Origin of the sequence: Paracoccus luteus (genome assembly GCF_004522155.1) — a bacterium.
GTDB classification, from domain to species: domain Bacteria; phylum Pseudomonadota; class Alphaproteobacteria; order Rhodobacterales; family Rhodobacteraceae; genus Paracoccus; species Paracoccus luteus.
This window is the reverse complement of the sequence record NZ_SDEA01000002.1, coordinates 56,975-168,006: the sequence shown is the minus strand read 5'-3', so window position 1 is coordinate 168,006 and position 111,032 is coordinate 56,975. Positions and strand designations below refer to the sequence as shown.

Genomic DNA, 111,032 nt, shown 5'->3' with positions numbered 1-111,032 from the left:
CGACGTGGCAGCGGCTGGTCGCCATCGCCCGCGACAACGGGTTCGACACCGAAGGCTTGATCCTTGTGCCCCACGACGCCTAGCGTGGCGCGTGACTGCGCGCGAGGGACGATTTGAACCACCTGTATTATGGCGACAACCTGGCGGTCCTGCGCGACCATATCCCCGACGACAGCGTGGACCTGATCTATCTGGACCCGCCGTTCAATTCCAACGCCAGCTATAACGTGCTGTTCCGCAGCCCGACCGGCGACCAGTCGGCCGCCCAGATCGAGGCGTTCGACGACACCTGGCACTGGGGCGACGAGGCCGAGACGGCGTTCCAGTCCGTCCGCAACAGCGGCCACACCGACGCCGCGACCATGCTGGAGGCGATGCGGTCGTTCCTGGGCACCAACGACATGATGGCCTATCTGGCGATGATGGCGGTGCGGCTGATCGAACTGCACCGGGTGCTGAAGCCGACCGGCAGCCTGTATCTGCACTGCGATCCGACGGCGAGCCATTATCTGAAGATCTTGCTGGATGCGGTGTTTGGGGCTGGCGGATTTCGGAATGAGATTAGCTGGCGGCGATCAAGCGCACACTCCGACACTAAGCAAGGAATGGATCGACTTGGGAAAATCCGAGACGTTATCCTTTTTTATACGAAAGGAAAGTCTTGGCTTTGGAATCCCCAGTATTCCGCCTATAATCCTGAATACTTCGAGAATGAATACCGGCATAAAGACGACAACGGACGCCTCTACAAGGAAACCGACGCGACGGCCGCAAAGTCAGGCGGCGATGTGTCTTATGAGTGGCGCGTCAAACGTCGAGCGGGGGAAGCAACACGATGGCAAGCCGACGTTGAGAACGAACACCTGAATCCGCAGGAGGGTTGGGACTACCTAGCGGTTCCTCCGTATGTTGGACGCTACTGGGCTTATAGCCGCGCAAATCTGGAAGCATTTTGGCATGCGGGCAAGCTTGTCCATCGCGAGACCGGCATGCCACGCATCAGACATTACGCTGATGAAATGCCGGGAGTGCCGCTGCAGGACGACTGGGGAGACATACAACCTGCCTCAGGCGCAGAACGCCTCGGCTACCCCACCCAGAAACCCGTGGCGCTGCTCGAACGCATCGTCGCGGCCTCGTCCAATCCCGGCGACGTGGTGCTCGACCCGTTCTGCGGCTGCGGCACCACCGTCCATGCCGCGCAGAAACTGGGGCGGCAATGGATCGGCATCGACGTGACCCACCTTGCCATCGGCCTGATCGAACGCCGCCTGAACGAGGCGTTCTCCGGCGTCGCCTACAAGGTCCACGGCACGCCGCAGGATCTGTCCGCCGCCCACGACATGTTCGCCCGCGACGACACGACCAAGAAAGAGTTCGAGAAATGGGCCGTCAGCCTGATCGGCGCGCAGCCGTGGCGGGCGGGGAAAAAGGGCGCGGACGGCGGCATCGACGGGCGGCTGCCGTTCGGCAGGACCAACGTCGCCCTTGTGTCCGTCAAGGGCGGCAAGGACCGGCAAAGAAACCACATCGACCAGCTGCGCGCCGTGATCGACCGGGAAAAGGCCGACATCGGCGTGTTCCTGACCCTTCACGAACCGACCGCCCCCATGCGGGCTGAGGCGGCGGGCGCGGGGCAGTTCCAGATCGACGGGTTCGACCCGGTGCCCCGCATCCAGATCGTGACCGTCGAACAGGCGATGGCCCTGCGCGAACGCGCCGTGAAAATCCCGCTGGCCCGCGCCGACACCTTCCGCAAACCCGCGCGAGAGGAGGACGCCACCCGGCAGTCCCGGCTGGATCTGTGACCGCATGAAAGCGGCCCCGACCGGGGCCGCCTTGCATCGCCGGGGTCAGGTCGCGGGCGTCAGGTCACACCCGCCCCTGCTGGTTGGCCTTCGGCCCCATCAGCCACCAGGCGATCAGCCCGGCGACCGGCAGCACCGCCACGACGATCACCCAGATCACCTTGGACCGTCCCGTCGCGCCCGAGTTGATGATCGACGCGATGGCCCACACGTCCAGGGCAAAGATGATGATGCCGATGATGGTTTCGAACATGGCGGGCCTCCGGTTGCGCTTGCCGGCTTAACGGCGGCGCGGCCCGCCGGTTCCGTCACGCTGGACCGGACGCCCGTGCCATGTCATCCTGCGTGAAAGGCGCGGCCCACGCAGGGTGCCTCTCGCCAGGTAGGACGCGCCGCGGCGGCCGGAGGCACCCCGGCCGCCACGTTCCCTTGCCCGACAGTCCGGCGGGGGACTCCTGCGCATCGCGCTGTTGACTTTCCGCGGATTCGGTCCGATCCTGCCTGAAAGGTGCGTTTTAGCAGGATGCCTCTGCCCGACAGGACGCGCCACGGCGGCCGGAGGCACCCCGGCCGCCATTTTATCTTACAGCACGTAACGCGACAGGTCGGCCGACCGCGCCAGATCGCCGATCTGGGTTTCGACAAAGGCCGCGTCCACCGTCACCGCCTGCCCGCCGCGGTCGGGCGCGGTGAAGGACAGCTCCTCGAACACACGTTCCATCACGGTGTAAAGCCGCCGCGCGCCGATGTTTTCCACGCTGCCGTTCACGTCGGCGGCGATCCGGGCCAGCGCGGCGATGCCGTCGGGGGTGAAATCGACCGTGACGCCTTCGGTCCCCAGCAGGGCGGTGTATTGGCGGGTCAGGGCGTTGTCGGTTTCCGTCAGGATGCGGACGAAATCGCCCTCGGTCAGGGCGCGCAGTTCGACCCGGATCGGCAGGCGGCCCTGCAGTTCCGGCAGCAGGTCGCTGGGCTTGGCGACGTGGAACGCGCCCGAGGCGATGAACAGGATGTGGTCGGTCCTGACGGGGCCGTATTTGGTGCCGACGGTCGTGCCCTCGATCAGCGGCAGCAGGTCGCGCTGCACGCCCTCGCGGCTGACGTCGCCGCCGCGGGTTTCCTGGCGGGCGGCGACCTTGTCGATCTCGTCGATGAAGACGATGCCGGACTGCTGCACCGATTCCAGCGCGGCGGCCTTGACGGCGTCGTCGTCCAGCAGCTTGTCGGCCTCTTCGGCGATCAGCAGGTCATAGGATTCCGCCACCGTCACCTTGCGGCGCACGCGGCGGCCGCCGAACGCCTTCATCAGCCCCGACAGATCCATCATGCCGCCGACCGGCATGCCGGGCATGCCCGGCATCTCAAGCCCGCCCAGCGGGTTCGAGGCGTCGGGCAGGTCCAGCTCGATCACCGTGGCGTCCAGCTCGCCCCGCTTCAGCTTGCCGCGGAACAGCTCGCGCGCGCCTTCGCCCGCGACGGCCTCCAGCACGCGGTCCTCGGCGGCCTGGTGGGCGCGGGCCTTGACCGCCTCGCGCATGCGTTCACGGGTGTCGGCGATGGCGGCGTCGGTCAGGTCGCGGATGATCTGCTCGACGTCGCGCCCGACATAGCCGACCTCGGTGAACTTGGTGGCCTCGACCTTGATGAAGGGCGCCTGCGCCAGCCGCGCCAGCCTGCGGCTGATCTCGGTCTTGCCGACGCCGGTCGGGCCGATCATCAGGATGTTCTTGGGATAGACCTCGTCGCGCAGGTCGTCGGGCAGCTGCTGGCGCCGCCAGCGGTTGCGCATGGCGACGGCCACGGCGCGCTTGGCCTCGGCCTGGCCGATGATGAAGCGGTCAAGCTCGCTGACGATCTCGCGGGGGGTCAGGGTGGTCATGGGTCTTTCGCCTTGGTCCAGGGTTCACGGGCAAGTCCGCGGCCGCGGACGGGCGGGCAACGGCCCCTTATCCGCCGATCGTCTCGACCGTCAGGTTGCCGTTGGTATAGACGCAGATGTCGGCGGCGATCCGCATGGCGCGGCGGGCCACCGCCTCGGCGTCCAGGTCGCTGTCCATCAGCCCGCGGGCCGCCGCCAGCGCATAGTTGCCGCCCGATCCGATGGCGGCGACGTCGTGTTCGGGTTCCAGCACGTCGCCCGCGCCCGTCACGACATAGACCTGCGCGCCGTCGGTCACGATCAGCATCGCTTCCAGATTGCGCAGGTATTTGTCGGTGCGCCAGTCCTTGGCCAGTTCCACGCAGGCGCGCTGCAGCTGGCCGGGGGCGGATTCCAGCTTCTTCTCCAGCCGCTCAAGCAGGGTGAAGGCGTCGGCGGTCGATCCGGCAAAGCCCACGACCACGTCGCGCCCGCCGGGCGACAGCCGGCGGACCTTGCGGGCCGTGCCCTTCATCACCGTCTGGCCGACGCTGACCTGCCCGTCGCCCGCGACGACCACGCGCCCGCCGCGGCGCACAGCCAGGATCGTGGTGCCGTGCCAGCCGGGAAATCGGTCGTCGCTCATCTGGGCCTCCGTTCGCGTTGCGGGTCAGATAGTGGCGCGGGGCGGCTTTCGCAACGCGGCCGGCCGCATTAGCCTGCGCGCCATGACCACGCCCACCCTGCGCGCCTATCTGGACGGCTTGATGCTGGAAACGGCGCGCGCGGGCACGTTCCCGTTCATGCGGGTGCTGGCCGATGCGGTCCGCGGCGCGGGCTGGGCGGTCGAATGGCGCGACGCGGCCGAACCGGTTGACCCCGACGGCCATGCGCTGGTCCACATGCGGCGGCCGGACAATCCGCACACGCTCAGCTTTCGCCGCGCCTATCATTATCCGTTCTGGACGGTCGAGCCTTGCGTGGAACGCTGGCGCTTTGCGGTGGCGCGCGCGGCATTCGACCCGGCCGCCGTCCCGCCCGAGGCGGGGGGCTTTGCCGCGCGGCTGCGGGCGCGGGTGCTGCCGGGGCCGGACCCGGTCCGGGGCGATCACGTGCTGGTCCCGCTGCAGGGACGCATCCGCAAGGAACGGTCGTTCCAGACGATGAGCCCGGTGCAGATGCTGGACGCCGTCTGCGCGACCGGCCGCCCGGTCATCGCCACCCTGCACCCGCGCGAGGCGCTGGACCGCGCCGACCGCGCGGCGCTGGACCGGCTGGCGCGCAGGCACCCGAAGCTGACCATCGGCGGCGACACGATGGCGCGGCTGCGCGACTGCGCCTTTGTCGCCACGATGAACAGCGCGGTGGCGTTCGACGGCTATCTGCTGGGCAAGCCGGCGGTGCTGTTCGCCGCCATCGACTTTCACCACATCGCGCTGAACGTGGCCGACATGGGCGCGCGGGCGGCGCTGGACGCCGCGCCCGGCCATGCGCCGGATTTCGCGGCCTATCTGTGGTGGTTCCTGAAACACCGCGCCATCGACGCGGGCGCGCCGGACGCGGGCGCGCGCATCATCGCCGCCATGCAAAGGGGCGGCTGGCCGATCTGACCCGCCGCCCCGTTCTTCCTTGCCCAAATATCCTGGGGGGGCCGCGCAGCGCGCGGCGGGGGCAAAGCCCCCCACCCTGGCCGTCAGATCGATTCGTCGATCCAGCTTTTCAGCGAAGCCTTGGGCGCCGCGCCCATCCGGTTCGACACGACCTGCCCGTCCTTGAACAGGAACAGCGCCGGGATGCCGCGCACGCCCAGCGTGGCGGGGGCGTCGGGGTTCTCGTCCACGTTGACCTTCACGATCTTGACGCGCCCTGCGTACTCGTCCGACAGCTCTTCCAGCGCGGGGCCGATCTGGCGGCAGGGGCCGCACCATTCGGCCCAGAAATCGACGATCACGGGCACGTCGGACTGGCGGACGACGCTGTCGAAATCGGCGTCGGTGGCTTTCACGGTGGACATGGTTGCTCCTGGAAAACGGGCCGCGCGGGGCGGCGGGGTTGGATCACAGCTATGAAGCGCGACCCGGCGGGTCAAGGCCGGGCGCGCCTGCGCCGCCGCCCAACGCCGCCAGCGCATCCGCCCATGCGGCGTCCAGCAGCGCGTCGGGCAGCGTCATCAGGGCCCGGCTGCGCGTCCACAGAACCTGCATTTCCGTCGCGCGGCCCGGCCAGATCGCGCGGACGGCGTGGCGATAGGCGGCCATCTGGCGCAGGATGCCGGCGGGGACGGCGTCCGGCGTGTCGGGCACGACCTCGTTCGATTTATAGTCGATGGCCGTTACCCGGTCTGCGGTGACGATCAGCCGGTCGATGCTGCCTGACAACCGGCGCCCGCCGGGCAGGGGCGCGGTCAGCGCCGCCTCGCGCAGGACGGTCGCGCCGGGGGGATCCCACGCCCCGGCCAGCGGTTCGGCATCGATCACTGCCCCCGCCTCGGCCAGCAGGGCGGCCAGTTCCGCGTCATCGGGCAGCCCGCCCTCGGCCCCGGCCAGCGCGGCGCGCGCAAGCTGCGGCCACCGGGCGCGGTCCTGTCCCGGCAGATGTTCCAGCAGCAGGTGCAGCCGCGTGCCGGCCAGCATCGCCGCCTGCCGGTCGCCGTCTCCGTCGCCCGCGCCGGGATGCGCCAGCGCCTTGGCCCCGCCCAGCGCGGTCGCAGCGACCGGCCCCGGCGGCCGGTCGGCGGACGGCGGGCGCCGGTGCGCCCAGTCGGGCAGATCGGGCGGGGCGGCGGGCGCCGGGCGCTCATCGTGCGCGACCGTGGGCCAGTCGCCGAAGGACAGCCGCCGCCCCTCGCCCCAACCCACGGGCAGCGTGGTTTCCGCCAGACCGTGGCCGCCGTCGAACCCCGCCGCGACCATTGCGTGCCAGCTGTCCAGCCCGGTCCCGGTGTCGCCCGCCGCCGCCACGATCAGCCAGCTTTCGGCGCGGGTCATCGCGACATACAGCAGGCGGCGGCGCTCCTCCTCGGCGCGGCGGCGGTCACGGTCGGCCCAGGCGGCAACGGCGTCGGGGCGTTCGGCGGTCTTGTCGCGCCAATGCGCGGGCGGGCCGCTGTCGGGCAGGATCGTGCGCGGCTCGGCCGGGCCGCGCTTGCGCCGGGCGCAGTCGGGCAGGATGACGATGGGGCTTTCCAGCCCCTTGGCGCCATGCGCGGTCATCACCCGCACCAGCCCGCCGCCCGATCCCGGCTGGCGGCGCACCTCGACATCGCCCGAGGCGAGCCAGACCAGGAACCCGGTCAGCGACGGCACTTCGGATGTCTCATAGGTCAGCGCCTGCGCCAGCAGCTCGTCGATGCCGTCCTGCGCCTCGGGGCCAAGCCGCGCGATCAGCCGCGCCCGCCCGCCGTGCCGCACCAGCAGGCGCGAGATCAGGTCGTGCGGGCGCAGGAAATCCGCCCGGCCCATCAGATCCTCGATGATGCCCATCGCCTCGGCGTGGGCCGATCCGCGCAGCGCGGCGATCAGCCTGCCCTTGCGCGGCGCGGCCAGCCGGAACAGCGCGTCCTCGGACAGGCCGAACAGGGGCGAGCGCAGGGCCGCCGCCAGCGACAAATCATCCTCGGGGGTGGCCAGCACCGACAGCAGGGCGCGGATGTCGGCCACCGCCAGCTCGCCCGCCAGCTTCAGCCGGTCGGCCCCGGCGACGGGCAGGTTTTCCTGCTTCAGCGCCAGGATGATGTCGTGAAACAGCGCCGACCGGCGCTGGACCAGGATCAGCACGTCGCCGGGCCGGACCGGGCGCGGCCCGCCCGCGCGCGGCTGGAAGGGCTGGTCGATCATCTCGCGCACGGCGCGGGCGGTGGCGCGGGCCAGCACCTGACCGGCGGCGTTCTGCGCCGGGCGGTCCACCGGGTCGAACCACTGGCCGTCCTCGGGCTTGTCGGGTTCGGGCACCGGGGGCCACAGGTCCACGCGGCCCGGCATCGCCGCGCGATGGGCGATGTGGGCGGGCGGCTCGCCCAGCCCCTCGGCCGCGGGACCGGCAAAGGTGGCGTCGGTCAGCGACAGGATCGCGGGCGAGGACCGGAACGAATGGCGCAGCGCCGCGTCCTGCATCGGGCTGCCCGCCGCCGCGAAGGCGTCGGAAAACCCCGCGTGCCGGTCGCCGAACACCGCGATGTCGGCCCCTTGGAACGAATAGATCGACTGCTTCGGGTCGCCCACGACGAACAGGGTCCGGGGCCGGTCGGTGGCGCCGTGGCCGGCCGTGAACTCGGCCGCAAGGCGTTCGATCACCTGCCACTGGCGGGGCGAGGTGTCCTGCGCCTCGTCCACAAGGATGTGGTCGATGCCGCCGTCCAGCCGGAACAGCACCCATTGCGCCATGCTGGCGTGGCCCAGCAGGTCGGCGGCGCGGTCGATCAGGTCGTCGAAATCCAGCCAGCCGCCCGCGCGCTTGGCGGCGGCATAGCGGCCGCAGAAGGCGTGGCCGAACCGCTGCAGCGCCAGCGTGCGGCGCGCGTGGTCCAGCCCGATGCGCAGCGGGCGGGCCGCTTCCACCCGGCTCATCAGCGCGTCGATCTGGTCCATCAGCCCCGCGCAACTGCCCGATTGCAGCGGCTTGGACGGCCATTTGCCGATCTTGGCCAGCCCGGCGCTGTCACCCGACGCGTTGATGAAGACCGATTCCAGCCGCCGCAGCTCGTCCATGCCCGGCGCGTCCCAGTCGCCGCCGTCCAGCTTGCCCGCGTCCTTGACCATGCTGACGCCGCCCGCCCGCAGCAGCGGGATCAGCGCCGCGACCAGCCGCGCGTCGCCTTCGGGGAAACAGTCGGCCAGCAGCCGCGCCGCATCGAGGCCAGGCGGCAGGCCGCAGTTGGCCCAGACCGTCGCATGGCAGGGCGGGGCGTCAAAGTCGCGCAATCCGGCCAGAAAGCGGTCCAGCTCGTGGTCGGACTGCAGCGCCAGCAGATCGGCCATCTCGGGCGCCGATTCCGCCGCCATCTGTTCGATGATGTCGGCGCGCAGGCCCGCGGCGCTGCGGTCGTCCAGTTCCGCAAAGCCGTGCGGCACCCCGGCCTCGAGCGGGAAACGCCTCAGGATCGCGCCGCAGAAACTGTGGATCGTCTGGACCTTCAGCCCGCCCGGCGTCTCGATCGCCTGCGCAAACAGCCGCCGCGCCGCGCCAAGGTCGGCGCCGGGGGGCACGCCCATCCCGGCCAGCCGGCCGGTCAGGGCGGCGTCGTCCAGCATCGCCCATTCGCCCAGCCGCTTCAGCAGGCGATTCTGCATCTCGGTCGCGGCGGCCTTGGTATAGGTCAGGCACAGCACCCGTTCGGGCCGCGTGCCCCCCAGCAGCAGCCGCGCCACCCGGTCGGTCAGCACGCTGGTTTTGCCCGATCCGGCGTTGGCGGTCAGCCAGGTGCTGCGGCCGGGGTCGGCGGCGCGGTGCTGGGCCTGCGTCGCGGCGTCGTGCCCCGCGCGCGGTGTGGCGTCGTGCCCTGCGCGCGGTGTGGAGTCGTGCCCTGCGTGCGCTGTCTCGTCCCGCCCCGCGCGCGCTGCATCGTCGTTCATCGCCCCACCTTTATCCGTTGCGCGGCGTCGGTCGCCGACCATTCGCCCAGCCGCGACAGATGGTCGTAATCCGACGCGTCGCTGTCCTTCTCCATCGCCAGCCGGGCGGTGAACCCGTGCGTGCCGTCCAGGTATCCCGCCAGCAGCAGCGCCAGCCCGTCGCGCGTTTCCGCGCGCACCGCGTCGTTCCAGTCGATGGGCGCGGTCTTCCCCTCGCCCCCCAGCTGGATATAGCGCAGCGCGGCCACCGGCAGCGGCGTGCCGAAGGCCCCCGCCTCGACCATCAGCGCCTCAAGCGGCAACTGCTTGTCAAAGCGCCTGACCTTGGCCTGCGACGGCGGCGCGCCGGATTTATAGTCATAGACCACCGCCGTCCCGTCATCCTGCCGGTCGATGCGGTCGGGCTTTGCCGTCAGTGTGAACGGCAGCCCCGGCAGCGGCCATTCGCGATGTTTTTCGACGATCATCGGCGCGCCGGTCTGCAGCCGTTCGCGTTCCTCGCTGGCCAGCCGGTCCGCGATGCCGGCCAGCCGCGCGCGCCAGAACAGCCGGGTCGAAGGCCAGGGCACCTCGGCCGCCAGCACCTCGTCCGCCGCCGCCATCAGCCGGTCGCGCAGGTCGGCCACGCTGTCCAGCGCCGTCGGGGGCGGGGTCAGGAACCGCTGGATGACGGCGTGCAGCACCGTGCCGCGGCTGGCGGGATCGGGTTCGGGGCGCAGCGGGTCCAGTGGCGACAGCCGCAAGACCCGGCTGGCATAGACCGCATAGGGGTCGCGGATCAGCGTGCGGATGCCCGTGACCGACAGCCGGTCCAGCGCCGGGGCGGGCGGCACCGGCGCGGGCCGGGGCGCGCGCGGAATGGCGGCCGCAGGCTCTGCGATCGCGGCGGCCAGCGCCGTCCAGCGGTTGCCGCGCGCCCGCATCGCGTCCAGCGCCTGCGGGCCGGACTGGCCGGGCAGGCCCGACATCAGGTTGACCAGCCGGTTCAGCCAGCGCGAGGGGATGGTTTCCGCCTCGTCGCTGCGCCGGGCGCGGGTCAGCACGACCTGTTCGGCGGCAAGGCCGATCTGGATGTCGTGCGCGGCCAGCCCGATGCGGCGTTCCGGCAGGGTCAGCCCCGCCTGCCGCCGCATCGGCCGCGACAGCCACGGGTCGGGGGCCAGCGCCTGCGGCCAGCCGCCCTCGTTCAGCCCGCCCAGGATGACCAGGCCCACCGCCTCGGTCCGCGCCTCGCGCGGGCCGCGGATGCGGACCAGCGGATGCGCGGCGGCATCCGCGCGCACCGCCTGCGCCTGCAACTGCTCGTGCAGCAGCTGCGCGAACTCGGCGGCGGTCAGGGGCGGGCCGGCGTCCGCGTGGGCGGCCAGATGGTCCAGCACCGCGCGCGCCTTTTCGCCCGGCTTTTCGGCGTAAAGCTGCGAGGCCCCGGCGTCGCCGCCCGGCCCCGCCGCCCATCGTTCCGCAAGGTGGCGCAGATCCGCCAGTCTTTCGGCCAGCGGGCGGGGGCCGGGACCGGACGCGATGCGGGCGCGCGTCTCGTCCAGCGCCTGCGCCGCCCAGTCGGCCCAGGGGCGGCGCGCGTCAGCCTTGGCCCGATCCTCGTCCGCCCAGTCCCGCAGCGCCGTGCCGTCCGGGAAAACCGGGCCGTGCCTGCGCAGGCGCAGTTCCAGCTCGCGCGTGATCAGCAGGTGCTGGCGGCGCGCGCCCTCGCCCGCGCCGGTCGCGGCCAGCGGATGCTTGAGCAGCACCAGCAGCGCGTCCATCGCCAGCGGCTGGCCCCACAGCGCCGCGATATGGCGCAGGAACAGCCCTGCCGCCGTCAGGGGCAGCGGCACGCCGGCGCTGTCGTCGGGCACGATGCGCCAGCGGTCCAGCGCCGCCGTGACCCGCCGGGTCAGCGTGCGGTCGGCGGCGATCAGGGTCACGGGCTGGCCGCGCTCGACCGCCTCGCGGATCAGCGCGGCGATGGCGGCGGCCTCGTCGGCGGGCTGGTCGGCCTCGATCAGCGTCATGTTGCGGGCCAGTGGCGCCAGGTCGCCCAGCGCGGGACCGTCCGCGACCCAGCTGTCGGTGACGGGCGCGGGGCGCAGGGCCAGGCTGACCAGCCGGTTGCGCGCGGGGTCCGGCGCGGGCGCGTCCGTCCACGGGCGCGGCAGGCCCAGCGCCGCGATCAGGGGCGCAAAGCGGGCCTGCGGGTGATCCTCGTCCCCGCCCACCAGCCGGTCCCAGACATCGGGCGGGGTGTCGGCGTCAAAGCCGGGCAGGATCACCGCCCCCTGCGGCAGCCCGGCCACCGCCTGCATGAACAGCCGCGTCGCCCCGTGCGATCCGGTGGACCCAGCCACGATCACCGGCCCGTCGGGCAGGTTGCGCCCGGCGGCCCAGTCGGCGGCCAGCCGTTCGGCGGTGGCGCGCTGGCGCGCCTCGGGGTCGACGGCCGGGCCGGTCAGGTGGAACCCGGCGGCGATCCGCAGAAAGGCCAGCGCCCGCTGCCAATGCGCGGCGTGGTCGGCGGCGTCGATGCGGTCCAGCGCGTCGGGGCCCAGCCCCTCGGCCTGCATCTCGGCCATCAGCTCGGCCAGCGACTGTGTCAGCGCCGGCACCGACTGGCCGCTGTCCGACCCCAGCGCGGCATCGACCAGCCGCGCCAGGTCCAGCCGCCGCGCCAGCGGGGGCGCCAGGCCCGCGTCGCCCGCCCCAAGGTCGGCGATCAGCCGCATCCGCGGCAGCAGCATCGCGCCGCCCCGCGCGAAGGCCGCCCCCAGCGCCGTCAGCGTCCGCCCCGAGTTCGCGTAAAGCGTGACGCGGCCCATATCCTCGGGCGGGCGGGCGGCCATGCGGGCGATCAGCCCGGCGGCCGTCTGCTGGGCGAAATCGACGCCGGGGGGCAGGGCGAACAGCCCCTTCAGGTCAGCCATCCAGCATCCTTTCCGCGACCGCGATGCAGTCGGGCCGCCCCACGTCGCACCAGCCGCCCGCGTGGACGATGCCAAAGACGCGCCCGTCCGCGATCAGCAGATCCCACAGCGCGTTCAGCGAGAACGCCTCGTCCGCGATGCCCGCCAGCCGGTCGGGGCGGATGACCTGCGCGCCGGTATAGACCAGCGGCCCGCCGCGCGCGATGCGGCCGCGGGCGTCCAGCGCGAAATCCCCGCCGCCGACGCGCCCCTGCGCGCGGTCCACCGGCACCAGCATCAGCAGCGCGTCCATGCGGTCGCCGTCCCATGCCGCGCGCAGGGCCGCGACCGGGTTCGGCCCGGTCCAGACCACGTCGGGGTTCAGCGTCAGCACCGGACCCGGCCCAAGCAGGGGCAGCGCCCGTCGCAGCCCGCCGCCGGTTTCCAGCAGCCGGTCGGATTCGTCGGAAATCGCCACCTCGGAACCCGCCAGATGCGCGGCGATCTGGCCGCCCAGATGATGCGTGTTGACCACGATCCGCCGCGCGCCGCCGCCCCGCGCCAGCGCCAGCGCCCGGTCCAGCAGCGTCACGCCCCCCACCCGGATCAGCGGCTTGGGGCGCGTGTCGGTCAGCGGCGCCATGCGCGTGCCGCGGCCGGCGGCGAACAGCATCAGCGCGTCGGGCGGGTTCCGCATCGGGCGGCGATCCTTTCGATGATCTCGGGCGTGGGCGGGGGCACGCCGCGCAGCGCCGCCGCCAGCGGCGCCAGCGCGGGATGCGCCACGTCGCGGACGATGGCCGCCCAGACCCGCGGCATGAATGCCAGATAGCGCGGCTTTGCGTCCCGCAGGCACAGCCGGGTAAAGATGCCCATGATCCGCAGGCCCCGCTGCGCCCCCATCAGCGCATAGGCGGCGGCAAAGCGGCCCGGTTCCTGGCCGGTCGCGGCCAGGTAACGCGCCAGCGCGGCGGCCTCGATGTCGGGGGCGACGTCGCGCCGCGCGTCCTGCAGCGCCGAGGCGAGGTCATAGGCGGGGTGCGTCGCCACCGCGTCCTGGAAATCCAGCAGGCCGGGGGCCGCGCCGCCGCGCCAGACGACGTTCTCGGCATGGAAATCGCGCAGCGACAGGGCCGGGGCGGCGTCGGCGCAAAGCTGGGCGTAAAGCGCAGCGACGGCGGCCGCCACGCCCGCGCCCGCGCCCGGCACGCCGGCGGCGGGGGGATACCACTGGGCGAACAGCCCGACCTGTTCGGCCAGCGCCGGGCCGTCCAGCGCCGGGACGAAATCCGGCGGCGCGTGGCGGTGCAGGTCTGCGATCAGGTCGGCCAGCCGCGCATAGATGGCGGGGGCCGCGTCCGGGTCGCGGTCCAGCACGCGGGCGACCAGATCGTCGCCCAGATCCTCAAGCAGCAGCAGCCCGGCGGCGGCATCCGCGGCCAGCACCTGCGGCGCGTGAAAGCCGCGGTCGCGCAGCCAGCCGGTCATTGCCAGATAGGGCGCGCACGTCCCCGGCGGCGCGTCCATCAGCACCGCCGTCCCGTCCCCCCCTGTTCCATCCTCGCCCGTCCCGTCCCCGCCCGTCAGCCGGAAATACCGCCGGGCCGAGGCGTCGCCCGCCAGCGGCGCGACCCGCGCGCCCGCCCGGCCCGCGCGATGCAGGAAGGCGGCGATTTCCGCCAGCCGCGCGACCCCGGGCCAGCGCGCCGGATCGCCCGACAGCGTGATCCGGCGCCGGTCGGGGGCGGTGGGCCGCAGCGACACCGTCAGCGCGCCGGGCGGCGGCGCGCCCATGCGGTCGGGCCATTCGATCAGCGTGATGGCGGTGTCGATGGCCTCGTCCAGCCCCAGTTCGACCAGTTCCGACGGATCGGTCAGGCGATACAGGTCGGCGTGCCAGATCTCGGTCACCGCGGCCTCATAGGTCTGGACGAGGGTAAAGGTGGGGCTGGGCACGTCCTCGGCCGCGTCGCCCTGGCGCGCGCGGATCAGGGCGCGGGCGAAATGCGACTTGCCCGCGCCGACCGGCCCGTCCAGCAGCAGGCAGTCGCCCGGCCCCAGCACGGCCGCCAGCACCCGCGCCAGCCCGGCGGTGGCGTCCTCGTCGGCGTCGGGCAGGGTGGCGAGTGCGGGCGCGTCGGTCATCGCGGAAACCTAGCGGCCGCCGGGGACGGGGAAAAGGGGGGCGGGGGAAAGGGGGCGGCGGAAAGCGGGGCCGCCCCTTGACCGCGCGGGGCGCTTTGGAAACACAAGGTCAGCCGCGGGTGGGCGCAGCAAGGGAAAGGGCGATGTCCGACACGACCGATCCGCGTGGGCGCGACGACGCCGCCACCCTGTCCGCCGCGCTGGCGGCGGCCGAGGACCGCGCCCGCCTGGCCGAGGCCGAGGCCGCCCGCGCCCGCGCCGACCTGCACCGCGCCCAGGCCTCGGCCGCCGCCGCCGCCGCCGCCGCCGCCGCCGCCGCCGCCGCCGCCGCCGCCGCCGCCGCCGCCGCCGCCGCCGCCGCCCGCGCCGCCGATCTGCTGCAGGCCGCGCAGGACCAGACGCGCGCCACCCGCGCGGCGCTGACCGGCACGCTGTCGTGGAAACTGGCCGCGCCGCTGCGGGCGGGCGAACGGGCGGCGGGGGTGCCCCTGCGGCTGCTGCGCGCCGCCCGCCGGGCCGCCGGGCAAAAGGGGCTGGCGGCCACCGCGCGGCAGGCCCTGCGCGTCCTGCGGGCCGAGGGCGCGGCCGGCCTGCGCCGCCGCATCGGGCCGCTGGCGGGCGTCGCGCCCGCCGCCGCGATGACCGGCGGCGGCGACCCGATGTCCTGCCTGATCGTGACCACCCCCCACACCGCCAGCGTCGCCACCCTGATGGCCCGCATCCTGGCCGAGGAGGGCTATCGCGCCACCGTCCAGACCGACCTGTCCGGCGCGGACCGGCACGGGCATCTGTTCGTCCTGTGCCCGCAGATGTTCGCCGGCCTGCCCGACGGCTTTGTCGCCTTCCAGATGGAGCAATGCGTCAGTTCGCGCTGGTTCACCCCCGATTATGTCGCGCTGCTGGGCCGGGCGCGGGCGGTGCTGGATTACGCGCCCGCCAATATCGCGGCGCTGCGCGACATGGGCCTGCCTGCGTCGTCGCTGTATCTGGTGCCCATCGACACCGACCGGGCGCAGGGGGCGCCTTTCCCCGGCGGGGAAAAACGGTCCGGCATCGTCTTTGTCGGCGACGCGTCGGCCCCGCGGCGGCAGGCGATGCTGGCCGCGCTGCGGGCCGAGTTCCCGGAGCTGCGGATCATCACGGACCTGTTCGGCCCGGCGCTGCAAGCCGAACTGCGGCGGGCGGCGGCGGTGGTCAACATCCACTTTTACGACGGCGCGCTGCTGGAAACCGTGCGGCTGGCCGAGGTGCTGAGCCTGGGCACCCCCGTCGTCAGCGAGGCCGGCAGCGATCAGGGCGACCATCAGGGGCTGGCGGGCGTGGTCGATTTCGTGACACCCGGCGACGTCGCGGGGCTGATCGCCGCGCTGCGGCCGCTGGTGACGGACCCGTCGGCCCTTGCCGACCGGCTGGTCGCCATCCGCGCATATGCCGACCGCCCCCACAACCGGTTCGAGCAGTATTTCCGCCGCTTTCTGCTGGGCGAGGGGATGATCGACCTGCCCGCGTTCCAAGCCGGCGCGCCCCATTACCCCGCGCCCGACTGGCCCGCGCCCGAAGACCCCTCCCCCGCGCTGCCCGCCGCCCCCCGCCTGTGCCTGTCCCTGCCCGAGACGCCCGACCGCCGCGCCGCGTTCCTGTCGCAGGGACGCCACGATTTCACCGTCTGGCCGGGGCTGAAGGCACGGCCGGGCTGGGTCGGCGCGGGCTATAGCTATCGCCAGATGTTCGCCCGGCTGGCGGACGCGGGCATCCCCCGCGCCATCGTGGCCGAGGATGACGTGATCTTTCCGCCCGGCTTTGACGCGCGGCTGGGCAGGGTGCTGCGCTATCTTGACCGCCACGACTGCGACCTGTTCGCGGGGTTCGTGGCCAACGTCCACCCCGGCCTGACCGTCACCCATGCCGAACAGGTGGGGGACGACCTGTTCGTCCATGTCGACCGCAGCGTCAGCATGGTGTTCAACATCTATGGCCCGGAGATGATGCGCTGGCTGGCCGACTGGGATCCGGCCGACCGCGACATCCACCGCAACACCATCGACCGCTATCTGGAACGGCGGCAGGGCACGCGGGCCATCGTCGCGCTGCCGTTCCTGGTCGGGCACCGCAGCGATGCGCCGTCCACGATCTGGGATTTCCCGACCCATTACGACGACCAGTCGGCCGAGGCGGAACGCATCCTGCGCGACAAGGCGGCGCGCTTCCTGCGCGGGCAGGCCCGGGGCTGAACCGGTCAGCCCGGCGGCGGGCGGCTTGTCGGGGCCGGGCGGGCTGCCAAGGCGGTGGCCCGCCCGGTCGCCAGCACGCACAGCATCTCGAACAGGATCGACGCGCCCAGGAAGGCGGTGCCGCCGGACGGGTCGAAGGGGGGCGAGACCTCGACCAGGTCACAGCCGACGAGGTTCAGTCCGTCCAGCGCCCGCACCACCTCCAGCGCCTGCCAGCTGTTCGGGCCGCCGACCTCGGGGGTGCCGGTGCCGGGGGCGAACGCCGGATCGACGAAGTCGATGTCATAGCTGAGATAGGTCGGCCCGGTGCCCGCGATCTCGCGCGCCTCAGCCATGACGTCGTCCAGGCCGCGGGCGTGGAACTCCTCGATCGGGATGACGCGGATGCCGGCGGCGCGGGCGAAATCGCGGTCTTCGCGGTCAAAGGTGGTGCCGCGGATGCCGATCTGGACGACGCGGGCGGGGTCCAGCAACCCCTCCTCGACCGCGCGGCGAAAGGGGGTGCCGTGGGTGTAAAGCGTGCCGCCGAAATAGCTGTGGAACAGGTCGGTGTGGCTGTCGAAATGCACCATCCCCAGCGGGCCGGGCGACGCCAGCGCCCGCAGGATCGGCAGCGAGCACAGGTGGTCGCCGCCCGCCGTGACCGGCGTGATCCCGGCCCCCGCGACGCGTGAATAGAACGCCGTGACGCGGGCCATCGTGTCCATCAGGTCGGCTGGGTTCGGGGCCACGTCGCCCAGGTCGGCGCAGGCCATCGCCTCGAACGGGCGCACGCCGGTCGCGCCGTTTTCGGCGCGGATCATGGTCGAGGCGTCGCGCAGCTGCCGGGGGCCGTGGCGCGGGCCGGGCCGGTTGGTGGTGCCGCCGTCCCACGGCAGGCCGATCAGGCCCACGCGGACCTGGCGGATGCGCGGATCGTCCAGCCCGACATGAGGCAGCCGCATGAAGGTCGGGATGCCGGCATAGCGCGGCAGGTCGAACCCGGAGACCGGGTGAAAGAACGGATCGGTCATCGCGCGCCCCCTTGGCCCGCAAGACTGCGGCAGGGCAGGCGGTTTGTCACGCGCCGCCGTGGCGGGGGCCTGCGGCGCGCTGCGGCGACGGGCAGGACGACGGTGCTGCGGCGGGAGGGGCGACCGGGCTGCGGTGGGCGGGACGGCGGTGCTGTGGCGGGAGGGGCGACCGGGCTGGGGCCTGCGCGGCCGGATCAGCGGTGGCGATAGCTGCGTTCGCGGGCGCTGACCGACAGGGTGATCGCGATCGCGCTGACGATCATCCACAGTTCGACCACGATCTTGCGCACGACATCATCCTTTTGGTCTGCACCGCCTGCAACTGCAGCGTGTGTCCGCTGTCTACGCCGCAACGCGGCAGAGTGCAACTTGACCTTTGGGTCAGGTGCGCCGCCCGTGCCGGTGATGTAACCGCGCCACAGGCTGGGCGCACCGCGACCACAGGCGCGCCAGGCCCGCCCCCGGATCAGCCATCCAGCCCGCTGCGCCACGGCAGCGCGTCGGGCGGGCCCAGATCCGGCACCGCCGCATCCGCCTGCCCCGCACCCTTGCGCACCGCCGCCTGGATCGCCGCCCGGTCCGGCAGCGGCCGCCCCGCCGCCAGCGCCCGCGCCAGCCAGCGCGTCAGCTGCGGGGCCGACAGGCTGGTCCCGCTCAGCCGCGCGCGCGCCGCCCCGCGGACGCCCGGCACCACCATGCCGCGCAGGCTTTCGCTGCGGTCGGCGGGGGCGGTCACGTCGCCCGCGCGGCCGTCGTCCAGCAGCCCGGCATAGGGGGCGACCCCGACCCCGTCCGCCCGCGGCGCGGCCAGCGAGGCGCCCACGCGGATCTGCCGCAGCCCGCCGGCATAGCTGTTCGAGGTGCCGTTGCGGCGGATCGGCGACACCGGCGGGTCGGGATCGGGGCCGGGCCAGCGGCCGCTGGCGTCGCGCCGGGGGCAGGCGGGATCGACCAGCCGCGACTGCCGCCCCAGGATGCGAAAGCCGGTCACGGCGTCGTCGCGCTGGACCGCGACCTCGACCGGGTGCGGGCTGCCGGGCAGGGGGGTCAGCGACCACTGCCCGGCCGGCGCCCAGGGCGTGGCGGGCGCTGGCGGCAGCGTCGGGGGCACGATGATCGTCAGGCAGGGCCGCACGAACCCGGCGCCCACGGCGCGGTATTGCAGCACGGTGCGGGCCACCACATGGCCGTCCGGGTCGGTCAGATGCCCCATCCCCCGGTCAGCGCCGGTTTCGCCCGCGCGCCCGTCGGGCAGGGCGATCCGGGCGCGCATGGGGGTGCCCGGCGCGGGTTCGGCCGGTCCCCACAGCTCGACCGCCGAGGGGGTGGCGTCCTGCGGCGGCAGCTGCCAGCCGATGGACTGCCCCGTCGCCAGCACGGCGCGGGTGCGCGACTGGCGGTTGTTGCCGGTGGGCAGGACGAAATGGACCGAGCCCAGATCCTCGCCGGGGGCGTCCGCGATGGCGTCCTGCAGCTGCGCGATCAGCGAGCTGCCGTCGCGCGCCCCGGCGGTCAGGCCCATCGACAGGTTCACGACAAGCGGCGGGCGCACCCCGGGCCGGGCCGCGCGCAGGCTGCGCGCCAGCCCGCGGGCGCGGCCAACGACATAGACGACGGCCGCCTGCAGGAACAGCGGCGAAAAGCTGCCCGAGGTGTCGGCCACGCTGAAATCGGGCAGCGCGACGGCGATCACCGGATGCGCGCGCCCGGCGGGGTCGGCGGGGTCGAACCCGGCCGCCAGCGCCGCGACGGCGGCCCCGTGGCTGGATGCGCCCGACAGGTCCGCGCCCGCGCCCCGGCCCGGGTTCATCAGCCCGCAGGCGCGATAGATCGCATCGTCGTCGCGCAACGGCCCGCCCGCGACCGGGCCATCCGCGCCCCGCCCGTCCGCGCCCCGCCCTTCCCCGGCCCGCCCATTCGCGGCCCGTCCGTCCGCGCCCCGCCCTTCCGCCTCCGATCCTTCCGCGCTCTGTCCGTCCCCGCCCAGCCCGCGCATGGCGTCGATCATCGTGCCGCGCAGTTCCTGTCCAAAGGCGATGTCGGGGCGGCGGTCGCGCGCCGGGGCGTCCTGCAGCCAGATCGCGGCGACGCGGCTGTGGCCGCTGGCCGTCGTCAGCAGCCGGTGCGCGAAGGGGATGGCGTGGTCGATCACCGCGACGATGGCGCAGGCGGCCGGATCGTCCGGCATCGCCTGCGGGGACAGGTATCCCGCATGGGTGGCGGGCGGCGCGTCGGCGGGCACCAGCGAATCGGGCGGGGCAAGGGCGGGCAGGCGCTCCACCGCCTCGTCGAACAGCGCAAAGCTTTGCTGGGCGATCATGGGCCGAACGCCGCGTCGATCAGCGCGCGCAGCGCGGCGCGGCGCTGGGCGGCCGGGTCGGCGTGGCGCACCTTGCGCCGGCGGCGCGACCACAGGCGCGGTTCCGCGCCGGCATCCGGCGGCGCGCCGGGCACGGCGGGCGGGTGCAGCAGATAGTCGGTCAGCGGCAGCCCCTCGTCCCCCAGGCGGGCGCTGTCGGCGGCGGGCGCGGGGGTCCAGCTCAGCTCCATCGCTGGCCCCAGTCGCGGGCGGCGGCGGCCCACAGCGCCGCGATCAGCGGCGCCGTTCCGGTCTCGACCGTGCCGGTCAGGCGCAGGCAGCGGTCCTGGCCCCACGCCTCGACCAGCCGCGGCAGGTGGAAATCGCGCGATCCGCCCGGCGCGCCGTCGCCCCAGGCGGTGCAGTCCAGCGCCAGCGCCGGGCAGTCGCCGCGCACCCCGGCCCGCGCGGCCAGCCAGCGCCCCAGCGTCACCCCCAGCACCGCGCCCCCGGCGCTGTCGACGGGGTAATGCACCCCCGCCACCGTCCGGTTGACGGCGATGCGCGCGGCCATGCGGTAAAGCTGGCTGTCCTCGCGCGGGGTGCCGCTGTCCGGCCCGTCGCCGGTCAGCAGGTCCAGCACGGTCGCCAGCGCAAAGGCCTGCGTCGCGTGGCCGCTGGGAAAGGTGTTGTGCGCGGGGCAGGCGATCATCGGCTGCACCTCGGGGCTGAAAAGATGCGGGCGCGGCAGGGCGAACCCCAGCTTGATCCGCTGGACCACGGCGGTGGCCAGGTCGGCCGCCACCTGGGTCAGGATGGCGATGGCGGGCGTCCAGGACGGACCCAGCGGCAGGATCGTCTGAAAGAACGGCATCAGCCCCACGCATTGCACGTCGATTTCCGCCAGCCGCTCGGCCCGCAGGTCGGCGTAGCCGGCGACCAGTTGCGCCTCGGCGGCAAGGTCGGCGTCGGTCGGCGCGTCGAGGACGAGCAGGTCGGCCGGCGACCCGCAGGCGGTCCGGGCCGACAGCGTCTGGCGGGCCGACGCGGCGTCGGCGACGGGGGTCAGGACCAGCGCCTCGCCGGCCTCGGACAGCAGGGCGGCGACGGCGAAGTCAGGCTCGATCCGGCGCAGGCGATCGGCCAGCGGCAGCGCGGGCGGCGCGGGCGCGGCGGTGGTCAGCGCCGCCCCGGTGACGATCCCGTCGCGGGCCTGGATCAGTGCCAGCGACAGGGCCGACGTGGACATCCCGCCCGCCGCGGCATGGGCGTTGTGCGCGTTGTGGGCATTATGCGCGTTCTCGAGCGACATCTCGTCCGTTCCCCCATGCGGTTGATTCCCGTGACGACTCGGCCGCCGGGATGCTAACATGAAACCGGTCGTTCAAAGCGGTTTGGCGCGATGCAACTGACGCTGAGGCTGATGGGGCCGGTCACGCTGTCCACCGGCGACGGCGCGGACGTGACCCCGCGCGGGCCGCGCATGCGCGCCGTGCTGGCCCTGCTGGGCACCGGCCCCGACATGCGCCTGCCCCGCGCCCGCATCCAGGACAGGTTGTGGAGCGTTCGGCCCCAGCGCCAGGGGTCCGACAGCCTGCGCCGGCTGCTGTCGGACCTGCGCACGGCGCTGGGCGCGCACGCAGGCGTGCTGGTGGCGGGCGACGGCTGGCTGGGGCTGGACCCGGCGCGGGTCGCCGTCGATCTGCGCCCCGTCGTCGGCCCCGACGGCGCGCCGGCCGAGTTCGCCGCCGGGCTGGACATCCCCGACCCCGAGTTCGAGGACTGGCTGCGCGACATGCGCCTGGCGATGGAGGATCGCCCCGCGCCGCCGCCGCCGCTGCTCCTGCCCGCCCCGTTGCCCCCGCAGCTGTCCCCCTCGCTGCCCGCCGCGATCGGGGACGCCCGCCCGGCGCTGGTCGTGGTCGAACCCCAGTGCAGCGACGACGAGGCCCGCGCCATCGCCGGGATCGTGCTGAACGACGCCGCCGCCCGCGCGGCCGAGCTGATCCCCGCGCGGCTGCTGGCGCCGCCCGCGCCGCCGGGCGCCAAGGGGCTGTCGGCGCAGGCGCTGTGCATGGCGTCGGGGCCGGAAATCACGCTGATGGTGGTGCTGCGCGACCTGGGCAGCGGCGCGCAGCTGTGGGCGCAGCGCTATCCCATCCGGCGCGACAACGCCGCCGCATCCACCCGCAGCGCGACGGCGGCCATCGCGCTGACGATGATCCAGACCGCCGCGCAGTCGCTGGACGCGGCGCAGCCGGTGTTCCCGCTGGCCGACCTGTTCAGCTTTGCCCGCGACCGCCTGCTGTCCGCCGACGACCGGCTGGCCGAAAGCCAGCCGCTGGGCAACAGCGCGCTGGGCCTCTCGATGCGGTCGTGGCTGCGCTATACGCTGATCATCGAACGCCAGACCGGCGATCCCGCCGCAAGGCTGGCCGAGGCGGAACAGTTCACCGCCCGCGCCCGCCAGATGGCCCCTGTCGATCCGACCGTGCTGGCGGTCGCGGCCATGCTGCGGTCGTGGCGCGGCGATGTCGCGGGGGCGCTGGACCTTGCGCGCATGGCCTGCCGGATCGCGCCGGAACACGATCTGGCCCGCCACGTGCTGTCGCAGGCGCTGACCGACGCGGGCCGCCACGCCGAGGCCCTGGCGATGGCGGTGAAATCGGCCAACGGCCCGATGGCGATGGTAGGGAAGGCCAGCTGGCTGCTGCGCCGCGCGGTCGCCCAGATCCGGCTGGGCCGCTTTGCCGAGGCCGAGCGGCTGGCCGCCGCGGCGCTGGCGCACGCGCCCGACAACCGCCCCTCGCTGCGGTTCCTGGCGGCGCTGCGCCATCACCGCGGGGACGAGGCGGGGGCCGCCGCCGCGCTGGCCGACCTGCGCCGGCTGGAGCCGGATTTCACGCTGCAGCTGATGGCGGACCCGGATTATCCGGTGTCCACCCTGCGCAGCGCGGGGCTGATCGGGATCACCCGGTCGGGGCTTTGACGGTCGGTGCGCGGCGCGCGCGCGGCGTCACGCCCGCCTCACGCCGACCTCACGGCGGGCCGCCCAGTCTGGTGGCAGAGCGGTCGAGTGATTCGCCCGCCGGGACATGAGGAGATCGGTCATGTGGATCGTCCAGCCCGTCGCGCCGCGCAGCCCCCTGGCCGGAACCGGCGCGCCTGCACGGAACCCGCCGTCGGCCTTGGCGTTTCCCGCCCCTGCGCGCATCGTCGCGCCCGGCGCGGGCCGCGACGACGACGCGGCGGCGACGCTGGCCCAGTCGGCGATGATCGCGCGCTGGGCTGTCCTTCAGATGATGTCACGGGATCGGCTGCCGCAGGCAAACCTGGGGCCCGCTGCCGCCGATGGGGGGTCGGACCATGTCACCCGACCCCCCTTTTTTCCGTATGGGATCGACGCGGGCGGACCGGAGGGGGTGTGATGATCCTGATCCTGTCCGCGCCCGACGACCTGCACGCCCGCGCCGTCATCGACCGGCTGGACCGGCGCGGCGCGGCCGCCCGCATCCTGGACCCCTCGCAGTTCCCGCAGGCCGCGCGGCTGGCGCTGCGCTATGGCGGGAACCGCAGCCACCTTGGCTATGGCGACGACAGCGGCGCGGTGATCGATCTCGACCGGGTGCGCGCCGCCTGGTGGCGGCGGCCCGCGCCCTGCGGCGTTCCCGGCCGCGGCGCCGCGACTGTGGCGGCCGCCCGCTGCGACGATGCCGTGGCCGGGCTGTGGCTGGCGATGGACGCGCAGTGGATGAACCCGCCGCTGCAGGACGCCGCCGCCCGCCGCGATAGCTGGCAGCTGCGGCTGGCCGCCGACCTGGGGCTGGACCCGCCCCAGACGCTGATCACCAACTGCCCGCAGACGGCGCGCGCATTCGCCGAACAGATCGGCGACGTGGTGTGCAAGCGGCTGGCGGGGCAGGCCCGCGCCGGCGGCCGCCGCACCCGGCGGCTGCGGGCGGCGGCGTGGCGGCGGCTGGACGGCCTGAACCATGCGCCCGCGATCCTGCAGGAACGCATCGCGGGCCGCGACGTGCGGGTGACGGTCATCGGCACCCGCGCCTTTGCCGCCGAGGCGGCGGCGGGCGGCGGCCCGGACGCCCCGATGCAGTCCGCAGCCCTGCCCGAGCCGGTCGAGACGGCGATCCACGCGATGATGGCGCGGCTGGGCCTGATCCACGCGGCGCTGCGGTTCCGCCGGGCGACCGACGGGGCGCTGCGCTTTCTGGACATCGACCCCGCCGGGCCGTGGCTGCCGGTCGAGGAACAGACCGGCCAGCCCATCGCCCAGGCGGTGGCCGACCACCTGGCGGGCATGGCGCCATGACCGCGCCCCGCCCTTCCACCCGGCCGCCTGCCCGGCCCGGCTTTTCCGCCCGGCCCCGCCCGCCTGCCCGGCCCTGCCGGTCCACCTGCGGGGCCGCCGGGCGGCGCTGAACCCTGCGCGCGCCCTTCGGCGGCGGCACGCCGGGACACCGATGCGGGCCTTGCGCCCGCAGCCCGCCTGCGCCGCGGCGCGGACGATCACCCCGAACCTGAACCCTGCTTGAAACGAGGATCATCATGTCACGCTCTCGCGTCCAATCGCTTCTCGCGTCCCAGGCGAAAAGCGTTCTGCCCGATGCCCACGGCCCGGCGGCCGGGGCGTCCGGCCCCGCCCTGCCGGATCTGATCGACAGCCCCGGCCTGATCCGCGACCCGCTGACGCTGGGGCGCGGGCTGTTCGACGACCTGGCCGCACCCGACAGCGCCATGCGTTCGGACGGGGCGACGGCCGGCTATGACGCGCCGGTCGAGAACGGGTCCGGCGACACCACCGTGGCCGTCGCCGCCAGCGGCATTCAGGGCATCGACGGCCTGCTGGCCGGCACCCGCTGGGCCGACGGATTCATCACCTATTCCTTCCCGAACTCGACCGCCGACTATCAGGCCGGCTATCCCGAGGCGTTGTCGAACTTCGGGATGGTCAACGCCGACCAGCAGCGCGCCGCGCATTTCGCGCTGAACCAGGCGACCTATACCCAGCCCGCGGCGGCCAGCGGCTTCGCGGTCGAGGCCTTCACCAACCTCGGCATCGACTGGAACGCCACCGACAGCGCCGGGACGATCCGCCTGGCCAACACCTCGAACCCCGGCACGGCCTATGCCTATTACCCCAACAACGGGGTCACCGGCGGCGACGCGTTCTTCGGCGGGTCGGGGCGGACGCCGGTGATGGGCAACTATCACTGGCACACCGTCCTGCACGAGCTGGGCCACTCGCTGGGCCTGAAGCACGGGCAGGAGGCCGGCGGCTTTGGCGCCATGCCCGCCTATCTGGACGCGATGGAATACACGGTGATGACCTATCGCAGCTATGTGGGCGGGCCGACCACGGGATACACCAACGAACAGTTCGGCTATGCCCAGACCTACATGATGTATGACATCGCCGCGCTGCAATACATGTATGGCGCGGACTTCACGTCGAACGCGGGCGCCACGGTCTATAAGTGGGATCCCGGATCGGGCAACACGCTGATCAACGGCTCGGCCGCCATCACGCCCGGCGCGAACCGCATCTTCATGACGATCTGGGACGGGGGCGGCATCGATACCTATGACCTGTCGTCCTATACGACGGGCGTCACGGTGAACCTTGCGCCGGGGTCGTCGTCGCTGCTGTCGTCCACGCAGCAGGCGTTCCTGGGCGGCGGCAACTATGCCCGCGGCAACGTCTATAACGCGCTGCTTTTCAACGGCGACACCCGGTCCCTGATCGAGAACGCGACCGGCGGCAGCGGCGGCGACACGCTGTATGGCAACGCCGCCAACAACGTCCTGACCGGCAACGCCGGCAACGACTATATGTGGACCAGCACCGGCGACGACTCGCTGTATGGCGGCGACGGCAACGACACGCTCTATGGCGCCGAGGGCAACGACTATAACCTGGGCGGGTCCGGCGACGACTATATCTGGGCCTATACCGGCAACGACTGGCTGTATGGTCAGGGGGGCGTCGACTCGCTGTATGGCGGCGAGGGCAACGATTACCTGAACGGCAGCGACGGGACCGAGGTCGATGCCGTGCTGGACGGCGGCGCGGGGTCCGACACCCTCAGCGTCAGCAGCCTGACGGTGGGCCATGTGTTCGACTTTGAACTGGGCGAGACCCGCACCGGGGCCGGGACCGTCATCGGGTCGCTGGCGGGCATCGAGGTCTTCTATGCCGGGTCGGGCGACGACGTCGTCATCTCGGACGGCAATTCCAACAGCTATTACGGGATGGCCGGCAACGACACGATGATCGCCGAGCTTGGCGGCGAGACGCTGGACGGCGGCAGCGGGGTGGACCTGCTGGACACCACGCGGTGGAGCGGCGCCTATGTCCTGAACCTGACGACCGGCAGCTCGAACTATGGCGGCGAGCTGTATCTCAACTTTGAAAACGCGGTCCTGGGCGCGGGCAGCGACAGCCTGTTCGGGACGGCCGGCACGAACGTGCTGGACGGCGGCGCGGGCAACGACACGCTGGACGGCGGCGACGGCACCGACACGCTGATCGGCGGGTTCGGCAACGACGTCATCTATGGCGGGCTGGACCGTGACCAGATGCTGATGGAGGATGGCGACGACATCTTCTATGACGACGCCGAAATCGGCCCGTCGGGCAACGACACCGTGTCCGGCGGCGACGGCAACGACACCATCGTGGGCGCGGGCGGCGCCGACGGGCTGTTCGGCGACGCGGGCGACGACAGCATCGGCGGCGGCGTCGGCAACGACACGCTGGGCGCGGGCACCGGCACCGACACGCTGATCGGCGGCGACGGCGACGACTTTTACCTGATCAACGGCGGCGACACCGTGATCGAGCTGCCGGGCGGCGGCACTGACACCGTCCTCAGCACCGCCAGCTATACGCTGGCCGCCAACGTCGAGCGGCTGGTGCTGGGGGGCCTCGGCAACACCGCGGGCATCGGGAACGGGCTGGCCAACCGCATCCAGGGCAACGCGGGCCAGAACTGGCTGTCCGGCAACGGCGGCGCCGACACGATGATCGGCGGCGGCGGCAACGACACCTTTGTCACCGACGGCCTCGACCTGATCGTCGAAGGGATCGGCGGCGGCGTGGACACGGTGCGCACCACCACGACGCTGTGGCTGGGCGCGAACCTTGAAAACCTGATGCTGATGGGCGGGCTGAACATCGCGGGCATCGGGAACGGGCTGGCCAACACGATCACCGGCAACATCGGGCAGAACACGCTGAACGGCGGGCTGGGGAACGACACTGTGTTCGGCGCGGCCGGCAACGACACGCTGGCCGGCCAGGACGGGTTCGACCGGCTGGACGGGGGCCTGGGCAACGACGTGCTGCTGGGCGGGCTGGGGTCGGATACGCTGGTCTTCCGCAGCGGGGCCGACCGGATCGTCGACTTCTCGAACAACGTCGACACCGTCGCGCTTGACGATGCGCTGTGGGGCGGCGGGCCGCGGACCGTTGCGCAGATCCTGGCGATGGCCGCCGAGGTGGCGGGCGACGTGCTGTTCAACTTCGGCGGCGGCAACACCCTGCTGCTTGAGAATGTGGGCAACAAGTTCGTCCTGGCCGACGATCTGATGATCGTCTGACGGCGGACGCCAACGACGTCGGGCGCGGCATGCCGGCCGCGCCCGGCTTTCGCGGCGGCACCCGCCGCTGCCCGACACATCGAAAGGCCTGACGATGCGCACCCCATCCCTGATCGCCACGCTGCTGGCCGCCGGATGCCTGGCCGCCGGCAGCGCGCCGGACGCCGGACCGGCGCAACCCGATCCGAAACCCCCGCCCCGGCAGGCGCCGGAAACGGCGTCGCGGCCCGACCGGTCGGACCCGCTGCCGCCGCCCGCCCCCGACGGCGCGCCCGAGCGGGCGGAGGCGGACGCGGCCCTGGCCCAAGGGTCGAACGCCGCGCTGATCCTGTTTCTGGCGCGCCATCCCGATGACGCGAACGCCCGTCGCATCCGCGCCGCGCTGGCCGACCGCCGCACGCCGGACGACCCGGCCCGCGCCCGCGCGGCGGCGGGCGCCGAGGCGGGCATCGTCGCCGAGTTCGACGCCGCCCGCCTGACCGGCACCCCGGCGGCTTGGCAGGGGTTTGCCAGCCGCCATCCGAACCACCCCCTGACCGCCGAGGCCGCGCGCTGGCGTTGAACCCGCGCGGGGCAAGTGCGGGTGGGGCTTCGCGGCAGCGCCGCCCGGGACGGCAGTGCCGGAACGGCAGCATGGGACCGCAGCGCGGAGCGACCCGCAGCTGGAGCGCCGCGTGAGGGGCGGCAGCACTGCGGCGGCAGCGCGGGGCGCCCCGAAGCGGCAGCACCGCGCCGGGACCGTCGCGCGGACCGCCCCAAAGGGGAAGCGCGCGCTGGAGCCGCGGCGCGGTGCCCCGGCGGCAGCGCCCCGGAACGCAGAGCGCGCGTTGCGGCCGCAGCGCGGGGCCGCGCCGGAGCAGCAGCACTCGGGCGGCCACCCTGCGCTGCCACACTGACCGCCCCGCACCCCCAGCGGCTGCAAGACCCCCACGGCCTCGCTTGCGCCCGCCCCGCCGCGATGATTGTGTGCCGCGACCGAGGCGGCGGGAAAGGGGCGCCATGCTGGCGATCTTCCTCAAGACCCTGCCGTTCTTTGCGCTGATCGGCACCGGCTGGCTGGCCGGCCGCCTGCGGCTGTTCCCGGCCGAGGCGACCGCCTGGCTGACCCGCTTTGTGTTCTATTTCGCGCTGTCGGCGATGCTGTTCCGCTTTGCCGCCACGCTGGACCTGGGCACGCTGTTCGATCCGCGCTTCGTGCTGGCCTATCTGGCGGGATCGCTGGCGGTGTGGGCGCTGGTCTTCGCGCTGGCGCGGCGGGGCGGGGCTGGCACGGCGGATGCCGCCATGCAGGCGCACACGGCGATGACCGGCAACACCGGCTTTCTGGGCGTCCCGATGCTGGTCGTGCTGCTGGGGTCGGCCGCCATCGGGCCGGTGCTGATGGTGCTGACCATCGACATGGTGGTGTTTTCGACCCTCATCACGCTGATCATCACCGCCGCGCGCCACGACCGCATCGGTGCGCGCATGCTGCTGCCGCTGGCGCGCGGCATCGTCGCCAACCCGATGATCGTGTCGATGCTGGCGGGCCTGGGCTGGTCGGCGGCCCGGCTGCCGTTGCCCGTGCCCGCGGCCGAGTTCCTGGCCCTGCTGGGCGGGGCGGCGACGCCGGGGGCGCTGTTCGCCATCGGCGCGTCGCTCGCCCACAGCCCGGCGCGGCGGATCGGCCCCGCCGTGGGGCTGTCGGCGGCCAAGCTGGTCCTGCACCCGGCCGCCGTCGGCGCGGCCGCCTGGGCCGCCCGCGTCGATCCGGCCGCCGCCGGCATCATGGTCGCGGCCGCCGCGTTGCCGGTCGCGGGCAACGTCTATATCCTGGCGCATCATTTCCGCGTCGCCGAGGAACGGGTGTCGGCCGCGATCCTCTTGTCCACGGCGGCGGGCATCGCAACCATCCCCGTCGCAATCCACCTGATCACGAAAGGCTGACCCATGCGCGGCATATCCGAACTGGCGCTTGAAAACCTGCTGCTGGCGATGGACGAGGACGGCATCGCCACGGTCACCCTGAACCGCGAGGCCAAGCGCAACGCGCTGGACGCCGCCACCGTCGACGAGCTGATCGAGGTGTTCGCCGCGCTGCCCCGCGCGGGCGCGCGCGCCTGCGTCCTGCGCGCCAAAGGCACGCATTTCTGCGCCGGGCTGGATCTGGTCGAACACTGGCACGCCGACCGCAGCGCGGCCGATTTCATGCAGATCTGCCTGCGCTGGCACGAGGCGTTCAACAAGATGGAATACGGCGGCGTGCCGGTCATCGCGGCGCTGAAAGGCGCGGTGGTCGGCGGCGGGCTGGAACTGGCGTCGGCCGCCCACATCCGGGTCGCCGACGACAGCACCTATTTCGGCCTGCCCGAGGGCCAGCGCGGCCTGTTCACCGGCGGCGGCGCCACGATCCGGGTCGCGGGCCTGATCGGCAAGGCGCGGATGATCGACATGATGCTGACGGGCCGGCTGTATCGCGGCCAGCAGGCGGTGGACGTGGGGCTGGCGCAGTATCTGGTCGAGGACAGCGAGGCCAGGGCCTATGAGCTTGCGCGCGCCGCGGCCCAGAACCCGCCGCTGTCGAACTTTGCCATCTGCTCGGCCGTGTCGCACATGCAGAACATGAGCGCGCTTGACGCGGCCTATGCCGAGGCCGCGGTCGCAGGCGTCGTGAACACGCAGCAGGCCGCCCGCGCGCGGCTGGAGGCCTTCGCCAAGGGAACCGCCGCCCGCGTCCGCCCGGACTGAACGCCGGGCCAGGGCGCTGAGGCCGCGCACGACGCGCCCGGGCCAGCGTTGCCGCAGCGCGGCGATGGGGCCGGTGGACAGCAGCCGAGGGCGCAGGGCTGCAAGCCGGGCGCAGAGGCCGATTCCGATTTCCTGAGAAACACCCGGCGGGCGCGTCACCATGTCCTCCTTTCCGCGTCGCGCCGTTCCTGCGCGCCCAGCGTCGCGCGCAGTTCGCGCAGCGCCTCGGCCCGGCCAAACGCGCGCGCCGCCGTCTGCCGCGCCGCGTCAAAGCCGGGGCGCATGCGGTCAAGGTCCACCTGCGCGCGGGTCAGCGCCTCGGCGCGATAACCGACCAGCGCATGGGCCACGCGCCAGTCCGCCAGCGCCGCGCCCGGATCGCTGCTGGCGGCGGCGGCGAGATCCCGGCGGCTCGCCTCGATCCGGGTTTCGGCCGCGACGACCTGCGTGCGAAAGGCCGAGAACCGGCGCAGTTCGATGTCCGCCTTGAGCCGCGCCACCGCCTCAAGCTTGCGCAGCGCGGCGATGGTCCTGCTCATGTTCCGCCCCCTGCGCCTTGCGTGTCCACGCCGAAGCGGGATGGCCGGTCGGATGGTTCCCATTCGGCGCGGGCGGGATGGAGCCACGCGTGGCTGCCGACAGGATCAGGACCGTCCCATGCCGCTCTGCTCGCCCGGCCCGCGCCGGCCGGGCCGGAGCCGTCCGGCCGACGCCCAATCGTCCCCCTGCGGCTGCCGCGATCCGGTCTCATCGGCCGGTCCCCCCCTCGTGGGCGCCGCCCCAGCCCTGCCGGGCCTTGGCGCGCATCGCCTCGGCAAAGCGGATGGCGGCGGCGACGGGGCCGAACTGGTCGCGCGGGATCTCGTCGCCGATCCGGGCCTTGGCGTGCAGCGCGCGGGCGCAGGGCGGGTCGGACCAGATCGCCACCTTGTGGCTGCGGGCGCGGTCCCGGATGCGGGCGGCGACCTCGTCGACGCCCTTGGCCAGGCACACCGGCGCGCGGCCGCTGCCGCGCTTCCATTCCAGCGCCACCGCGTAATGCGTCGGGTTCACGATGACCACGTCGGCCTTTTCGACATCTGCCAGCATCGAGCTCATCGCCAGGTCGACCGCGCGCTGCCGCCGCGCGGCGCGCAGATGCGGGTCGCCCTCGCTTTCCTTGTACTCGTCCTCGACCTCCTTGCGGGTCATGCGGTTGCGGCGGCGGAAATCCAGCCATTTCCAGAACACGTCGACGGCGGCAAAGACGGCTGCCACCGCCAGCGCCAGGAACAGCGCCTGCCGCAGCAGCACCGGCACGGCGGCGATCCAGGCGCGCGGATCGCCGTCCGTGGATTGCATGATGCGCCCCCACAGCCGCCCGAACAGCAGCCAGCCGCCGACCGACACGGCCGTTACCTTGGCCACCGACATGAGGAACGTCAGCAGCGCCTTGCCCCCGAACTTTTGCCCGAAATTCGTGATCGGGTTGATCCGCTTGAGGTCGGGGGCAAGCTTCGACGGGGTAAAGACCAGCCCGCGCTGCATGACCAGCCCGACCAGCACCAGCACGGCCGGGACCGCCGCCAGCGCCAGCACCGCCCGCGCCGCCAGGCCCGACAGCGCCAGCGCCGCGGCGCCCGCATCGGCGGGCCAGGGTTCCGCGCCCAGCAGGCGCGCGCCCATCGCGGCCCAGCCGGGCAGCAGCAGCGGCACGCCCAGCATCAGCCCCAGCGTGACGCCCAGCCAGGACAGCGCCGTGTTCACCTCGGCCGAGCGCGGGATGTCGCCCTTTTCGCGCGCCCTGCGCAGCTTTTGTTCCGATGCCTCATGCTGGCGGTCGTCCCTGTCCTCGCTCATCCGCCGTCACCCAGGGTAAAGCCCAGCACATGATCGGCCCACAGGCCCAGCACCGCCGGCGTCATGATCGCCAGCGCGGCCAGCGCGACAAGGATCGCCGCAGGCGCCACCACGAAGACGATGGGCAGCGCCGGCATCACCCGCGCGACGATCCCCGACAGCACCTGGAACAGCAACCCGCCCAGGATGAAGGGCGAGGCCAGCACCATCGCCAGCGCAAAACTGTCGGCCAGCAGCGGCACGATCATCCGCATCACCTCGTCGGCCTGCGGCCAGGCGCCGGGGGGGCGCAACCGGAAGCTGTCGGCCAGCAGGCGGCAGACCACGACCGGCAGGCCCAGCGCGAACAGCGTCGCAAGCCCGGCCAGATGCAGCAGGTTGCCGATGGGATGGGGCGGCATGTCCTCGGAGATGCCCATGATCTGCGACAGCGAGGCGCTTTGCGCCAGCGTCGTGGCCGCGATGTCCAGCGCGAAGGCCAGCAGGCGCACGAACAGTCCCAGCAGCGCGCCGGTCGCCAGCTCGGCCCCCAGCGCGATGGCGGGCAGGCCGCCGGGCATCGGGGCGGACTGGGCGAACAGCGGCGTCAGCGCCATCGCCACCGCCACCTTGACCCGCGCCGTCAGGATGCGCTCGCCGAACCCCGGCAGCGTCAGCAGGCAGGCCTGGATGCGGGCATAGACCAGCGCCAGCGCCATCAGCCGGTCCTGCGGCACCGCCGCCATCAGGCCGGACAGCGCGTCCGGGATCACGGCTCGACCGTGGCGATCAGGCGGACCTGCGCGGCCGGGTCCACCTCGTCCATGCCCAGCACCGGCCAGCCGAGCCCTGTCGAGGCGACCATCGCGCGCACGATCCGGCGGCGGTGGTCCGGCACGACCAGCGCGGGCTGGCTTTCCGGCGACAGCGTCGCGGCCGCCTGGCGCAGCTGGTCGGCCATGCGCCGGGCCAGCGGCGGGGTCAGGGCCGATCCGCCGCGTGGCGCCTCGGTCTCGGCGCGCTGGAACTCGGCCTCCCATCCCGGTTGCAGCTGCACCACGTCCAGCCGCGCGTCGGGGCCGGCCAGCTGCTCGGTGATCTGGCCGCGCAGGCGGCGGCGGACCACGTCGCAGGCAAGATCCGGGTCGGGCGAGCGGCTTTCATAGATCGCCTCGATGATCAGCGGCAGGTTGCGCAGCGAGACGCGATCCTCCAGCAGCTGGCGCAGCACCGCCAGCAGCAGGTCGGGCGAGACCTTGTCGGGGATCATGCTGTCGAACACGCGCTGATACGCCTGCGCGCGGGTCTCGTCCGACAGGCCGCGCAGTTCCTGCATCAGCCGCTGCATGGCGTTCAGCGTGAACAGCGCCGGCAGCTGGGCCTTGACGGTCTCCATCAGATGCGTGGACAGCACCTCCATCGGGGTCACCACGGTCGCGCCCGCCATCGCGGCCTCGTCCTGGCGGGCGGGGTCGATCCAGCGCGCGGCGCTGTCATAGACCGGCTCGCGCGTGGGCTCGCCCCCCAGGGGCTGCAGGATCGCGTCCGCGCCCAGCGCCAGCACCTGATGGGACTGCAGCGATCCGCGCGCCCGCACCACCCCGTGCACGCGGATGGCATAGTCGCCGCCGGCAAAGCCGACGCCGTCGGTGATGCGCACGTCCGGCAGGATCACCCCATAGCTGCGGGCGATGTGGATGCGCAAATTGTTGATGCGGCTGCCCAGCCCCTTGGCGGCGTCCAGCGCGGCGACGATCAGGTCGGGCCCGATCTCGACGCAGATCTCGTCGGTGTCCAGCACGTCGCCGATGCGCGGGCGCCGTTCGGGGCCCTCGGCGGGGGCGGCTGGCACCGGTGCGTCCGGGGCGGGGCGCGTCGCGTTGCGCCAGGCGAACCAGCCGGTGACCCCGGCGATCGCCAGAAAGATCAACGTCGGCATGCCGGGCACGACCGCCATCACGACCATGCCGCCCGACACCAGCGCCGGCGCGTGCCAGCCGTCGGTGAACTGGCGCGAGATCAGGTCGGCGGTCGGTTCCGTCGCGCCCCCCCGCGACAGCAGCAGCGCCGCCGCCATCGAGGTGATCAGCGACGGCACCTGCGTGACCAGCCCGTCGCCGATGGTCAGCTGTGAATAGGTGGCCAGCGCCTCGGCCACCGGCAGGCCGTGCGACACGATGCCGACGCCCAGCCCGACGAAAAAGTTGATGGCGGTGATCACCAGCCCGGCGATGGCGTCGCCCTTGACGAACTTCGACGCCCCGTCCAGCGAGCCGTAGAAGCTGATCTCGCGCTGGTCGTTCAGGCGGCGGCGTTTCGCCTCGTCGTGGTCGATGGCGCCCGAGTTCAGGTCGCCGTCGATGGCCAGCTGCTTGCCGGGCAGCGAATCCAGCGCGAATCGCGCCGACACCTCGGCCATCCGCCCGGACCCCTTGGTGATGACCATGAAGTTCACGATCGAGATCACTGCAAAGATGGTCAGCCCGACCATCAGCGACCCGCCCGCGACAAAGGTCGCAAAGCCGTTGATGACCTCGCCCGCGGCATGGGGGCCGGTGTGGCCCTCGGTCAGGATCAGTCGCGTGGACGACACGTTCATCGACAGCCGAATCAGCAGCGACACCAGCAGCATGACCGGAAAGGCTTGGAAATCCGTGGGCTTGTCCACGATGCAGGCCATGACCAGGATCAGCGTGGCCGTCGCGATGGACAGCGAGATGCCGACGTCCAGCAGCCCCGCGGGGATCGGGACCACCATCGACATGACCACGGCGACCAGCGCGGCGGTGATCGCCAGCGGCCTGACCTGCGCCGCGCCGGTGGCGGCCCTGGCGGGCTGGACGCCGGTCATTCGCCGGCCCCCGCCCCGGTCAGGGTCGCGGCCGGGGTCGCGGGCGCCGTCAGCCAGCCGATCGGCTGCACCCCGTGCTGCAGCATCCCGCTGCGGCGCAGGTGGATCACGACCAGCAGCCGCTGGTCCGGCGGCAGGCGCTCCAGCTGCAGCAGATACCCCGGCGGTAGGCTTTCGCCGGCCAGCATCCGGCCGTTGGCGTCGTCGATGACCGCGGCGGCCTGGGGCGCGACGGCCTGCAAGACGGCAAGGGTGATGGCCGCGATCATCATGCCGCCTTTTTCATTTCGCGCAGCGCGTTCTCGACCTCGACAAAGCTCGGGCGCACGTGGTCGGGGGCGGCCTGGCGGCCGACCTCGACGCACAAATTGGTCGCGTGCTGGTGCAGCCCCGCGATCAGCACCGCCTTGATGACGTCGTGGAACGCCATATCCTGCCGTTCCACGGCCGACAGCCGCTGCGCCAGCGGCGCCACCAGCCCATAGGCCAGAAACACCCCCAGGAACGTGCCGACCAGCGCGCCCCCGATCATGCCGCCCAGCACAGCCGGCGGCTGGTCGATGGACCCCATCGTCTTGATGACGCCCAGCACCGCCGCGACGATGCCCAGCGCGGGCAGGGCGTCGGCCATGTTCTGCAGCGCATGGGGGACGTGCATCGCCTCGTCCTTCATCAGGGCCATGCGGCGGGTCAGCATGTCCTCGACCTGATAGGGATCGTCATAGTTCAGGCTGGCCGACCGCAGCGTGTCGGCGATCAGCGTCACCGCGCCCTCGTCGGCCAGGATGCGCGGATAGGCCCCGAAGATGGCCGAGCTGTGCGGGTTCTCGATATGCTCCTCAAGCTCGACCGGGTTCGACCGCGCCAGCCTGAGCAGCTGGAACAGCAGGCACAAAAGCTGCGTGTTGTCCGCCTCGTGCCAGCGCGCGCCCTTGAAAGCGCGGATCAGCCCCGGCAGGGTGTGTTTCAGCGTCGCGCCGTCGTTCGACAGCAGATACGACCCGACGGCCGCGCCGCCGATCATCATCATCTCGAACGGCAGCGAATGGGTGATGACCGCCATCTTGCCGCCGGCCAGGATATAGCCGCCGAAGACCATCGCGAAGGTCAGCGCAATTCCGACAAGACCGAACATCGCCTACTCCGTCGCAAGGCGCCGGGCGCCCATGTGGGTGGTCAGGATCGCCGCCTGTCCGGGATCGACGGCGGCGATGATGCGGGCGCCGGTCTCGGGCTGGACGCGCATCAGGATCTCGGCGGCGAAGTCGGGGGGCAGCGCGGCCAGCACCGTCGCCGCCTCGGCCGGCTTCATCGCGTCATAGACGGAAATCAGCCGCTCGATCCCCAGATCCGCCCCGGCGCGGCGGGCGGCGGTGTCGCCCGCCATCGCCGCCCTGGCCTCGCGCAGCTGGAACAGCCGGGTCTTCAGCCGCGCCTCGGCCGCCGCGATCTCGGCCTTGCGGCGGTCCAGATCCGCCAGCGCGCGGTCCACGGCGATGCCGCGCAGCCGCAGGCTGTCGGCTAGGGCGACCGCCTCGGGGACGTCGCCGCAGCCATCCAGCAGCGCCGTGGGCGCGGCCTGCGCGGTCAGGCCCGCGTCCACGTCCAGCGCGCGGGCGGCCTGCAGCCCGACGGCGGCCGCCAGCGCGAGGCCGGTGGCGATCAGGACGGGCTTAGACATGCTCGGCCTCGATCCGCGCGCGGTGTTCGGTTGCGGCCTCGGTCTCGGCCGACCTGCGGCGGCGCAGCGGCCGGCGCGCGGACCCCTGCTGCTGGTGCAGCGTCCACAGCGCGCGTTCGGTCTTGGCGCGCTCGACCTGGGTCGCCAGCGCCTTGGTGGCCGCCGTCGCCTCGGCCTTGGCGGCGCCGATCGCGGCCTCCAGCCGGTTGATCTCGGCGGTCATGACGGCGATGGCGCCGCCAAGGCCCGTTTCCAGGTCGTTCAGCCGCCGCAGCCGCCCCGACAGCACGAAACAGAACGCGGCCAGCACCGCGCCGAACGCCGCAAGGGCGATGTCCACAGCCAGGTCCAGCGTCATTGTATCCTGAACTCCGTGATCAGCAGGTCGCGCAGCGCCGCGTCGCCCAGCACGAAGCGGGCGCGGGTCGCCAGTTCCAGACGGATGATTTCCAGTATGCCCCGACGCTCGAACGCGGCGGGGTCGATGTCGGACAGGAAGCTGTTGAACGCGTCCGTCACCCGCGGCATCAGCGCGCGGGCCTGCGATTCGGACGCGGGGTCGACCTCGATCAGGGCGGTCAGCGCCAGGCTTTTGGGACGCGGGCCGGGGATGGTCAGCACGATGCGCGGCACGTCCACGAAGACGACGCCCGGCCCGGCGGGGGCGGCGTGGTCCGCGGGCTTGTCGCCCCCCGCCAGCAGCGCCATCGGCGACCACAGTCCCAGATAGGTGGTGCCCATGCCGCCCGCCAGCGCGGCCGCGGCGATCAGCACGGGCAGCAGCCGCCCGAGCCGTGAACGGGGCGGCGCCGCGCCGGAAGGGTCCGTGATGTCGGTCATCTGATTCTCCGCCTTGCGAGGGAACGGATAGCAGCCCGGCACTAACCGATTGTTAACGCGACCCGTGCCATCACCGCCTCATCGTCAAGGAATGGCGATTCGGGGGAATGGCGGATGCAGAAGCTGGCCGACTACTGGAAGGACCGCACGGCAGGACAGAAACAGGCGCTTGTGGCCGCATTCATGGTCACGTTCCTGGGCATCGCGGCGTTCGCGTGGCTGGGCAACCGCACCTCGATGGCGCTGCTGTATTCCGGGCTGGACGGCGCGCAGGCGGGCGAGGTCATGGCCGCGCTGGACAAGACCGGGGTCGCGTCGGAAATCCGCGGCGACGCGATCTGGGTCGATGCCGCCCAGCGCGACCGGCTGCGGATGACGCTGGCGGGCGAGGGGCTGCCGGCGGCGGGCAGCGCGGGATACGAGCTGCTGGACGGGATGTCGGGGTTCGGCACGACCTCGCAGATGTTCGACGCGGCCTATTGGCGCGCCAAGGAGGGCGAGCTGGCGCGCACCATCCTGGCCGTGCCGCAGATCAGGTCCGCGCGCGTCCACATCGCGGTTCCGCCCAGCCGCGGCTATCGCCGCAGCGAGGCGGGTTCCGCCTCGGTCACGGTGGTCACGGACGGATCGGCGCTGGATGCCAGGCAGGCCCGCTCGCTGCAGTTCCTGATCGCCTCGGGCGTGCCGGGGATGGACGCCGACCGCGTCAAGGTCATCGACAGCGCCCGCGGCGTGGTGTCCACCGGCGACGAAATCGCCAGCGCCGACCGCGCGGCCGAGATCAAGCGCAACGTCGAACGCATCCTGGAACCGCATGTCGGGCCGGGCAACGCCATCGTCGAGCTGAACCTGGACCTGGTCACCGAAACCGAACAGATGACCGAACAGCGCTTTGATCCCAGGGAACGGGCGCTGATCTCGCAGGAAAACGAGGAGACCTCGGACCAGTCGACCAACAGCGACCCCGGCGCGGTCACGGCGGCGTCGAACCTGCCCGAGGGGCAGCCGGCGGCGGGCGAGCAGAGCAAGACCGCGAGTTCGGAAACCCGGCAGCGCCAGAACTATGAGGTCAGCAAGGTCACGCGCGAGATCGTGCGCCAGCCCGGGGCGACGCGCCGGCTGACGGTCGCGGTGCTGGTCAACGGCACGGCCGGGGCCAGCTCCGACGGCACCCCGACGCTGGTGCCCCGGGGCGAGGCCGAGCTGGAATCGCTGCGCGAGCTGGTCGCGTCGGCCGTCGGCTTCGACGAAAGCCGGGGCGATGTGATCACGGTCAAATCGCTGCCCTTCGCGGCGCTGGGCGAGGGCGGCACCGCCGCATCCCAAGGCGGCCTGATAGACCGTCTGGCGCTGAACGACCTGGCGCGGCTGGCGCTGGTCGGGCTGTTCGCGCTGGCGCTGGCGATGCTGGTGCTGCGCCCCATCCTGAAGGCGCGGGCGCAGGCGGGGGCTGCGCCGGCGATGCTGGACATCTCGGGGCCGGGGACCGGCCCGATGCCCGCGATGCTTGCGGCGCCGCAGGCTGCGGCCGCCGGGGACTCGGGCCTGGCGCTGCCGGCGCTGTCGATGAACATGCCCGATTTCGACTTTGCCGGGCCGACCGTCGCGGACCCCGTGGCGCGGCTGCGCGAGCTGATGCGAGAGCGTCATGACGACAGCCTGCGCGTCCTCTCCGGCTGGATCGAGCAAAAGGAAAACGCGTGATGCTGCTGCAGCTGGAACGTTTCGACCGCGCGCGGGAACAGGCCCAGCCGGTGCCGCGGTTCGGGCCGGCCGACCTGGACGCGGCCCATGCCCGCGGCCTGGCCGAGGGCGCGGAGGCCGCCCGGCAGGACGCGACCGAACGGCTGATCGCCGAGCTGGCCGGGATGCAGGCGGCGCTGGCGCGCCATGACGCCGATCGGGCCGGCGAACGCCGCGCCGCCGTGCAGTCGCTGGCCCCGGTGCTGGACGCGCTGGTCGCCGGCGCCCTGCCGGCCGTGGCGCGCGCGCGGCTGCAGTCGGCGCTGCTGCAGGAACTGACGCGACTGGCCGACACGGCGCGACCCTTGCAGGGGGTGGTGCGCTGCGGCCCGGACCTGGCCCCCTTTGTCGCGGCCTGCGCCGAGCGCGCCGGGCTGACCGGGCTGGCCGTCGATGACAGCGGCCCGCCCGGCACCGCCGAGGCCCGCGTCACGGGCGGCGTCATCGCCTTTGACCAGCAATCGGCGGCGCAGGAGCTGCGGCAGCTTTTGTCAGAATTCATCGAGGGAGCGTGAGGATGGACGAGGTCGCAAGCCTTATCTCGACGGACCACATCCAGGTCGAGATCACCATCAGGCTGGGCCGCATCCGGCTGTCCGTGGCGGAACTGGGGGCGCTGCGGCCCGACGACGTGCTGCCGCTGGACCACGAGGTTGGCGACGGCGTCGACATCTGCATCGGCGAAAGGATCGTGGCGCGGGGCGAGCTGGTCGACGACGGCAGCGGCGACGGACGGCTTGCCGTGCGCATCCTCGGCCCGGCCCCGCGCGGATGACGGCCGCGCGACTTCGGCGGCGCGGAGACGCATGGCCGGACGCCCGTCGCGGCGAGGCGCGCGCCGCGTCTGCGGGGCCGGGTGTCCGGGACTTGCCGCAGTCGGCCCCGCGCCTGCGCCCCGGCCGGTTGGCCGCCGCGCTTGCCGCGTCGCTGCTGGCCCTGGCCGGGCCTGCCGCGGCGCAGGTCGGCGATGCCGGGGCTGCCCTGAACGGCTTGGGCGACAACGCCATCCTGCTGGTCGCGGGGCTGACGCTGCTGTCGCTGGCGCCCGGGATCGCGATCATGGTGACGTGTTTTCCCTTTGTCGTCACGGTGCTGTCGATCCTGCGCCAGTCCATCGGATTGCAGCAGTCGCCGCCCAACATGCTGATCGTCAGCCTGGCGCTGTTCCTGTCGTGGTATGTGATGGACCCCGTGCTGCGCGATGCGTGGCAGCGGGCCGGCGCGCCGCTGCAATCGGGCGAGATCACCCTGGCCGAGGCGTTCGACCGCGGCATCCCGCCGTTCCGCGATTTCATGGCCGGGCGCACCTCGCCCGACACGCTGGGCGCGCTGGCCGAGGTCGCGCCCCCCGGGATCGGCGGCGCCGACCCGGCCGTTCCGAACCGCATGGACCCCGACGCCGCGCCGCTGTCGCTGCTGGTCCCGGCCTTCATGCTGTCCGAGATCCAGCGCGCCTTTGCCATCGGGTTCATGGTCTCGCTGCCGTTCCTGATCATCGACCTGGTGGTGTCGGCGGTGCTGATGTCGATGGGCATGATGATGGTGCCGCCCACGGTGGTCGCGCTGCCGTTCAAGCTGGCGTTCTTTGTCGCCGTCGATGGCTGGGGGCTGGTCGCGGCCGCGCTGGTGCGGGGGTATCAGCCATGATCCGGGGGCTGGCCCAGCGCAAAGGTCGCCGCGGGCCGATGCATGGCCAGGGCGGGCCTGCGCGCGCGGATGGTTGCGCGCGCCGGGTCTCTCGCGCCGTCGGGGCGCGGGTCCGGGGTCTTTCGGATGCCGCTGCGGGCGGCGGCCCGTCAGACTGCCCGGTCCGCGACTGCCGCAGGGTCGATCGGCTGGCGCATGACCAGCGCGTCGATGCCGGGCGCGTAATATGCGCGGCGGCGGCCCGCGACCTGCCAACCCGCCCGGGCGTAGAGCGAAAGCGCCGCGGCGTTGTCCGACGCGACCTCGAGAAAGGCGGTCTCGGCGCCACGGCGGCAGGCTTCGGCCGCGAAGGCCGCGACCAGCGCGCGGCCCGCCCCGGCGCGGCGGGACGCGGGATCGACGGCCAGGGTCAGGATCTCGGCCTCTCCCGCGGCGGCCCGGCCCAGCAGGAAGCCTGCGCACCCGGGCGCGTCGCCCGGCGGATGGGTCAGCAGGAACACGCCGGGCGAGGAAAGCAGCCCGGCGAAGGCCGCGGCCGGCCAGGGTGGCGGATGGACGAAGCAGCGGGCGTGCAGCGCGGCAAGTTCCTGCGGCGTCACGGCAGCAACGGCGGGGCCGCGTCGCGCGGCGGGGCGGCATCGGCCGCGCGCAGATAGACCGGCGCGGGGCGGGGCAGCGGGCGGCCCTCGGCGGCCAGCCGTTCGGCCAGCAGGGCGATGGCGGCGGCCGGCGGCCACAGCGGCAGGGACGGGGGCGGGCCGGGGGGCAGGTCGTCCCGGCGGCTTTGCGCAGGACCGGGCGCCCCGGGCGCGGAACCGGCGTCACCGCCCGGCGCCCCCATCGCGCCCGTGCCGGTCGGGCCGGGATCGCGCTGCGCACCGGCCGCGCCGTGCCCGCCCGTCGCATCGCCCGCTCGACCTGCCGGATGCAGCGGAGCGACCGACGGATCGGCTGCACCGGCTGCACCGTGCCCGCCCGTCGCATCGCCCGCGCGACCTGCCGGATGCGGTGGAGCGACCGACGGACCGGCTGCGACCGCGCGCCCGTCCGCATGTCTTTCCTCGCGCCTGTCCGCATGCGCGTCCACGGCCGCGAAATCCTGCCACAGCACCTCGTCGCCGCGCAGCGGCACCACCACGCGGCAGGGGCGGGGCAGGTCCAGCGCAGCGGCTTCGGTCGTCGTGACCCCGACGGCGGGGATGCCCAGCGACAGCGCCAGCCCGCGCGCGGCGGCGACCGAGATGCGGACGCCGGTGAAATTGCCCGGACCGACGCCCACGCCGATGGCGGTCAGGTCGGACCAGCCGTGGCCGCTGCGCGCCAGCATGTCCTGGATCAGCGGGAACAGGCGCTCGGCCTGGCCGCGGGTCATCGGTTCGCGGCACTCGGCCAGAACCCGGCCGCCCGACACCAACGCGGCCGCGCAATGCGCGGCCGACGTGTCAAAGCCCAGGGTCAGCGATGCGGCCGCGTCCGGCGCGGCCTCAGGCGACAGGGCGAACCTCGACCACCTCGGGGATATAGTGGCGCAGCAGGTTCTCGATCCCCATCTTCAGCGTCAGCGTGGACGAGGGGCAGCCGGCGCAGGCGCCCTGCATGTGCAGATAGACGACGCCCCGGTCAAAGCCGTGAAAGGTGATGTCGCCGCCGTCCTGCGCCACCGCCGGGCGGACGCGGGTGTCCAGCAGTTCCTTGATCTGGTCCACGATTTCCGCATCGGGGCCGCTGTGGGCCGCATGGCCGCCGCCCGCCTGCGCGGTGCCGCCGTCCGCAAGCGCCGGCTGGCCCGACTGGTAATGTTCCATGATCGCGCCCAGGATCGACGGCTTGATCTGGTCCCACATCGCGGCGTCGGTCTTGGTGACGGTGACGAAATCCGACCCAAGGAACACCCCGGCCACGCCGGGAACCGCAAACAGCCGCGCGGCCAGGGGGCTGGCGGTCCCGGCCTCGGCGGTGGGGAAATCGGCCGTCCCGCTGTCCAGCACGGTCTCTCCGGGCAGGAATTTCAGCGTCGCCGGGTTCGGCGTCGTCTCGGTCTGGATGAACATCGCACGCTCCTGATACGCCAAGGATATGGTTGTCGGGGGGGTGCAAAGTCAAGATGCGCGGCCCCCCGGGCCCTCAGGTGATCTGTTCCAGCCTTTCGCGGGAAATGTCGCCCGGAACGATGGTCAGCGGGCAGGGCAGCGACGACATGTCGCGCAGCAGCCGCGTGATCAGCGGCCCCGGCCCGGTCGTTTCGGTCGAGGCGGCCAGCACCACGACGGCGATCTCGGGGTCTTCGGACATCTGGGCCATCAGCTCGGCGCAAGGGTCGCCCTCGCGCACGATCAGCTCGGGCTCGACCCCCGGGCGGTCGCGCATCCACTTGGCAAAGACCTCGAAATGCGCCTCGATCCGCTCGCGCGCCTCGGCCCGCATGACCTCGGCCACCCCGAAGCCGTGCTGGATCTCGTCGGCGGGAATGACGGACAGCACCTGCACCGCGCCGCCGGTCCGCGCCGCCCGCAGCGCTGCAAAGCGGATGGCGTTCAGGCATTCGCGGCTGTCATCCAGCACGACCAGAAACTTGCGCATGTCACTTCCCGGCAACACCCGTCGCATCGACAGACCGGCGCAGCCTGTCAAATCGGCGGAAAACCGACAAGGGGAAAGAAAATCTCATGACGCAGCGTTGGCTTGCAGCGTCAACCGTGATAATTCGACTGCTGCCCGACCGACGGCGCGCCGCAGCAAGCCAAGGTGCCACACGTGACAATCCACCACGACTGGGAAACGCTGAAATCGGCCGAGCTTGGGGGCTTGGCGCGGTCACGCGGATTCCGGTCGGGCGCGCGGGCCCGGCGCACCGGGATGTCCGTCGGAAAGCGGCTGTTCGACGTCGGCTTTGCGCTGTTCCTGCTGGTGCCGCTGTCGGTCGTGATCGGGTCGGTGGCGGCCGCGCTGCTGCTGGTGCAGGGGCGGCCGGTGTTCTACGTCTCGGACCGGATGCGCGCGCCGGGGCAGCCGTTCCGGCTGCTCAAGTTCCGCACCATGACGTTGACCGACGTCGATTCCGGGGCCACCGGCGCGCACAAGCACTGGCGCATCACGCCCTTTGGCCGGTTCCTGCGCCGCACCCGCATCGACGAGCTGCCGCAGCTGTTCAACATCCTGCGCGGCGACATGAGCTTTGTCGGCCCGCGCCCGCCGCTGCGCGAATATGTCGAGCGTTTTCCCACGCGCTATGCGCAGGTGCTGCGGACGCGCCCCGGCGTGACGGGGCTGGCCACGCTGATCTATCACGCGCACGAGGACCGGATCATGGCGCGCTGCCATTCCCCCGAGGCGACCGAGGATGCCTATTACCGCCGCTGCCTGCCGACCAAGCTGCGGCTGGACATGATCTATCAGCGCCGCCGTTCGATCTCGATGGATTTGTGGATCATCCTGAACACGGTGATGACGGTGCTGATCCCCGGCTGGCGTCGGCGGCGCTGACCCCGAAGGGATCGTCGGGGTAATCCACCCCCGTCAGATACAGGCCCTGCGGCGGGCAGACCGGCCCGCACGCCGCGCGGTCACGCGCCGCCAGCGCCTGCGCCACCCGGTCGGGCGGCCATGCCCCCGCGCCCACCCGTTCCAGCGTGCCGACGATGGACCGCACCTGATTGTGCAGGAACGACCGGGCCGACAGCGCGAACCGGTATTCCGTCCCGTGCGGGACCGGGTGGGTGGTGATGTCGATCCGGTCCAGCGTCTTCAGGGGGCTTGCCGACTGGCACATCGACGACCGGAAGGTGGTGAAGTCGTGCCGCCCCAGCAGATGCGCCGCGCCCTGCCGCATGGCATCGGCGTCCAGCGGCTGGCCGACCTGCCAGACCAGCCCGCGGTCGTGGGTGGCGGGCGCGCGCCGGGCCAGCAGGCGGAACAGGTAATGCCGCGCGGTCGCGGAAAACCGGGCGTGGAACGTGTCGGGCACGGGCATCGCGGCCAGCACGGCAACGGGGGCGGGCTTCAGGTGCCAGTTCAGCGCCTGCATCAGCCGGAACGCGTCCCAGTCGCGGGCCAGGTCGGCGTGGGCGACCTGCCCCGTCGCGTGGACGCCCGCGTCGGTGCGCCCGGCACCCGCGATCCGCGCCCCGGCGGCAAAGCCGGGGTCCAGCGCCGCCAGCGCGCGTTCGACCGCGCCCTGCACCGACGGCAGGGCGGACTGCGCCTGCCAGCCCGCAAAGGGGCCGCCGTCATACTCGATGCGCAGCGCGAAACGGGGCATTCAGCGCGGCGTCGGATCGCGCAGGATGGTGCGGAACAGGTCGTCCGCGGTCGCCTCGCGCCCGTCCTCCAGCGCGGGGCGCACGCCCTCGCGGGCCAGCCGGTCGCGCAGCACCTGGATCTCGATGTCCATGTCGGTGCGCCCGCCGGCGTGCAGCCGCTGCGTCAGCGCGGAAAAGCTGCGCTCAAGATCGTCCAGCAGCGATTCATAGTCGCGGCGCGCCCGGTCGTCGCGGGTCTGGGCATACAGATCCGCGAACTTGACCGAGGCGTCGCGCGCGCCTTGAAGATAGACCCCCAGATAACGGCGCGCGGCGGTCAGGTCGCCGGGATCCTGCTCGACCTGATCGAACAGCGCGCGCGCGGTTGCGGCGAACATGGCGACCCGCGATTCCAGCCGCCGGTCGCCCACGCGCAGGATGGCGTCCGACATGGCGCGCAGATGGGCCTCGGCGTCGGCCACCATGCGGGCGGCGCGGTCCTGCTGGAACGCATCGACGCCCTGCATCCCCTTGTCGCGCATCGGATCGGGACCAAAGGCCAGCCAGTGCAGCGCCGATCCGGTCAGCCCCAGCACTGCCGCCCCTGCAAAGGCGCCCGGTTCCGCCGCGCCCACCGCCAGCCCCAGCCCGGTCAGGATGCCGCCGAACAGCTTGCGCGGGATCGCCGGGCGGCGCGCGACGCGGCGGGCGTCATAGGCCGCCTCGGCCTGCAACCCCTCGCGCGTCAGCCACATCGCGCCGGCCATTGTGCCAAAGCCCGCAAGGTTCATGGCCATGCCCACCGCATCGCCCTGAAAGAACGCGCCCAGCAGGAACGGCACCGCCGCGGCGGTGATCCAGCGGGTGCGCGATTCGTGCGGATGGTGCAGGTCGCCGGGCGCGGGGCGCGCGGCGGCGCCCTGCGGCCCGTCCGGCGCGGGCGGGGAGAACGGGCCCCGGAAACGTCGTGCCATCGCGCGCCCTCAGCCGCCGACCAGGGCTGCGTAAAGCGTCACGCCGATCAGCAGAAAGAACGACAGGCGCTGGCGGGCATTGCGGGACATCGGCAACCTTTCACTGGCCATGCACAGGCTGCGCGCGGGGCGTCATGCGGTCAACCCCGCAGCCGGGCGGTTGTTCCGCCTTGTTCGGAACAGGCAACGTCAACAGCCGCGGCAATTGCGGACATGCGCGGCCGTCACTGCGGCCGGGTCGCTGGGGCTGACAAGGCATGATCTTCGCCGAAATGCTTCGATATGACCGTGTCGAAGTCCATGAAGACGCGGCGCCCCGCGCCCAGGTTGATCAGAGATTCTGCACGTTGGGCGTCGAAGTGGTTGATGCGGTGATAAAGCGCCTTCAGTTCACCGTCCCCTTCCTCGGCCCCGGCGGCCGCAAGGATCCTGCCGGACAGCTCTGGCCCGAACGAGCTGTTCCGGCTGCGCCGCAATGCCGCCGATCCCCAGGCCTCGAAATCCTGCGAATTGAAATGAAGAAGGAAAACGCCGCTCTCCTTGGCCCATTTCCGGTTTCTGGTTCTCTTGTTCGTCGAAGGATGTATTCCGTTGTGCTCTTGCACAAGCAGGTCGCCCAGGCCCGTGCGGTGAGCGGACTTTCCGAACGCATGGCTCATCAGGCCTTGCCTTTTGGCCATCATGTCCGCCGCATCGCCATAGACGGCACTGATTGTCTGCTCGTCCATCGGCAGCCGGAAAAGGTGCCAGCCCGGCCCGTGATCGTTCGAGAGCTGTTCGGCGGGACGAATGACCACCGTCTCGATTTCCGGCGGTATTTCGGCCAGTCTTTCCGACAACCGGCCCGTCTCGCAATAGACAAGTTCGTCGCAATCGACGCGCAGCAGCCAGTCTTCGGTTATCCGCGGATACAGATACGTGCCAGCGACAATCTGCGGGGGCTTGGGATCGTCCGGCGCTACCTCCATTGCGGCGCGCAGGTTGTCGGTGAAGGGCAGGCATTCGATTTTCGGATGACCGGCCAGCATGGCGATATGCCGGTCGTCGGGATCGTGGAACACGATGTAAATGCGCGACGCGCCCAGTTCGAGATACCACGAGACGAAGCGCATGACTTCGTAGGTGGTGTTTTTCATCACGACAACGACTGACCACGTGGCTTCTGACACTCGTCTCTCCGAAACTCGAAATTGCTGTTGTCGAGGAAATCTGTTCTCTCGAACCCGCACTTGCCAGATCGGACCGGCCCGTCAGGGCGTGATCTCGGGCTGACAATTCCAACGGCAGGTCGCGCTTGTATGCAATGATCCGTCAGGCCAGACGCCCGGCGGGCTGTGATGATGATGGAGCGGGTGATGGGAATCGAACCCACGTATTCAGCTTGGAAGGCTGCTGCTCTACCATTGAGCTACACCCGCGCCGGGCGAGGTATAGGGCAAAGCGGGCCGGGCGCGCAAGCGGCGCCGCGGCCGCCCGCGGCCCGGCCTTACAGCCCCAGCGCCTGATAGGTCGCGGCGATGCGCCGGATCGCCACGATATAGGCGGCGGTGCGCAGGTTGCCCACCTTGGGGTCGCCGTCGACGACCGTCACCATCTGCTGGAAGGCGGCGCGCATGGTGTCGTCCAGGCCCGAGCGCACCAGCTCCAGCTCGTCCGCGCCGCGCAGGTATTTCTGCTTGAAGCCCTCGGACAGGGTCCAGCCCAGGCTGTGGTCGTCCGACAGGCGTTCCAGTTCCTGCACCAGCAGGTGGTGGCGCGCCTCTTCCTGCCGGCGTTCCAGGCGGCCGAAGTTGATGTGCGACAGGTTCTTGACCCATTCGAAATAGCTGACCGTCACGCCGCCCGCGTTGGCATACATGTCGGGCACGATGACCTTGCCGGCCTGGCGCAGGATGGCGTCGCCCTCGGCGGTGATGGGGCCGTTGGCGGCCTCGACGATCATGGGCGCGCGGATGCGGGCCGCGTTCCCCTCGTGGATCACGGCTTCGAGCGCGGCGGGGATCAGGATGTCGCAGTCCAGTTCCAGCGCCTTGTCGGCGTCCGGCTCGAACGTGGCGCCGGGGAAATCGCGCACGCCGCCGGTCTCGCGCATGTGCGCGTGCAGGTCGGCGATGTTCAGCCCGGCGGGGTTCATCACCGCGCCGTCGCGTTCGGCCACGGCGATGATGCGCGCGCCATCCTCGGACGACAGGAACTCGGCCGCGTGAAAGCCCACGTTGCCCAGGCCCTGCACGACGATGCGCTTGCCGTCCAGCGTGCCGTCCAGCCCGGCCTGCGCCAGCACGGGGGGCGTGCGGAAGACCTCGCGCAGGGCGTATTGCACGCCGCGGCCCGTCGCCTCGATCCGCCCCGCGATGCCGCCGAAGCCGATGGGCTTGCCGGTGACGCAGGCGCGGGCGTCGATATCCTCGGGGTGCAGGCGCTTATAGGCGTCGGCCATCCACGCCATCTCGCGCTCGCCCGTGCCCATGTCGGGGGCGGGGACGTTCTGGCTGGGCGAGATCAGCGAGCGGCGCGACAACTCATAGGTGAAGCGGCGGGTGATGCGCTCCAGCTCGTCCTCGTCCCAGGCGCGGGGGTCGATGCGCAGCCCCCCCTTGGACCCGCCGAAGGGCAGTTCGACCAGCGCGCATTTATAGGTCATCAGCGCGGCCAGCGCCTCGACCTCGTCCTGGTCGACGTTCATCGCATAGCGGATGCCGCCCTTGACGGGTTCGTGGTGTTCCGAATGGACCGAGCGATAGCCGACGAAGGTGTGGATCGCGCCCCGCAGCCGCACCCCGAACCGCACCGTATAGGTCGAGTTGCAGACCCGGATCTTCTCCTCGAGCCCCGGCGGCAGGTCCAGCAGGCTGGCCGCGTGGGTGAACATCTGATCGACAGAGGCGCGGAAGGACGACATGGATACCCCACGATGACATGCGACAAAGGTCCGGGCATTGATGCACGAACGCCGGCGTTTGCCAACAAGGCGCGGGCCCCGGTTGCGCCGTGTCATGCCCACAAGTTGATCGCCGGGGACGTCGCGGGCGATGCACGGGCGCAACATCCGTGACAAGCTGCAGCGCAAGGGGCTGCGCGCCGTTCCGCACAGGCCGCGGCCCTGATATGCCGACACCTGAACCCGCGACGGACAGAACGATAGCCACATGAAGAAACTGTTACTTGTTGCCCTTGCCGCGGCCCCGCTGGCCGCCTGCGCGCCCGCGCCCAGTGCCGGCCCGGTCGTCGTGGTCGATCCCGCGCCGGTCGCGGTGCCCGTCACCGGCGTCGCGGGCCTGCAGTCGCGCGAACCCGACGCCTGCCACGCGGGCGATTATGTCGCGGCGCTGGGCCAGCCGGGCACCGTGATCCCGACGCTGGGCGTGACGCGCCAGTATCGCGTCGTCGAATACCGCGGGATCGAGCCGCAGGAATACGATCCGCTGCGGATCGTGTTCCGGCTGGATGCCGCCGGCCGTATCCAGAACGTCGATTGCGGATGATCGCCATGACCCGACTGCTTGCCACCCTGCCGCTGATCCTGCTGGCCGCCTGCGTCCAGCCCCATCCCCCCGCGACCCCGCCGGTGGACGACGACCTGTGCAAGGCCGCCGCCATGCAGGGGCTGGTGGGCCAGCCCCAGTCGGTGCTGGCGACCATGCTGCTGCCCGCCGGCAGCCGCGTGATCGGCCCGAACGACGCCGTGACGATGGATTTCCGGGCCGAGCGCCTGAACGTCGAGATCGGCGCCGACGGGCGCATCGCCAAGGTCGCCTGTTACTGACGCTGCCGCGGGGCCGGACACCGGCCCCGCATCACGCCGGTTGATCGGCGCGCGCGGGCCTGTCACCATCGGGGCATGACGATCCAGCCCCCGACCTCGCCCGCGCCCGGCGCCCCCGCCATCCCGGCCCCCGCACCCGATGTCGTGGCCTTCGACCGGCGAGAGCTTGGGGTGATCCTGTCGGTCTATGGCCGGATGGTGGCCGCCGGGGAATGGCGCGACTATGCGATGTCGTTCCTGCGGGACGTCGCGGTGTTTTCCGTGTTCCGCCGCGCGGCCGAAACGCCGATCTATCGCATCGAAAAGCGGCCGCGGCTGCGCGGCGCGCAAGGCATGTACGCCGTGGTGGGCATGGACGGGCGCATCCTGCGGCGCGGGCACGACCTTGCGGTCGTGCTGCGGGTGCTGGAACGCAAGCTGATCCGCCCGGTCTGAACGCGGACGCGCGCCGGGGGGCGGTCAGCGGTTGCGGTCGCCGTCGTCGGGATAGTCGTCGTCGTCGCCGAAACGCGCGTCGTCGGCGTATTCATCCTCGCCCTCGCCCACGTATTTGGACGACAGCGCGATCGAGTGGTTGTCGTGGATCGGGTCCATGACGACGTCCGACGGGATCTCTCCGGTCAGCCATTCGCGGATTTCCTCGCGCGCCTCGGACGGCTCAAGCCCGCTGACCTCGGCGATATAGGCGACGAATGCGCGCTGGTCGCCGTCGATCTCGTCCAGGTCGGCGTCGTCGGCGTTGTCCCATTTTTCCTTGATCGCCTCGTAGAAGGCGGTCCAGTTCTGCTGCACATGCGCCCATTTCATCGGCGGACTCTCCTGTTGTTACCGATGGCGCCACAGCCATCTTCCAAGGCGGAAACAACGGCTGCCCTTGCTGGTTCCCGCGTGCCCATCCTGCGCGCTTGCGGCGGCGCTGTCATGGGGCCGGTTCGGCCCACCAGGTTTCCGGCATGAACCCCGGCCAGTCGCCATAGATTGGCAGGCGGGCCGGATGGTGCAGCGACGCCGCATGGGCGATGCGGCTGACGGGCGAGAAGGACACCGGGATGACATGGCGCCCGGCGGTCAGGATGCGGTCCAGCGCCTGCACGGCCGCGGCGTGATCCTCGGCCGAGGTGGCGTTGACCATCGCCGCGATCATCGCGTCCACGGCGGGGCTTTGCAGCCCCATCCAGTTCTTGCTGCCGGGTTCGGTCGCGCTGGCCGACCCCCAGTAAAGCGCCTGCTCGTTGCCCGGCGACAGCGACAGGCCGCGTTCATACCACGTCATGTCAAAGGCAAAGTTGTTCGTCCGCTCGATATATTGCGCGCTGTCCAGCGAGGTGACGCGGGGCGTGATGCCCAGCGGCTTCAGCGCCTGGATATAGATGTCCACGATCTTCTGGACCTCGCTGCCCGACCGCATGGCGCTGCCCGACTGGTTCAGCAGGATCTCGAACGCGAACGGCCGCCCCTGCGCGTCGGCCAGCCGGCCGTCCTGCACGGTCCAGCCCGCTTGTTCCAGCAGCGCCATCGCGGCGCGGATGCCCTTGCGGTCCAGCGACCGTTCGGCCCCCTCGGGCAGGGCATAGCCCTCGATCGTGCCGGGGGGCAGGTCGGCGGCGAAGGGCGCCAGCAGCGCGGCCACCCGGCCGGTCGCGGGTCCGGGCTGCATCGCCAGCGCCGAGTTTGCGAAATAGCTGGTGATGCGCGGATCGGCCCCGCCGGTCAGCGTCATGTTGATAAAGCGGAAGTTGAATGCCTCGATCATCGCCTGCCGCACGCGCCAGTCGGCAAAGACCGGATTGCGGCTGTTCATCACCAGCCCCATGATCCCCGACGGCCGCTGGTGGGGGATCTCGGCCTTGACCACGCGCCCGTCCACCGCGGCGGGAAAGCCGTATTCGCTGGCCCAGCGGGCGCCGTTCAGTTCCCGCCACAGGCTCACGTCGCCGGCCTTGAACGCCTCGAACATGGCGGCGGTGTCGCCGAAGTAATCATAGCGGATGACGTCCAGGTTGTTCAGGCCGCGGTTCACCGGCAGGTCGCGGCCCCAGTAATCCGGGTCGCGGCGAAAGGTGATCGACCGTCCCGCATCGACCTGATCGACGACATAGGCCCCCGACCCGATGGGGACTTCCAGCCCCGACGCGGCGAAGTCGCGGCCCTGCCACTGCGCCTTTTTCAGGATCGGGCGCATCCCCATCAGCAGCGGCAGCTCTCGGTCCTGCACGTTGAAGGTGAACCGGACGCTGCGCGCGCCGGTCTGTTCCATCCGCGCGACCTTTTTCCAGGCGCCGTGATAACGCGGGTGGCCGACGGTTCCCAGCGTCTCATAGGACCACATCACGTCCGCGATGGTGACGGGCGAGCCGTCGGAGAACCGCGCCTGCGGGCGGAGGGTGAACTCGACCCAGCTGCGGTCGGGCGCCGTCTCTACGCTTTCGGCCAGCAGGCCATACAGGGTGAACGGCTCGTCGATGGACCGGAACATCAGCGTCTCGGCGACATGGGTGCCCACGGCCCAGACGGGGTTGCCTTTCAGAACCCAGGGCTTCAGCGAATCGAACGTCCCCGGCTCGGCCAGGCGAATCGTCCCGCCCTGGGCTGCGTCGGGGTTGGCATAGGGCAGGTGGGTGAACCCCTGTGGCAAGGCGGGTTCTCCATACATTGCAATGGCATGGGCAGGCGCGGCAGCACTTGCCAGCGGCATCCCTGCAACACCGCCGGCCGCCAGCACGATCACGCGCAGCGCACGGCCAATCGCGGAATCGTTAAGGATTTCGAAGATTCGCCCCATGCCCAGCCCCCGCCCGGCCCGGTCTGCCGCCGGGTCTTTCCCCACCAGTAACCGCCGGTTAACCGCGTGGCAAACGGACCCCTTGGACTCGGGGGGGGAAAGGCGTATATCGGATGCACTGCTCGATAGGTTTCTTGCCTGTATGAAACCTGCCTCATGACTTGGCGCCCGCCTTGTGCGGGCGTCTTTTTTTGTTGCTCGCCCGCAGGTTGCGCGTTCAGCGCCGCCGGTGCCGCCGGGGCGGGCCGTCCATCAGCCGCATCGCACCCTCCAGCACCGCGCCATAGACCAGATGCGCGACCAGCCCGCGTGCGTGCGCCTGCCACGGATAGGCGCGGGGCCTGGCGCCAAGGCCGCTGACGGTGTTCATCCCCTCGTCCTGGGCCAGAAACAGCCCCAGCCCGAACAGCGTCCCGCCGCCCGCGGCCAGCCCCGGCGCCCGGTCCCGCGCCGCCGCATAGGCCAGCGCCGGGGCCATGCCGAGGGCGAAATGGACGGCCACGCCCGCCGGATGCTGGTTGTCGCGGCCGCGGGGTTCGATGTCGGTGCCCATCGCGCGGGCCAGCTTGCGCGCGATGACATGGCCGGGGTCCAGCCCGTCCGGCCGCACGCTGCGGGTCCGCTGGCGCGTTTCGGGGTCAAGCCGGTTCCACATGAACCAGTCCAGCCGGTCCAGCGCCACCGAGGCTGCGACCCCCGCGACCGCGCCCTTGATCAGCGCCGCGCCCAGGTCGTCGTCCGAGTCGTCGTGACGTGTCATGATCGTCCACTCCATCGGGTCAGGATGCGGGTCGAACGGGCGGCGGCCGCCGGCGGTTCCTGCCGGCCAGCCGCAGGAAGGGGCTGGCGGGCGCGGCGCGCCGGGCGCTAAGGTCGCGCGACGCAAGACGGGGGACGGACATGGCGGACAGGGTTCTGACGGGCAAGACGGCGGTCGTGACCGGGTCGAACAGCGGCATCGGGCTGGGCGTGGCCGAGGCGCTGGCCGCCGCCGGGGCCGATCTGGTCATCAACAGCTTTACCGACACCCCCGAGGATCATGCCCTGGCCGAGCGGCTGGCCGCCGACCACGGCGTCGCGGTCCGTTACATCGCCGCCGACATGAGCAAGCCCGACCAGTGCCGCGCGCTGGTCGAAAAGGCCGGGCGCTGCGATATCCTGGTCAACAACGCGGGCATCCAGCACGTCGCGCCGATCCCCGAGTTTCCGATGGACAAATGGGACGCGATCATCGCCATCAACCTGTCCAGCGCCTTCCACACCACCGCCGCGGCGCTGCCGATGATGCGGGCGGCGGGCTGGGGACGGGTCATCAACGTCGCCTCGGCGCACGGGCTGACGGCCAGCCCGTTCAAGTCGGCCTATGTCGCGGCCAAGCACGGCGTCGTCGGCCTCACCAAGGTCACCGCGCTTGAGGCGGCGGGCGAGGGGATCACCTGCAACGCCATCTGCCCTGGCTATGTGCTGACCCCGATCATCGAAAAGCAGATTCCCGACCAGATGCAGACCCACGGCATGACGCGCGAGGACGTGATCGCCAAGGTGATGCTGGCGCGCCAGCCCTCGGGTCAGTTCGCCACGGTCGAGCAGATCGGCGGCACGGCGGTGTTTCTGTGCAGCGAGGCCGCGGCGCAGGTCACGGGCACGACGATCAGCGTGGACGGGGGCTGGACGGCGCTGTAGGCGCCGCGGCCCAGCCGCCCAGCCGCCCGCGGGGCGTTCGCCCGGCCGGCCCAGTCGCTCTTACCGCCATTCGCCCGATCCTTCGCACGGCCGTTCGCACATCCGGCCGTTTGCGCGGCCGCCGCCCTCAGTCGTCGCGGTCGGCGGCCACCTGTTCCGCCAGGAACCGCCGCAGCCGCCGGATCACCGGTCGGTTGCGGCGCGCGGGCGGATAGGCCAGCCAATAGGCCTTGCCGTTGCGCGCCACGATGTCGAACGGCTGGACCAGCGCGCCGGTCGCCAGTTCGGTGCGAAAGAACCGGGGCGTCAGCATGGCGACGCCGGTCCCGGCCATCGCGGCCCGCGCCTCGTGGATCTGGGTGCCCAGGGTCAGGCCCGGGCGCGGCGGGCAGGGCGCGTGGGCGACGCCCGCCGCGGCCAGCCACTGCGCCCAGCAGGGGTCCGTCGGGTCCAGCCAGGGCAGCGGCACGATGTCGGCGGGTCGCGCCAGCGGACCATGCTGCGCCAGCAGCGCCGGCGACAGCATCGGCGTCAGCGTGATGTCGAACAGATGGTGCGATTCCAGCCCCGGCCAGTCGCCGCCGCCATAGCGGATGGCGACGTCGAAATCCTCGCGCGCGAAATCGACGATGCGTTCTGAACTGTCCAGCCGCACGGCAAGGCCGGGGTTGTGCAGCTGGAACAGCCCCAGCCGCTGCGACAGCCAGTTGGTGGCGAAGGTCGGCAGGGTGGTGATCGACAGGGTTTCCTGCGCGGGCGTCTGGTGCCACGCGTCGCGCAGCTGCGCGAACGCCGCCTGCGTGGGCGCGGCCAGCCGCGCCCCCTGGTCGGTCAGCGCCAGCCGCGGGCGGCGCAGGAACAGCGCCCCGCCCAGCCGCTCCTCAAGCAGGCGGATCTGATAGCTGACCCCGGCCTGCGTCATACCCAGTTCCGCCGCCGCGGCGGTGAACGACAGATGGCGCGCCGCCGATTCGAACACCCGGACGGCGGCAAGCGGCGGCAGGGCGTCCATAAGCGGTCCTTATCCGGGCGTGCCGAGGATTGGTTGGTGTGACGGCGCAAACGCTAGCATGTTGATCCCAACACGCAAGCCAGCCTTGAAAGGATACGCCATGACCTGCCTGTCCGTCACCGTTCCCGCCCACCCTGCGGCCGCACACACCGCCCCCGACCTGCCCGCGCCCGCTTTGCTCGCGCCCACCCTGCGCCGCTGGTGGGCGGCCCGGTCGGACCGCGCCGCCACCCGGCGCGCCCTGTCCGAGATCCCCGAATCGCTGCGCCGCGACGTGGGCGTCGACGGCGCGCTGCCGCTGGCCCGGTTCGAGAACGGCGGCCGCACGTTCATCAGCCACGGCCGCCCCGACAGCACGCTGAGCGGCTGGCACTGGTGATCGGGCCGGCGGTCAGGCCGCCTTGGTCAGGCCGCCGGTCAGGCCCCGGCGGCCAAGCCGCGCTGGTTGAACCCCGTGGGTCAGACCAGCCGCGCGGGCGCGCCCGACAGGGTCAGCGCCTGCGCGCCCAGCCGCGCCGCCTCGGACGGGTCGTGGGTGACCAGCACCAGCCCCGCGCCGCTGGCGTCCAGCAGGGCCGCCGTCAGGTCCAGCATCCGCCCCGCCGTGTCCGCGTCCAGCGAGGCGAAGGGCTCGTCCATCAGCAAAAGGTCCGGCCGCGCGGCAAAGGCGCGCGCCAGCGACAGCCGCCGCTGCTGCCCCAGCGACAGCTGGCGCGGGAAATGCCGGTGCTTGCCGGAAAGCCCGACCTGATCCATCAGCGCCAGCGCCGCCGCGCGGTCCGCCCCGGTCGGGATGGTGACATTCGCCAGCGCCCGCCGCCACGGCAGCAGCGTCGGTTCCTGAAACACCGCCGACAGCCGTTCCGGCACCGACCGGCTGCCGTCAAAGTCACGGTCCAGCCCCGCCACGATCCGCAGCAGCGTCGATTTCCCGATGCCGGACGGCCCGAGGATCGCGATCCGCTGGCCGCGCGCGACCTGCAGCGACAATGCGCCCAGCACGGGGCGTCCCGCAAAGGACTTGGCCTTCAGGTCAAGGCGCATCCTGCCTCCAGCGGTTGGCGCGCGCTTCCCACGGTCGCAGCACGGCCAGGTCGATCGCCAGCATCACCGCGACAAAGGCCAGCGACCACGCCAGCACCCCCGCCACGTCGAAGCTGGAAAACAGCAGGTGGATCTTGAAGCCCACGCCGTTCGACCGGCCCAGGAACTCGACCACCAGCACGATCTTCCAGATCAGCGCGATGCCGGTGCGGGCGGCGGCGGCGATATGCGGGGCAAGCTGGGGCAGCACGACATGGCGCAGCCGCGCGGGGCCGGACATGCCGAAGACGCCGGCCATGTCGTCCAGGTCGGGGCGCAGGGCGCGCGTCCCCTCGCGCAGCATGACGGCGACGACGGGGATCTTGTTCAGCGCCACGGCCAGGATCGCCGCCGTCTCGTTCAGGCCGATCCAGATATAGGCCAGCACGATGATGACCAGCGCCGGGATGTTCAGCAGGATGACCAGCGTCGGGTCCAGCCAGCGGTCCAGCCGCCGCGACCGGCCCATCGCCAGCCCCAGCGCGCCGCCCAGGATCATCGCCGCGACAAAGGCCAGCGCCACGCGCAGCAGCGTCATGCCGGCGTGAAACCACAGCTCGCCGCTGGCGGCCAGCGCGGCCAGCTTTTGCGCCACCGCCATCGGGCCGGGCAGGCGCTGGGGGTTGCCGGTCAGCGCCGCCGCCACCGCCCACAGCGCCAGCAGCGCGACCAGCGACGCGACGCCGGGCACCAGCCCCGGCAGGCGCGCGCGGCGGGGCTGCGCCGAGGTGGCGGCCGGCACGTCGCTGGGCGGGGTGGACGCCAGATCCGGCCCTAGCTCGGACGGGCGCGGGCTACTCACCCGACCAGAACAGCCCGGCGGGCAGTTCGGTCAGCCCGCCGGTCAGCTCGTCCCCGCCCAGTTCGGCCATGACCGCGAACATCTTCTGCGCCGCCGCCGCGTCCACCTGCTGCGACTGCGGGATGCCCGCGCGCCAGCCGTCGCGCAGGGCCGCGAACTCGGCGTCGTCGGCGGCGTTCATGATCGGGCGCAGCGCGTCCCACGCGGCGTCATCGGTCGCCAGCACCGCCTTGGCCTCGGCCGAGGCGCGGGCCAGCCCCTGCGCCAGCGCAGGCTTTTCCGCGATCCACGCGTCGCGCAGCACGTATCCCAGCAGCGGCGTCGCCGGGTCCAGCCCCAGGTCGCGGGCGGCGTCGTTGACGCTGACGATCTCGCGCATCCCCGCGGCGGCCATCTTGGCCTGGAAATGCCAGAAGTTGATGGCCGCATCGACCTCGCCCGACTCGGCGGCCGCCATGATCAGCGGGGGTGCGCCAAAGACCTGTTCGGTGACGGCGCCGATATCCTCGCCGCCCTGCTGGCGCGACCAGGCGCGCAGGATCAGCCAGCTTTTGTCCACCGGACCCCCGGCGATGCCGATGCGCTTGCCCTTCAGGTCGGCCAGCGTCCGCACCGGGCTGTCGGCCCTGACCATCACGCCGCCGACCGCCGTCGAATAGGGCAGGAAGGTGAAATCCGCCCCCTGCGCGCGCTGCTGCGCGACCCACAGCAGGTCCGACACGATCGTGTCCACCTCGCCGCCCTGCATCGCCACCTGCGTCGCAGGATTGCCGGCCAGCGGCAGCATCTCCAGCTGAAACCCGTTGACCGCGTCCAGCCCGCGCGCCTTGATCGTCGCCAGCTCCCACGAGACGGTGCCGTTTTCCAGCGTGCCAACGGTGATGACGGGGGCCTGCGCGCTGGCGGCGGTGGCGGTCAGGGCCAGCGCGGCGGCGGCGGCAAGGCGGCGGAACAGGGTCATGGCGGATGTCCTTGGAAAAACCCCCGGCACGCTGGCACGCGGCGCCCCGCCGTTCAATGCGACATTCGCCGCAGCGCGGGCGCCGAAGGCCTAGGGTCTTGCGCGGGACCGCCGCGCGCCTAGACTGCCCGCGCGAGGAGGCAGCGCGGCAAGCGGACGCCACTTGGCGAGGAGGACGACATGACCACACGTGCCACGCACGACCCGCGCGCGGGCGACGGTGCCGAACGCGCATCCGTGACGGGCGATCACGCGTCCACCCCCGACCGCGCCGCGCCGCGCCTGTCGGCCGACCGGGTCAAGGACATCCTGATCGTGGACGACCACCCGCTGATGTGCGACGCGCTGGCGCTGACGCTCAAGATCAGCTTCGGCCGCAAGACCGTGCGCACCGCGCGCAGCCTGGCCGCCGCCGTCGAACAGATCCGCAGCCAGGGCGCGCCCGACGCGGTGATCCTGGACCTGAACCTGCCCGACGCGCGCGGGGCCGAGGGCATCGTGACCCTGCGCCGGCAGCTGCCCGACGTGCCGATCACGATGATTTCCGCCGATCTGGAAAACGCCATGATCTCGGCCGCGATGGCGGCGGGGGCGCAGGGATACATCAGCAAGTCCCTGGGCCGCGAGGCGCTGGTCGACAGCCTGCGCCGCATGTGGGAGGGCGAGCGCGTCACCCCCGAAAGCTATGAGCCGGACGCGGCGGGCGACGAGGATCAGGCCCGCGCCGAACTGGCCCGCCGCTTTGCCACGCTGACGCCCCAGCAGATGAAGATCCTGCGGCTGATCTGCCAGGGCAAGGCGAACAAGGAAATCAGCTATGAGCTGTCGATCGCCGAGGCGACGGTCAAGACCCACATCACCGCCATCATGTCCAAGATCAACGCCCGCCGCCGCACCCAGGCGGTGCTGCTGGCCAACAGCGCCCGGCTGTTCGAGGCGGTGTGACACGGGCCGCTGATCCCGCGGGCAGGGGCGGCGACGCGGGCTGCGACGCGGGCTTGGCCGCGCGGGCCGACGCGGGGCCGGTGTCGGTGACGGTGCGGTCGGACGATCCCCACGGCGCGCAGGCGCTGCATGCGGGGCTGGTCGCCTGCGACCCGGCGCTGGTGCTGCTGTTCGGCTCGCCCCGGGACGCGCTGGCGCCGATGGCCGAGCGGCTGCACCGCTTGCTGCCCGGCGTGACGCTGGCCGGCTGTTCGTCCGCCGGCGAGATCGGGCGCGACGGCTATCAGCGCGGCACGGTGCTGGGGATCGGCTTTCCGCGCGCGACCTTCCGCGCCGGTGCCGTGGCGCTGCGCGACCAGGGCGACATCCCGGTGTCGGCGTGGCTGGCCGCGCTGCGCACGCTGCATGCCGATTTCGTGCCCGATCCGCGGCGCGCGGTGTTCGGCATCCTGCTGGCCGACGGCCGGTCCGGGCACGAGGACGTGCTGGCGGCGGCGCTGGATGCGGCGCTGCCGGACGTGCCCATCGTGGGGGGATCGGCGGGCGACGGGCTGGATTTCGGCGCCACGACGCAGATCCTGGACGGCCGCCCGGTGCCGGGGGCCGCGGTCTTTGTGCTGGTCGAAACCGCGCTGGCGGTGGCCGAGGTCAGCTTTGCCCATTTCAGCCCGACCGAGGACCGCGCCGTCGTCACCGCAGCCGACCCCCACAGCGGCACGATCCTGGAACTGAACGCCGAACCCGCCGCCGACGAATACGCGCGGCTGGCGGGGCTGGACCCGGCGGCGATGGAACCGGCCGACTTCGCCTCGCACCCGCTGCTGCTGCGGATGGGGCGGCGTCACCATGTCCGCGCGATCAGCGAGGCGACGGCGGGCCGCGGGCTGAAGCTGATGTCCTCGATCGACACCGGCACGGTGCTGACGCTGGGCCGGGCCGAGGATGTGACCCAGGGCTTTGGCGCGGCGCTGGACAGCCTGCCGCAGCCGCCGCTGATGGTGCTGGGGTTCGACTGCATCCTGCGCCGGCTGGCGGTGGAACGCGCCGGGATGGCCGGGCGCATGGGCAGCCTGTTCGCGCGCTATCGCGTGGCGGGGTTCAACACCTATGGCGAACAGCACGCGGGGATGCACGTGAACCAGACCTTCGTCGGGCTGGCGCTGATGCCAAGGGCGGACGGCGATGCTGCGCACTGACGACAGCCCGGCGCGGCGGGCCGAAAAACTGGGGCGCATCACCCAGGTGCTGATCGACCGCGTCGACCGGCTTGAGGAATCGCGCGGCTCGGCCTGGTCGATGTTCCAAGCCGCGCTGGCCCTGGAACGCGAGGCGCTGGCCCGGACCCGCGACCTGGAACGGGCGCTGGCCGATCTGTCGGAAAAGAACCGCGACCTGGCCGTGGCCCGCGCCGCCGCCGAAGAGGCGAACCGGTCCAAGACCCGCTTTCTGCGCGCCGCCAGCCACGATCTGCTGCAGCCGCTGTCGGCCGCGCGGCTGTTTCTGTCGGCGCTGACCGACACCCCGCTGGACCCGGTCCAGCAGGAACTGACCACCCGGCTGGCCGGCGCCTTCGAATCGGTCGAAGAGCTGATGCACGCCGTGCTGGACATCAGCCGGCTGGACAGCCAGCGCATCGAGTTCCAGCGCAAGCCCGTCGATCTGGACGCGCTGTTCCGCCGTCTGGCCGTGGAATACGCCCCGATGGCCGAGGCCAAGGGCCTGCGCCTGAGTTTTGCGCCGACCTCGGTCATGGTGGACAGCGATCCGGTGTTCCTGCGCCGCATCGCGCAGAACCTGGTGTCGAACGCGATCAAGTATACCGATGCGGGCGGGGTGCTGGTCGGCGTGCGCCGCCGCGCCGGCCGCATCTGGGTCGAGGTGCGCGACACCGGCATCGGCATCGCCGCCGCCGACCGGGGCCGCATCTTCGACGAGTTCCAGCGGGTCGGCCGCGAGGGGGGGGCGGGCGGCATGGGGCTGGGCCTGTCCATCGTGCGCCGCGCCTGCGCCAAGCTGGGCCACCCGATCACCATCGACAGCCAGCCGGGGCGCGGCACCGTGTTCCGTGTGGGCCTGCCGCCCGCCGACGGCCGGGCCGCGCGGGCGCAGGCGGCGGGGCCGGACGACGCCCTGCGCCTGCGGTCCCGCGTGGCGCTGGTGGTGGAAAACGACACCGCCATGCGCCGCGGATACGAGATGCTGCTGGCCGACCGCTTCGGCATGGTCGCGCGCGCGACCGGCGGCACCGCCGAGGCGCTGGCCGCGATGGGCGAGGACGACCCCCCCGACGTGATCCTGGCCGACTATGACCTGGACGCGGGCGACACGGGGCTGGCCGCCATCGACAGCCTGCGCGCCGCGGCCGGCAAGCGCATCCCCGCGATCATGGTGACGGCGCAGCGCGACCCCGCCATCGCGCGGAATTGTGCCGCCGCGGGGGTGCCGCTGATGGAAAAGCCCGTGCGCCCCGACGATCTGCGCGCCATGCTGCTGCAGGTGATGGACTGACAGGGCGCCCCGCCTGCGGGCCGCCCGCGGCCGGACGACACGCCGGGCGCGGGGAAGGGGGACGCCGGTCGGGCATGACCGCGACGACGAAGACGGGCGCCCCTGCGGGCGCGGGCAAGACGGGCGCCCCTTCGGGCGCGGGGAGGGGGAAGGGATGAGGATGCGATTTTCGTGGGGCGGCGCCGCGGCGCTGGTGGTGGCCTGCCTGCTGGCGACGGGCGCGGCCCGCGCCGGTCAGGCGGGCGATCTGGTCTTTGCCGACCGCGGGCCTTGGGCGCTGGGCGACCGCACGCTGGTCTGGACGATGACGCATCAAGGCCCCGCCGCGCCGAACTTTGCGCGGTTCGACAACGGCTCGCTGACGCTGTCGCAGGCGACCGACCCGTCGGACGGCAAGCCGGTGCTGCACCTGGACCAGAAATCCGACGCGCTGAGCCGCAGGATCGGGCCGTTCCCCACCTCGGGCGGGGATCCGGTGGTGACGTATTTCCTGGAAAGCACGACCCGCGACATGGCGGCGCTGACCGGGGGCAACCCGGATTACATCCGCAACCGGCTCAAGGACGCGGTGTTCCGGGGGGGCGAGGTGACCGGCACCGCCGACGCCCCCGAGGTCGTGCTGCGCCCCTTTGCCGACGACCCGAACAAGGCCCGCATGCACGGGTTCGAAACGCTGGAGATCCGGTTCCGCATGGGCGCCGACCCCAGCCAGCCGGTCCGCGAGATGATCGCCCGCACCACCGGTCCGGTCGCCGCGCCCCCCGCGCAGCCGACGGTCCCCGGCGCGGCGCCCGTCGCGCCGGAACCGGCCCCCTATCTGCACGCGCTGGCGCTGCAATGAGGGGCGCGGTTCTTGCAGGCGCGCTGGCCGCGCTGGCCGGTCCCGCCGCGGCGCAGGCCGTCAACGACTATCCCACCGCCGCGCGGGCGGAATACGTGCTGATCTGCATGGGCACCAACGGCGAGACACCGGAAATGCTGCAGCGCTGTTCCTGCGCCATCGACGCCATCGCGGGCGTGCTGAGCTATGACGATTATGTCAGCGCCGAAACGGTGCTGCGGATGCGCCAGACCACCGGCGACCGCGCCGGCATGTTCCGCGAGGGGCCGCTGTCGGACGGCATCCTGGCCCACCTGCGCCGGGCCGAGGCCGAGGCCGAGATCCTGTGTTTCTGACCCGCGCCGCCCGGCCGGGCGGGCACAAGCGCGCTTGACCTTTGCGGCGGGGCGCGATTGCCTCGCGCCCAGCCGCAGCAGCGGGCCGCAGCAAGGGGAACTGGCGATGGATCTGGGGATCAGGGGAAAACGGGCGCTGGTCTGCGCCGCGTCCAGGGGGCTGGGGCGCGGTTGCGCCGAGGCGCTGGCGGCCGAGGGCGTCGATCTGGTCATCAACGCCCGCAGCGAGGACGCCCTGACGCGCACGGCGCAGGACATCGCCGACCGCCACGGGGTCGGGGTCCAGGCCGTCGCCGCCGACATCACCACGCCCGACGGGCGCGCGGCGGTGCTGGCCGCGCTGGGCGGGCAGGCCGACATCCTTGTGACCAACGCGGGCGGGCCGCCGCCCGGCCAGTGGACCGACTGGGACCGCGACGATTTCATCCGCGCCTTCGACGGCAACATGCTGTCGGCCATCGCGCTGATGCAGGCGCTGGTGCCCGGCATGATGGACCGCGGCTGGGGCCGGGTCGTCAACATCACCAGCGCCGCCGTCCGGTCGCCCATCGCGCAGCTGGGGCTGTCGAACACCGCGCGCACCGGCCTGACCGGCTTTGTCGCGGGCATGTCGCGGCAGGTGGCGGACAAGGGCGTCTGCGTGAACAACCTGCTGCCGGGCATCCACGACACCGACCGCGCGACCGCGCTGGACGCGGGCGTGTCGCAGGCGCAGGGGATTTCCCCCGATCAGGCGCGCCGCCAGCGCGAGGCGACGATCCCCACCCGGACCTATGGCCGGGCCGAGGATTTCGGCGCCGCCTGCGCGTTCCTGTGTTCGCAGCAGGCGCGGTTCATCGTGGGGCAGAACCTGACGCTGGACGGCGGGGCGCTGAACGTCACGATCTGAGGGGCGCACAGGGGGCCGTCATCGCGGCCATCTTTCGATGATGGCTGCAATGAGTGTGATGAGGGCGGTGATCAGTGCAATGTGTTCTGAGGACATGGACGTTCTCCTATCCGCAGAATGATCGGTCCGAGCACGGGGGCATTTATATGCCCGCGAACTGGCATACGCCCGAACTTTACCAGCAGGGACCGGCCTGCTAGGCATTGCCGACCGAATTGATCGGATTGCCGGTGCCCCACAGCCAGCCCCCGCCGCCGCGCCTTGCCGTCGACAAGCTGACCCGCGTCTTTGACGGGCTGGCGGTGGTGGACGACGTGTCCTTTACCGTCTCGGCCGGCGAGGTCGCCTGCCTGCTGGGCCCGTCCGGCTGCGGCAAGTCCACGACGCTGCGGATCGTGGCGGGCGTGGACATGCAGGACGGCGGCCGGATTTCCGTGGACGGGCGACTGGTCTGCGACACCGTGTTCCGGGTGCCGCCGGAACGCCGGGCCATCGGGCTGATGTTCCAGGACTTTGCGCTGTTCCCGCATCTGTCGGTCGCCGACAACGTGGCCTTTGGCCTGAAAGGCGGGGCGGCGGCGAACCGGGCGCGGGTGGCGGAGCTGCTGGACCGCGTGCGCATGTCGGACCATGTCGACAGCTATCCCCACGCGCTGTCGGGGGGCGAGCAGCAGCGCGTCGCGCTGGCCCGCGCCTTGGCCCCCAGCCCCCGCATCCTGCTGATGGACGAGCCGTTCTCGGGGCTGGACGAGCGGCTGCGCGACGGCATCCGCGACGAGACGCTGGCCCTGCTGAAGGACGAGGGCACCGCCGTCCTGCTGGTCACGCACGAGCCGCACGAGGCGATGCGCATGGCCGACCAGATCCTGCTGATGCGGCGCGGGCGGATCGTGCAGCGCGGCGCGCCCTATAACCTTTACAACGCGCCCGTGGACCGCGAGGCGGCGGCGTTCTTCTCGGACGTCAACGTCCTGACCGGCACCGTGCAGGGTGCGCTGACCGACACGCCGTTCGGCGAGTTCCTGACCCCCGGCGTCCCCGACGGGACGCCCGTGGACATCGTGATCCGCCCCCAGCACCTGCGCATCGACTTTCACCGCGGCGGCAGGGGGCCGGCGCCCACGCCCGAACACGGCACCGCCGCGCATGGCGTCGTCCAGCGCGCCCGTTTTCTGGGCCGCGAATCGCTGGTCGAGTTCCGCATGGACCACGACGGGTCGGTCCTGCGCGCCACCGTCCCGGCGGTGTTCATGCCCGACCCCGGCACGCCGATGTGGCTGATGCTGCGCCGCGACCGCGCCTTTGTCTTCCCGCGCCGCTGATCCGGGGGGGTGCGACAAACCCCCTTGCCAGCGGCGATCGCGGGCGGCTAAACCGGCCTTGGAAACCGGGAGACGCTGGCGCGATCCAGGGCCGAAGGAGCAACCGCCCCGGTAAACTCTCAGGCAAAAAGACCGTTTCCACGACAGACTCTGAAGAGTGGCCGCTTGGCCCGCCGAAGGGATAACGATCTCAGGCGCCCCCCGCGGGGTAGGGACAGAGGGGGCATCGCAAGCGCGGCCGTTCGGGCCGCCGGGAGGATGCCGTGACCGATGACCTGCGACGCACGCCGCTTTACGACCTGCACCTGGCGCTGGGCGCCCGGATGGTGCCCTTTGCCGGATGGGAAATGCCGGTCCAGTATCCGATGGGGGTGCTGGCCGAGCATCTGCACACCCGCGCCGCCGCCGGGCTGTTCGACGTCAGCCACATGGGGCAGGTGATCCTGCGCGGGCCGGACGCGGCGCAGGCGCTGGAACGGCTGGTGCCCGCCGACATCATGGGCCTGCCGCAGGGCCGGCAGCGCTACGGGCTGTTCACCAACGACAGTGGCGGCGTGCTGGACGATCTGATGATCGCCAACAAGGGCGACCATCTGCTGCTGGTGGTGAACGCCGCCAACGCCGCGCAGGACGCAGCCCACATGATCGCGGCGGCGCTGGCCCCCGAGGTCGTGACCGACCGCGCGCTTTTGGCACTGCAGGGTCCGCGAGCCGAGGCGGCGCTGGCCGCGCTGGTGCCGGGCGCGGCCGATCTGCGTTTCATGGATTCGGCCGATTTGCCGTGGGATGGCGGCACGCTGTGGGTCAGCCGGTCCGGCTATACCGGCGAGGACGGGTTCGAGATCTCGGTCCGCGCCGACCGGGCCGAGGATTTCGCCCGCGCGCTGCTGGCGCAGGAAGGGGTGGCGCCCATCGGCCTTGGCGCCCGCGACAGCCTGCGGCTGGAGGCGGGGCTGCCGCTGTATGGCCACGACATGGACGCGGACACCACCCCGGCGGAGGCCGGGCTGGGCTGGTCGATCCCCAAGCTGCGCCGCACCGGCGGCGAGCGCGAGGGCGGCTTTCCGGGCGCTGAGGTCATCCTGCCGGAACTGGGCCGCGCCACGCGCGTCCGCCGCGGCCTGCGCCCCGAAGGCCGCGCGCCGATGCGCGAGGGCGTGGCGCTGTTCGCGGCGGCCGAAGGGGGCGAGTCCATCGGCACCGTCAGCTCGGGCGGGTTCGGCCCGTCGGTGGCCGCGCCGGTGGCGATGGCGGTCCTGCCCGCGGAACTGGCCGAAGGCGCCACCGTTTACGCCGAACTGCGCGGCAAGCGCCTGCCCGCGCGGATCGCGCCCATGCCCTTTGTCATCCCCACCTATAAACGCTGAAAGGTCGGCCCATGCTGAAATTCACCCCAGACCACGAATGGCTGCGCGCCGACGGCGACGAGATCGTCGTGGGCATCACCGCGCATGCCAGCGAACAGCTGGGCGACGTGGTGTTCATCGAACTGCCCGAAGAGGGGCGCGAGGTCGAGGCCGGCGAGGAGATCGTGGTGATCGAATCGGTCAAGGCCGCGTCCGACATCGTGGCCCCCATCGCGGGCACCATCACCGCCGTCAACTCGGCCGTGGCGGACACCCCCGGCGCGGTCAATGACGACGCGATGGCCGCCTGGTTCTTTCGCATCAAGCCCACCGAGCCGGGCGCGATGGACGCATTCATGGACGAAGCCGCCTATCAGGCGCTGATCGGCTGAGCCGCACGGCCGGACCGGGGCGCCGCCCCGGACCCCGGGGATATTTCCACAAGAAAGAAAAGGGCGCGGGGCCGCACCGCCGCGCTCTTTGCCCAGTCATTCCGGCCCATGCGGCCATTTCGAACGAGCGACGCCATGACCCGCTGGACCCCCACCGCCTATGATCCCGACGATTTCGCCAACCGCCGCCACATCGGCCCCTCGCCCGCCGAGATGGCCGAGATGCTGGCCGTGCTGGGTGTGGGCAGCCTTGACGAGCTGATCGACCAGACCGTGCCGGCCTCGATCCGGCAGGACAGCGCGCTGGACTGGCCGGCGCTGTCGGAACGCGAGCTGCTGGCCCTGATGCGCGAGGTGGGCGGGCAGAACCGGGTGATGACCAGCCTGATCGGGCAGGGCTATCACGGCACCGTCACGCCGCCCGCGATTCAGCGCAACATCCTGGAAAACCCGGCGTGGTATACCGCCTATACGCCCTATCAGCCGGAAATCGCGCAGGGGCGGCTTGAGGCGCTGCTGAACTATCAGACGATGGTGGCCGACCTGACCGGCCTGCCGGTCGCCAACGCCAGCCTGCTGGACGAGGCGACGGCGGCGGCCGAGGCGATGGCGATGGCGCAGCGCTCGGCCAAGTCCAAGGCGACCGCGTTCTTTGTTGCCGACGACCTGCACCCGCAAAGCGTGGCGGTGATCGAGACGCGGGCCGCGCCGCTGGGGATCGAGATCGTCCGCGGCAAGCACGGGGACTGCGACCCCGGTGCGGTGTTCGGCGCGATCTTCCAGTATCCCGGCACCTTCGGCCATATCCGCGACCTGACCGACGACTGCGCGGCGCTGCACGCGGCGGGGGCGGTCGCCATCGTGGCCACCGACCTGCTGGCGCTGTGCCTGCTGAAGGAACCGGGCGCGATGGGCGCCGACATCGCGGTCGGCTCGTCCCAGCGGTTCGGCGTGCCGATGGGCTATGGCGGGCCGCACGCGGCCTTCATGGCCTGCCGCGACGAGATGAAGCGCGCGATGCCCGGCCGCATCGTCGGCGTCAGCGTGGACGCGGCGGGGCGGCAGGCATACCGGCTGGCGCTGCAGACGCGCGAACAGCACATCCGCCGCGAAAAGGCCACGTCCAACGTCTGCACGGCGCAGGCGCTGCTGGCGGTCATGGCGTCGTTCTATGCGGTGTTCCACGGCCCCGTCGGCCTGCGCGCCATCGCCCAGCGGGTCCACCTGCACACCGCGACGCTGGCCCGCGCCCTGCGCGAGGCCGGGGCCGAGGTCCAGCCCGAGGCGTTCTTCGACACCATCACCGTGCGCGTGGGCGTCGGACAGGCCGGCATCCTGGCGGCCGCCGAACAGCGCGGCATCAACCTGCGCCGGGTGGGCCGCGACCGGGTGGGCATCTCGCTGGACGAGACGACCGACGCTTGCGTCATCGCGCGGGTGCTGGACGCCTTTGGCATCACCGACGCGGCCGAACCCGCCCGCGACCCGGCAATCCCGGACGATCTGCTGCGCGAAAGCGACTATCTGACCCATCCGGTGTTCCACATGAACCGGGCGGAATCCGAGATGATGCGCTATATGCGCCGCCTGTCGGACCGCGACCTGGCGCTGGACCGGGCGATGATCCCGCTGGGGTCGTGCACGATGAAGCTGAACGCCGCGGCCGAGATGATGCCCCTGACCTGGCCCGAGTTCGGCGCGCTGCACCCCTTTGCGCCCGCCCATCAGGCCGCAGGCTATCACCGGATGTTCGCCGACCTGACCGGAAAGCTGTGCGCGATCACCGGCTATGACGCGTTTTCGCTGCAGCCAAACAGCGGCGCGCAGGGGGAATATGCAGGCCTTCTGACCATCGCCGCCTGGCACAAGGCCAACGGCGAGGACCGCGACGTCTGCCTGATCCCGACCAGCGCGCATGGCACCAACCCGGCCAGCGCGCAGATGGCGGGGATGAAGGTCGTGGTGGTGAAATCCGCCCCGAACGGCGACATCGACCTGGAGGATTTCGCCGACAAGGCCGCCAAGGCGGGCGACAAGCTGGCGGCGGTGATGATCACCTATCCCAGCACCCACGGCGTCTTCGAGGATACCGTGCGCGACGTCTGCCGCATCACCCACGACCACGGCGGGCAGGTCTATATCGACGGCGCGAACATGAACGCGCTGGTCGGGCTGGTAAAGCCGGGCGAGATCGGCGGCGACGTCAGTCACCTGAACCTGCACAAGACCTTTGCCATCCCGCATGGCGGCGGGGGCCCCGGCATGGGGCCGATCGGGGTCAAGGCGCATCTGGCGCCCTATCTGCCGGCCGATCCGCGCGACGGCCTCGGCGCGGTTTCGGCGGCACCCTGGGGGTCGGCGTCGATCCTGCTGATCTCGTGGGCCTATGTGCTGATGATGGGCGGCGCGGGGCTGACGCAGGCGACGCGGGTGGCCATCCTGAACGCCAACTATATCGCCGCGCGGCTGGCCGGGGCCTACCCGATCCTGTTCATGGGCAACCGCGGCCGCGTCGCGCATGAATGCATCGTGGACACCCGCGTCTTTGCCGAACATGGCGTGACCGTGGATGACATCGCCAAGCGGCTGATCGACAACGGCTTCCACGCGCCGACGATGAGCTGGCCGGTGGCCGGCACGCTGATGGTGGAACCGACCGAGTCCGAGACCAAGGCGGAACTCGACCGCTTTGTCACCGCGATGATGGCGATCCGGGCCGAGATCGCGCAGGTCGCCGAAGGCCGCATCGCCGCCGCCGCCTCGCCCCTGCGCCACGCGCCCCACACGGTCGAGGATCTGGTCGCCGACTGGGACCGCCCCTATTCGCGCGAACAGGGCTGCTTTCCGCCGGGCGCGTTCCGGGTGGACAAATACTGGCCGCCGGTGGGGCGCGTGGACAACGTGGCGGGCGACCGCAACCTGATCTGCACCTGCCCGCCGGTCGAGGCCTATGCCGAAGCGGCCGAATAGGCGTGATCCTTTTGCCGTCCCCGGCGTTGTCCGGGGACGAAAGGGGGCGCGATGGCCGAAACCCACACCCACACCCACACCCTGACCTGCCTGGCCTGCGGGCAGGGCAACCGACTGCCCGCGGACCGGCTGGACCAGTCGCCGAAATGCGGCACCTGCGGCGCGGCGCTGATGCCCGCCAAGCCGGTGGCCATCGACCTTGCGACGCTGGAGCGGGCGGCGCGGCGCGACAGCCTGCCGCTGCTGGTGGATTTCTGGGCGCCGTGGTGCGGCCCCTGCCGCGCGATGGCGCCCGAGTTCGAGCGCGCCGCCGGGTTGCTGGCCGGCCGGGCGCGGCTGGCCAAGATCGACACGCAAAGCCATCCCGACGCGACGGTCCGGTTCGATATCCGCGGCATTCCGGCGTTCATCCTGTTCCGCGACGGCCGCGAGGCCGCGCGGCTGGCTGGCGCGCGCCCGGCGGCGCAGCTGGCGGACTGGGTGCGCGGCCAGTCGTGACCGCCGTGCCGGCGGTGCCTCCGGCGGGGATATTTCAGCACCAAAGACGACGCTGGCGGGGCGCACACAGTCCGCGCGGGCGCTCGTCCCCGCGGACTGTAGCGTCTTCGGTGGCGGTCATCGGCGTCCCCGCCTGTACCGCCCCTCTGGTCTGCCCGATTCGGATTGAGATTCGGTTAACGGCGTCTTTGGTGCGGAAATATCCTCGGGGGCGCGGGGGCAGACAGCCCCCGCTGCGGGCGCGCGACGGGGCCTTGACAGCCTGTCCGCGCCGGTCCAAACAGCGCGCCTGTGGGGCCGTAGCTCAGTTGGTAGAGCGCATCGTTCGCAATGATGAGGCCAGGGGTTCGATTCCCCTCGGCTCCACCAGTTTCAACAGATTTTCTCTTGCAAGAACAATAGCTTAGGCCGCCCATACCTAGGTCCGCCCCACAGTTTACCCCACCGCGCGCGCGGCATGCTCGTAGATCGTGCTGGACGACTAGGGACGTCGAACCGTCCCGGAACGGGCTGGCGAGGGGTCAGTGCGGCGAATCCCAAGGGTGCGTCGCTCCGCCGTGGTCCGTGTCGATGACCTTCATGGATTCGACCACTTCTGCGCCGATCTGGACGCCGGAACGCCTCGCCTCGGCCGGCAGGTCGTCGCGCTTCAGCCAGCGCACCAGACGATGTGCCAGTGCGGCGAGATGCTCGCTGAAGGCTCTCGCCCGTTCCCATTCGTTGCGGGCCTCAGCACGAGCATCCAGCGCCTCCTGTCGTTCCTTCACGGCAGCGGTGGTCATCGCTTCGACGGTGGCGATCTGCCGCGCCATCTGGGCTTCCACCTCTGCTCGCCTCGTCTCCCATGCGTCCCTCTGCTCGGTGACGGTGCGCTGGGCTTCCGCAACAGCCTTGAACGCGTCGGTTTCCAGCCGGTCAGGGCGAGGGTCGTCCTTCGGCGTCCTGGTCAGCTGCGCGCCGTTCTCGCGCTCAAAGAACAAGGCGAACTCGGCCTGAAGGGCAATCCCGACCGCTCGGGGGTTCGTGAGCCGACCGCGCGCTTGAGGATGCCGACGCAGGATTTCGTCCTGGTGCTTCTCGGCCAGTTCCTTCCCGAACTTCGTCGGTGAGGCCCAGAGGTTGACGCCCTTCTTCGTCCGCTTCTCGTAGCGGGGCGCGGCGAACACATCGACCACGAGTTCCCCTGCTTCGTCCCGGTCGACCCGTGCCGCAAAGACAGCCTTGCCGCCATGGGTTTCCTCGATGAACCGGATAGCCTGCTCCGCCATCAGGCGCTGCTTTTCATCCTTGCTTGCGAGTTCCGCGAATACGCCGGGGGCGCGATCAGTCAGGACCTCGGCGGGCATCTTGATGATGAAGTGCAGCACGGGTCTCTTGCATCCCTTGTTCTGCTGCACGCCTTCCATGTGAGCATTGTAGGCCGCTCGCAGGTCGAGGGTCTTGTAGACCAAGGGGGGCGTGTCCCGGATCCTGCGCAGGCGGCTGGTGCCGTCCTCACGCTTGCCGTGCTTCTCCTGTGCGTGAAGGGTTGCCTGTCCTGCTCCGCCCAGCGCGAGGGAGACGCAGCGAACCGAAGCTTTCATGGGGCACCCTTTATCGGTCATCAGTCATCCCTTGAGATGTTTTGCCTCGTGAAAAAGGCAAAACTCGCTTTGCCTTTTGGGGCCCCCACCCCAAAAGACGCTCGCCCTACGGGGGTTTAAGGTTGCCTTGAACGGAGAGGATGACCTGTTGCAGAGGTGAGGTGGCCTTCTTCGTCATGGTCGGGCAGGGCGGGGGAGATGAAGAGTCAGTGCCCCGTCAGAAGGCCCATACGGGAAAGCCATGTGCCGGCGCAGTTCTGCTCCAACGGACAACTGACGAAACCGACACAACTGACAAAACCTCCGGACGCCCGCCATGCTGACCTGCCTTGCCGCCCTCTGCATCACAGGCGCCGTCGCCATCGACGGTGACACGGTGCGCCTGGACAGTCCCGGCAAGAACCTCCGCCTGCGGCTATGGGGTATCAGCGCGCCGGAGATACGTGACCCGGGCGGGATTGAGGCCAGCTGGGCGCTGGCTGCGCTGGTCGAAGGTCAGACGCTCGCCTGCGGCCTGATGGACGTTGACCGCTATGACCGCCCCGTGGTGCGCTGCGCGACTGCGGAAGGTGGCGGATCTGGGCTGTGAGATGGTGCGGCAGGGGCATGCACGGGACTGGCCACCGTATAGCTAAGGCGCCTACGCTGATTGCGCTCGTGAGTAGAACTCTTGCAGCAAGACGCCCGCCGGTGGGGCGGGCGTGAGGTTACAGAGCTGTTACGGGATGAGCATTCAGCGCACATGGGGGAGCCCCGCCGGAGCGGGGTCTCCATCATGCGCTGAGGATGTGGTCGTATAGTCCTATATCCCGGCTTATTGGGTCATAGTCGAGCCCGGCATCTTCGACCTTTATCCTCGCGAGATAATACTCATATTCTCTATCGATGTGCCGCTTCATCTCAGCGCCGAGGTAATCCTCCCAGCCACCAAAGACCTTGTAGTCGTTGAGGGTAAGGAGGCGGTCCAACTGGGCATGTAACGATGCCATTGTCATCTTCTTGCCAGCAAGCGCGGTTGCCTCAGCGTAGAGCAAGAACTGCTCGGAAAGAATGTGAAGCCTGTAAAGCTCTTCTTTCGTCAGGAAGTTCTTTCCAACCATAGCTTCAGCTTTCGTCGGCCGCTTTCCCGAGAAGGAGATAACGCCCATGTTCTCCAAGGTGTGATCTGCGCGGTCCATCACCAGCTTCGCGCTGGTCATGGTCGTGACGGCGTAATGAAACTTGTCCTGGAGCAAGGCATAGAAGGTCCGAACCTCCTTGGACGACGGATCATAGTCTGACGACCCCATCTTGAAGCACTCCCGCACCTTGGCGAAGACATGCTTCTCTTCCGAGCGCAGCGCGCGGATCTGCGCTGCAAGGGCGTCAAGTTTCTCCGGAGAGGCGCGCAGAGCGCGCTCGTTGATGACGAACCCCTGTTCGATAAACGCCTTGAGGGTCCCGGTGGCCCACTGGCGGAAGCGCGTTGCGGCCTTGGAGTTTACTCTGTATCCGGCAGAGATAATAGCATCTAGGCTATACAGCCGTACGGGCTTCTTCGAGGAATCAATACAAATAATCTTTGTATTGCTGGCCTGATCTAGCTCGCCATCATTGAATATACCTTTGAGATGATAGGAGATATTCTGCTGAGACGTTCCGAACAGCTCAGCGATCTGCGCCTGCGTTGCCCAGATCGTCTCCGTCCCAGGGTCGAGTCTGAGGGCGATAGGGTCAGCGTGCCCCGGCTGCTTGTATTCAACTAGTTCAACTTGATGGATAACGTCATCGTTGTCTTTCTTGGGTGCCATCGGGTGTCCTTTCTTGACACTCGGGCTAGTCAATCGCATCTTGACTACACAGCCGCGCACCCATAGAGACGCGGCAGGTTGGGATGCGATGATTCGCAGGTTGCTATAGTCGGACCTCTCCGCAAAAAGACAGTCCGATTAGAAACATACAGCATCCCGCTTATAAAGGTCTAGCCCGCGTTCCCTAGGTGTTCGCGGGCTCCTTATTTTTTAGATCCCTCTCCGTGTCAGACGCTGCCCTCAGCAGCCTGATCCGTTGCTAGATGGTATCAACACCTCCAACGGCTCGATTGCCGCTGCGAAGTTTGGCACACCTGCTTTTTCGAGGCTTGCTCTGTAGTCATCAAACGTCATGGGAGGAGCGCGATAGTGCAGGAAGTCATTAATGACAGCCTCTGACACATCGTTGGGGCCAAGGCTGAAAACGTCCATCAGGAAGTCGTCAGGATGTTTCGTGTGGAGGCGAAAGGTTTCCATGATTTCTTCTGGAAAGTCTTTCTGATTGAATGTCACTACTACGTTCGCGCGCGTCATGATGGCGGCGGCAACAACATGACAGTCGTCAGGATCCGGCAGGACGATGCCGCCCATTAGGGGCTCGAAGCCGGTGACAAGGCAGTCAGGCACTGCCGCGTTCATCAGTTCTCGCGTCTTTTTCAAGTTCTCAGGCTGGAGGTCCGTGCGGTTCGTCACCAGGTTCCTGACCCACTCGTCATGGACCATGTCGCTCCATCGAGCACGAAAGAGCTTGGTCTGAGCGATATAGAGCACGAGGCTTCGCAGCCTCGCGCCATAGAAGACATTTACATCGAAGAATGCCGTGAAAGTCGAAATCATTCCAGCCCAAGAGCCCTTTCTTCTGCATGCAGGTCTTCAAGGGCCTTGCTCTGCTCAGCACGGCAATTTTGCTCGTATGCAACCAAGTCAGAGAACTGCACACGCCGGTGGGTGCCGACCTTCCGAGAGGGCAACTCGCCCGCATCTAGTTTGCGGACAAGATAAGGGCGCGAGACGTTTAGGTAGTCAGCAGCTTGCTGCGTTGACAGTTCCGCCTCGTAGGGAATGAGAGAGATCGGCGTTCGGTTGGCCATTGCTTCTAGCACGGCGTGAAACATCGCAACCGCGGGAGCTGGCAGCGGCACGATGATTTTTGGGCCACCTTCAAGAGGATCGATCGACACCTTGACACTCTCATGCGCCTCGGCAACGGCCTTCAGACTGTCAGCTGCACGACGAGCAACGACGGCCTCGGCTTCGTCCGCGACGAAGGGCTCACGCGTCTGGTCCATAAGTGCAAGCATAGTTTCCCCCTAGTCTTTCATGCGGTCGGCGAACGTCGGCGAACGTCCGCGAACGCTCGCGAGCGACGCCATACATGGGACTATGTCGGCTGTCACCCGTCAATCGAAATAAACGCAACAGGTGAACTAAGTGTGACTGGTGCGGGTTCCAACATCCGCAGCGAGCAACTTTTCATGAGCGGCTGTTGACCAACGCTCACTGTCAAACGCGAACAAAGCAAAGGCCCCGCGCTGGGCGGGGCCTGTCGGCTTCATGATGGGGTAGGGTCAGGCGCCGATCAGGTCGGGGCGCCGAACATGGCGCGCAGCTCGGCCCAGACTGTCGCTAGATGCGGGTTGCCGACCTCTAGATCCGCCTCGCCCGTGTCCGTCCATGCGGCGATTTTCAGAAGCACGTCCCGTTCGCATCGACTCGGCTCATGCATGAGGATCTGTTCATGCACCCAACGGGCATCATGCGCTCGTTCAAAGGCATCATTGTCATCGGCCTTGTCGGCAGACCACACGTCCGCATTTAGCCGCTTCCACTCGCGGAACAGGGCGGCGACGGGCGTCTCGTCTTCTGCCCCAGCAGGGACCGCGCCTGCCAGCGCGAGCGCAGGCGCGGCTTTCAGAAGGGCGCGGCGGTTCATGCTGCACCGCCGATCAGGGCGCGGGCCTCTTTCCAGAGCCCCGGCTGTTGATTTTCGTCCGGGAGACAAAACACGCCGAAGGCCGTGTGCGCAGTGACCTTGCAGATGAAGTCTGCAGCAGTCTCGCAAGGGGTCGCCATCATGCGCTTTTCAATCGCACTGCGATAATCAGCAAGCTGGTCGAGCTCTTCGTCCGGTAGCCCGGCAGTGTAGCCTGCGTCCTCGGCCTCCTGTGCCGCCCTCCACTCACGGAACAGGGCGGCGACAGGAGTTCCGGTGCTGGCGCCCGCCGGCAAGGCACCCAAGAAGGCGAGCGCGGGAGTGGCTTTGAGCAGGCCGCGGCGGCTGGTGGCGTTTGTCATGATCTATTCTCTCCTTGAAAATTCAGGCGGCGTGGACAGCCACCCGGAGTTCGGTAGTCAGCTGGTCGCGCAGGCGGTAGTCGGCCGGCGTCCAGCGGTTCTGGCCTTCCAGAGCGAAGATGCGCGCGCTCACGGCAGCGACACGGGGCGACTGCAGGGCAGCGGCGCGAGCCATGCGAGCCTCGGCCCAAGCCCGGCGCAGGGCGTGCTTGAAGATGAAGCGGCGCGACCGACCCGACAGATTGATCCGCGAGGCCGCAATCTCGGCACGGGCGTGGGCCCAGGCGGCGTTCATGATGGCGGAGCGGTCGTAGGTCATAGCGTTCCCCTTCCCTATGTGATAGGTTATCTATCGCACATGATAGAAGGTCTTGCAATAGATCATCTATCAAAAATGATAGACTTTCTTGTGAGGGATGATGAACGGGGAACAGATACGGGCGGCGCGCGCACTCGCGGGCATGACTGCGCAGGAACTCGCGGACGCCTCAGGGGTGAGCTATCCCACCGTGCAGCGGCTAGACGCGACGCGGGGCCCCGTCAGCGGCCGGCATGACACGGTGGCTGCGCTGATCAGGGCCCTAGAAGCCCGAGGCGTTCAGTTCCTTGATGATGGGCAGATAGCTACCGGGCCAGGGGTTGCCATGAAGGATAACTCCCTATGACTTCCGATTTGGACGATGTGATGTATGCCGTCGACGCTGACGCGGAAATCGCGGGCCTTGAGCTGGAAATAGAGGATATAAGGCGAGACATAAGGTGGTGCGGCGCACTGGGAGCGGTCGGCCTCGTATTGCTACTTTCATTCGGCGATCATTTTGTGCCGGCTCAAGCTGTCTATATTGGTTGCGCAACTATCGTGGTCTTGGCCGGTCTCAAAGAGCATCTGCACCGAAACAGGATGAAGGCAGCGCAAAGCGAGTTGAACATTCTCAAGTTGCTAACGCGTGCTGAGCTGCATCGAGGTCGACATACCGGCCGGATCCTCCAAGTCATTCGGCAAAGCGATAAGCCTCAGAGCTCCTGATGGCGGGGACTTCCCACTAGCCTTGCGCCTCTGCACCCGCTTTGCGAACCACGCTACCATCAAGGGTTAGGATAGTCCGGTGAATACCCTCATACTGCTATTCGCGTTATGAAGTCTCCCCAACACACAGTAGCCTGGATTGCTCCTCGAACGGGGCATGATTGGGTGTGCCCCGACACAGCCCGTGCAGTCGAGTGGTTTCGCTCCTTAGCGGAGGGAGCGCGCCTCGACTCTAGGCTCGATGCTTGCCGGGCATATTATGAACAACACCGCCAAGCAGTGGAGGACGGCCTCGACGCTAAACTCTTCGACCCACGCGATGCGGTTGCGTGGTATATTCTACAAGCTGAAACCTACGCGACCGACCGTCGCTTTTGGACGCCTGATGAGGCTGCGCGAACGGTCCCCTATATCAAGCGCATCGGCCAGCTATACGACCTTCTTGCACGTGTGGATGGTGTAGAGGAACGCGTGGCTCGGTTCGTGAGCGGCGATGCAACTCAGCCTGAGGGGACACTCTACGAACTGCTGGTAGCTGGTGCATGGTCCGGCCGGGGCTATGCCGTTCGCTTCGTTCCGGAGCAGCGTGGCGTCACGCGAACGCCCGACTTGGAGGTGGCAAGGGGGCGATCCAGATGGGCAGTTGAAGCGAAGCGCATGATGCCCTCTGCCTACCAGAAACGGGAGATGCAGGCAGGCCAAGCCATTGCAGCGCGTCTTCATGACTTGAGCGAGGCGATAGGCCATTCGGTAGTAGTGGATGTGATCTATCATCGACAATTGACTGACTATCCGAAAGACTTTTTGGCAGATCAGGTGCGGGAATTCCTCCCCGTGCATGCGCTTCGAGTGATTGAGCGTGAGGATGCCGCTATTCTCATGCGGCCAGTCGCCTGGCCAATTTGCCGACGTGTGCTTGCGAGTGACTGCGTATTTATCGGGTCAACCCGAATGATGGAGCTTGTTAGCGGTGGGCACAACCATGACTTGTCACATAGTTTGCGTGCTCGGTGCCGCCGCGAACCCGATCGACCTTCCTATGCCGATCATATTTATTATGCGTCTTTAGTTAACTGGGCGTGCGTCTCGCCGGTGGCGCTTAATGCGCGAGCACGGCACTTCAAAAAGAAGCTGATCGATGCGGAAGGGCAGCTTCCGGATGACCTCCCTGGAGTGATCCATATGGGCATGGAGTCTTCTGGGCGTCCAGAGTCGGACCTGCGCCGACATTTCCACAATAGATGGGAGGCAGCTGACCTAGTAAGAGGAAAATCACGGCTGCGGTGGGTATACGGGAACTACTTTAAGACTGAAGCGACGACGCGGCCTAACGAGTCACTCGCGATGGAAGAGACAGTAGCGTCATACAAGGTGGGTCAACACCGCACCCGCGATCCGCTGGCGGGCAAGCTTTTGCTGTCCGACGATGAGGGCACAACGAGATGGGGTGCGTATTGGGATTAGACGGCTGCCCCGCAAGATCAACCATCCGGAGAGACACGCAACATATCGGGCCGTGACGGGCTCATCGGGTTGGAAAGCTAGGCACTTGCTTAGCATGTCGTCGCTGCCGGGCAGCACGCTTGCGGCATCCCTCGCAGCAATATCGCGCATCACCGCGGCGAAACTCGGGAACTGGCTCGCTGCACCACCAGCACGACCATCCGTCCCGCCGCAGGTTCATCAGGATGCGGCTCGCGCGGCCTACTCGATGCGTCCGAATGCCGGTGTCGAACGGGTCAAAGCAGCACGCCAGCACGCTCCAGCCGCCGCTGGGCAGTTCCTCAATGCTGATGCCGAAAGGATCGGGTGCCGCCATGATGTTCTCTTTGATTTCCGCACAGGCAGAGACGGGTCAAGCTACTGATGAGGTTGCGTCATCCGATTTTAGCTGCCTGTGCCTTGCCCACCGGAGGCGCTGGGCGCCTGAAGGTGATTGCAGCTTCTGCACGGGCCATGAACGCGGCATTGTCCTCCCCTTCCTCCCGGCTGATGCCGCCCCCGCCCACGAACAGCGCGGTCTCGGGGCTGCCATCAGGCGGGGTCAGGAAAACAACCTCGACAGCCGTCTCAACAGCGCTGGGCGCGGCGGCCTCCAGTCGGGCGATGCGGGCTTTCACGCTCATTTCCCTGCATCCTCCAGTGCGGCAAGTCGGGCCTCGATTTCCGTCGTCTCCAAGGTGCGGCGGTAGGTTTCGACAAGCGACATGACGTGAGCGCCCTCGGCTGGGGTCAGCTCTCCCTCTGCTACGGCTTCCAGCACGGCAGCAGCGGCCTTCGCGGCATCTTCTGCCCGTTCCATGCGCGGCAGATCGAACGTCACAGGAGCATCCTTCCGGGGCGGCGCGATGCGCTCCAGACAGAGGCGCAAGGCTGCCGTGTCGCCGCCCAGCGCGGCCTCTACGGCTTTGCGTGTCAGAGCCTCGGCCTCCCCATCTAGGAGCGCCAGCACCGCTCTGGTGGCCTTGTGGCGCGTTCCCTTGGGCTTGCCGGGGTTGCCAGCCGTGAACCGGCCGGCACTGTCCCGCGACTCCGCATCTGCTCCGCTTTTACGGGCCATGTCCTGATGCCTCCCGTTCAGCGATGGCCTTGGCTGAACAGCCCTTGCGCGAGCATCCCCGGCGCGACGACGGCAGGAGCCAGCGGGGCAACCGGTCCTGCCAGTGCCTGGATCAGTGCCCGGCGGGTGGAGTCCACGCCGACCCTATGCGACAGGTTGCGAGCGGCTCCGGTAGTCAGGGCGTCGCCGAGGCGCTTCATCCCCATGCTCGCTGCCGGAATAGCTGCTGCCCCGAACCCTGCACCGCCGAAGCCAGCGCCTCCGGTGAGGGCAAGGCCGGTGATGCTGCTGGGCGACAGTCTGCGCCCGAGACCCGACAGCAGCCCAGCGCCGCCCTCACCCTTGGCAATAGCGCGCATGGCGGCGATGTCTGCCTCCGCAAAGCCACGAAGCCGGCGAGGGTTGCGAAGCAGGACCTTGAACTGCGACCGCAGCCCGGATGCGAAGTCATCCTGCAGCGAGGCCTTCTCGATGGCGGTCTCGATGGTCTCCATGCGCCGCATTCGGCTCCACACCTCGCGCGCAGCCTTCAGCGGGGCAGCGTCGCCGCCCATGCTCTCGACAGCATCATCGATGCCGTCCAAGACCATGGAGGCCAGCCGCCGCTCATCCGGCTCGATGCTGTTCGCCGCCCCGGCTGCCACCCGGCGCAGGATTTCCAGATCCGCGAGGCTCTTGGTGCCACTCTCGGACGACAGCCTCTGCAGGACTGCATTCACACGGGGGTGCAGCATCTTGTCGAAGCCCTCAGCTTTCAACTTTGTGCCGATGCTACTCGCCATTCCTTTCACAGTGCTCTCGGGCACGACTGCGCCAGACTGTCGGGCGGCTTCGTAGAGCGCGCCTGCCTCGGCCTTCAGTCCTTCGATGGTGGGGAGCGTGTCGGCCGGCATCCTGCGGCTTCGCAGCGCTCCGATAGCGGCGCTGAAGCCTTCTCCGAGGCCCCCGATAGCGGCGGCGCCGACAGCGCCCATCGGGGCAGACAGAGCCGCCCGTTCGCCTCGGTTGCCGACACCGCCCTCACCCTCACCGAAGCCGTAGCCTGCCGCCGTGGCCCCGCCCACAAGTCCGCTGCGGCCGATGCGAGCAAGTCCCGTGGCTCCGTTGCGGATGAAGCCTGCGCCACCCTTGGCCGGCCCCAGCAGTCCGCCCGTCATCTCGGCGGCGGCGGAGGTGTAGGGGTGCGCCTCCTTGAAGGCGGCCTCCTCGGCTCGGACCTTACCTAAGGCGTCGGTGTAGCGCTCGCCCAAGGGCTGGCCGTAGTTAAACCAGCCGCCCTGTTGCGGATCCCGCCCGAGCGCGGCGTAGAGCCCGGCGAAGTATTCATCACCGCCACCGAGCAGCAGTCCATCGGCCGCAGCGCGTGCGTTGCCCACCATGTTGCCGCGAAGCTGCGTCCAGGTGCCCTGTTCCTGCCTGTTAGAACTGGTTGGATCTGCACCCTGATAGCTTGTCCGAGGCCCCTGTGCTTCAGCTGCCCGGCGCCGTGCCTTGGCCAGAGCCAGTGCGCGCTGTTGCTCGAGCGTCTGTCCGGCAGCGGTCGTGGTGCCTCGTGAGCCATGACCGAAGTTCTCCTGCATCACCCGTTTGATGGTCGCGTCGTCGGTGCCGGCCGGGAACTCGACAATCTTGCCGTTGGGAAGCTCGACCTCGATGGGGCCGGACGCTGCGCCGGGCTGACCGGACTGCCCTGCCTGCGCACTCCGCGCCATCTGAGCGAGCCGGGTCGCGGCGGCGGTATCGCCAGCGGCATGCGCGTTGCGGAGCGCGACCATGATGCGCTCGTAGTCGCCGCTGCCAGACGCCCCGCCGGGCTGACCCTGGCTTGCCGCTGCGGCCCCTTCGCGTGCCTCCATCTGCTGAACCGCTTGATAGGCAGCCTGCTCGTCGGGGGCTTCGACCTCGTAGACCTTTCCCCCTGGCGTCTGCACCTCGAAGCGGCGCGTCTGCTGCTGAGGCACCATGGGGGGCAGTGCTGGGCGATCGGGCGGCAGCGGCGCCATCACGGTCGGCCTCGTGCCTTGAGCGCCAAGCCGATCGAGCATCAGCGTTTGCAGCGCCGGTGCGCCGGGCGGCGTGCTGGGCGCGAGCGCGCCGGGCAGCGCATAAGGTGCGGGCACGCCGCCGCGGCCGGAGGACTGCGCTGCCGGGGGTAGGGCGGCCTGTCCCACGGCCAGCGCCTCAGCGAGGGCGCTCGGTCGAACCTGAGCCCTGTCGCCCAGCGCCTCAGCGAGCGCCAATGCCAGCGGGTCATTCGGGTATTGCGGGACAATCTCGATGCGGCCCATTCGCCTGCCTCCTTGCGTTCGGGCGCATCCACATACCGCCCCTTATCCTGTTGAATTTTAATACGGTTCACTCCCTGTTCCCAAGGGGTTTTAGCGCTATCCGGGCCTCAATCGGGCTTGGTGTGCTTGGACAGTTCCCACAATGCTGCAGCGCGCCCTTCCTTGTTCACGGCTGCCTCGCTCAGACCCTCGAACGCGGCCGGCGCGGCGATGAACATGGCGAACCTCGGCAGGTCGCCGTCCTTGAGCCCGACAGCCAGCCAGGCGGCGCAGGCGCTTTCCGGTGCGGCCTCGGCGAAGCCGGGAAAGGCTCGCGCCTCCTCCATCGTGATGCGCTCGACATAATCCATGCCGCCCCGGCGCAGCATGGCGGCATAGGCGCGGCGCAGCGCCGAAACGGCCGCTGGGTGAGCGACTGGCTCCGGGGTGCCGCCGCGCCCGTCCTGACTGCCGGAGGCCCATTGCTCGGCCCATTCCTCGGCATGGTTCGACAGCAGGCGGGCGAAGAATCGGCGTTGCTCTACGGCAGTCATTGTCATGCTGCTGCCCTCCGAATATTGCCCACAGTTTGCGGACTGCACCCGACCCGGCGTGCTATTTCGCGATCGGACAATCGCTGGACACCATGAAGCAGAGCCAGCACCTGCGTCCGCGCACTGGATCGGCTGTGGCGTCCAGATTGGACGGCAGCCAGTGCTTCCAGATCCGCCCGCATTGCCGCAACAAGCGCTTGATCGTCGAGATTGTCGCGGATGACCTCACGGGCATTCAGATGCGCCACCCAATCCAGCCGTAGGCGCAACCCGTCGAAGCTGGGGGCCGGCATCCTGTCCATCAGGTGTTCCAGCGCAGCCTGTCGCGCCCAAATATGTGGCGGGGTCTCGTAGTAAGGTTCAAAGCAGTAGCGGTCGTCCATTAGCTTTTCCCACCCCCTCAACTCGTCCCAGATGCCTGCGAGCGTGTCGGGGAACGGGACCGCGCCGCGCATGGCTTGCCACATGGCCTCAGTGGGGTTGCCGGCCAACCAGTCCTTGAAGCCGTCGAGGCCGTTGCGCTTCGCGCGAAGGGGGGCCAGTGCCTTCCGCAGCAGCTGCTCTGGCCGCGTAGCAGCGAACAGAGCCTTCTCGCTTCCATACTCGCCCAGAAGCGCCTGGTAGCGGGCAAGCCGCTTCGCCTCCCGTTCCGCATTGCGCCGGGCCTGTTCAGTCTTCCAGCCCGGTTCCCGCGCCTCCATCCAGTCGGCGAACCCCGCGAACGGGTTTCCTGCGCTGGGCTGAGTGCTGGCGTCCAAAATGGACAGTGCGGCATCCAGCGTCAGCCCGGCTGCTCTCGCCAAGCCCTCGGCCTTGGCCTTTGCGGCAGCCCTTTCGCCCTCAGTCGCCCCCCGCGTCATCAGTGCGTGCAGCTTCCGCAACTTGTCGGTGTCCAGTTTGGACGGTCTGGCGTTCATGCACTGCCCTCTTTGGTTGTTGACCCCTGTTGCCCGCTCATGGAAAGGGACGTTGCCCGCAGCAGATCGGCCGCGATGATGAGCGCGGCACGGGTCCCGAGATGGACTGCCACCACCTGCTGGCCGTCTTGCCAACCGTGAAGGACAGGGCCGGGCCGGACGGTAACCAGCGGCTCGGTCAGATGAATGGTCATCGGCAAGGCCTCCCATCAAGGCAGCTCAGCGCCGCGTCGCGGTCCCGGTATTGCCAGCACTTGCCGCAGAACAGCTGACCCTGTGGGCCATAGCGCTCCAGGTCGGTCATGGCTGCCCAGGCATCGGCGCTCACCCAGACGCCGCTCCACGTCGCCACCATGCAGCCGGACTTCTCGGCGCTAGGCTTTGGCGGATTCGGATCGGGTGGAGCGCCGTTATTCTCCGATAGGAAACGGTCCGCGCTTCCCTGCAGGCGCGGATCATCCACTGCAGCGGCGATTGCGTCTTTCCGCTCTACTGACAGAACCGACACAACTGACGAAACCTCTGCCAGCTGAGGATTTCGGCCCTGAAACCCCACTGCGGAGGGGGTTTCGTCGGTTTTGTCAGTTCCGTCAGTTGTCGGTTGGACCGATAACGCTGCCTGTAGCCACCGGGTCATGATTGCACCTCGTGAACGGCGGGATTGACGATGAACAGCCGCTGCGGTCGCCCGCCACTCGGGCCAGCAGGCTCGGCAATGGCACGGATAAGGTCGGCTTCCTCGAGCGCGGACAGGGCCGGGTTGATTTCCCCCATGCTGGCGAGCCCGCGTCGCTCCATCCGCCGGATCTCGCGGGCGGTGAAGCGCTGCCATCCCATCTCGCGCAGAAGGCTTGCCAGGCGCCGGGCGGAGCGCTCCTCCTTCGGGACGCTGGCGACCCCGTAGGCACGGCGGGCCATCGGCAGGATGTAGCTTTCGAGGAAATGGCAGGCGCGGCCGAACTCCGCCGGGGTGATCTGGCGCTGGGCAGGATCCATCTCTCCGTCGAAGGCATGGCCGATGGTTGCCAGCACCAGCGCGAGGCGGGCTGCCATGCCGGGCAGCTTTCCGATGAAGGACAGCAGCAGCCCCTCGGTCCCTGTCTCCCACTCGCCGCACGTCTGCCGCCACTCGTTCATCATGTCCCGAGCGGCATCATCGAAGCCGACGAACCAGGGCCGGGGCTCGCCATCATCGCTCAGAGGCATCTGCATGGCCGTCAGTCGCGCCATGGCGGCATCCGCCACCTCGTCGGAGGCGAAGCGCTCGGGCTGCTTCACCGGCACCCGGCCCGGCCAGATCGGCAGGAAGCGCGCCAGCAGCCCGTCGTCGCTCGTCTTGGTCAGCAGTTCGGAGAGGCGGTCAGGCTGAATGCCGCCCAGCGCCCCGATGGTCAGCCGGTTCACGGTCAGCGGTGCCCGCCCCATGCGCTCGACCGTGAAGGCGCGGCCGCCATAGGCCTCAAGCCAGAAGGCCCGATCAGAACCGCCGTTCCTCGCCTCCATCGCCAGCAGCCATCCGGCCAGCTCGTCCCGCATCTGCAGGAACCCCTTGGGCTGGGCCTGCGCGATGACGCCCAGCCGCTCGACCGTGCCGTCGTTCACGATCAGGCGCGGGATATGCGGGGCCGTGCCGTCGTCGGCCTCCTTCGGCACCGGAGGGGGCGGGTTGCCCTTGTCGAGGGCCGCGCGGGCCTTCTTGTCCCAGATTTCCTGCGCCAGCTTCGCGAGCTTCACCCGCTTCTCCCACGCGACCATTTCGGCTTCAGCCTCCTGCCGCAGAGGGCGTTCGGCGCGGCGGAGGGGAGCCAGGACCGCGTCGATGGCCGGGCTCTTGCCGGCGCTCGGGTTGCCAATGCACATCGTCCAGATGTTCGGCGGCTCAGCCCAGCCCTTCCAGGGCGACACCCATCGGGCGTTCCCCATCGTGGCACCGGTGACGGACAGCAGCGCCGCCAGGACATAGTCGGGCGGGGCGCCTGCGCCCTCTGCGGTAGCCGCCACCCATTCGGCCGCGCGCGGGCTCAGGACCTCGGCCAGCGGCAGAGGTGGCGGCAGTGGAACGTCGAGGCGAAGCAGGCGGAGGTCAGCATCCGGCCACTGAGCCTTGAACGGGATCGGTTCGGGCATCGCGTTCATGCGGCGGCCCCTTTCAGCATGAGGATGTCATTCCAGTCCCGCCCGGCAGGGGCGGGCAGGAGGCTCACGGTCCAGCCGTGGGCGGTGGCGCGCTCGGCCAACTTGTGCGCGGCGTCATGGCCGGCGCCCTTGTCGTCGCTGTCCGGAGCAATGGTGAGGCGGTGTGGCGCGTCGGGAAGGCGGAGCCCCGCGAGGCCGGGCGCAGAGAGAGCCGCCCATACGGTCGCAGGACCGCGCAGGAGGCCGCTGGAGAGGCTTAGGGCGGTTTCGATACCCTCGGCCACTACAAGCGGCCCCTCGGCCCCTGCGAGTCGCACAGCGCCGCCCAGCGCCGCGCCCAGCATCGCCTTGGGTGGATCCACCACCGCCTTGCCGCTGCCGTCAGCCCGCAGATAGGTGCGATGCACCGCGAGCCGGGGCAGGCCATCCACCCGCGCCACCATTGCGGGCAGGCGCTGGGCGCTCGAGTGCCAGCATTCTGGATGGAAGCGCAGGCTATCGGGCAGAGGGCAGGTGATGCCGCGCCCCCGCAGGTAGGCTTCCGCGATGGTGCCGTGGATCGGCAGGGCTTCGCGCCAGCAGGCCAGTGCCTGCCGTTCCCGCTTCACGGCCTCGGCTTCATCCTCAGCCTTGCGGCGCGCCACCTCGGCCGGACTGGGCGGCTGTGGTCTGCCGCCAGGATCCACCAGCCCCCGGTCACGCAACGCGGTCAGCACGTCCTCGAAGCGGCAGCCGGTCTTGCAGTTCAGCAGCAGCCGTCCGTCCGGGGCGTCTGCCAGCGACAGGGAGGGCCTGCGGTCGCCATGCGCTGGGCAGCAGGCCAGCCCGTAGCGGCGATACCACTTGCCGCGAAGGGCGAGGGTCAGGGCGCGAGCGTCACTCATGGCCGGCTCCCCAGACAAGCACGGCCAGCATGGCAGCTCGGTCAGGGTCGATGCCGAAGCGCTGGCAGAGAATGGAGATGCGCAGGGCCATCATGCCGCACCGCCTTCCAGCGCGCCCAGCGCCTTCAGGACCTCGGGCAGCAGGTCCAGCCGGAAGGCCAGCCCCTGCTTGCCGGGGCGGTATTCGCCGTTACCGGTATCGAACCAGACGCGCAGGTTCACCAGCTGGAGGCCTTTGAAGTCGTCCAGCGTGATGCGGATCTCCTCGCGGGCGTTCTTCCGGATGGCGCCGCTCATGCCGCCGCCTCCCGGCCGGGGGTGACGCTCGACTGCAGCACGTAGCGGGCATGATGACCGGGGAACGGTCCCTCATGGCTCTCGTGCAGGGTCTCGATGCAGATGCCCTGCTTGCGCAGTTTGAACACGTATGCCGACCAGCGCGGCCCCGGGTGATCGATCGGGGTGCAACCCTTCTTGCCAGCCTGGATCAGGCTCTCAAGGGCCCAGCGGTCACGTCCCTTGACGACGATGAAGCGGGGGTCGGACTCGTCGTCTTTCACGGTGAAGGCCCGTGCGGGCCACTGCTTCTTGAAGCTCATTGCCTTGCCTCGACTCTTGCGGGCAAGGGCGCGTTGCGCTATCTCTGCGGTATCCCATACCGATCAACGAATGCGCCGCCGCCCTCGCCCAAGGGTGGCGGTTTCGTTATGCGGCGACTGCGCTCGGGCGCGAGTTCAGCCACTCGGCAACGACCGTTTCAGGCCATGCCACGGCGCGGGAACCGAGCTTGACGGGGGTGGGGAACTTCCCTTGAGACATCAGCGCATAGATGGTTGAGCGGCCGAGGCCAGTGACTTCCATGACCGCAGGCATGCGGAGGTGCTTCGTCATTTCTGACCCTTCCATTCCGCCCGGCAAGAACCGGGCAAGTTGAGAGACTGCACAGACGGCGGCCATGCAGGACTTCGTCTTTTCCGTGGACGCATCGTCCGCGGCGGTGTTAGGAAGGGGTCGGAAGTGAGCGGCTAAACTTCTTCCAGACCGGGTCCGCAGCCCCTTTCGTGGTAGTTGGGGGTTGCGGATCCTTTTCCTTTCCAACGTCTCCTAGATTCGCGGCTTACCTCTGCTGGATCAATTTCTTTCTCCTCGAGGCGTGACCGAACCTGTGGAAAACCACCGGCGCTCGGCAGCGAGCGAACCTAGACTGTCCTGAACATGGCGGGACATTACGGGATGGCGCAATCATCGCGGCGACCCAAGAAGTCCACCGAACGGGATAATTTTCAGGGGCTCGCAGCTGCGAAGATACTCATCGGTGATGGCCTCAACCGCCGCGCTGCCCGGACCTCGAATGTCAGTCGATGTCCACCCGAAGGCATCGAACAAGTCCCGTAGCATTGGCGCGAAGTCTCCGGAGAACATACCGTCACTCACGCTGCACGTCGGCCGTCTTCCGGTTACTCGGGCATAGAGCTCGGCAAAAGCCCTCGCGACCTCGTGCGCTGGGCGGATCTTTGGCCTTCCCCTTCCGGATGGCTGCAGTGCAAGCTCCTCTTCGAGGTCTTTCAGGCGGATGCGGATGTTTCGCATAGCCCCATGTAGCGAAATAGCCAGTGCCTGCTCGATGCCGAGCGCGTGGACAATGTCGACTGGCTCACCCCGTCCGCGCCCACCTGATTGCCATGTGCGGTCGAGTGCAGGACTGAACTCTAGCTCAAGTTCTTCCATGCATTGGCGGGCCGTCTGCAGCGCATCCAGCAGCTTCCTCAACTGCGCCCTTTCGGCCTTAAGCCGCGATACCGGTGCCAACCTGGCAGCCGTCAGGATCGGAGTGACATGATCGAAGATAGGGAGCCCGCCGCGCCACTCTACGACTTGACCGTCGCGGACGATCGGGATCTGCCCCCCTGGCTCAACCATCACTCCGGCCCACCTCGAAACCGCTGCGTAAATTACGTCACGCGCAGCCTTTTGTGCGTAGAAATCAGCAGTAAGACGCGATGAAAGCGCCTCGACATCTTCCCTGCGATACAGCGCCGGCGGCACATACATGTCCCTTTCGGTCCTGCTCAGCGCATCAGCGAGGGCTGATCGGCGATTGCTCGTGTCGTCATCCAATGCGCACCACCTTTCCGCGCTCTCGCGCCAGATAGTCGGCCCATGCTTCCATCAGCTCCCGGCGCTTATCCAAGACGTCGGAACGGGCATAGGCGCGCTCGACCTCGTCGCCGACAAGGTGTGCAAGGGCAGCTTCGCAAATCTCGCGGGGGAAGTTCGTGCGCTCTTGCGACCACGTCCGGAACGAGGTGCGGAACCCGTGAACAGTGACGTCGTGCCCCATGTCCTTCACGCGGCCGGACAGGGTCACGTCTGAGAGGGGGCGCCCTTTTCGCTCACCCGGGAAGACGTATCCATCCGACCCGAAGAGGGCTTTCACTTCCTCGAGGATCTGGACGGCGCGGGGCGAGAGGGGCACCACGTGGTCGCGGCGCATCTTGATTCGCGCGGCGGGAATGGTCCACTTCGCCTCTGATAGGTTGATCTCCTGCCACCGTGCGCCCCGCGCCTCCGACGACCGGACCGCCGTGAGGATGATGAACTCCAGACACCACTTGGTCTGCGGCAGCGCATCGGACGCGCGCAGCTCGTCAATGAAGCCGGGCACCTTCGTGTAGGGCAGGGACTTCATGTGGGCCTTCAGTCGCCGCACCTTCGGCAACCCTTTCAGCGTGGCATGGCCGGGCGTCCCGTCGCGCCATTCCTTGGCTGCTGCCCACTGCAGGACGGTCTCGATGCGCTGATAGACGCGGCGCGCCGTCTCGTTCTTGGTCGTCCAGATCGGCGCCAGCACCCGCAGCATGTCGGAGGAGCCGACCTCGGAGACGAGGAGGGAGCCGATCTTCGGGAAGGCATACATCTGGAGGGAGTTGATGAAGTCGCGTCCGTGCTTCTCGTTGCTCCAGGTTGCGACTAGCCCCTCATGAACCGTGTGCGCTGCCTGCTCGAACGTGGGCACGGCCGCATCGCCGTCCTTCGTCTTGCGGGGGTCGCCCCCAGCCCGCGCAATCTTGCGGTATGCGAGCGCCTTTTCCCGGGCATCGGCAAGGTTGACCAGTCCGACCGATCCGTGGCCGCAATCGCAGCGCTTGCCCTGGATGGTCAGCCGCTGCTCCCACCGCTTCGCACCGTTGGGACCCACGACCAGGTAGAGGCCGTTGCCGTCGCCATACTTGCCGGGCTCCGACACGTTCTTCACGAACAGGGCAGTCAGTCCGTTCTTGGGCTTTGCCACCTTCGACCCCACAGCTTCCCCCACGCGCAGGGCAAGATTTCGTGGGGTAACAATAGACGGCTCTGGACTCTCCGCACAAGGAAAACCCACATATTATTTGGGATAATAGACGCCTACAGACTGCGCGAGACTTGGGTTTGGTGGACCTCGGCTCCACCAATCCTCTGACCAGACATCGACATTCCGGATGCCGGGCGTCCGCGCTCAGGTCGTCACGTCGGGCGCGTCGCGGCCGGTGTGTTCGGCGATGCGGGCCAGCGCCTCGGCGGCGGCGATGACCGGGGCCAGCGCGCTTGCGGGGTCCAGGTCGTGCGGTTGGCCGGGGGCGGCGTGGCGTTCCAGATAGACGCGCAGGGTGGCGCCCTCGGTCCCCGTGCCCGACAGGCGGAACACCACCCGGCTGTCGTCGGCGAACATCACCCGGATGCCCTGCCGCGCCGACACCGAGCCGTCCACCGGGTCGTGATAGGTGAAATCGTCCGCCGCAGCGACCGTCAGGCCCGCGAAGGACTGCCCCGGCAGCCCCGCCAGCATCGCGCGCAGGCGGTCCATCAGCGCGTTCGCGCCCTCGGCCGGTACGGATTCGTAATCGTGGCGGCTGTAATAGTCCCGGCCGAACCGCGCCCAGTGTTCCGCCATGATCGCGGCGACCGGCTGGCGGCGGGCGGCCAGGATGTTCAGCCACAGCAGCACCGCCCACAGCCCGTCCTTTTCGCGCACGTGGTCGGACCCGGTGCCGGCGCTTTCCTCGCCGCAGATGGTCACGCGGCCGGCGTCCAGCAAATTGCCGAAGAACTTCCAGCCGGTCGGCGTTTCGTGGCACGCGATCCCCAGCGCCGCGGCCACGCGGTCGGCGGCGCGGCTGGTCGGCATCGACCGCGCGACGCCGCGCAGCCCGCCCGCGTATGCCGGGGCCAGCGTCGCGTTGGCGGCCAGCACCGCAAGGCTGTCCGACGGCGTGACATAGACGCCGCGGCCCAGCACCATGTTGCGGTCGCCGTCGCCGTCCGACGCGGCGGCAAAGTCGGGCGCGTCCGGCCCCATCATCAGCGCGACCAGATCGGCCGCCCAGACCGGGTTCGGGTCGGGGTGGCCGCCGCCGAAATCGGGCAGGGGGGTGGCGTTGACGACCGTGCCCGGCGCCGCGCCCAGGCGGCGTTCCAGGATGTCCGTCGCATAGGGGCCGGTCACCGCGTGCATGGCGTCGAATCGCATCGTGAACCCGCCCGCGAACAGCGCCCGGATCGCGTCAAAATCGAACAGCCGCTCCATCAGCGCGGCATAGTCGGCGACCGGGTCCACCACCTCGACGGCCATGCCCGCCAGCGCGGTCTCTCCGGGCGCGGACAGGTCGGCGTCCTGCGCCTCGGCGATGCGATAGCTGTCGATCGCCATGCTGCGGGCAAAGATCGCGTCGGTCACGGCTTCGGGCGCGGGGCCGCCGTTCGGGCCGTTGAACTTGCAGCCGAAATCCTCATCGAGGCCGCCGGGGTTGTGGCTGGCCGACAGGATGATGCCGCCGTCCGCCCCCCGCAGCCGGATCAGGTGCGAGGCGGCGGGCGTGGACAGGATGCCCCCTTGCCCCACGATCACCCGCGCGGCCCCGTTCGCCGCCGCCATCCGCAGGATCACCTGCGCCGCGCGGTCGTTCCAGAACCGCCCGTCCCCGCCCAGCACCAGCGTCTTGCCCGCGACGCCGCCGATGGCGTCGAACACCGACTGGACAAAGTTTTCCAGGTAATGGGGCTGCATGAAGACGCGGGTCTTTTTCCGCAGGCCCGATGTGCCGGGCTTCTGCCCCTCGATCGGGCGGGTGGGGATGGTGGTGGTCTGGGTCATGGCCGGCCCTGTCGCTGCGCTGTCCTGATCCCCCGGATAGCGAATGGGCCGCACTTGCGACAGGGGGCTGCGACAGGGACCGGATGCGCGGGGCGGCGAATGCGAGGTCGGGGGGCACCAACCCGCCCGCCGGGGCGTTAGGGCAGGCGGCGTCTTGTGCTTTCCCCCGGGCGCCCGCAGGTTCGGGGACAAAGAAAGCGGACGCCAGATGTCGAAATACCCCAACCCGTCGCCCCGCCGCCGCCTTTCGCAACGGGTCGGCCGGACGGCGCGCAGGCCCTCGGGGCCGCCGCCCGACCCCCGAGAGTCGGTCTGGGACGAGATGCTGAAGCCGATCCGCTTTGACCTGTGGACCGGCCGTTCGCTGCATGACGCGGGGCGCGAGCTTGCCCTGACCCCCCGGCCCGACCTGCCCGACGCGCCCGCCCGCCCGATCCGGCGGCTGGTCGCCAACCAGGACGCGATCCGCACCAACTATCTTGACGCCGTCGTCGCGGCCGAGCGGGGCGAGACGGTGACGCCCGCCGCCGAATGGCTGATCGACAACCACCACATGGTCGAGGAGAACCTGCGCCAGCTGCGCCAGGGCTTCAACCGCAACTTTCTGCGGCGGCTGCCGCTGGTGGATCTGTCGGGCGGCGGGACCACGCCGCGCAGCCTGCTGATCGCGTGGTATTTCGTGGCGCTGACCAACTCGGACGTGGACCCGGACGAGCTGACGTCGTTCCTGCGCGGCTATCAGTCGGTGGCGACGCTGGACATCGCCGAGCTGTGGGCGGTGCCCACGTTCCTGCGCTATGTGCTGGTCGAGAACCTGCGCCGGCTGTCGGACCGGGTGTCCACCGCGCGCGCCCGCCGCAGCGCCGCCAACGCCATCGCCGACGAGCTGGCCGAGGCGTCGGGCGCGCCGGCCGCGGCCGCGGTCATCGCGCGCCATGCCGACCGCGTCGCCGACGAGACGGTGGCCGCGCAGCTGCTGTATCGCCTGCGCGACGGCGGCCCGGACGCGCAGGCGGCGCTGACCGCGCTGGAACAGCGGCTGGGCGAACCGGACGCGACCGAACGCGCGATCCAGGCCGAATACGCCCGCCAGTCCAGCGGCAACGTCACCGTGGGCAACATCGTCCGCAGCCTGCGCCGCATGGGCGAGGTGGACTGGCTGGACTGGTTCGAAGGCGTCAGCAAGGTCGATGCGATGCTGGCGCAGCGGTCGGAATACCCGCTGCTGGATCAGGGGACGCGCACCAGCTATCGCTCGGCCGTCGAACGCATCGCGCGGCGGTCCGACCTGACGGAAACCCAGGTCGCCCAGCGGGCGCTGGACGAGGCCGCGCGCCGGGCAGGCCAGTCTGGGACCGACCGGGTCGAGGTCGGGCATCTGCTGGTCGGCGAGGATCGGGCCGCGTTCCGCGCGCAGGCGGGCTATGCGCCGGCGTGGCGCGACCGGCTGTCCGGCCTGCGCCGCGCCGGGGTGTGGATGCTGACCGCGCCCCTTGTCGCGATCACGGCGCTGCTGGTCGCGGCGATGGGCTGGGCGGTCCCGGACGTCGGGCTGGCGGGCTGGCAGGCGGTGCTGTTGCTGGCGCTGGCGGTGCTGCCCGCGTCCGACACGGCGATGCAGGCGCTGGGGTTCCTGGCCGCGCGCGTCGTGCCGCCCAAGCGGCTGCCGGCCTATGACTTCCGCGCCGGCGTCCCGCCCGAGGCGCGGACGCTGGTGGTGATCCCCGGCATGATCACCAGCCTGGACGCGGTGGACGAGCTGGCCCAGATGCTGGAATCGCACTATCTGGCCAACCCTCTGGGCGACATCAGCTTTGCGCTGCTGACCGACTGGCGCGATGCCCCGGCCGAGACGATGCCCGACGACCGCAGCCTGCTGGACCACGCGCGCGAACGGATCGAGACGCTGGCCGACCGTTACGACCACGGCGGCGTCCGGCGGTTCTTCCTGCTGCACCGGCGGCGGCAGTGGAACGCCGCCGAAGGCGTCTGGATGGGCTGGGAACGCAAGCGCGGCAAGCTGACCGAGCTGAACATGCTGCTGCGCGGCCATTTCGGCACCAGCTTCCTGCCCACCGGCCCGACCCCGCCCGAGGGCGTTCGCTATGTCGTGACGCTGGACAGCGACACGCGCCTGCCGCGCGACACGGTGTCGGCGCTGGCGGGCAAGATGGCGCATCCGGTCAACCGGCCCGTGCTTGGCCCCGACGGGACCGTCGCGCGGGGCCACGGGATCATGCAGCCGCGCGTCACGCCCTCGCTGACGACGGGGGCGGATGCCTCGGTGTTCCAGCGGATATTCTCGGCCAACCGGGGGCTGGACCCCTATGTCTTTGCGGTGTCGGACCTGTATCAGGATCTGTTCGACCGGGGCAGCTTTACCGGCAAGGGCATCTATGACGTCGATGCCTTCGAATCCGCCGTTGCGGGCCGGATCAAGGAAAACGCCGTCCTCAGCCACGACCTGCTGGAAGGCAGCCTGGCCCGCGCGGCCCTGGTCACCGATGTCGAGGTGGTCGAGGATTTCCCGATCCGCTTTGCCACCGAATCCAGCCGCCAGCACCGCTGGATGCGCGGCGACTGGCAGCTGGTGCCGATGATCCTGACGCCGGGCAACGGGCTGGATGCGCTGGCCCGGTTCAAGATGGTGGACAATCTGCGCCGGTCGCTGGTCGCGGTCAGCTGGACGGCGGCCTCGGTCGCGGGCTGGCTGATCCTGCACGGCGCGGACGCGATCATCTGGCAGGCGGCGCTGATCCTGCTGGCGGCGCTGGTGCCGATCCTGCAGGTGGATCTGCGCGTGTTCCGCCCGCAATACGGCGTGTCGTGGGATTACCACCTGCGCCACATGCTGCGCGACGCGCTGACCTATGTCACCCAGCTTGCGTTGCGGCTGACGACGGCGGCGTTCCGGGGCTGGGCGGCGCTGGACGCGATCGGGCGGACGATCTGGCGGATGGGGTTCAGCGGCCGCAAGCTGCTGGAATGGACGACCGCGCGCGACGCGCAGCGCGCCGGCGGCGGCGTGGCCGAGGAATACCGCCGGATGATCGCCTCGCCCATCGTGGGCGGCGCGGGCATCGCCGCCACGGCGGCCGTGAACCCGACCGCGCTGCCCGTGGCGCTGGTCGTGGGCGGCATCTGGATCGCCGCGCCGTGGATCATGGCCCGCGCCTCGCGCCCGCTGGAAACCGAGGACCGGCTGGTCCTGGACCCCGCCGACGAGGCCGAGCTGCGCCGCGTCGCCCGCCGGACGTGGCGATACTTCGAGGAGTTCGTGGGGCCGGACACGCACCACCTGCCGCCCGACAACTGGCAGGAAACCCCCGAGCCCAAGCTGGCGGAACGCACCTCGCCCACCAACATCGGGCTGTATCTGATGTCGGTGATGTCGGCCCACGACCTGGGCTGGATCGGGCTGGACACCGCGCTGACGCGCATCGACGCCACCATCACCACGATGGAACGGATGGCGCGGTTCCGGGGCCATTTCTTCAACTGGTACAGCACGCGCACGCTGGCGGTGCTGCCCGCCCCCTATCTGTCGGCGGTGGACAGCGGCAACCTTGCCGGGCTGCTGGTGGCGCTGGCCGCCGGGCTGCGCCACTGGTCGGACGACGCGCCGTCGGTCCGGCGCAGGCGCGCGGGGGGGCTGGGCGACACGCTGGGCCTGCTGCAGATCGAACTGGCGGCGCTGCCGCAGGACCGCCGCGCGCTCCGCGGCCTGCGCGACGCGCTGGACGGCGCCATCGCGGGCTTTGCCGCGGCGGTGGACCAGACCGCCGGCGGGCCGCTGTCGGACCCCGTCGCCATCGACCAGATGCACAGCCGCGCGGCCGAGATCCTGCGTCTGGCCACCGAACTGGACGCCGCCACCCCCCGCGGCGGCGCGGCCGAGGTGCTGGCCTGGGCGCAGGCGCTGGCCCGCGACAGCGCCGACGTGCTGACCCCCGCGCCCGAGGGGCGGGTCGCGATGGACGGCTTTGCCACCCGCGTCGCCCTGCTGGCCGAACGCGCGCGGCTGATGGCGTTCCAGATGGATTTCTCGCTGTTCGTGCACCGCGACAAGATGCTGCTGTCGATCGGCTATCGCCCGCACGACGAACAGCTGGACGAATCCAGCTATGACCTGCTGGCGTCCGAGGCGCGGCTGACCAGCTTTCTGGCCATCGCCAAGGGCGACATCCGCAAGGAACACTGGGCGCGGCTGGGCCGGCCGTTCGCCACCGCGGGCCATCAGGGGGTGCTGCTGTCCTGGTCGGGCTGCATGTTCGAATACCTGATGCCGCCCCTGCTGCTCAAGGAACGGCAGGGCGGCATCCTGAACCATTCCAACCAGATGGCGGTGGACGTCCAGATCGACTGGGGCCGGGCGCACGGCCTGCCCTGGGGCATTTCCGAAAGCGCGTTCAACGCCCGCGACCGGGACATGAACTATCAGTATTACGCCTTCGGCGTGCCGACGCTGGCGCTGAAGCGGGCGGGGGGCGACTATGTCGTGGCGCCCTATGCGACGATCATGGCCGCCCAGATCCGCCCGCACGCCGCCGTCCGCAACCTGGCCCGGCTGCGCGCGCTGGGGGCCGAGGGGCGTTACGGCTTTTACGACGCGGTCGATTTCGCCCCCAACCGGCAGCACGACCCGGCCACCCATTCGGTCGTGCGCAACGTCATGGCCCATCACCACGGCATGTCGATCATGGCGATCGCCAACACCGTGCTGGACGGCATCCACCGCGACCGGTTCCACGCCGACCCGGTGGTGCGCGCGTCCGAACTGCTGCTGCAGGAAAAATCGCCGCGCGACATCACCCCGGTCACGCGCGCGCCGTCGGCGAACGGTCTGGGCCGCGGGTCGATGCTGGGCGGGGGCGACACCCAGACCGCTATCGACGAACCCGGCCGCGCCGACCGCGAGGTCGCGCTGATGTCGAACGGCGCGTTTTCCACCATCATCTCGTCCACCGGGGCGGGCGGGTCCATGTTCGGCCCGATCGCGCTGAACCGCTGGACGCCGGACGCCACGACCGACGACGGCGGCATCCACATCTTCATGCGCGACGTCAAATCGGGCGAATGGTGGTCCGCCACCCATTCGCCGTGCAGCGGCCGGGACGAGCGCAGCTCGGCCGTGTTCTCGGACCACAAGGCCGAGTTCCTCAAGACCGCGAACGCCATCGAAAGCCGGCTCGAGGTGATCGCCGCGACCGAGGGCAACGCCGACGGACGCCGCCTGACGCTGCGCAACCGGTCCGGCAGCGACCGCACCATCGAGGTCACGTCCTATGGCGAGATCGTGCTGGACAAGCCCGCGTCCGACCGCGCCCATCCCGCGTTTTCCAAGATGTTCGTGCGCACCGAGATCCGGGACGGCGGATCGCTGATCGTGGCCGACCGCCGGCCCCGCGACCCGCAGGGCAAGGCCTATCACCTCGCCCATCTGGTCGCCGGTCCCGACGAGGCGATCACCCCCGCCGCCGAGGCCGAAACCGACCGCCGCGCCTTTCTGGGGCGCGGGGGGACGCTGGCCAACCCGGCCGCGTTCGCGCCCGGCGCCACGCTGACCGGCGCGCAGGGCCATACGCTGGACCCGATCTTCGCGATCCGCCGCCGGGTCCGGGTGCCGGCGGGCAAATCGGTCGCGCTGACCTTCTGGACGCTGGTCGCCGAGGCGGCCGAGGACCGCGACCGGCTGGCCGCGCATTACAGCCGCCCGGCCGTGTTCGATCAGGAACTGCGCCTTGCGTGGACCTATTCGCAGGTGCAGCTGCGCCATCTGGACGTGACGCTGGACGAGGCCAAGCTGTTTCGCGCCTATACCAGCCTGCTGGTCTGGCCCGACCTGCGCATGGCCGCCACGCCCCGGCGGCGGACCGAACTGGGCACGCAGGCCGAGCTGTGGCCGATGGGCATCTCGGGCGACGACCCCATCCTGCTGCTGCGCACCGACGACGAGGCCGACCTGCCCATCATCCGCAACGCGCTGCGCATGTATGGCTTTCTGCGCGCCCGCGGCGTCCCCGTCGACGTGGTGATCCTGAACGAGCGCGCGACGTCCTATGTCCAGGACCTGCAGCACGCGATCCAGTCGTTGTGCGACGCGGCCCAGCAGGTTGCCGGCCCGTCGGCGGCGCGCCACGTCCATGCCGTGCGCCGCGACCAGATCAGCAAGGCCAGCTTTGACACGCTGGTGTCGGTGGCGCGGATCATGCTGCACACCCGCAACGGCAAGCTGTCCGAACAGCTGGAACGGCTGCGCGAGGCGCCGCAGGCGCATCGGCCGCGCCCCGCCGGTCCCCTTGCCCGGCGTCCGGCCACCGATCCCCGGCCGCTGCCCCCCTCGACCTCGGCGCTGCAGTTCTGGAACGGCTTTGGCGGGTTCGCCCCCGACGGGCGCGAATACGTGCTGCGGCTGACGCGGGACCGCCAGACCCCGCATCCGTGGATCAACGTCGTCGCGCGCGAGGACTTCGGCTTTCACGTCTCGGCCGAGGGGGCGGCCTTCGGCTGGGCGGTGAACTCGCGCGATTACCAGATCACGCCGTGGTCGAACGACCCGGTCAGCAACCCGCCCGGCGAGGCGATCCTGATCCACGACCCCGACACCGGCGCGGTGGCGACCCCGTTCCTGGCCCTGTCCACCGACCCCGCGGCGGTGCACGAGGCCGCGCATGGCCTTGGCTATTCCCGCTTCAAAGCCGATTACGGCTGGGTCGCGGTCGAGGCGGTGATGACGCTGGCCCCCGACGCCCCCGCCCGGCTGACGCGGCTGACCGTCACCAACCGCACCAACCGGCGGCTGAACCTGCAAGGCGTCGCCTATGCCCAGCTTGTGCTGGGCAGCGACCGCACCCGGACCGCGCCGATGGTCCAGACCCGGTTCGACCGCGGCCTTGACGCGCTGCTGGGGCAGAACGCGTTTTCCGCCGATTTCGCCGACCGCGTCACGGCGCTGGCCTGCGACCGGCCGGTCCAGCGGTTCTGCGGGTCGCGCACGGATTTCCTGGGGCGCGACCGCACGCCCGCCCGTCCGGTTGCGCTGGCCGACTGGCCGGTGGGCGCGCCCGCCGACCCTGCTGCGGTGCCGACCGATCAGGATCTGGACCCCGGCCTTGCGCAGGGCCTGCACGCCGCGGGCGACCCCTGCCTTGCCATCCGCTGGGCCATGCCGCTGGCGCCGGGCGAAACCGGGCATGCCACCGTCATCCTGGCGAATGCGGCCGCCGCCGACCTGCCTGCCGTGCTGGACGCCGCCCGCGCCCCCGATGCGCCCCGCGCGGCGCTGGCGGCCGCCCGGCGGGAATGGGACGACACGCTGGGCACGCTGCAGGTCGACACGCCGGACCCCCGGCTGAACCTGATGGTCAACACCTGGCTGCCCTATCAGGCGCTGGCCTGCCGGATCAGGGCGCGGACCGCGTTCTATCAGGCGTCGGGCGCGTTCGGGTTCCGCGACCAGCTGCAGGACACCAGCGCGCTGATCCTGCACGATCCCGCGCTGTGCCGCCGTCAGATCCTGAACGCGGCCTCGCGCCAGTTCCCGCAAGGCGACGTCCAGCACTGGTGGCTGCCCCGCGGCGGCGCCGGGGTGCGGACGATGATTTCCGACGACGTGGTGTGGCTGGGCCACATCACGGCCCTTTATGTGCGGGCCACCGGCGACAGCGCGATCCTGGACGAGCCGGTGCCCTTCATCACCGGGCCCGAGCTGGAACCGGGCGAGCATGACCGTTTCTTCCTGCCCCAGCCCTCGGGCGAGGTGGCGCCGCTTTACGATCACTGCGCCCGCGCCCTTGACCTGGCGGTGCAACGGACCGGCGAACGCGGCCTGCCGCTGATCCTTGGCGGCGACTGGAACGACGGCATGAACCGCGTGGGCGAGGGCGGGCGGGGCGAAAGCGTCTGGCTGGGCTGGTTCCTGTGCGACACCATCGCGGCGTTTGCCCCGGTGGCGCGGGCGCGCGGCGACGATGCGCGCGCCGAGGCATGGCAGGCTCACCGCGCCGCCGTGGCCCGCGCGCTGGACGGCGCCGGCTGGGACGGCGCCTGGTATCGGCGCGGCTATTTCGACGACGGCACGCCCCTGGGCGCGGCCGAAAGCGCCGAATGCCGCATCGATTCCATCGCCCAAAGCTGGGCGATGATTTCCGGCGCGGGGCGGGCCGACCGGGCCCGTCAGGGCGTCGACGCGGCCCTTGACCAGCTGTTCATGCGCGAGGCGCAGGTCATGCGCCTGTTCACGCCCCCCTTCCGCGACACCGCGGCCGAGCCGGGATACATCAAGTCCTATCCGCCGGGCGTGCGCGAGAACGGGGGCCAGTATACCCACGCCGCGGCCTGGATGGTCTATGCGCTGGCGCGGTCCGGCGACGGGACGCGCGCGCACCGGCTGTTCGACGCGATCAACCCGATCAGCCATGCGCTGGACCCGACGGCGGCCGAAACCTATCGGGTCGAACCCTATGTCGTGGCCGCCGACGTCTATTCCCACCGCGACAAGCTGGGGCGCGGCGGGTGGACATGGTACACCGGCTCCGCCGGCTGGATGTACCGCGCCGCGGTCGAGGGGCTGCTTGGCATCACCCGCCGCCCCGACGGCTTCGCGATCGAGCCGCGACTGCCGCAGGACTGGCCCGGTTTCACCGCCCGCCTGCGGCTGTCCGGTCAGACCTGGCAGATCGCCGCCGTCCGCACCCCCTCGGGCGAGATCGAGCTGTCGGTCGACGGCCGCCCCGTCCGCACGGGCGAGACGGTGCGCCGCTAGCCCGCCACGAGACGCCGGCTCGCAGCGACCTCGCCGCAGTCCTCGTCGCCCGTTCAAGGCTGTGGGTGCGGGCTTACGGGTCCACAGCCTGCCGCTGCCGCAGCCGGGGGCTGAGCGTGCCGGGGTCGAGGCTGAGGTTGGAAGTGAGGGGAAGGCTGAGGCGGGGCGCGGCCGAGGTTGCAAGGGAGGGGAAGGCGGACGCGGGGGCGCGGCTGAGGCTGGAAGTGAGGGAAAGGCGGACGCGGGGGCGAGGCTAAGCGGAGACCCGGGGAAAGGCCAAGGCGCGCTCCGCGGCGTCCGCGCCCCTGGGCATCGGCCGCAGCTTTGCAGCGCAGCCGCCCGTTCTTGCACAAAGGCGGTGTTGCCCCCGCGCCATATGGAAATGGCAAGGACAAGGACCACCGCAGCGCCTGAAAATACCGCCGGGATCGGCGATGCCGCCTCAGTTCACCACAAACTCGGCGTGAAGCGCGCCTGCGGCGTGCACGGCTTTCAGGATGTCGATCAGCTCGCGCGGCCGGACGCCCAGCGCGTTCAACCCCGCCACCACGTCCGACAGCGACGATTCGCCGCTGACCTCGGCAAAGCCGATCCCCGGCTCTTGCGTGACCGACGCATCGGTCCGCGGCACCACCACCGTATCGCCGGGCGAGAACGGGTTCGGCTGCGACACCATCGGCGTTTCGCGCACCCGCAGCGTCAGGTTGCCCTGCGACACCGCCACGCGCGAGATGCGGACATCCTCGCCCATGACGATGGTGCCCGACTTGTGGTCGACCACGACGCGGGCCTTGCTTTCCGGCTCGACCGCGATGTTTTCGATCCGGCCCACCAGCCGCGCCGGGTTGACCCGCCCCAGGCTGGACGAATCGATCGCGATCGTCCCCGAATCCATCAGCGTCGCCACGCCGTCGCCCAAGTCGTCGTTGATGGCCTTTTCCATCCGGGCCGCGGTCGTGAAATCGGCCGATCTCAGCGCGATGCGAAAGCTGGACATCGTTGAGAAGTCAAAGTCGACCTCGCGCTCGACCCGGGCGCCGGCGGGGATGCTGCCCGCCGTCGGCACGCCCTGGACCACGCTGGCCCCGTCGCCCTGCGCGGACGCGCCGCCGGCGATGATCGACCCTTGGGCCACGGCATAGACCTGCCCGTCGGCGGCGTTCAGCGCGGTCATCACCAGCGTGCCGCCCAGCAGGCTTTTCGCGTCGCCGATCGCGGACACCGTCACGTCGATCTGGCTGCCCGCGCGCGCGAACGGCGGCAGCGTGCCGGTCACCATCACGGCCGCCACGTTCTTGGGCCGGAAGCTTTCGTCGGTGACGTTGACGCCCAGCCGTTCCAGGATCCCGGCCAGCATCTCCTCGGTATAGGGGGCGTTGCGGACGCTGTCGCCGGTGCCGTTCAGGCCCACGACCAGCCCATAGCCGACCAGGTCGTTGCCGCGCACACCGTCGATGGTCGCAAGATCCTTGATGCGGACCGGCGCCGACCACGCGATCACAGGCACCAGCAGCAGCATCAGGGCAAGCCGGAAAAGGCGGGTCATAGGTAATCCGTCAGTGACAGCCGCGACAGGCGCGCGGTCAGGGCATACAGATTCTGCAGGTTGCTTTCGGTCTCGGTCAGCGCCGAGGCGGTTTCATAGGGGTCCGCCGCCAGCAGGGCGGACCGCGCCAGCGACAGGGCGGTCTGCTGGGCGCCGTTGCGGGTGTCGGCCTGTTCGATGGTTTCCTGAGCCAAGCCGACCGTCGCGCGCAGCGCGGTCAGCTGATGATTGCCGGCCGACAGCCGCCGTCCGGCAGCCCCGATCAGGTCGGATTTCTGCTGCCGGGTGAAATCCGGCGCGGAATCGCCCGCCAATGTGGCCAAGACCAGCCCTTTCATCGTGTCGCGAAACGCGGGGTCCAGCGCCGTGACGTTGTTCGCGACCGTGGCATCCGCCGCCACCGCCATCACGGTCGAGCCGCCCTGTCGTCCCGCGAAATGCGCGTCGGCGAAACCGCCGCCGCCCGGCGGGGCATCGAACCACGCATCCACGGCCGAGACGATGTCGGCGGTCGTCGGCTGGCCCGCGATGACCGAGCGGACCGACGCAAGGATCAGGTCGGGGTCGGCCACCGGCATCGTCTGCGTCGCGGTGCCGGACATCAGATAGCGGCCGCCGACATCGACATTCATGAACCGCACGACCGAGCGCAGATCCTCGGCCGCCTGCCGCGAGCGCAGGTCCAGCATGGCCGGATCGGCGACCGCCGCCTCGCTTTGCAGGGCGGGGCCGGATTCGGCGACGATGTCCTGGATCGCGCCCATCGCGTCCTGCAGCCCGGCGAACTCGGCCGACGCGGCGACGGCGTTCTGGCGCCAGGCGGACAGGCCGGTCAGGCGCGATTCGATCTGGGCGATATGGCCCATGTTGCCGTTCAGCGCCGCTGGAATGTCGGCCTTGACGCCCGTGGTCGCCTCTTGCGTCAGGGTCGTCAGACGCGACCTGAGCAGCACGTTGGCCTGCCGCAGATAGGTGGCGCGGGACAGGTCGCCAATGGAAACCGGGCTTGTCATGTCATCCTCAGGATCGTCTGCAGCATTTCGTCGACCGCCAGCAGCACCTTGGCGTTGGACGCATAGGCGCGTTCAAGCTGCAGCAGGTTTTCCATCTCGCGGTCGCTGTCGACGCCGTCCGCCAGCATCATCGACTGGAACGTGCCCGAACGGGCACCGGCCGCGGTCTGCACGGATTCCGCGGCCAGCCTGTCGCTGGCGGCGATGGACGTCAGTTCGCCCGCCAATGCCGCCGCCGTGCGGGCGACCGGCGACAGCGTGGCGGACGCGGGCGTTCGCGCGCCGGCGAGGGCCTGGCTCATCCCGCCAAGCAGGGCGGAATCGCCGGCCGGTCCGGGGGCGGCGGCGCCCAGCCCGTCGCGCAACCGCCACAGGGCGCCGCCCCGGTCGGGCTGGACCGCGGCGTTCAGGCGCAGCCGGCCGGCCAGCCCGACCTCGGATCCGGCGGTGGCAAGCTGCCCGCCATCGGTCAGCAGCGCGGGCTGGCCCGCGGCGCGGGTCGGATCGACGGCCGGGTCGGCAAAGCGGTCGTGCAGGTCGCGGGCCAGCGCATCCAGCCGGGCCTGCGCCTGCGGCGCCTGGTCGTCGCGGATGGCAAAGTTGGCGGCCATCCGCCCGCCGCCGTAAAGCCGCATCTGGCCCGGCGTCAGCTCGACCCCGTCCAGCGTCAGGCGCGACAGCGGGGGCGTTCCCGCGGCCATCTGCGGGGTGATCGGTCCCGCGGCCGCGAACCCGACCGTCACCGGCTGCGACCCGTCCAGCAGCACCGCGCCGGAGGCGCTGAACAGCGCCACCCGGCCGCCCTCGCGCGGCAGTTCCTGAACCGGCACGATTTGCGCGACCGCGTCGATCTCGGTCTGGCGGGCGTCCTGAAGGGCGGTCGCGTCGTCGCCGCTGGCCAGCTGCACGGCGATCTTGCGGTTCAGGTCGGCAATCCGGGTCAGCCCCTGGTTCAGCCGGTCCACGTCGGCCGCGATGGCCTGGTCGGCGGTGCCGCGCGCCTGCTGGATGCCGTCCGCGATCTGGTTGATCGCCCCGGTCAGCGCCTGCGCGGTCGACACGATGCGCGCCTTATGGGTCTCGCTTTCCGGGCGGCCCGCGGCGGCGATCAGGGCCGCGTCGAAATCGGCCAGACGGGTGGTCAGCGCGCCGGGCTGGCCGGGGATGCCATAGGCGCCTTCGAGCCCGGTGTGGAACGCGGCCAGCGTTCCGGCGCGGGCGGTTTCGGCCCCTGCGATTCGCGTCTGCGCCAGGACCGAGGCGCGGACCAGCCGCGTGACGCCATCGACATGCACCCCGCCGCCGCCCGCGATGTGGGGGCGGGGCGACAGCTGCATCTCGCGCCGGGCAAAGCCGGGGGTCAGGGCGTTGGCAAGGTTGCTCGCCACCACCTCGGTCCCGCGCGAGGCGGCGGCGAGGCCCGACATGGCGTTCGAGAGTGCGTTCGACAGGCTCATGGCCATTCACGCCGCGGCAGCGGCCCCCCGGTCAGCGTTTGATGTTGGTGGTTTCCTGCAGCATCTCGTCCACCGTCTGGATGACCTTGGCGTTCGACGAATAGGCCCGCTGCGTCTGGATCAGGTCGGTCAGTTCGGCGGCCACGTCGGTGGTGGACCCCTCGCGGGCGTAACCCACGACCGCGCCGGTGGGCCCGTCGCCCGCGTCCCACAGGAAGAACGACCCCGAGCTGGGCGAAACCTGATAGGTCTGGTTGTTCAGCGCGATCAGCCCGTTGGGGTTGGGCACGTCCACCAGCGGGATCTGATAGATCGTGCGGATGAAGCCGGTGTCGTAGGTGGCGCGCATATAGCCGTTCTCGTCCACCTCGACCGCGGTCAGGTTGCCGACGGGCGAGCCGTCCTTGGTGATGTTCGTGGGCTTGAAGCTGTCGGCCAGCTGCGTCAGCCCGTTCGGGTCGCCCGTCCGGCCGATGCCGACGGTCATCGGCCCGCCTGCCACCGTCAGGTCCAGCGCCCCGGTCGCGGGGTTATAGGCGCCGCCGCTGACCGTGGTGACCGAGGCCAGCGTGCCCCCCATCGTCTGGCTGTCGTCGAAGACCAGCGTATATTCCCCGATCACGTTCGACGCGGGGTCCATTGCCGAATCGCGGATAACCATCGTCCAGGTGTTCGAAAGGCCCGCTGCGCCCGCCACCGTGGGCGTGAACGTGATGTTCAGCGATTCCGACGTGCCGAGGTTGCCGAAATATTCGACCTTGGTGGTCAGGCTGTCGCCGGGCGCGCCGAACCGCGTGTCCATCGCCGGAAGGTTCATCCCCAGGCTCATCACCGTGGTCGGGTCGGCCGAGGTCTGGTTGGCGTTCAGGATGACGGGTTCCAGCCCGCCCACCGCGTCGCGGGTGTTGACCGGGATGGTGCCGTCCGAATTGGCCGGCCACCCCATCAGCACCAGCCCCGAATCGGTCCGCAGCACGCCTTCGGCGTCGGGGCGGAACGACCCGGTCGAGGTCATCATCATCGGCCGGTCGCCCATGCCCGCGCCCAGCAGGACCGAGGGCATGACCGGCAGCATCCCGCGCCCCGAGATCGCAAAGTCGAGCGCGTTCCCCGAAGTGATCAGCGCCCCCTTTTCGTCGATCAGCCGCGAGGTCATGGCGCGCACGCCACCGGCCGAATAGACGCCGGCGCCGCGGGCCTGGTTGATCACCATGCCCTCGAACTCGGTGTTCACCCGCTTGTATCCGAAAGTGCCCGAATTCGCGATGTTGTCGGCGATGCCGGCCAGGCGCGTGGCGTTGGCGGCAAGCCCGGCGACGCCGGCGTTGAGGGACGAAGAGATCGACATGCACGTCACCCTGTCTGAGTCGTTGTTGCCGCCACCTTGCGCGCCGGGGCTTAACATCCCCCTAACGCGCGCGCCTTTCGGCGGGCTATCTGAGTAAAATCACCTCGACCCGGTTGTTGGCCGGGTCCATCGGATTGGCGTTGCGTGGGCGGCGGTCGCCGTGTGCGGTCACGCGCCTGACCCGGTCGGGGTCCATGCCGCCCTGTGCCAGCAGCTTGCGCACGCCATGCGCTCGGTCGTCCGACAGCGGCCATGCGGGGTCTTCGACCATCATCTCGGGATAACCACGCACATGGCCGCTGACCGCGACGGGGTTGCGGACCTGCCCAAGGACCGAGGCCAGGATACCCGTCAGTTCGCGCAGGACGGGCGTGGGATCGGCGGTTTCGCCGGCGAACAGGGGTTCGTCCACGATGTCCCCCAGCTCGATCACCAGCCCCTCGTCGGTCATGCGGGTGACGACGTGGCGCAGCAGGTTCACGCGCTGCATCGATTCGGCCCCGCTGCCGGTCAGGCGGTCCTGGATGGCGCGGGCGGCCTGTTCGAAATCCTGGCGCTGCGCGGCGTCGGCCGACGCCTCGGCCGCGTCGGCGGGGGTTTGCGGCGCCTGCCCCCCCTCGATCCCCGACCCGCCGCCCGAGGCGTTCACGATCGTCGGGTCGAAGTAATCCGCCAGCCCTTGCCGCTGTTTTTCGGTGGTGGCGTTCAGCAGCCACATCAGCAGGAAGAACGCCATCATCGCGGTCACGAAATCCGCATAGGCGACCTTCCACGCGCCGCCGTGGTGCCCCCCCCCGCCCGAGACGGTGATGCGCTTGATGATGACGGGCGCATTGCCCTTGCCCGCGGCCATCGGCCACCCCCTGTCGCTGTCCACCCGCAGCCACTCTAGCAGCCGGGCGGTTGCGCAGGGGTTAACGGGTCAAATGCCGCGCAAATCCTCGGCCATCATCACCGCCGCCTTCTCCGCGATCATGACCGTCGGCGCGTTGGTGTTGCCCGAGACGATGACCGGCATGACGGATGCGTCCACCACCCGCAGGCCGTGGACCCCGCGCACGCGCAGGCGCGGATCGACGACGGACCCATCGTCGGCGCCCATCCGGGCGGTGCCGACGGGGTGGAAGATCGTCGATCCGATCTGCCCCGCGGCCTCCGCCAACTCGGCGTCGGTCTGCGCGGCGATGCCCGGCTTGAACTCCTGCGGGCGATAGCGGGCCATCGGTTCCTGCGCCATGACCCGGCGGGTCATGCGGATCGCGCGGGCGGCGGTCAGCCGGTCGCCGGGGGTGGACAGATAGTTCGGCGCGATCACCGGCGCGCGCATCGGGTCGGGCGAGGCAATCCGCACATGCCCCCGGCTTTCGGGCCGCAGGTGGCAGACGCTGGCCGTGATGGCGGGGAAATCGTGCAGCGGCTGGCCGAACGCCTCGAGGCTGAGGGGCTGGACGTGCCATTCCAGGTCGGGGCTGGCCACATCGGGCGAGGATCGGGCGAACGCGCCAAGCTGGCTGGGCGCCATGCTCATCGGGCCGGTGCGGCGCAGCATGTATTCGGCGCCGATCATCCCCTTGCCCCACCAGCGCCGGGCCAGCTGGTTCAGGGTCCGCGCCTCGGACACCTTCCAGGCGCAGCGCAGCTGCAGATGGTCCTGAAGGTTATCGCCCACGGGCGCGTCGCGGCGCACGGCGATGCCCATGTCCTGCAGCAGCGCCCCCGGCCCGATCCCCGACAGCTGCAGGATCTGGGGCGAGCCGATGGCGCCCGCCGACAGCACGATCTCGCGCCCGCGCAGCACCTCGGCCGCGCCGTCGGCAAAGACCTCGACGCCCACCGCGCGGTCGCCGTCGAACACGACGCGGCGGACCTGGCGGTCGGTCATCACGGTCAGGTTCGGCCGCCGCATCGCCGGGCGCAAAAAGGCGCGGGCGGTCGAGACGCGGAAGCCGCCCTTCTGGCTGACCTTGAAATAGCCCACGCCCTCGTTGTCGCCGGTGTTGAAATCGTCGCTGGCGGGGATGCCCACGGCCTCTGCGGCGCGGGCCCAGTCGTCCAGGATGTCCCAGCGCAGGCGCTGCCGTTCGATCCGCCACGGGCCGCCCGCGCCGTGGTCGTCGGACGGCCCGGCAAAGTAATCCTGCGATTTCAGGAACATCGGCTTGACGTCGTCCCAGCCCCAGCCGGTGCAGCCCATCTGCCGCCAGCCGTCATAGTCGGCGGCCTGCCCGCGCAGATACAGCATCCCGTTGATCGAGCTGCATCCGCCCAGCACCCGACCGCGCGGATACAGCAACGACCGCCCGTGCAGCCCGGGTTCCGGCACGGTGCGATACATCCAGTCGGTGCGCGGGTTGCCGATGCAGTAGAGATAGCCGATCGGCACGTGGATCCAGTGATAGTTGTCGCGTCCGCCCGCCTCGATCAGCAGGACGCGCAGGCGCGGGTCTTCCGACAGGCGCGCGGCCAGAACGCAACCGGCGCTGCCCGCGCCGGCGATGATGACGTCATGGGTCATGGCGGCCTCCCCTTGCGCCGAAACCTAGCAGCGGCCGCGGCGGGGGCAAGGCGCGCCGGCTTTCGGCCCACTTGCGTCGCCGCCGCGCGGCCCTATCCTGTGCGCCATGATCGAGGCGGGGAACTATGACATCCGGACCGGCGCGGGGCTGATCGCCTGCCCGCGCTGCGACGCCCTGCACGTGGAAACCGAGCTGACGCCCGGCGAAACCGCGCGCTGCGTGCGCTGCCATACCGTGCTGGCCCGCCCGCGCGAGGGGGCGTTCACGCAGATCGTGGCGCTGTCCGTCACCTCGATGGTGCTGATGGTCGCGGCGGTGTTCTTCCCGTTCCTTGAAATCTCGCGCATGGGGTTCGGCAATGCCACGTCGCTGTTCGGGGTGGCGATGGCGTTTTCGGACGGGTGGCTGATGCCGCTGACGGTGGCGGTGCTGGGCTTCATCGTGGCGTTGCCGGCGCTGCGGGCGGCGTTGCTGGTCTATGTGCTGCTGCCGATGCGGGGACAGGGGTTGCCCGCGCGCCACGCCGGCGCGGCGTTCCGGCTGTCGGAAATCCTGCGCCCCTGGTCGATGGCCGAGATCTTCGTGATCGGCACCTCGGTCGCGCTGGTCAAGGTGGCGGGGCTGGCGAACGTCAGCCTGGGACCGGCGTTCTGGGCCTTTTGCGCACTGATCGTCGTCGGCGCGGCCAGCGACGCGTTCACCTGCTCGACCTCGATCTGGGACACGCTTGAGGATCGCGGCGCATCCACCGACGGGCGCGAGGTCGTGCCCGACGCCCCCGCGGCTGCCGCCAATCGCGCCGCGGTCGAGGGGGGCGGCGACGCCGCCGCCCGTCCGGGCAGCGCCTGATGCGCGCACCCGACGCGGACGACGATGCGCCGGTCCTGACCGCCCATCGCGCGGGGCTGGTCGGCTGCCGGGGCTGCGGCCGGGTCTGGCCCGAGGATTGCGCCGCCTGCGGGCGCTGCGGGACGCGGCTGTCCAGCCCCGACCGGCGCAGCCTGCAGGCGGTCTGGGCGTGGCTGGCGGCGGGGCTGATCTTCTATATCCCGGCCAACCTGCTGCCGATGCTGAAGACCCAGACCTTCGCCGGGCTGCGCGGCAGTTCGGAAGCCACCATCATCGGCGGCGTGATCGAACTGGTGCATTACGGCAGCTATGGCGTCGCCGCCATCGTGTTCGTGGCGTCCGTCATCGTGCCCATCGGCAAGTTCATCGTCATCGCGTGGCTGGCGCGCGTCGCCGGCCGCCCGGCCACGGTCGAGGCCGCGCACACGCGCCTGCGCGCGCTTGAGGCGATCGAGTTCATCGGCCGCTGGTCGATGATCGACGTGTTCGTCGTGGCGATCCTGTCGGCGCTGGTGCAGCTGGGCTTTGTCGCCACCATCCATCCCGGCCCGGCGGCGGTCAGCTTTGCGCTGTCCGTTGCCTTCACCATGCTTTCCGCGCAAAGCTTCGACCCGCGGCTGATCTGGCGCGGCTTGCCGTTGCGGACCCGCAGGGACAGGACCGCCGCATGACCGACCGACCGCCGCCCGTCACCGACCCCCGCGCGGGGCCAGACGGCGACGCCGCGCGCCCTGACGCCGCGGCGCTGCGTCCGGCCAGCCCGGTGCGCCGCACCGCCGCCCGCGCGGCCCGCGCCAGCGTGTCGGTGATCTGGGCGGTGCCGATTATCGCGCTGCTGGTCACGATGGCGCTGGCGTGGAACGCCTATACCGGGCGCGGGACGCTGGTGCAGGTCGCCTTTACCGACGCGACCGGCATCACCCCCGGCGAGACCACGCTGAAGTTCCGCGAGATCACCGTGGGCAGCGTCGAATCGGTCCGCTTTACCCAGGATCTGCAGCGCGTCGTGGTCGCGATCCGCGTGGACAAGGACATCGCCGAGTTCATCGACGACGCGGCCGAGTTCTGGATCGTGCGCCCGCAGGTGTCCACGCAAGGAATCTCGCGGCTGGACACGGTGCTGACCGGCGCCTTCATCGAGGGGTATTGGGACAGCGAGCCGGGCGACGCGACGCTGACCATCCACGACGGGCTGGACCGCCCGCCCCTGACGCGCAGCAATGAAAAGGGCACTTGGGTCGTGCTGGCCGCCACGAACGCCAAGGGCATGACCGAAGGCGCGCCGATCTTTTACCGCGGGCTGCAGGTCGGGCGGATGCAGAACCTGCGCCTGTCGGACAGCGATGAAACCGTCGCGGCCGACGTCTTCATCGAATCGCCGCACGACCAGCGGCTGACGACCGCGACGGTGTTCTGGGACACGTCCGGGTTTTCCGTCTCGCTGGGGACGCAGGGGGTGTCGCTGAACGTGAACTCGGTCTCGTCGCTGCTGCAGGGCGGGGCCGAGTTCGCCACGCTGTCGTCGGGCGGCCAGCCCGTGCAACAGGGTCATGTGTTCCAGTTGCAGCCCGACCAGCAGACCGCGCAGAACAGCCTGTTCGCCACCGCCCCCGGCGACGAGCTGCGCCTGACCGTCCTGATGACCGAGGCCGTGCGCGGCCTGGCCGAGGGCGCGGACGTGCAGTTCCAGGGCCTGACCGTCGGCCGCGTCAGCGGCCTGTCGGTGCGCGTCGTGCCGGGGGCCGAGGGGCAGGCGGGGCAGGTGCTGCAGGACATCACCATCGCGCTGTCGCCGCAGCGCATGGGCCTGCCGCAGGATGCCGGTCCGGCGGACGCGCTGGCGTTCCTGAACGAACGGGTGGCGCAAGGCCTGCGCGCCCGCGTGACCGGGGCGGGGTTCTTCGGCACCTCGCTGATGGTGGAACTGGTGGACCTGCCCGATGCGCCCGCCGCGCGGATCGTGGCCGACGCGCAGCCGTTTCCGATCATCCCGTCGGCCGCCCCGGATTTGTCCGACATCACCACCACGGCGCAGGGCTTCATGAGCCGCATCGGCAACCTCAAGCTTGAGGAGCTGCTGAAGTCGGCCACCGACATGATGAACAGCGTCACCGCCATCGCCAGCTCGCAGGACACGCGGGCGATCCCGGAATCGCTGCGCCGGACCATCGACGAGGCGCAGGTCACGATGACCGAACTGCGCACCGCCGCGCAGGAACTGCGCCAATCCGGCGCGGTCGCCAATATCGCGGGCGCGACCGACAAGGCCAACCAGATCGCCGACAAGCTGAATGGCGCGGCCG

Annotated in this window: 104 protein-coding genes, 2 tRNA genes and 1 riboswitch (2 of these 107 running past the window's edge); of the genes, 41 read left to right on the top strand and 65 right to left on the bottom strand. The window is 70.4% G+C overall.

Annotated elements, in window-relative coordinates; genetic code table 11:
- Together EPA64_RS03660 and EPA64_RS03655 are read left to right on the top strand one after the other, a co-directional pair.
- Window positions 1–83, top strand: partial view of a lipocalin family protein gene (locus EPA64_RS03660; RefSeq protein WP_134724899.1) — the 3' portion only. 454 nt of this gene lie to the left of the window's left edge; only the last 83 of its 537 coding nucleotides appear in the window; its start codon lies beyond the left edge, outside the window; the stop codon is at window positions 81–83.
- A 30-nt stretch (window positions 84–113) separates the two neighbouring features.
- Entirely contained in the window at window positions 114–1,808 is a 1,695-nt protein-coding gene (locus EPA64_RS03655) for a site-specific DNA-methyltransferase (protein WP_134724898.1), read from the top strand.
- A gap of 64 nt (window positions 1,809–1,872) precedes the next feature.
- Here EPA64_RS03655 and EPA64_RS03650 read toward each other — a convergent pair whose 3' ends face one another.
- The 3 genes from EPA64_RS03650 to hslV all read right to left on the bottom strand — a co-directional run bounded on the left by EPA64_RS03650 (window position 1,873) and on the right by hslV (window position 4,312).
- Window positions 1,873–2,061, bottom strand: coding sequence for a PLD nuclease N-terminal domain-containing protein (locus EPA64_RS03650; protein WP_134724897.1), 189 nt, complete (start codon window positions 2,059–2,061; stop codon window positions 1,873–1,875).
- A 330-nt stretch (window positions 2,062–2,391) separates the two neighbouring features.
- Window positions 2,392–3,687 carry an ATP-dependent protease ATPase subunit HslU gene (gene hslU, locus EPA64_RS03645; RefSeq protein WP_134724896.1) on the bottom strand — a complete coding sequence of 432 codons (1,296 nt, stop codon included), beginning with the start codon at window positions 3,685–3,687 and terminating at the stop codon, window positions 2,392–2,394.
- A gap of 67 nt (window positions 3,688–3,754) precedes the next feature.
- Window positions 3,755–4,312 carry an ATP-dependent protease subunit HslV gene (gene hslV / locus EPA64_RS03640; RefSeq protein WP_134724895.1) on the bottom strand — a complete coding sequence of 186 codons (558 nt, stop codon included), beginning with the start codon at window positions 4,310–4,312 and terminating at the stop codon, window positions 3,755–3,757.
- Between the two features lie 82 nt (window positions 4,313–4,394).
- On the opposite strand from hslV, the gene EPA64_RS03635 reads away from it, so the two are divergent.
- Entirely contained in the window at window positions 4,395–5,276 is an 882-nt protein-coding gene (locus EPA64_RS03635; protein WP_134724894.1) for a hypothetical protein, read from the top strand.
- A gap of 83 nt (window positions 5,277–5,359) precedes the next feature.
- Here EPA64_RS03635 and trxA read toward each other — a convergent pair whose 3' ends face one another.
- The 5 genes from trxA to tsaE are packed head-to-tail and all read right to left on the bottom strand — an operon-like array spanning window position 5,360 to window position 14,278.
- Complete coding sequence (gene trxA, locus EPA64_RS03630) at window positions 5,360–5,680, bottom strand: thioredoxin (protein WP_134724893.1); 321 nt, start codon at window positions 5,678–5,680, stop codon at window positions 5,360–5,362.
- Between the two features lie 49 nt (window positions 5,681–5,729).
- Window positions 5,730–9,236: a double-strand break repair helicase AddA gene (addA, locus tag EPA64_RS03625; protein WP_134724892.1), complete on the bottom strand. Its 3,507-nt coding sequence runs from the start codon at window positions 9,234–9,236 to the stop codon at window positions 5,730–5,732.
- The gene (addB, locus tag EPA64_RS03620) at window positions 9,233–12,154 is read right to left on the bottom strand and encodes a double-strand break repair protein AddB (RefSeq protein WP_134724891.1); all 2,922 of its coding nucleotides are present in this window, start codon (window positions 12,152–12,154) and stop codon (window positions 9,233–9,235) included. The genes addA and addB overlap by 4 nt, the downstream gene beginning before the upstream one ends.
- Complete coding sequence (locus tag EPA64_RS03615; RefSeq protein ID WP_134724890.1) at window positions 12,147–12,830, bottom strand: nucleotidyltransferase family protein; 684 nt, start codon at window positions 12,828–12,830, stop codon at window positions 12,147–12,149. Before EPA64_RS03615 ends, addB begins: the two co-directional genes overlap by 8 nt.
- On the bottom strand, window positions 12,806–14,278 hold the full coding sequence (tsaE, locus tag EPA64_RS03610) for a tRNA (adenosine(37)-N6)-threonylcarbamoyltransferase complex ATPase subunit type 1 TsaE (RefSeq protein WP_134724889.1): 1,473 nt from the start codon (window positions 14,276–14,278) through the stop codon (window positions 12,806–12,808). Before tsaE ends, EPA64_RS03615 begins: the two co-directional genes overlap by 25 nt.
- A 143-nt stretch (window positions 14,279–14,421) precedes the next feature.
- On the opposite strand from tsaE, the gene EPA64_RS03605 reads away from it, so the two are divergent.
- Complete coding sequence (locus EPA64_RS03605) at window positions 14,422–16,509, top strand: hypothetical protein (protein ID WP_134724888.1); 2,088 nt, start codon at window positions 14,422–14,424, stop codon at window positions 16,507–16,509.
- 5 nt (window positions 16,510–16,514) lie between these two features.
- On the opposite strand, the gene EPA64_RS03600 is transcribed toward EPA64_RS03605, so the two are convergent.
- The 4 genes from EPA64_RS03600 to EPA64_RS03585 all read right to left on the bottom strand — a co-directional run bounded on the left by EPA64_RS03600 (window position 16,515) and on the right by EPA64_RS03585 (window position 21,133).
- The gene (locus EPA64_RS03600; protein WP_134724887.1) at window positions 16,515–17,522 is read right to left on the bottom strand and encodes an agmatinase; all 1,008 of its coding nucleotides are present in this window, start codon (window positions 17,520–17,522) and stop codon (window positions 16,515–16,517) included.
- Window positions 17,523–17,988: 466 nt separating this feature from the next.
- A complete protein-coding gene (locus EPA64_RS03595; RefSeq protein ID WP_134724886.1) occupies window positions 17,989–19,842 on the bottom strand; it encodes a S8/S53 family peptidase in 1,854 nt (617 codons plus the stop codon).
- Complete coding sequence (locus EPA64_RS03590; protein WP_134724885.1) at window positions 19,839–20,072, bottom strand: hypothetical protein; 234 nt, start codon at window positions 20,070–20,072, stop codon at window positions 19,839–19,841. Before EPA64_RS03590 ends, EPA64_RS03595 begins: the two co-directional genes overlap by 4 nt.
- Complete coding sequence (locus EPA64_RS03585) at window positions 20,063–21,133, bottom strand: phosphatase PAP2 family protein (RefSeq protein ID WP_134724884.1); 1,071 nt, start codon at window positions 21,131–21,133, stop codon at window positions 20,063–20,065. The genes EPA64_RS03590 and EPA64_RS03585 overlap by 10 nt, the downstream gene beginning before the upstream one ends.
- Before the next feature lie 90 nt (window positions 21,134–21,223).
- Here EPA64_RS03585 and EPA64_RS03580 point away from each other — a divergent pair, with 90 nt between their 5' ends.
- From EPA64_RS03580 to EPA64_RS03550, 7 genes are all read left to right on the top strand, one after another.
- Window positions 21,224–22,810, top strand: coding sequence for an AfsR/SARP family transcriptional regulator (locus EPA64_RS03580; protein ID WP_134724883.1), 1,587 nt, complete (start codon window positions 21,224–21,226; stop codon window positions 22,808–22,810).
- A 106-nt stretch (window positions 22,811–22,916) separates the two neighbouring features.
- On the top strand, window positions 22,917–23,249 hold the full coding sequence (locus tag EPA64_RS03575) for a hypothetical protein (protein ID WP_134724882.1): 333 nt from the start codon (window positions 22,917–22,919) through the stop codon (window positions 23,247–23,249).
- Window positions 23,249–24,148 (top strand): MvdC/MvdD family ATP grasp protein, encoded by a 900-nt coding sequence (locus EPA64_RS03570; protein WP_134724881.1) that lies wholly within the window; start codon window positions 23,249–23,251, stop codon window positions 24,146–24,148. The genes EPA64_RS03575 and EPA64_RS03570 overlap by 1 nt, the downstream gene beginning before the upstream one ends.
- Before the next feature lie 236 nt (window positions 24,149–24,384).
- The gene (locus EPA64_RS03565) at window positions 24,385–27,438 is read left to right on the top strand and encodes a M10 family metallopeptidase (protein ID WP_134724880.1); all 3,054 of its coding nucleotides are present in this window, start codon (window positions 24,385–24,387) and stop codon (window positions 27,436–27,438) included.
- Between the two features lie 94 nt (window positions 27,439–27,532).
- The gene (locus EPA64_RS03560) at window positions 27,533–28,000 is read left to right on the top strand and encodes a hypothetical protein (protein WP_134724879.1); all 468 of its coding nucleotides are present in this window, start codon (window positions 27,533–27,535) and stop codon (window positions 27,998–28,000) included.
- Between the two features lie 437 nt (window positions 28,001–28,437).
- Complete coding sequence (locus EPA64_RS03555) at window positions 28,438–29,364, top strand: AEC family transporter (protein WP_134724878.1); 927 nt, start codon at window positions 28,438–28,440, stop codon at window positions 29,362–29,364.
- Window positions 29,365–29,367: 3 nt separating this feature from the next.
- Window positions 29,368–30,165 (top strand): crotonase/enoyl-CoA hydratase family protein, encoded by a 798-nt coding sequence (locus EPA64_RS03550; RefSeq protein ID WP_134724877.1) that lies wholly within the window; start codon window positions 29,368–29,370, stop codon window positions 30,163–30,165.
- 155 nt (window positions 30,166–30,320) lie between these two features.
- Here EPA64_RS03550 and EPA64_RS03545 read toward each other — a convergent pair whose 3' ends face one another.
- From EPA64_RS03545 to EPA64_RS03505, 9 genes are all read right to left on the bottom strand, one after another.
- On the bottom strand, window positions 30,321–30,704 hold the full coding sequence (locus EPA64_RS03545; protein ID WP_134724876.1) for a hypothetical protein: 384 nt from the start codon (window positions 30,702–30,704) through the stop codon (window positions 30,321–30,323).
- A gap of 208 nt (window positions 30,705–30,912) precedes the next feature.
- Window positions 30,913–32,004: a flagellar type III secretion system protein FlhB gene (gene flhB / locus EPA64_RS03540; protein ID WP_134724875.1), complete on the bottom strand. Its 1,092-nt coding sequence runs from the start codon at window positions 32,002–32,004 to the stop codon at window positions 30,913–30,915.
- A complete protein-coding gene (locus EPA64_RS03535) occupies window positions 32,001–32,756 on the bottom strand; it encodes a flagellar biosynthetic protein FliR (RefSeq protein ID WP_246026591.1) in 756 nt (251 codons plus the stop codon). The genes flhB and EPA64_RS03535 overlap by 4 nt, the downstream gene beginning before the upstream one ends.
- A complete protein-coding gene (locus EPA64_RS03530) occupies window positions 32,753–34,834 on the bottom strand; it encodes a flagellar biosynthesis protein FlhA (RefSeq protein ID WP_134724874.1) in 2,082 nt (693 codons plus the stop codon). The genes EPA64_RS03535 and EPA64_RS03530 overlap by 4 nt, the downstream gene beginning before the upstream one ends.
- Complete coding sequence (locus EPA64_RS03525; protein ID WP_134724873.1) at window positions 34,831–35,106, bottom strand: hypothetical protein; 276 nt, start codon at window positions 35,104–35,106, stop codon at window positions 34,831–34,833. Before EPA64_RS03525 ends, EPA64_RS03530 begins: the two co-directional genes overlap by 4 nt.
- Entirely contained in the window at window positions 35,103–35,969 is an 867-nt protein-coding gene (motA, locus tag EPA64_RS03520) for a flagellar motor stator protein MotA (RefSeq protein ID WP_134724872.1), read from the bottom strand. Before motA ends, EPA64_RS03525 begins: the two co-directional genes overlap by 4 nt.
- A gap of 3 nt (window positions 35,970–35,972) precedes the next feature.
- Window positions 35,973–36,515 carry a MotE family protein gene (locus EPA64_RS03515; protein WP_134724871.1) on the bottom strand — a complete coding sequence of 181 codons (543 nt, stop codon included), beginning with the start codon at window positions 36,513–36,515 and terminating at the stop codon, window positions 35,973–35,975.
- Window positions 36,508–36,873: a hypothetical protein gene (locus EPA64_RS03510; RefSeq protein WP_134724870.1), complete on the bottom strand. Its 366-nt coding sequence runs from the start codon at window positions 36,871–36,873 to the stop codon at window positions 36,508–36,510. The genes EPA64_RS03515 and EPA64_RS03510 overlap by 8 nt, the downstream gene beginning before the upstream one ends.
- Window positions 36,870–37,355 carry a flagellar basal body-associated FliL family protein gene (locus tag EPA64_RS03505; protein ID WP_134724869.1) on the bottom strand — a complete coding sequence of 162 codons (486 nt, stop codon included), beginning with the start codon at window positions 37,353–37,355 and terminating at the stop codon, window positions 36,870–36,872. The genes EPA64_RS03510 and EPA64_RS03505 overlap by 4 nt, the downstream gene beginning before the upstream one ends.
- 114 nt (window positions 37,356–37,469) lie before the next feature.
- On the opposite strand from EPA64_RS03505, the gene fliF reads away from it, so the two are divergent.
- From fliF to fliP, 4 genes are all read left to right on the top strand, one after another.
- Window positions 37,470–39,059 (top strand): flagellar basal-body MS-ring/collar protein FliF, encoded by a 1,590-nt coding sequence (gene fliF / locus EPA64_RS03500; protein WP_134724868.1) that lies wholly within the window; start codon window positions 37,470–37,472, stop codon window positions 39,057–39,059.
- Window positions 39,059–39,613, top strand: coding sequence for a hypothetical protein (locus EPA64_RS03495; protein WP_134724867.1), 555 nt, complete (start codon window positions 39,059–39,061; stop codon window positions 39,611–39,613). Before fliF ends, EPA64_RS03495 begins: the two co-directional genes overlap by 1 nt.
- A gap of 2 nt (window positions 39,614–39,615) precedes the next feature.
- Window positions 39,616–39,873: a FliM/FliN family flagellar motor switch protein gene (locus EPA64_RS03490; protein WP_134724866.1), complete on the top strand. Its 258-nt coding sequence runs from the start codon at window positions 39,616–39,618 to the stop codon at window positions 39,871–39,873.
- A 128-nt stretch (window positions 39,874–40,001) separates the two neighbouring features.
- Window positions 40,002–40,745: a flagellar type III secretion system pore protein FliP gene (gene fliP, locus EPA64_RS03485; protein ID WP_246026590.1), complete on the top strand. Its 744-nt coding sequence runs from the start codon at window positions 40,002–40,004 to the stop codon at window positions 40,743–40,745.
- Window positions 40,746–40,894: 149 nt separating this feature from the next.
- Here the strand turns inward: fliP and EPA64_RS03480 are convergent, their stop codons facing one another.
- From EPA64_RS03480 to EPA64_RS03465, 4 genes are all read right to left on the bottom strand, one after another.
- Window positions 40,895–41,344 carry a GNAT family N-acetyltransferase gene (locus tag EPA64_RS03480; RefSeq protein ID WP_134724864.1) on the bottom strand — a complete coding sequence of 150 codons (450 nt, stop codon included), beginning with the start codon at window positions 41,342–41,344 and terminating at the stop codon, window positions 40,895–40,897.
- Window positions 41,341–42,198: a tRNA (adenosine(37)-N6)-threonylcarbamoyltransferase complex dimerization subunit type 1 TsaB gene (gene tsaB, locus EPA64_RS03475; RefSeq protein WP_342773348.1), complete on the bottom strand. Its 858-nt coding sequence runs from the start codon at window positions 42,196–42,198 to the stop codon at window positions 41,341–41,343. Before tsaB ends, EPA64_RS03480 begins: the two co-directional genes overlap by 4 nt.
- Before the next feature lie 31 nt (window positions 42,199–42,229).
- The gene (locus EPA64_RS03470; protein ID WP_134724862.1) at window positions 42,230–42,796 is read right to left on the bottom strand and encodes a NifU family protein; all 567 of its coding nucleotides are present in this window, start codon (window positions 42,794–42,796) and stop codon (window positions 42,230–42,232) included.
- 73 nt (window positions 42,797–42,869) lie between these two features.
- On the bottom strand, window positions 42,870–43,325 hold the full coding sequence (locus tag EPA64_RS03465; RefSeq protein ID WP_134724861.1) for a universal stress protein: 456 nt from the start codon (window positions 43,323–43,325) through the stop codon (window positions 42,870–42,872).
- Window positions 43,326–43,601: 276 nt separating this feature from the next.
- On the opposite strand from EPA64_RS03465, the gene EPA64_RS03460 reads away from it, so the two are divergent.
- The gene (locus tag EPA64_RS03460) at window positions 43,602–44,228 is read left to right on the top strand and encodes a sugar transferase (RefSeq protein ID WP_134725123.1); all 627 of its coding nucleotides are present in this window, start codon (window positions 43,602–43,604) and stop codon (window positions 44,226–44,228) included.
- On the opposite strand, the gene truA is transcribed toward EPA64_RS03460, so the two are convergent.
- From truA to EPA64_RS03435, 5 genes are all read right to left on the bottom strand, one after another.
- Window positions 44,173–45,003, bottom strand: a complete 831-nt coding sequence (truA, locus tag EPA64_RS03455) for a tRNA pseudouridine(38-40) synthase TruA (protein WP_134724860.1) — start codon at window positions 45,001–45,003, stop codon at window positions 44,173–44,175. The two genes, EPA64_RS03460 and truA, sit on opposite strands and share 56 nt — an antisense overlap.
- Window positions 45,004–45,957, bottom strand: a complete 954-nt coding sequence (locus EPA64_RS03450) for a 5-bromo-4-chloroindolyl phosphate hydrolysis family protein (RefSeq protein WP_134724859.1) — start codon at window positions 45,955–45,957, stop codon at window positions 45,004–45,006.
- Window positions 45,958–46,181: 224 nt separating this feature from the next.
- Window positions 46,182–47,093 carry a glycosyltransferase family 2 protein gene (locus EPA64_RS03445; RefSeq protein ID WP_134724858.1) on the bottom strand — a complete coding sequence of 304 codons (912 nt, stop codon included), beginning with the start codon at window positions 47,091–47,093 and terminating at the stop codon, window positions 46,182–46,184.
- A 208-nt stretch (window positions 47,094–47,301) separates the two neighbouring features.
- Window positions 47,302–47,375 (bottom strand) — tRNA-Gly (locus EPA64_RS03440).
- 68 nt (window positions 47,376–47,443) lie between these two features.
- On the bottom strand, window positions 47,444–48,859 hold the full coding sequence (locus EPA64_RS03435; RefSeq protein WP_246026589.1) for a Glu/Leu/Phe/Val family dehydrogenase: 1,416 nt from the start codon (window positions 48,857–48,859) through the stop codon (window positions 47,444–47,446).
- A gap of 247 nt (window positions 48,860–49,106) precedes the next feature.
- On the opposite strand from EPA64_RS03435, the gene EPA64_RS03430 reads away from it, so the two are divergent.
- From EPA64_RS03430 to EPA64_RS03420, 3 genes are all read left to right on the top strand, one after another.
- Window positions 49,107–49,442 (top strand): hypothetical protein, encoded by a 336-nt coding sequence (locus tag EPA64_RS03430; RefSeq protein WP_134724857.1) that lies wholly within the window; start codon window positions 49,107–49,109, stop codon window positions 49,440–49,442.
- Between the two features lie 5 nt (window positions 49,443–49,447).
- Window positions 49,448–49,723, top strand: a complete 276-nt coding sequence (locus EPA64_RS03425) for an I78 family peptidase inhibitor (protein WP_134724856.1) — start codon at window positions 49,448–49,450, stop codon at window positions 49,721–49,723.
- A 75-nt stretch (window positions 49,724–49,798) separates the two neighbouring features.
- Window positions 49,799–50,158, top strand: a complete 360-nt coding sequence (locus EPA64_RS03420) for a DUF2794 domain-containing protein (protein WP_134724855.1) — start codon at window positions 49,799–49,801, stop codon at window positions 50,156–50,158.
- A 24-nt stretch (window positions 50,159–50,182) separates the two neighbouring features.
- Here the strand turns inward: EPA64_RS03420 and EPA64_RS03415 are convergent, their stop codons facing one another.
- The 3 genes from EPA64_RS03415 to EPA64_RS03405 form a co-directional block, all read right to left on the bottom strand.
- Complete coding sequence (locus tag EPA64_RS03415; protein ID WP_134724854.1) at window positions 50,183–50,530, bottom strand: CsbD family protein; 348 nt, start codon at window positions 50,528–50,530, stop codon at window positions 50,183–50,185.
- A 112-nt stretch (window positions 50,531–50,642) separates the two neighbouring features.
- Complete coding sequence (locus EPA64_RS03410) at window positions 50,643–52,505, bottom strand: extracellular solute-binding protein (RefSeq protein WP_134724853.1); 1,863 nt, start codon at window positions 52,503–52,505, stop codon at window positions 50,643–50,645.
- Window positions 52,506–52,722: 217 nt separating this feature from the next.
- Window positions 52,723–53,265, bottom strand: coding sequence for a DUF1440 domain-containing protein (locus EPA64_RS03405; protein ID WP_134724852.1), 543 nt, complete (start codon window positions 53,263–53,265; stop codon window positions 52,723–52,725).
- A gap of 140 nt (window positions 53,266–53,405) precedes the next feature.
- Here EPA64_RS03405 and EPA64_RS03400 point away from each other — a divergent pair, with 140 nt between their 5' ends.
- Window positions 53,406–54,188 carry a 3-hydroxybutyrate dehydrogenase gene (locus EPA64_RS03400; protein WP_134724851.1) on the top strand — a complete coding sequence of 261 codons (783 nt, stop codon included), beginning with the start codon at window positions 53,406–53,408 and terminating at the stop codon, window positions 54,186–54,188.
- A gap of 127 nt (window positions 54,189–54,315) precedes the next feature.
- On the opposite strand, the gene EPA64_RS03395 is transcribed toward EPA64_RS03400, so the two are convergent.
- A complete protein-coding gene (locus tag EPA64_RS03395; protein ID WP_134724850.1) occupies window positions 54,316–55,200 on the bottom strand; it encodes a LysR substrate-binding domain-containing protein in 885 nt (294 codons plus the stop codon).
- A 100-nt stretch (window positions 55,201–55,300) separates the two neighbouring features.
- On the opposite strand from EPA64_RS03395, the gene EPA64_RS03390 reads away from it, so the two are divergent.
- A complete protein-coding gene (locus EPA64_RS03390) occupies window positions 55,301–55,579 on the top strand; it encodes a hypothetical protein (RefSeq protein ID WP_134724849.1) in 279 nt (92 codons plus the stop codon).
- Window positions 55,580–55,659: 80 nt separating this feature from the next.
- Here the strand turns inward: EPA64_RS03390 and EPA64_RS03385 are convergent, their stop codons facing one another.
- From EPA64_RS03385 to EPA64_RS03375, 3 genes are all read right to left on the bottom strand, one after another.
- Window positions 55,660–56,244, bottom strand: coding sequence for an ABC transporter ATP-binding protein (locus EPA64_RS03385; RefSeq protein ID WP_134724848.1), 585 nt, complete (start codon window positions 56,242–56,244; stop codon window positions 55,660–55,662).
- Window positions 56,234–56,986: an ABC transporter permease gene (locus tag EPA64_RS03380; protein ID WP_246026604.1), complete on the bottom strand. Its 753-nt coding sequence runs from the start codon at window positions 56,984–56,986 to the stop codon at window positions 56,234–56,236. Before EPA64_RS03380 ends, EPA64_RS03385 begins: the two co-directional genes overlap by 11 nt.
- A gap of 91 nt (window positions 56,987–57,077) precedes the next feature.
- Window positions 57,078–58,046: an ABC transporter substrate-binding protein gene (locus tag EPA64_RS03375; RefSeq protein WP_134724847.1), complete on the bottom strand. Its 969-nt coding sequence runs from the start codon at window positions 58,044–58,046 to the stop codon at window positions 57,078–57,080.
- 180 nt (window positions 58,047–58,226) lie between these two features.
- Here EPA64_RS03375 and EPA64_RS03370 point away from each other — a divergent pair, with 180 nt between their 5' ends.
- From EPA64_RS03370 to EPA64_RS03315, 12 genes are all read left to right on the top strand, one after another.
- Window positions 58,227–58,991, top strand: coding sequence for a response regulator transcription factor (locus EPA64_RS03370; protein ID WP_246026588.1), 765 nt, complete (start codon window positions 58,227–58,229; stop codon window positions 58,989–58,991).
- Window positions 58,988–60,187: an FIST N-terminal domain-containing protein gene (locus EPA64_RS03365; RefSeq protein WP_246026587.1), complete on the top strand. Its 1,200-nt coding sequence runs from the start codon at window positions 58,988–58,990 to the stop codon at window positions 60,185–60,187. Before EPA64_RS03370 ends, EPA64_RS03365 begins: the two co-directional genes overlap by 4 nt.
- Complete coding sequence (locus EPA64_RS03360) at window positions 60,174–61,499, top strand: ATP-binding response regulator (protein WP_134724846.1); 1,326 nt, start codon at window positions 60,174–60,176, stop codon at window positions 61,497–61,499. Before EPA64_RS03365 ends, EPA64_RS03360 begins: the two co-directional genes overlap by 14 nt.
- Before the next feature lie 160 nt (window positions 61,500–61,659).
- Window positions 61,660–62,340, top strand: a complete 681-nt coding sequence (locus EPA64_RS03355; RefSeq protein WP_181953493.1) for a hypothetical protein — start codon at window positions 61,660–61,662, stop codon at window positions 62,338–62,340.
- Window positions 62,337–62,675, top strand: a complete 339-nt coding sequence (locus EPA64_RS03350) for a hypothetical protein (protein WP_134724845.1) — start codon at window positions 62,337–62,339, stop codon at window positions 62,673–62,675. Before EPA64_RS03355 ends, EPA64_RS03350 begins: the two co-directional genes overlap by 4 nt.
- A 106-nt stretch (window positions 62,676–62,781) precedes the next feature.
- Window positions 62,782–63,564, top strand: a complete 783-nt coding sequence (locus EPA64_RS03345; RefSeq protein ID WP_134724844.1) for an SDR family oxidoreductase — start codon at window positions 62,782–62,784, stop codon at window positions 63,562–63,564.
- A 203-nt stretch (window positions 63,565–63,767) separates the two neighbouring features.
- Complete coding sequence (locus EPA64_RS03340) at window positions 63,768–64,886, top strand: ABC transporter ATP-binding protein (RefSeq protein WP_134724843.1); 1,119 nt, start codon at window positions 63,768–63,770, stop codon at window positions 64,884–64,886.
- A gap of 56 nt (window positions 64,887–64,942) precedes the next feature.
- Window positions 64,943–65,031, top strand: a riboswitch (glycine riboswitch).
- A gap of 118 nt (window positions 65,032–65,149) precedes the next feature.
- A complete protein-coding gene (gene gcvT / locus EPA64_RS03335; protein WP_134724842.1) occupies window positions 65,150–66,253 on the top strand; it encodes a glycine cleavage system aminomethyltransferase GcvT in 1,104 nt (367 codons plus the stop codon).
- A gap of 14 nt (window positions 66,254–66,267) precedes the next feature.
- Window positions 66,268–66,624, top strand: coding sequence for a glycine cleavage system protein GcvH (gcvH, locus tag EPA64_RS03330; protein ID WP_167626583.1), 357 nt, complete (start codon window positions 66,268–66,270; stop codon window positions 66,622–66,624).
- A 135-nt stretch (window positions 66,625–66,759) separates the two neighbouring features.
- Window positions 66,760–69,594 carry an aminomethyl-transferring glycine dehydrogenase gene (gene gcvP / locus EPA64_RS03325; RefSeq protein WP_134724840.1) on the top strand — a complete coding sequence of 945 codons (2,835 nt, stop codon included), beginning with the start codon at window positions 66,760–66,762 and terminating at the stop codon, window positions 69,592–69,594.
- A gap of 51 nt (window positions 69,595–69,645) precedes the next feature.
- Entirely contained in the window at window positions 69,646–70,092 is a 447-nt protein-coding gene (gene trxC, locus EPA64_RS03320; protein ID WP_134724839.1) for a thioredoxin TrxC, read from the top strand.
- 293 nt (window positions 70,093–70,385) lie between these two features.
- Window positions 70,386–70,461 (top strand) — tRNA-Ala (locus EPA64_RS03315).
- Between the two features lie 152 nt (window positions 70,462–70,613).
- On the opposite strand, the gene EPA64_RS03310 is transcribed toward EPA64_RS03315, so the two are convergent.
- Complete coding sequence (locus tag EPA64_RS03310; protein ID WP_134724838.1) at window positions 70,614–71,675, bottom strand: hypothetical protein; 1,062 nt, start codon at window positions 71,673–71,675, stop codon at window positions 70,614–70,616.
- A 316-nt stretch (window positions 71,676–71,991) separates the two neighbouring features.
- On the opposite strand from EPA64_RS03310, the gene EPA64_RS03305 reads away from it, so the two are divergent.
- On the top strand, window positions 71,992–72,264 hold the full coding sequence (locus tag EPA64_RS03305; protein ID WP_134724837.1) for a thermonuclease family protein: 273 nt from the start codon (window positions 71,992–71,994) through the stop codon (window positions 72,262–72,264).
- Between the two features lie 184 nt (window positions 72,265–72,448).
- Here the strand turns inward: EPA64_RS03305 and rhuM are convergent, their stop codons facing one another.
- The 6 genes from rhuM to EPA64_RS03275 all read right to left on the bottom strand — a co-directional run bounded on the left by rhuM (window position 72,449) and on the right by EPA64_RS03275 (window position 76,079).
- On the bottom strand, window positions 72,449–73,465 hold the full coding sequence (rhuM, locus tag EPA64_RS03300) for a RhuM family protein (RefSeq protein ID WP_134724836.1): 1,017 nt from the start codon (window positions 73,463–73,465) through the stop codon (window positions 72,449–72,451).
- A gap of 240 nt (window positions 73,466–73,705) precedes the next feature.
- Window positions 73,706–74,302 (bottom strand): PIN domain-containing protein, encoded by a 597-nt coding sequence (locus EPA64_RS03295; RefSeq protein WP_134724835.1) that lies wholly within the window; start codon window positions 74,300–74,302, stop codon window positions 73,706–73,708.
- Window positions 74,299–74,766, bottom strand: coding sequence for a helix-turn-helix domain-containing protein (locus tag EPA64_RS03290; protein WP_134724834.1), 468 nt, complete (start codon window positions 74,764–74,766; stop codon window positions 74,299–74,301). The genes EPA64_RS03295 and EPA64_RS03290 overlap by 4 nt, the downstream gene beginning before the upstream one ends.
- 278 nt (window positions 74,767–75,044) lie before the next feature.
- On the bottom strand, window positions 75,045–75,398 hold the full coding sequence (locus EPA64_RS03285; RefSeq protein ID WP_134724833.1) for a hypothetical protein: 354 nt from the start codon (window positions 75,396–75,398) through the stop codon (window positions 75,045–75,047).
- Window positions 75,395–75,760, bottom strand: a complete 366-nt coding sequence (locus tag EPA64_RS03280; protein ID WP_134724832.1) for a hypothetical protein — start codon at window positions 75,758–75,760, stop codon at window positions 75,395–75,397. Before EPA64_RS03280 ends, EPA64_RS03285 begins: the two co-directional genes overlap by 4 nt.
- Window positions 75,761–75,782: 22 nt before the next feature.
- Window positions 75,783–76,079, bottom strand: a complete 297-nt coding sequence (locus EPA64_RS03275) for a hypothetical protein (protein WP_134724831.1) — start codon at window positions 76,077–76,079, stop codon at window positions 75,783–75,785.
- Window positions 76,080–76,176: 97 nt separating this feature from the next.
- On the opposite strand from EPA64_RS03275, the gene EPA64_RS17040 reads away from it, so the two are divergent.
- The 3 genes from EPA64_RS17040 (at window position 76,177) to EPA64_RS03260 (ending at window position 78,251) form a co-directional block, all read left to right on the top strand.
- Window positions 76,177–76,425 carry a helix-turn-helix domain-containing protein gene (locus EPA64_RS17040; RefSeq protein WP_134724830.1) on the top strand — a complete coding sequence of 83 codons (249 nt, stop codon included), beginning with the start codon at window positions 76,177–76,179 and terminating at the stop codon, window positions 76,423–76,425.
- Window positions 76,422–76,787: a hypothetical protein gene (locus tag EPA64_RS03265; protein WP_134724829.1), complete on the top strand. Its 366-nt coding sequence runs from the start codon at window positions 76,422–76,424 to the stop codon at window positions 76,785–76,787. Before EPA64_RS17040 ends, EPA64_RS03265 begins: the two co-directional genes overlap by 4 nt.
- A 279-nt stretch (window positions 76,788–77,066) precedes the next feature.
- The gene (locus tag EPA64_RS03260) at window positions 77,067–78,251 is read left to right on the top strand and encodes a hypothetical protein (RefSeq protein ID WP_134724828.1); all 1,185 of its coding nucleotides are present in this window, start codon (window positions 77,067–77,069) and stop codon (window positions 78,249–78,251) included.
- A 61-nt stretch (window positions 78,252–78,312) separates the two neighbouring features.
- Here the strand turns inward: EPA64_RS03260 and EPA64_RS16220 are convergent, their stop codons facing one another.
- The 15 genes from EPA64_RS16220 to EPA64_RS03190 all read right to left on the bottom strand — a co-directional run bounded on the left by EPA64_RS16220 (window position 78,313) and on the right by EPA64_RS03190 (window position 91,236).
- Window positions 78,313–78,606, bottom strand: a complete 294-nt coding sequence (locus tag EPA64_RS16220; protein ID WP_167626572.1) for a hypothetical protein — start codon at window positions 78,604–78,606, stop codon at window positions 78,313–78,315.
- A 58-nt stretch (window positions 78,607–78,664) separates the two neighbouring features.
- A complete protein-coding gene (locus EPA64_RS03255; protein ID WP_134724827.1) occupies window positions 78,665–78,913 on the bottom strand; it encodes a hypothetical protein in 249 nt (82 codons plus the stop codon).
- The gene (locus EPA64_RS03250; protein ID WP_134724826.1) at window positions 78,910–79,347 is read right to left on the bottom strand and encodes a DUF5681 domain-containing protein; all 438 of its coding nucleotides are present in this window, start codon (window positions 79,345–79,347) and stop codon (window positions 78,910–78,912) included. Before EPA64_RS03250 ends, EPA64_RS03255 begins: the two co-directional genes overlap by 4 nt.
- Window positions 79,348–79,364: 17 nt before the next feature.
- Entirely contained in the window at window positions 79,365–81,635 is a 2,271-nt protein-coding gene (locus EPA64_RS03245; RefSeq protein WP_134724825.1) for a hypothetical protein, read from the bottom strand.
- Between the two features lie 107 nt (window positions 81,636–81,742).
- Window positions 81,743–82,174, bottom strand: a complete 432-nt coding sequence (locus EPA64_RS03240) for a hypothetical protein (RefSeq protein ID WP_134724824.1) — start codon at window positions 82,172–82,174, stop codon at window positions 81,743–81,745.
- Window positions 82,171–83,085 carry a response regulator transcription factor gene (locus tag EPA64_RS03235; protein ID WP_134724823.1) on the bottom strand — a complete coding sequence of 305 codons (915 nt, stop codon included), beginning with the start codon at window positions 83,083–83,085 and terminating at the stop codon, window positions 82,171–82,173. The genes EPA64_RS03240 and EPA64_RS03235 overlap by 4 nt, the downstream gene beginning before the upstream one ends.
- Window positions 83,082–83,279 carry a hypothetical protein gene (locus EPA64_RS03230; protein ID WP_134724822.1) on the bottom strand — a complete coding sequence of 66 codons (198 nt, stop codon included), beginning with the start codon at window positions 83,277–83,279 and terminating at the stop codon, window positions 83,082–83,084. The genes EPA64_RS03235 and EPA64_RS03230 overlap by 4 nt, the downstream gene beginning before the upstream one ends.
- Before the next feature lie 439 nt (window positions 83,280–83,718).
- Window positions 83,719–85,221, bottom strand: coding sequence for a YfjI family protein (locus EPA64_RS03225; protein WP_134724821.1), 1,503 nt, complete (start codon window positions 85,219–85,221; stop codon window positions 83,719–83,721).
- Window positions 85,218–86,105, bottom strand: coding sequence for a DUF7146 domain-containing protein (locus EPA64_RS03220; protein ID WP_134724820.1), 888 nt, complete (start codon window positions 86,103–86,105; stop codon window positions 85,218–85,220). The genes EPA64_RS03225 and EPA64_RS03220 overlap by 4 nt, the downstream gene beginning before the upstream one ends.
- 90 nt (window positions 86,106–86,195) lie before the next feature.
- Window positions 86,196–86,402 carry a transcriptional coactivator p15/PC4 family protein gene (locus tag EPA64_RS03215; RefSeq protein WP_134724819.1) on the bottom strand — a complete coding sequence of 69 codons (207 nt, stop codon included), beginning with the start codon at window positions 86,400–86,402 and terminating at the stop codon, window positions 86,196–86,198.
- Window positions 86,399–86,704 (bottom strand): winged helix domain-containing protein, encoded by a 306-nt coding sequence (locus tag EPA64_RS03210; RefSeq protein WP_134724818.1) that lies wholly within the window; start codon window positions 86,702–86,704, stop codon window positions 86,399–86,401. Before EPA64_RS03210 ends, EPA64_RS03215 begins: the two co-directional genes overlap by 4 nt.
- Before the next feature lie 106 nt (window positions 86,705–86,810).
- Window positions 86,811–86,996 carry a helix-turn-helix transcriptional regulator gene (locus EPA64_RS03205; RefSeq protein ID WP_220443700.1) on the bottom strand — a complete coding sequence of 62 codons (186 nt, stop codon included), beginning with the start codon at window positions 86,994–86,996 and terminating at the stop codon, window positions 86,811–86,813.
- A 351-nt stretch (window positions 86,997–87,347) separates the two neighbouring features.
- Complete coding sequence (locus EPA64_RS03200) at window positions 87,348–88,223, bottom strand: hypothetical protein (protein ID WP_134724816.1); 876 nt, start codon at window positions 88,221–88,223, stop codon at window positions 87,348–87,350.
- Complete coding sequence (locus EPA64_RS03195) at window positions 88,216–89,397, bottom strand: tyrosine-type recombinase/integrase (protein WP_246026586.1); 1,182 nt, start codon at window positions 89,395–89,397, stop codon at window positions 88,216–88,218. Before EPA64_RS03195 ends, EPA64_RS03200 begins: the two co-directional genes overlap by 8 nt.
- A gap of 204 nt (window positions 89,398–89,601) precedes the next feature.
- Complete coding sequence (locus EPA64_RS03190; protein WP_134724815.1) at window positions 89,602–91,236, bottom strand: alpha-D-glucose phosphate-specific phosphoglucomutase; 1,635 nt, start codon at window positions 91,234–91,236, stop codon at window positions 89,602–89,604.
- 208 nt (window positions 91,237–91,444) lie between these two features.
- Between EPA64_RS03190 and EPA64_RS03185 the strand changes: the two genes are divergently transcribed.
- Window positions 91,445–100,000 (top strand): glycoside hydrolase family 94 protein, encoded by an 8,556-nt coding sequence (locus tag EPA64_RS03185; protein WP_134724814.1) that lies wholly within the window; start codon window positions 91,445–91,447, stop codon window positions 99,998–100,000.
- A 442-nt stretch (window positions 100,001–100,442) separates the two neighbouring features.
- On the opposite strand, the gene EPA64_RS03180 is transcribed toward EPA64_RS03185, so the two are convergent.
- The 6 genes from EPA64_RS03180 to EPA64_RS03155 all read right to left on the bottom strand — a co-directional run bounded on the left by EPA64_RS03180 (window position 100,443) and on the right by EPA64_RS03155 (window position 107,879).
- Entirely contained in the window at window positions 100,443–101,546 is a 1,104-nt protein-coding gene (locus tag EPA64_RS03180) for a flagellar basal body P-ring protein FlgI (protein WP_134724813.1), read from the bottom strand.
- Window positions 101,543–102,559, bottom strand: coding sequence for a flagellin (locus tag EPA64_RS03175; protein ID WP_134724812.1), 1,017 nt, complete (start codon window positions 102,557–102,559; stop codon window positions 101,543–101,545). Before EPA64_RS03175 ends, EPA64_RS03180 begins: the two co-directional genes overlap by 4 nt.
- Window positions 102,556–104,016: a flagellar hook-associated protein FlgK gene (gene flgK, locus EPA64_RS03170; RefSeq protein ID WP_167626571.1), complete on the bottom strand. Its 1,461-nt coding sequence runs from the start codon at window positions 104,014–104,016 to the stop codon at window positions 102,556–102,558. Before flgK ends, EPA64_RS03175 begins: the two co-directional genes overlap by 4 nt.
- 31 nt (window positions 104,017–104,047) lie before the next feature.
- Entirely contained in the window at window positions 104,048–105,364 is a 1,317-nt protein-coding gene (locus tag EPA64_RS03165; protein ID WP_134724810.1) for a flagellar hook protein FlgE, read from the bottom strand.
- A gap of 85 nt (window positions 105,365–105,449) precedes the next feature.
- Window positions 105,450–106,217, bottom strand: a complete 768-nt coding sequence (locus tag EPA64_RS03160) for an OmpA/MotB family protein (protein WP_134724809.1) — start codon at window positions 106,215–106,217, stop codon at window positions 105,450–105,452.
- A 69-nt stretch (window positions 106,218–106,286) separates the two neighbouring features.
- A complete protein-coding gene (locus tag EPA64_RS03155; protein WP_134724808.1) occupies window positions 106,287–107,879 on the bottom strand; it encodes a GMC family oxidoreductase in 1,593 nt (530 codons plus the stop codon).
- 106 nt (window positions 107,880–107,985) lie between these two features.
- Here EPA64_RS03155 and EPA64_RS03150 point away from each other — a divergent pair, with 106 nt between their 5' ends.
- The 3 genes in view from EPA64_RS03150 to EPA64_RS03140 are tightly spaced (each overlapping or abutting the next) and all read left to right on the top strand, a layout consistent with a single transcriptional unit that may run on beyond the window.
- Window positions 107,986–108,729 carry a paraquat-inducible protein A gene (locus EPA64_RS03150; protein ID WP_134724807.1) on the top strand — a complete coding sequence of 248 codons (744 nt, stop codon included), beginning with the start codon at window positions 107,986–107,988 and terminating at the stop codon, window positions 108,727–108,729.
- A complete protein-coding gene (locus EPA64_RS03145) occupies window positions 108,729–109,400 on the top strand; it encodes a paraquat-inducible protein A (protein WP_134724806.1) in 672 nt (223 codons plus the stop codon). Before EPA64_RS03150 ends, EPA64_RS03145 begins: the two co-directional genes overlap by 1 nt.
- Window positions 109,397–111,032, top strand: partial view of a PqiB family protein gene (locus EPA64_RS03140; RefSeq protein ID WP_220443699.1) — the 5' portion only. It continues 779 nt past the right edge of the window; only the first 1,636 of its 2,415 coding nucleotides appear in the window; the start codon lies at window positions 109,397–109,399; its stop codon lies beyond the right edge, outside the window. The genes EPA64_RS03145 and EPA64_RS03140 overlap by 4 nt, the downstream gene beginning before the upstream one ends.

What these genes read in the sequence shown, in the direction of transcription:
- EPA64_RS03465 (WP_134724861.1), bottom strand. Translation starts at nt 43,325, where the DNA reads ATGCGCAAGTTTCTGGTCGTGCTGGATGACAGCCGCGAATGCCTGAAC.
- EPA64_RS03185 (WP_134724814.1), top strand. Translation starts at nt 91,445, where the DNA reads ATGTCGAAATACCCCAACCCGTCGCCCCGCCGCCGCCTTTCGCAACGG.
- EPA64_RS03395 (WP_134724850.1), bottom strand. Translation starts at nt 55,200, where the DNA reads ATGGACGCCCTGCCGCCGCTTGCCGCCGTCCGGGTGTTCGAATCGGCG.
- EPA64_RS03390 (WP_134724849.1), top strand. Translation starts at nt 55,301, where the DNA reads ATGACCTGCCTGTCCGTCACCGTTCCCGCCCACCCTGCGGCCGCACAC.
- EPA64_RS03470 (WP_134724862.1), bottom strand. Translation starts at nt 42,796, where the DNA reads ATGTTCATCCAGACCGAGACGACGCCGAACCCGGCGACGCTGAAATTC.
- EPA64_RS03160 (WP_134724809.1), bottom strand. Translation starts at nt 106,217, where the DNA reads ATGGCCGCGGGCAAGGGCAATGCGCCCGTCATCATCAAGCGCATCACC.
- truA (WP_134724860.1), bottom strand. Translation starts at nt 45,003, where the DNA reads ATGCCCCGTTTCGCGCTGCGCATCGAGTATGACGGCGGCCCCTTTGCG.
- EPA64_RS03355 (WP_181953493.1), top strand. Translation starts at nt 61,660, where the DNA reads ATGCGATTTTCGTGGGGCGGCGCCGCGGCGCTGGTGGTGGCCTGCCTG.
- EPA64_RS03245 (WP_134724825.1), bottom strand. Translation starts at nt 81,635, where the DNA reads ATGGGCCGCATCGAGATTGTCCCGCAATACCCGAATGACCCGCTGGCA.
- fliF (WP_134724868.1), top strand. Translation starts at nt 37,470, where the DNA reads ATGCAGAAGCTGGCCGACTACTGGAAGGACCGCACGGCAGGACAGAAA.
- EPA64_RS03165 (WP_134724810.1), bottom strand. Translation starts at nt 105,364, where the DNA reads ATGTCGATCTCTTCGTCCCTCAACGCCGGCGTCGCCGGGCTTGCCGCC.
- EPA64_RS03575 (WP_134724882.1), top strand. Translation starts at nt 22,917, where the DNA reads ATGAGGAGATCGGTCATGTGGATCGTCCAGCCCGTCGCGCCGCGCAGC.
- flhB (WP_134724875.1), bottom strand. Translation starts at nt 32,004, where the DNA reads ATGAGCGAGGACAGGGACGACCGCCAGCATGAGGCATCGGAACAAAAG.
- EPA64_RS03190 (WP_134724815.1), bottom strand. Translation starts at nt 91,236, where the DNA reads ATGACCCAGACCACCACCATCCCCACCCGCCCGATCGAGGGGCAGAAG.
- EPA64_RS03505 (WP_134724869.1), bottom strand. Translation starts at nt 37,355, where the DNA reads ATGACCGACATCACGGACCCTTCCGGCGCGGCGCCGCCCCGTTCACGG.
- hslV (WP_134724895.1), bottom strand. Translation starts at nt 4,312, where the DNA reads ATGAGCGACGACCGATTTCCCGGCTGGCACGGCACCACGATCCTGGCT.
- EPA64_RS03525 (WP_134724873.1), bottom strand. Translation starts at nt 35,106, where the DNA reads ATGATGATCGCGGCCATCACCCTTGCCGTCTTGCAGGCCGTCGCGCCC.
- addB (WP_134724891.1), bottom strand. Translation starts at nt 12,154, where the DNA reads ATGGCTGACCTGAAGGGGCTGTTCGCCCTGCCCCCCGGCGTCGATTTC.
- EPA64_RS03265 (WP_134724829.1), top strand. Translation starts at nt 76,422, where the DNA reads ATGACTTCCGATTTGGACGATGTGATGTATGCCGTCGACGCTGACGCG.
- EPA64_RS03285 (WP_134724833.1), bottom strand. Translation starts at nt 75,398, where the DNA reads ATGAACCGCCGCGCCCTTCTGAAAGCCGCGCCTGCGCTCGCGCTGGCA.
- EPA64_RS03210 (WP_134724818.1), bottom strand. Translation starts at nt 86,704, where the DNA reads ATGAGCTTCAAGAAGCAGTGGCCCGCACGGGCCTTCACCGTGAAAGAC.
- EPA64_RS03295 (WP_134724835.1), bottom strand. Translation starts at nt 74,302, where the DNA reads ATGATTTCGACTTTCACGGCATTCTTCGATGTAAATGTCTTCTATGGC.
- flgK (WP_167626571.1), bottom strand. Translation starts at nt 104,016, where the DNA reads ATGAGCCTGTCGAACGCACTCTCGAACGCCATGTCGGGCCTCGCCGCC.
- EPA64_RS03650 (WP_134724897.1), bottom strand. Translation starts at nt 2,061, where the DNA reads ATGTTCGAAACCATCATCGGCATCATCATCTTTGCCCTGGACGTGTGG.
- EPA64_RS03515 (WP_134724871.1), bottom strand. Translation starts at nt 36,515, where the DNA reads ATGTCTAAGCCCGTCCTGATCGCCACCGGCCTCGCGCTGGCGGCCGCC.
- EPA64_RS03230 (WP_134724822.1), bottom strand. Translation starts at nt 83,279, where the DNA reads ATGACCATTCATCTGACCGAGCCGCTGGTTACCGTCCGGCCCGGCCCT.
- EPA64_RS03255 (WP_134724827.1), bottom strand. Translation starts at nt 78,913, where the DNA reads ATGAGCGTGAAAGCCCGCATCGCCCGACTGGAGGCCGCCGCGCCCAGC.
- EPA64_RS03240 (WP_134724824.1), bottom strand. Translation starts at nt 82,174, where the DNA reads ATGACAATGACTGCCGTAGAGCAACGCCGATTCTTCGCCCGCCTGCTG.
- EPA64_RS03305 (WP_134724837.1), top strand. Translation starts at nt 71,992, where the DNA reads ATGCTGACCTGCCTTGCCGCCCTCTGCATCACAGGCGCCGTCGCCATC.
- addA (WP_134724892.1), bottom strand. Translation starts at nt 9,236, where the DNA reads ATGAACGACGATGCAGCGCGCGCGGGGCGGGACGAGACAGCGCACGCA.
- gcvP (WP_134724840.1), top strand. Translation starts at nt 66,760, where the DNA reads ATGACCCGCTGGACCCCCACCGCCTATGATCCCGACGATTTCGCCAAC.
- EPA64_RS03225 (WP_134724821.1), bottom strand. Translation starts at nt 85,221, where the DNA reads ATGAACGCGATGCCCGAACCGATCCCGTTCAAGGCTCAGTGGCCGGAT.
- EPA64_RS03180 (WP_134724813.1), bottom strand. Translation starts at nt 101,546, where the DNA reads ATGACCCGCCTTTTCCGGCTTGCCCTGATGCTGCTGCTGGTGCCTGTG.
- EPA64_RS03310 (WP_134724838.1), bottom strand. Translation starts at nt 71,675, where the DNA reads ATGAAAGCTTCGGTTCGCTGCGTCTCCCTCGCGCTGGGCGGAGCAGGA.
- EPA64_RS03290 (WP_134724834.1), bottom strand. Translation starts at nt 74,766, where the DNA reads ATGCTTGCACTTATGGACCAGACGCGTGAGCCCTTCGTCGCGGACGAA.
- EPA64_RS03220 (WP_134724820.1), bottom strand. Translation starts at nt 86,105, where the DNA reads ATGAGTGACGCTCGCGCCCTGACCCTCGCCCTTCGCGGCAAGTGGTAT.
- EPA64_RS03385 (WP_134724848.1), bottom strand. Translation starts at nt 56,244, where the DNA reads ATGCGCCTTGACCTGAAGGCCAAGTCCTTTGCGGGACGCCCCGTGCTG.
- motA (WP_134724872.1), bottom strand. Translation starts at nt 35,969, where the DNA reads ATGTTCGGTCTTGTCGGAATTGCGCTGACCTTCGCGATGGTCTTCGGC.
- EPA64_RS03405 (WP_134724852.1), bottom strand. Translation starts at nt 53,265, where the DNA reads ATGACACGTCACGACGACTCGGACGACGACCTGGGCGCGGCGCTGATC.
- EPA64_RS03555 (WP_134724878.1), top strand. Translation starts at nt 28,438, where the DNA reads ATGCTGGCGATCTTCCTCAAGACCCTGCCGTTCTTTGCGCTGATCGGC.
- tsaE (WP_134724889.1), bottom strand. Translation starts at nt 14,278, where the DNA reads ATGACCGACGCGCCCGCACTCGCCACCCTGCCCGACGCCGACGAGGAC.
- EPA64_RS03495 (WP_134724867.1), top strand. Translation starts at nt 39,059, where the DNA reads ATGCTGCTGCAGCTGGAACGTTTCGACCGCGCGCGGGAACAGGCCCAG.
- EPA64_RS03150 (WP_134724807.1), top strand. Translation starts at nt 107,986, where the DNA reads ATGATCGAGGCGGGGAACTATGACATCCGGACCGGCGCGGGGCTGATC.
- EPA64_RS03425 (WP_134724856.1), top strand. Translation starts at nt 49,448, where the DNA reads ATGACCCGACTGCTTGCCACCCTGCCGCTGATCCTGCTGGCCGCCTGC.
- EPA64_RS03430 (WP_134724857.1), top strand. Translation starts at nt 49,107, where the DNA reads ATGAAGAAACTGTTACTTGTTGCCCTTGCCGCGGCCCCGCTGGCCGCC.
- EPA64_RS03450 (WP_134724859.1), bottom strand. Translation starts at nt 45,957, where the DNA reads ATGGCACGACGTTTCCGGGGCCCGTTCTCCCCGCCCGCGCCGGACGGG.
- EPA64_RS03400 (WP_134724851.1), top strand. Translation starts at nt 53,406, where the DNA reads ATGGCGGACAGGGTTCTGACGGGCAAGACGGCGGTCGTGACCGGGTCG.
- EPA64_RS03215 (WP_134724819.1), bottom strand. Translation starts at nt 86,402, where the DNA reads ATGAGCGGCGCCATCCGGAAGAACGCCCGCGAGGAGATCCGCATCACG.
- EPA64_RS03435 (WP_246026589.1), bottom strand. Translation starts at nt 48,859, where the DNA reads ATGTCGTCCTTCCGCGCCTCTGTCGATCAGATGTTCACCCACGCGGCC.
- EPA64_RS03205 (WP_220443700.1), bottom strand. Translation starts at nt 86,996, where the DNA reads ATGACGAAGCACCTCCGCATGCCTGCGGTCATGGAAGTCACTGGCCTC.
- EPA64_RS03460 (WP_134725123.1), top strand. Translation starts at nt 43,602, where the DNA reads ATGTCCGTCGGAAAGCGGCTGTTCGACGTCGGCTTTGCGCTGTTCCTG.
- EPA64_RS03280 (WP_134724832.1), bottom strand. Translation starts at nt 75,760, where the DNA reads ATGACAAACGCCACCAGCCGCCGCGGCCTGCTCAAAGCCACTCCCGCG.
- trxA (WP_134724893.1), bottom strand. Translation starts at nt 5,680, where the DNA reads ATGTCCACCGTGAAAGCCACCGACGCCGATTTCGACAGCGTCGTCCGC.
- EPA64_RS03605 (WP_134724888.1), top strand. Translation starts at nt 14,422, where the DNA reads ATGTCCGACACGACCGATCCGCGTGGGCGCGACGACGCCGCCACCCTG.
- EPA64_RS03590 (WP_134724885.1), bottom strand. Translation starts at nt 20,072, where the DNA reads ATGGAGCTGAGCTGGACCCCCGCGCCCGCCGCCGACAGCGCCCGCCTG.
- EPA64_RS03615 (WP_134724890.1), bottom strand. Translation starts at nt 12,830, where the DNA reads ATGCGGAACCCGCCCGACGCGCTGATGCTGTTCGCCGCCGGCCGCGGC.
- EPA64_RS03600 (WP_134724887.1), bottom strand. Translation starts at nt 17,522, where the DNA reads ATGACCGATCCGTTCTTTCACCCGGTCTCCGGGTTCGACCTGCCGCGC.
- EPA64_RS03420 (WP_134724855.1), top strand. Translation starts at nt 49,799, where the DNA reads ATGACGATCCAGCCCCCGACCTCGCCCGCGCCCGGCGCCCCCGCCATC.
- EPA64_RS03415 (WP_134724854.1), bottom strand. Translation starts at nt 50,530, where the DNA reads ATGAAATGGGCGCATGTGCAGCAGAACTGGACCGCCTTCTACGAGGCG.
- EPA64_RS03595 (WP_134724886.1), bottom strand. Translation starts at nt 19,842, where the DNA reads ATGATCGCCCAGCAAAGCTTTGCGCTGTTCGACGAGGCGGTGGAGCGC.
- EPA64_RS03370 (WP_246026588.1), top strand. Translation starts at nt 58,227, where the DNA reads ATGACCACACGTGCCACGCACGACCCGCGCGCGGGCGACGGTGCCGAA.
- EPA64_RS03345 (WP_134724844.1), top strand. Translation starts at nt 62,782, where the DNA reads ATGGATCTGGGGATCAGGGGAAAACGGGCGCTGGTCTGCGCCGCGTCC.
- EPA64_RS03580 (WP_134724883.1), top strand. Translation starts at nt 21,224, where the DNA reads ATGCAACTGACGCTGAGGCTGATGGGGCCGGTCACGCTGTCCACCGGC.
- hslU (WP_134724896.1), bottom strand. Translation starts at nt 3,687, where the DNA reads ATGACCACCCTGACCCCCCGCGAGATCGTCAGCGAGCTTGACCGCTTC.
- EPA64_RS03145 (WP_134724806.1), top strand. Translation starts at nt 108,729, where the DNA reads ATGCGCGCACCCGACGCGGACGACGATGCGCCGGTCCTGACCGCCCAT.
- EPA64_RS03155 (WP_134724808.1), bottom strand. Translation starts at nt 107,879, where the DNA reads ATGACCCATGACGTCATCATCGCCGGCGCGGGCAGCGCCGGTTGCGTT.
- EPA64_RS03175 (WP_134724812.1), bottom strand. Translation starts at nt 102,559, where the DNA reads ATGACAAGCCCGGTTTCCATTGGCGACCTGTCCCGCGCCACCTATCTG.
- EPA64_RS03635 (WP_134724894.1), top strand. Translation starts at nt 4,395, where the DNA reads ATGACCACGCCCACCCTGCGCGCCTATCTGGACGGCTTGATGCTGGAA.
- EPA64_RS03445 (WP_134724858.1), bottom strand. Translation starts at nt 47,093, where the DNA reads ATGAAAAACACCACCTACGAAGTCATGCGCTTCGTCTCGTGGTATCTC.
- EPA64_RS03530 (WP_134724874.1), bottom strand. Translation starts at nt 34,834, where the DNA reads ATGACCGGCGTCCAGCCCGCCAGGGCCGCCACCGGCGCGGCGCAGGTC.
- EPA64_RS03560 (WP_134724879.1), top strand. Translation starts at nt 27,533, where the DNA reads ATGCGCACCCCATCCCTGATCGCCACGCTGCTGGCCGCCGGATGCCTG.
- EPA64_RS03375 (WP_134724847.1), bottom strand. Translation starts at nt 58,046, where the DNA reads ATGACCCTGTTCCGCCGCCTTGCCGCCGCCGCCGCGCTGGCCCTGACC.
- EPA64_RS03545 (WP_134724876.1), bottom strand. Translation starts at nt 30,704, where the DNA reads ATGAGCAGGACCATCGCCGCGCTGCGCAAGCTTGAGGCGGTGGCGCGG.
- EPA64_RS03550 (WP_134724877.1), top strand. Translation starts at nt 29,368, where the DNA reads ATGCGCGGCATATCCGAACTGGCGCTTGAAAACCTGCTGCTGGCGATG.
- EPA64_RS16220 (WP_167626572.1), bottom strand. Translation starts at nt 78,606, where the DNA reads ATGGCGGCACCCGATCCTTTCGGCATCAGCATTGAGGAACTGCCCAGC.
- EPA64_RS03565 (WP_134724880.1), top strand. Translation starts at nt 24,385, where the DNA reads ATGTCACGCTCTCGCGTCCAATCGCTTCTCGCGTCCCAGGCGAAAAGC.
- EPA64_RS03570 (WP_134724881.1), top strand. Translation starts at nt 23,249, where the DNA reads ATGATCCTGATCCTGTCCGCGCCCGACGACCTGCACGCCCGCGCCGTC.
- EPA64_RS03350 (WP_134724845.1), top strand. Translation starts at nt 62,337, where the DNA reads ATGAGGGGCGCGGTTCTTGCAGGCGCGCTGGCCGCGCTGGCCGGTCCC.
- EPA64_RS03490 (WP_134724866.1), top strand. Translation starts at nt 39,616, where the DNA reads ATGGACGAGGTCGCAAGCCTTATCTCGACGGACCACATCCAGGTCGAG.
- EPA64_RS03510 (WP_134724870.1), bottom strand. Translation starts at nt 36,873, where the DNA reads ATGACGCTGGACCTGGCTGTGGACATCGCCCTTGCGGCGTTCGGCGCG.
- EPA64_RS03235 (WP_134724823.1), bottom strand. Translation starts at nt 83,085, where the DNA reads ATGAACGCCAGACCGTCCAAACTGGACACCGACAAGTTGCGGAAGCTG.
- EPA64_RS03250 (WP_134724826.1), bottom strand. Translation starts at nt 79,347, where the DNA reads ATGGCCCGTAAAAGCGGAGCAGATGCGGAGTCGCGGGACAGTGCCGGC.
- rhuM (WP_134724836.1), bottom strand. Translation starts at nt 73,465, where the DNA reads ATGGCACCCAAGAAAGACAACGATGACGTTATCCATCAAGTTGAACTA.
- EPA64_RS03360 (WP_134724846.1), top strand. Translation starts at nt 60,174, where the DNA reads ATGCTGCGCACTGACGACAGCCCGGCGCGGCGGGCCGAAAAACTGGGG.
- EPA64_RS03410 (WP_134724853.1), bottom strand. Translation starts at nt 52,505, where the DNA reads ATGGGGCGAATCTTCGAAATCCTTAACGATTCCGCGATTGGCCGTGCG.
- EPA64_RS17040 (WP_134724830.1), top strand. Translation starts at nt 76,177, where the DNA reads ATGATGAACGGGGAACAGATACGGGCGGCGCGCGCACTCGCGGGCATG.
- EPA64_RS03275 (WP_134724831.1), bottom strand. Translation starts at nt 76,079, where the DNA reads ATGACCTACGACCGCTCCGCCATCATGAACGCCGCCTGGGCCCACGCC.
- trxC (WP_134724839.1), top strand. Translation starts at nt 69,646, where the DNA reads ATGGCCGAAACCCACACCCACACCCACACCCTGACCTGCCTGGCCTGC.
- EPA64_RS03585 (WP_134724884.1), bottom strand. Translation starts at nt 21,133, where the DNA reads ATGTCGCTCGAGAACGCGCATAATGCCCACAACGCGCACAACGCCCAT.